The organism is Halovivax ruber XH-70 (assembly GCF_000328525.1).
In the GTDB taxonomy this organism is placed as follows: Archaea; Halobacteriota; Halobacteria; order Halobacteriales; family Natrialbaceae; genus Halovivax; species Halovivax ruber.
Map to the genome: position 1 here is coordinate 3,049,182 of NC_019964.1, position 112,335 is coordinate 3,161,516.

At 64.4% G+C, this 112,335-nt stretch carries 107 protein-coding genes and 1 pseudogene (1 of these 108 cut by a window edge); 62 read left to right on the plus strand and 46 right to left on the minus strand.

What is annotated here, in order from left to right; genetic code table 11:
* From HALRU_RS14665 to HALRU_RS14680, 4 genes are all read right to left on the minus strand, one after another.
* A protein-coding gene (locus HALRU_RS14665) for a hypothetical protein (RefSeq protein ID WP_148680560.1) crosses the window boundary here: on the minus strand, positions 1–1,308 show its 5' portion. The gene continues 591 nt to the left of window position 1, outside the view; only the first 1,308 of its 1,899 coding nucleotides appear in the window; its start codon is at positions 1,306–1,308; its stop codon lies off the left edge, out of view.
* A 190-nt stretch (positions 1,309–1,498) separates the two neighbouring features.
* The gene (locus HALRU_RS14670; protein WP_015302170.1) at positions 1,499–2,275 is read right to left on the minus strand and encodes a hypothetical protein; all 777 of its coding nucleotides are present in this window, start codon (positions 2,273–2,275) and stop codon (positions 1,499–1,501) included.
* A gap of 204 nt (positions 2,276–2,479) precedes the next feature.
* Positions 2,480–3,109, minus strand: coding sequence for an A/G-specific adenine glycosylase (locus tag HALRU_RS14675; protein ID WP_015302171.1), 630 nt, complete (start codon positions 3,107–3,109; stop codon positions 2,480–2,482).
* Between the two features lie 7 nt (positions 3,110–3,116).
* Positions 3,117–4,232 (minus strand): DNA cytosine methyltransferase, encoded by a 1,116-nt coding sequence (locus tag HALRU_RS14680; RefSeq protein WP_015302172.1) that lies wholly within the window; start codon positions 4,230–4,232, stop codon positions 3,117–3,119.
* 184 nt (positions 4,233–4,416) lie between these two features.
* Here HALRU_RS14680 and HALRU_RS14685 point away from each other — a divergent pair, with 184 nt between their 5' ends.
* The 3 genes from HALRU_RS14685 to HALRU_RS14695 all read left to right on the plus strand — a co-directional run bounded on the left by HALRU_RS14685 (position 4,417) and on the right by HALRU_RS14695 (position 8,049).
* Positions 4,417–6,324, plus strand: coding sequence for a hypothetical protein (locus HALRU_RS14685; protein ID WP_015302173.1), 1,908 nt, complete (start codon positions 4,417–4,419; stop codon positions 6,322–6,324).
* Positions 6,325–6,395: 71 nt separating this feature from the next.
* A complete protein-coding gene (locus tag HALRU_RS14690; RefSeq protein ID WP_216086542.1) occupies positions 6,396–7,358 on the plus strand; it encodes a hypothetical protein in 963 nt (320 codons plus the stop codon).
* A gap of 1 nt (position 7,359) precedes the next feature.
* Positions 7,360–8,049, plus strand: a complete 690-nt coding sequence (locus tag HALRU_RS14695; RefSeq protein ID WP_015302175.1) for a DUF6339 family protein — start codon at positions 7,360–7,362, stop codon at positions 8,047–8,049.
* A 32-nt stretch (positions 8,050–8,081) separates the two neighbouring features.
* Here the strand turns inward: HALRU_RS14695 and HALRU_RS14700 are convergent, their stop codons facing one another.
* The 5 genes from HALRU_RS14700 to HALRU_RS14720 all read right to left on the minus strand — a co-directional run bounded on the left by HALRU_RS14700 (position 8,082) and on the right by HALRU_RS14720 (position 10,611).
* On the minus strand, positions 8,082–8,921 hold the full coding sequence (locus tag HALRU_RS14700; RefSeq protein ID WP_015302176.1) for a DUF6997 domain-containing protein: 840 nt from the start codon (positions 8,919–8,921) through the stop codon (positions 8,082–8,084).
* 93 nt (positions 8,922–9,014) lie between these two features.
* Positions 9,015–9,464, minus strand: a complete 450-nt coding sequence (locus tag HALRU_RS14705) for a type II toxin-antitoxin system VapC family toxin (protein WP_015302177.1) — start codon at positions 9,462–9,464, stop codon at positions 9,015–9,017.
* Positions 9,461–9,739, minus strand: a complete 279-nt coding sequence (locus tag HALRU_RS14710; RefSeq protein WP_015302178.1) for a type II toxin-antitoxin system HicB family antitoxin — start codon at positions 9,737–9,739, stop codon at positions 9,461–9,463. The genes HALRU_RS14705 and HALRU_RS14710 overlap by 4 nt, the downstream gene beginning before the upstream one ends.
* A gap of 153 nt (positions 9,740–9,892) precedes the next feature.
* On the minus strand, positions 9,893–10,090 hold the full coding sequence (locus HALRU_RS14715; RefSeq protein ID WP_015302179.1) for a hypothetical protein: 198 nt from the start codon (positions 10,088–10,090) through the stop codon (positions 9,893–9,895).
* A gap of 248 nt (positions 10,091–10,338) precedes the next feature.
* Positions 10,339–10,611: a DUF433 domain-containing protein gene (locus HALRU_RS14720; protein ID WP_015302180.1), complete on the minus strand. Its 273-nt coding sequence runs from the start codon at positions 10,609–10,611 to the stop codon at positions 10,339–10,341.
* 215 nt (positions 10,612–10,826) lie between these two features.
* Between HALRU_RS14720 and HALRU_RS14725 the strand changes: the two genes are divergently transcribed.
* From HALRU_RS14725 to HALRU_RS14735, 3 genes are all read left to right on the plus strand, one after another.
* Complete coding sequence (locus HALRU_RS14725) at positions 10,827–11,717, plus strand: hypothetical protein (protein ID WP_015302181.1); 891 nt, start codon at positions 10,827–10,829, stop codon at positions 11,715–11,717.
* A gap of 110 nt (positions 11,718–11,827) precedes the next feature.
* Positions 11,828–12,694, plus strand: a complete 867-nt coding sequence (locus tag HALRU_RS14730; protein ID WP_015302182.1) for a DMT family transporter — start codon at positions 11,828–11,830, stop codon at positions 12,692–12,694.
* A gap of 116 nt (positions 12,695–12,810) precedes the next feature.
* A complete protein-coding gene (locus tag HALRU_RS14735) occupies positions 12,811–14,106 on the plus strand; it encodes an MFS transporter (protein WP_015302183.1) in 1,296 nt (431 codons plus the stop codon).
* Between the two features lie 6 nt (positions 14,107–14,112).
* Here the strand turns inward: HALRU_RS14735 and HALRU_RS14740 are convergent, their stop codons facing one another.
* Both HALRU_RS14740 and HALRU_RS16150 read right to left on the minus strand, forming a co-directional pair.
* Positions 14,113–15,462: a DUF418 domain-containing protein gene (locus HALRU_RS14740; protein WP_015302184.1), complete on the minus strand. Its 1,350-nt coding sequence runs from the start codon at positions 15,460–15,462 to the stop codon at positions 14,113–14,115.
* Between the two features lie 121 nt (positions 15,463–15,583).
* Positions 15,584–18,340, minus strand: a complete 2,757-nt coding sequence (locus HALRU_RS16150; RefSeq protein WP_015302185.1) for a S8 family serine peptidase — start codon at positions 18,338–18,340, stop codon at positions 15,584–15,586.
* 264 nt (positions 18,341–18,604) lie between these two features.
* On the opposite strand from HALRU_RS16150, the gene HALRU_RS14750 reads away from it, so the two are divergent.
* From HALRU_RS14750 to HALRU_RS14765, 4 genes are all read left to right on the plus strand, one after another.
* Positions 18,605–18,892, plus strand: coding sequence for an amphi-Trp domain-containing protein (locus HALRU_RS14750; protein ID WP_015302186.1), 288 nt, complete (start codon positions 18,605–18,607; stop codon positions 18,890–18,892).
* A gap of 113 nt (positions 18,893–19,005) precedes the next feature.
* Positions 19,006–19,530: a hypothetical protein gene (locus HALRU_RS14755; RefSeq protein ID WP_015302187.1), complete on the plus strand. Its 525-nt coding sequence runs from the start codon at positions 19,006–19,008 to the stop codon at positions 19,528–19,530.
* 178 nt (positions 19,531–19,708) lie between these two features.
* Positions 19,709–19,972, plus strand: coding sequence for an AbrB/MazE/SpoVT family DNA-binding domain-containing protein (locus tag HALRU_RS14760; protein ID WP_015302188.1), 264 nt, complete (start codon positions 19,709–19,711; stop codon positions 19,970–19,972).
* A gap of 1 nt (position 19,973) precedes the next feature.
* On the plus strand, positions 19,974–20,393 hold the full coding sequence (locus HALRU_RS14765; protein WP_015302189.1) for a type II toxin-antitoxin system VapC family toxin: 420 nt from the start codon (positions 19,974–19,976) through the stop codon (positions 20,391–20,393).
* Positions 20,394–20,414: 21 nt separating this feature from the next.
* Here HALRU_RS14765 and HALRU_RS14770 read toward each other — a convergent pair whose 3' ends face one another.
* Positions 20,415–21,083 (minus strand): O-methyltransferase, encoded by a 669-nt coding sequence (locus HALRU_RS14770; protein ID WP_015302190.1) that lies wholly within the window; start codon positions 21,081–21,083, stop codon positions 20,415–20,417.
* Between the two features lie 173 nt (positions 21,084–21,256).
* Between HALRU_RS14770 and HALRU_RS14775 the strand changes: the two genes are divergently transcribed.
* Together HALRU_RS14775 and HALRU_RS14780 are read left to right on the plus strand one after the other, a co-directional pair.
* Positions 21,257–22,606: an MmgE/PrpD family protein gene (locus HALRU_RS14775; RefSeq protein ID WP_015302191.1), complete on the plus strand. Its 1,350-nt coding sequence runs from the start codon at positions 21,257–21,259 to the stop codon at positions 22,604–22,606.
* Between the two features lie 276 nt (positions 22,607–22,882).
* Entirely contained in the window at positions 22,883–23,746 is an 864-nt protein-coding gene (locus HALRU_RS14780) for a phosphosulfolactate synthase (RefSeq protein WP_015302192.1), read from the plus strand.
* 51 nt (positions 23,747–23,797) lie between these two features.
* Here HALRU_RS14780 and HALRU_RS14785 read toward each other — a convergent pair whose 3' ends face one another.
* Entirely contained in the window at positions 23,798–25,399 is a 1,602-nt protein-coding gene (locus HALRU_RS14785; protein ID WP_015302193.1) for an acetolactate synthase large subunit, read from the minus strand.
* Positions 25,400–26,135: 736 nt separating this feature from the next.
* Here HALRU_RS14785 and HALRU_RS14790 point away from each other — a divergent pair.
* Together HALRU_RS14790 and HALRU_RS14795 are read left to right on the plus strand one after the other, a co-directional pair.
* Positions 26,136–27,185, plus strand: coding sequence for an ABC transporter ATP-binding protein (locus HALRU_RS14790; protein ID WP_015302194.1), 1,050 nt, complete (start codon positions 26,136–26,138; stop codon positions 27,183–27,185).
* Positions 27,182–27,961: a hypothetical protein gene (locus tag HALRU_RS14795; RefSeq protein ID WP_015302195.1), complete on the plus strand. Its 780-nt coding sequence runs from the start codon at positions 27,182–27,184 to the stop codon at positions 27,959–27,961. Before HALRU_RS14790 ends, HALRU_RS14795 begins: the two co-directional genes overlap by 4 nt.
* A 59-nt stretch (positions 27,962–28,020) precedes the next feature.
* Here the strand turns inward: HALRU_RS14795 and HALRU_RS14800 are convergent, their stop codons facing one another.
* Positions 28,021–28,218: a hypothetical protein gene (locus HALRU_RS14800; protein WP_148680562.1), complete on the minus strand. Its 198-nt coding sequence runs from the start codon at positions 28,216–28,218 to the stop codon at positions 28,021–28,023.
* A gap of 221 nt (positions 28,219–28,439) precedes the next feature.
* Between HALRU_RS14800 and HALRU_RS14805 the strand changes: the two genes are divergently transcribed.
* The 5 genes from HALRU_RS14805 (at position 28,440) to HALRU_RS14825 (ending at position 33,993) form a co-directional block, all read left to right on the plus strand.
* Entirely contained in the window at positions 28,440–29,312 is an 873-nt protein-coding gene (locus HALRU_RS14805; RefSeq protein WP_015302197.1) for an ABC transporter permease, read from the plus strand.
* Positions 29,309–30,202 carry an ABC transporter ATP-binding protein gene (locus HALRU_RS14810; protein WP_015302198.1) on the plus strand — a complete coding sequence of 298 codons (894 nt, stop codon included), beginning with the start codon at positions 29,309–29,311 and terminating at the stop codon, positions 30,200–30,202. Before HALRU_RS14805 ends, HALRU_RS14810 begins: the two co-directional genes overlap by 4 nt.
* 545 nt (positions 30,203–30,747) lie before the next feature.
* Positions 30,748–31,596 carry a SagB/ThcOx family dehydrogenase gene (locus tag HALRU_RS14815; protein WP_148680563.1) on the plus strand — a complete coding sequence of 283 codons (849 nt, stop codon included), beginning with the start codon at positions 30,748–30,750 and terminating at the stop codon, positions 31,594–31,596.
* On the plus strand, positions 31,593–32,678 hold the full coding sequence (locus tag HALRU_RS14820) for a TOMM precursor leader peptide-binding protein (RefSeq protein WP_015302200.1): 1,086 nt from the start codon (positions 31,593–31,595) through the stop codon (positions 32,676–32,678). The genes HALRU_RS14815 and HALRU_RS14820 overlap by 4 nt, the downstream gene beginning before the upstream one ends.
* Positions 32,679–32,712: 34 nt before the next feature.
* Positions 32,713–33,993 (plus strand): YcaO-like family protein, encoded by a 1,281-nt coding sequence (locus HALRU_RS14825; RefSeq protein ID WP_015302201.1) that lies wholly within the window; start codon positions 32,713–32,715, stop codon positions 33,991–33,993.
* 37 nt (positions 33,994–34,030) lie between these two features.
* On the opposite strand, the gene HALRU_RS14830 is transcribed toward HALRU_RS14825, so the two are convergent.
* The 3 genes from HALRU_RS14830 to pdhA form a co-directional block, all read right to left on the minus strand.
* Complete coding sequence (locus HALRU_RS14830; protein ID WP_245547750.1) at positions 34,031–34,627, minus strand: CPBP family intramembrane glutamic endopeptidase; 597 nt, start codon at positions 34,625–34,627, stop codon at positions 34,031–34,033.
* A gap of 814 nt (positions 34,628–35,441) precedes the next feature.
* Positions 35,442–36,548, minus strand: a complete 1,107-nt coding sequence (locus tag HALRU_RS14835) for an alpha-ketoacid dehydrogenase subunit beta (RefSeq protein ID WP_015302203.1) — start codon at positions 36,546–36,548, stop codon at positions 35,442–35,444.
* Positions 36,545–37,693: a pyruvate dehydrogenase (acetyl-transferring) E1 component subunit alpha gene (gene pdhA, locus HALRU_RS14840; RefSeq protein WP_015302204.1), complete on the minus strand. Its 1,149-nt coding sequence runs from the start codon at positions 37,691–37,693 to the stop codon at positions 36,545–36,547. Before pdhA ends, HALRU_RS14835 begins: the two co-directional genes overlap by 4 nt.
* 576 nt (positions 37,694–38,269) lie before the next feature.
* Here pdhA and HALRU_RS14845 point away from each other — a divergent pair.
* The 5 genes from HALRU_RS14845 to HALRU_RS14865 all read left to right on the plus strand — a co-directional run bounded on the left by HALRU_RS14845 (position 38,270) and on the right by HALRU_RS14865 (position 42,010).
* Positions 38,270–38,893, plus strand: a complete 624-nt coding sequence (locus HALRU_RS14845; protein WP_015302205.1) for a hypothetical protein — start codon at positions 38,270–38,272, stop codon at positions 38,891–38,893.
* A 433-nt stretch (positions 38,894–39,326) separates the two neighbouring features.
* Positions 39,327–39,581: a hypothetical protein gene (locus HALRU_RS14850; RefSeq protein ID WP_015302206.1), complete on the plus strand. Its 255-nt coding sequence runs from the start codon at positions 39,327–39,329 to the stop codon at positions 39,579–39,581.
* A 278-nt stretch (positions 39,582–39,859) separates the two neighbouring features.
* On the plus strand, positions 39,860–40,582 hold the full coding sequence (locus tag HALRU_RS14855; protein ID WP_015302207.1) for a queuosine precursor transporter: 723 nt from the start codon (positions 39,860–39,862) through the stop codon (positions 40,580–40,582).
* A gap of 100 nt (positions 40,583–40,682) precedes the next feature.
* Entirely contained in the window at positions 40,683–41,777 is a 1,095-nt protein-coding gene (locus HALRU_RS14860; protein ID WP_015302208.1) for an aminopeptidase, read from the plus strand.
* Between the two features lie 83 nt (positions 41,778–41,860).
* On the plus strand, positions 41,861–42,010 hold the full coding sequence (locus HALRU_RS14865; RefSeq protein WP_007700833.1) for a 50S ribosomal protein L40e: 150 nt from the start codon (positions 41,861–41,863) through the stop codon (positions 42,008–42,010).
* A gap of 139 nt (positions 42,011–42,149) precedes the next feature.
* On the opposite strand, the gene HALRU_RS14870 is transcribed toward HALRU_RS14865, so the two are convergent.
* The 3 genes from HALRU_RS14870 to HALRU_RS14880 all read right to left on the minus strand — a co-directional run bounded on the left by HALRU_RS14870 (position 42,150) and on the right by HALRU_RS14880 (position 44,368).
* The gene (locus HALRU_RS14870; protein ID WP_015302209.1) at positions 42,150–42,620 is read right to left on the minus strand and encodes a hypothetical protein; all 471 of its coding nucleotides are present in this window, start codon (positions 42,618–42,620) and stop codon (positions 42,150–42,152) included.
* 222 nt (positions 42,621–42,842) lie between these two features.
* Positions 42,843–43,589: an imidazole glycerol phosphate synthase subunit HisH gene (gene hisH / locus HALRU_RS14875; RefSeq protein ID WP_015302210.1), complete on the minus strand. Its 747-nt coding sequence runs from the start codon at positions 43,587–43,589 to the stop codon at positions 42,843–42,845.
* Positions 43,590–43,747: 158 nt separating this feature from the next.
* Positions 43,748–44,368, minus strand: coding sequence for a uracil-DNA glycosylase (locus tag HALRU_RS14880; protein ID WP_015302211.1), 621 nt, complete (start codon positions 44,366–44,368; stop codon positions 43,748–43,750).
* A gap of 138 nt (positions 44,369–44,506) precedes the next feature.
* Between HALRU_RS14880 and HALRU_RS14885 the strand changes: the two genes are divergently transcribed.
* On the plus strand, positions 44,507–44,848 hold the full coding sequence (locus HALRU_RS14885; RefSeq protein ID WP_015302212.1) for a winged helix-turn-helix transcriptional regulator: 342 nt from the start codon (positions 44,507–44,509) through the stop codon (positions 44,846–44,848).
* Positions 44,849–44,923: 75 nt separating this feature from the next.
* On the opposite strand, the gene HALRU_RS14890 is transcribed toward HALRU_RS14885, so the two are convergent.
* Positions 44,924–45,499 (minus strand): endonuclease dU, encoded by a 576-nt coding sequence (locus HALRU_RS14890; protein WP_015302213.1) that lies wholly within the window; start codon positions 45,497–45,499, stop codon positions 44,924–44,926.
* A 7-nt stretch (positions 45,500–45,506) separates the two neighbouring features.
* Positions 45,507–45,680 (minus strand): DUF5786 family protein, encoded by a 174-nt coding sequence (locus HALRU_RS14895; RefSeq protein WP_007700848.1) that lies wholly within the window; start codon positions 45,678–45,680, stop codon positions 45,507–45,509.
* A gap of 247 nt (positions 45,681–45,927) precedes the next feature.
* On the opposite strand from HALRU_RS14895, the gene HALRU_RS14900 reads away from it, so the two are divergent.
* Positions 45,928–46,539: an MBL fold metallo-hydrolase gene (locus HALRU_RS14900; RefSeq protein ID WP_015302214.1), complete on the plus strand. Its 612-nt coding sequence runs from the start codon at positions 45,928–45,930 to the stop codon at positions 46,537–46,539.
* A gap of 346 nt (positions 46,540–46,885) precedes the next feature.
* Here HALRU_RS14900 and HALRU_RS14905 read toward each other — a convergent pair.
* From HALRU_RS14905 to HALRU_RS14915, 3 genes and pseudogenes are all read right to left on the minus strand, one after another.
* A pseudogene (locus HALRU_RS14905) lies at positions 46,886–47,578 on the minus strand (DUF5806 family protein); the annotation flags it as partial.
* A 498-nt stretch (positions 47,579–48,076) separates the two neighbouring features.
* Positions 48,077–50,044, minus strand: a complete 1,968-nt coding sequence (locus HALRU_RS14910; RefSeq protein WP_015302216.1) for a beta-propeller domain-containing protein — start codon at positions 50,042–50,044, stop codon at positions 48,077–48,079.
* Between the two features lie 160 nt (positions 50,045–50,204).
* Positions 50,205–50,672 (minus strand): hypothetical protein, encoded by a 468-nt coding sequence (locus HALRU_RS14915; RefSeq protein ID WP_015302217.1) that lies wholly within the window; start codon positions 50,670–50,672, stop codon positions 50,205–50,207.
* Positions 50,673–50,832: 160 nt separating this feature from the next.
* On the opposite strand from HALRU_RS14915, the gene HALRU_RS14920 reads away from it, so the two are divergent.
* The 5 genes from HALRU_RS14920 (at position 50,833) to HALRU_RS14940 (ending at position 54,741) form a co-directional block, all read left to right on the plus strand.
* Positions 50,833–51,969: a thiolase family protein gene (locus tag HALRU_RS14920; RefSeq protein WP_015302218.1), complete on the plus strand. Its 1,137-nt coding sequence runs from the start codon at positions 50,833–50,835 to the stop codon at positions 51,967–51,969.
* Positions 51,970–52,040: 71 nt separating this feature from the next.
* Entirely contained in the window at positions 52,041–52,412 is a 372-nt protein-coding gene (locus tag HALRU_RS14925; RefSeq protein WP_015302219.1) for a hypothetical protein, read from the plus strand.
* A 56-nt stretch (positions 52,413–52,468) separates the two neighbouring features.
* Positions 52,469–53,449 (plus strand): hypothetical protein, encoded by a 981-nt coding sequence (locus HALRU_RS14930; protein ID WP_015302220.1) that lies wholly within the window; start codon positions 52,469–52,471, stop codon positions 53,447–53,449.
* Between the two features lie 134 nt (positions 53,450–53,583).
* Positions 53,584–53,901 carry a nucleoside triphosphate pyrophosphohydrolase gene (locus HALRU_RS14935; RefSeq protein WP_015302221.1) on the plus strand — a complete coding sequence of 106 codons (318 nt, stop codon included), beginning with the start codon at positions 53,584–53,586 and terminating at the stop codon, positions 53,899–53,901.
* 240 nt (positions 53,902–54,141) lie between these two features.
* On the plus strand, positions 54,142–54,741 hold the full coding sequence (locus HALRU_RS14940) for a metal-dependent hydrolase (protein ID WP_015302222.1): 600 nt from the start codon (positions 54,142–54,144) through the stop codon (positions 54,739–54,741).
* 239 nt (positions 54,742–54,980) lie between these two features.
* On the opposite strand, the gene HALRU_RS14945 is transcribed toward HALRU_RS14940, so the two are convergent.
* Both HALRU_RS14945 and HALRU_RS14950 read right to left on the minus strand, forming a co-directional pair.
* The gene (locus tag HALRU_RS14945) at positions 54,981–56,975 is read right to left on the minus strand and encodes an AMP-dependent synthetase/ligase (protein WP_015302223.1); all 1,995 of its coding nucleotides are present in this window, start codon (positions 56,973–56,975) and stop codon (positions 54,981–54,983) included.
* 178 nt (positions 56,976–57,153) lie between these two features.
* Positions 57,154–58,056, minus strand: a complete 903-nt coding sequence (locus HALRU_RS14950; RefSeq protein ID WP_015302224.1) for an MBL fold metallo-hydrolase — start codon at positions 58,054–58,056, stop codon at positions 57,154–57,156.
* A gap of 115 nt (positions 58,057–58,171) precedes the next feature.
* Here HALRU_RS14950 and HALRU_RS14955 point away from each other — a divergent pair, with 115 nt between their 5' ends.
* The 6 genes from HALRU_RS14955 (at position 58,172) to hemL (ending at position 62,791) form a co-directional block, all read left to right on the plus strand.
* Positions 58,172–58,405: a hypothetical protein gene (locus tag HALRU_RS14955; RefSeq protein ID WP_245547751.1), complete on the plus strand. Its 234-nt coding sequence runs from the start codon at positions 58,172–58,174 to the stop codon at positions 58,403–58,405.
* A 177-nt stretch (positions 58,406–58,582) separates the two neighbouring features.
* Positions 58,583–59,029, plus strand: coding sequence for a fluoride efflux transporter FluC (locus HALRU_RS14960; RefSeq protein ID WP_015302226.1), 447 nt, complete (start codon positions 58,583–58,585; stop codon positions 59,027–59,029).
* 22 nt (positions 59,030–59,051) lie between these two features.
* Complete coding sequence (locus tag HALRU_RS14965; protein ID WP_015302227.1) at positions 59,052–59,423, plus strand: fluoride efflux transporter FluC; 372 nt, start codon at positions 59,052–59,054, stop codon at positions 59,421–59,423.
* Positions 59,424–59,524: 101 nt separating this feature from the next.
* A complete protein-coding gene (gene hemB, locus HALRU_RS14970) occupies positions 59,525–60,613 on the plus strand; it encodes a porphobilinogen synthase (protein WP_015302228.1) in 1,089 nt (362 codons plus the stop codon).
* Between the two features lie 95 nt (positions 60,614–60,708).
* A complete protein-coding gene (locus tag HALRU_RS14975) occupies positions 60,709–61,218 on the plus strand; it encodes a hypothetical protein (RefSeq protein WP_015302229.1) in 510 nt (169 codons plus the stop codon).
* 298 nt (positions 61,219–61,516) lie between these two features.
* A complete protein-coding gene (hemL, locus tag HALRU_RS14980; RefSeq protein ID WP_015302230.1) occupies positions 61,517–62,791 on the plus strand; it encodes a glutamate-1-semialdehyde 2,1-aminomutase in 1,275 nt (424 codons plus the stop codon).
* Between the two features lie 44 nt (positions 62,792–62,835).
* Here the strand turns inward: hemL and HALRU_RS14985 are convergent, their stop codons facing one another.
* The gene (locus tag HALRU_RS14985) at positions 62,836–63,507 is read right to left on the minus strand and encodes a hypothetical protein (RefSeq protein WP_015302231.1); all 672 of its coding nucleotides are present in this window, start codon (positions 63,505–63,507) and stop codon (positions 62,836–62,838) included.
* A 359-nt stretch (positions 63,508–63,866) separates the two neighbouring features.
* On the opposite strand from HALRU_RS14985, the gene HALRU_RS14990 reads away from it, so the two are divergent.
* The 4 genes from HALRU_RS14990 to HALRU_RS15005 all read left to right on the plus strand — a co-directional run bounded on the left by HALRU_RS14990 (position 63,867) and on the right by HALRU_RS15005 (position 67,964).
* Positions 63,867–65,453, plus strand: coding sequence for a uracil-xanthine permease family protein (locus HALRU_RS14990; protein ID WP_015302232.1), 1,587 nt, complete (start codon positions 63,867–63,869; stop codon positions 65,451–65,453).
* Positions 65,454–65,533: 80 nt separating this feature from the next.
* On the plus strand, positions 65,534–65,968 hold the full coding sequence (locus HALRU_RS14995; protein WP_015302233.1) for a hypothetical protein: 435 nt from the start codon (positions 65,534–65,536) through the stop codon (positions 65,966–65,968).
* A 74-nt stretch (positions 65,969–66,042) separates the two neighbouring features.
* The gene (gene hemC, locus HALRU_RS15000; protein ID WP_015302234.1) at positions 66,043–67,179 is read left to right on the plus strand and encodes a hydroxymethylbilane synthase; all 1,137 of its coding nucleotides are present in this window, start codon (positions 66,043–66,045) and stop codon (positions 67,177–67,179) included.
* Complete coding sequence (locus HALRU_RS15005) at positions 67,179–67,964, plus strand: uroporphyrinogen-III synthase (RefSeq protein WP_015302235.1); 786 nt, start codon at positions 67,179–67,181, stop codon at positions 67,962–67,964. The genes hemC and HALRU_RS15005 overlap by 1 nt, the downstream gene beginning before the upstream one ends.
* A gap of 142 nt (positions 67,965–68,106) precedes the next feature.
* Here HALRU_RS15005 and HALRU_RS15010 read toward each other — a convergent pair whose 3' ends face one another.
* Complete coding sequence (locus HALRU_RS15010) at positions 68,107–68,727, minus strand: hypothetical protein (protein WP_015302236.1); 621 nt, start codon at positions 68,725–68,727, stop codon at positions 68,107–68,109.
* Positions 68,728–68,924: 197 nt separating this feature from the next.
* Here HALRU_RS15010 and HALRU_RS15015 point away from each other — a divergent pair, with 197 nt between their 5' ends.
* Positions 68,925–70,448 (plus strand): DHHA1 domain-containing protein, encoded by a 1,524-nt coding sequence (locus tag HALRU_RS15015; protein ID WP_015302237.1) that lies wholly within the window; start codon positions 68,925–68,927, stop codon positions 70,446–70,448.
* 1,222 nt (positions 70,449–71,670) lie between these two features.
* Here HALRU_RS15015 and HALRU_RS15020 read toward each other — a convergent pair.
* Positions 71,671–72,033, minus strand: a complete 363-nt coding sequence (locus HALRU_RS15020) for a hypothetical protein (RefSeq protein WP_015302238.1) — start codon at positions 72,031–72,033, stop codon at positions 71,671–71,673.
* Positions 72,034–72,188: 155 nt separating this feature from the next.
* On the opposite strand from HALRU_RS15020, the gene HALRU_RS15025 reads away from it, so the two are divergent.
* Together HALRU_RS15025 and HALRU_RS15030 are read left to right on the plus strand one after the other, a co-directional pair.
* Complete coding sequence (locus HALRU_RS15025) at positions 72,189–72,506, plus strand: DUF5783 family protein (protein ID WP_015302239.1); 318 nt, start codon at positions 72,189–72,191, stop codon at positions 72,504–72,506.
* A gap of 104 nt (positions 72,507–72,610) precedes the next feature.
* Positions 72,611–72,973, plus strand: coding sequence for a NifU family protein (locus HALRU_RS15030; protein WP_015302240.1), 363 nt, complete (start codon positions 72,611–72,613; stop codon positions 72,971–72,973).
* Positions 72,974–74,139: 1,166 nt separating this feature from the next.
* Here the strand turns inward: HALRU_RS15030 and HALRU_RS15035 are convergent.
* From HALRU_RS15035 to HALRU_RS15050, 4 genes are all read right to left on the minus strand, one after another.
* The gene (locus HALRU_RS15035) at positions 74,140–75,039 is read right to left on the minus strand and encodes a ketopantoate reductase family protein (RefSeq protein ID WP_015302241.1); all 900 of its coding nucleotides are present in this window, start codon (positions 75,037–75,039) and stop codon (positions 74,140–74,142) included.
* An 88-nt stretch (positions 75,040–75,127) separates the two neighbouring features.
* Entirely contained in the window at positions 75,128–75,460 is a 333-nt protein-coding gene (locus HALRU_RS15040) for a DUF7130 family rubredoxin-like protein (RefSeq protein WP_015302242.1), read from the minus strand.
* Positions 75,461–75,825: 365 nt separating this feature from the next.
* Positions 75,826–79,452 (minus strand): DNA polymerase II large subunit, encoded by a 3,627-nt coding sequence (locus tag HALRU_RS15045; RefSeq protein WP_015302243.1) that lies wholly within the window; start codon positions 79,450–79,452, stop codon positions 75,826–75,828.
* Between the two features lies 1 nt (position 79,453).
* Complete coding sequence (locus HALRU_RS15050; protein ID WP_015302244.1) at positions 79,454–79,876, minus strand: PPC domain-containing DNA-binding protein; 423 nt, start codon at positions 79,874–79,876, stop codon at positions 79,454–79,456.
* 465 nt (positions 79,877–80,341) lie between these two features.
* Between HALRU_RS15050 and HALRU_RS15055 the strand changes: the two genes are divergently transcribed.
* The 5 genes from HALRU_RS15055 (at position 80,342) to HALRU_RS15075 (ending at position 86,696) form a co-directional block, all read left to right on the plus strand.
* Positions 80,342–82,087 carry an ABC transporter substrate-binding protein gene (locus HALRU_RS15055; protein WP_015302245.1) on the plus strand — a complete coding sequence of 582 codons (1,746 nt, stop codon included), beginning with the start codon at positions 80,342–80,344 and terminating at the stop codon, positions 82,085–82,087.
* Positions 82,088–82,193: 106 nt separating this feature from the next.
* Positions 82,194–83,192, plus strand: coding sequence for an ABC transporter permease (locus tag HALRU_RS15060; protein WP_015302246.1), 999 nt, complete (start codon positions 82,194–82,196; stop codon positions 83,190–83,192).
* A gap of 2 nt (positions 83,193–83,194) precedes the next feature.
* Positions 83,195–84,193, plus strand: coding sequence for an ABC transporter permease (locus HALRU_RS15065; RefSeq protein WP_015302247.1), 999 nt, complete (start codon positions 83,195–83,197; stop codon positions 84,191–84,193).
* Positions 84,194–84,202: 9 nt separating this feature from the next.
* A complete protein-coding gene (locus tag HALRU_RS15070) occupies positions 84,203–85,336 on the plus strand; it encodes an ABC transporter ATP-binding protein (protein ID WP_015302248.1) in 1,134 nt (377 codons plus the stop codon).
* Entirely contained in the window at positions 85,329–86,696 is a 1,368-nt protein-coding gene (locus HALRU_RS15075) for an ABC transporter ATP-binding protein (RefSeq protein WP_015302249.1), read from the plus strand. Before HALRU_RS15070 ends, HALRU_RS15075 begins: the two co-directional genes overlap by 8 nt.
* 36 nt (positions 86,697–86,732) lie before the next feature.
* Here the strand turns inward: HALRU_RS15075 and HALRU_RS15810 are convergent, their stop codons facing one another.
* Entirely contained in the window at positions 86,733–86,900 is a 168-nt protein-coding gene (locus HALRU_RS15810; RefSeq protein WP_015302250.1) for a DUF7556 family protein, read from the minus strand.
* A gap of 117 nt (positions 86,901–87,017) precedes the next feature.
* On the opposite strand from HALRU_RS15810, the gene HALRU_RS15080 reads away from it, so the two are divergent.
* The 5 genes from HALRU_RS15080 (at position 87,018) to HALRU_RS15100 (ending at position 91,532) form a co-directional block, all read left to right on the plus strand.
* The gene (locus HALRU_RS15080) at positions 87,018–87,869 is read left to right on the plus strand and encodes a CBS domain-containing protein (protein ID WP_015302251.1); all 852 of its coding nucleotides are present in this window, start codon (positions 87,018–87,020) and stop codon (positions 87,867–87,869) included.
* Positions 87,862–89,745 carry a glycine--tRNA ligase gene (glyS, locus tag HALRU_RS15085; RefSeq protein ID WP_015302252.1) on the plus strand — a complete coding sequence of 628 codons (1,884 nt, stop codon included), beginning with the start codon at positions 87,862–87,864 and terminating at the stop codon, positions 89,743–89,745. The genes HALRU_RS15080 and glyS overlap by 8 nt, the downstream gene beginning before the upstream one ends.
* Before the next feature lie 106 nt (positions 89,746–89,851).
* Positions 89,852–90,442 carry a dolichol kinase gene (locus HALRU_RS15090; RefSeq protein ID WP_015302253.1) on the plus strand — a complete coding sequence of 197 codons (591 nt, stop codon included), beginning with the start codon at positions 89,852–89,854 and terminating at the stop codon, positions 90,440–90,442.
* Between the two features lie 86 nt (positions 90,443–90,528).
* Positions 90,529–91,173 (plus strand): helix-turn-helix domain-containing protein, encoded by a 645-nt coding sequence (locus tag HALRU_RS15095; RefSeq protein ID WP_015302254.1) that lies wholly within the window; start codon positions 90,529–90,531, stop codon positions 91,171–91,173.
* A gap of 104 nt (positions 91,174–91,277) precedes the next feature.
* Positions 91,278–91,532: a HalOD1 output domain-containing protein gene (locus HALRU_RS15100; RefSeq protein WP_015302255.1), complete on the plus strand. Its 255-nt coding sequence runs from the start codon at positions 91,278–91,280 to the stop codon at positions 91,530–91,532.
* 40 nt (positions 91,533–91,572) lie between these two features.
* Here the strand turns inward: HALRU_RS15100 and HALRU_RS15105 are convergent, their stop codons facing one another.
* Positions 91,573–92,166, minus strand: coding sequence for a flavin reductase family protein (locus HALRU_RS15105; RefSeq protein WP_015302256.1), 594 nt, complete (start codon positions 92,164–92,166; stop codon positions 91,573–91,575).
* A 517-nt stretch (positions 92,167–92,683) separates the two neighbouring features.
* On the opposite strand from HALRU_RS15105, the gene HALRU_RS15110 reads away from it, so the two are divergent.
* On the plus strand, positions 92,684–92,938 hold the full coding sequence (locus HALRU_RS15110) for a hypothetical protein (RefSeq protein ID WP_015302258.1): 255 nt from the start codon (positions 92,684–92,686) through the stop codon (positions 92,936–92,938).
* Between the two features lie 88 nt (positions 92,939–93,026).
* On the opposite strand, the gene HALRU_RS15115 is transcribed toward HALRU_RS15110, so the two are convergent.
* Positions 93,027–94,283, minus strand: a complete 1,257-nt coding sequence (locus tag HALRU_RS15115; protein ID WP_015302259.1) for a PH domain-containing protein — start codon at positions 94,281–94,283, stop codon at positions 93,027–93,029.
* A gap of 446 nt (positions 94,284–94,729) precedes the next feature.
* Between HALRU_RS15115 and HALRU_RS15125 the strand changes: the two genes are divergently transcribed.
* From HALRU_RS15125 to HALRU_RS15135, 3 genes are all read left to right on the plus strand, one after another.
* The gene (locus tag HALRU_RS15125; RefSeq protein WP_015302261.1) at positions 94,730–97,189 is read left to right on the plus strand and encodes a DEAD/DEAH box helicase; all 2,460 of its coding nucleotides are present in this window, start codon (positions 94,730–94,732) and stop codon (positions 97,187–97,189) included.
* 308 nt (positions 97,190–97,497) lie between these two features.
* On the plus strand, positions 97,498–98,367 hold the full coding sequence (locus HALRU_RS15130) for a transcription initiation factor IIB (protein ID WP_015302262.1): 870 nt from the start codon (positions 97,498–97,500) through the stop codon (positions 98,365–98,367).
* A 65-nt stretch (positions 98,368–98,432) separates the two neighbouring features.
* Positions 98,433–98,822: an SHOCT domain-containing protein gene (locus tag HALRU_RS15135; protein ID WP_015302263.1), complete on the plus strand. Its 390-nt coding sequence runs from the start codon at positions 98,433–98,435 to the stop codon at positions 98,820–98,822.
* 40 nt (positions 98,823–98,862) lie between these two features.
* On the opposite strand, the gene HALRU_RS15140 is transcribed toward HALRU_RS15135, so the two are convergent.
* Positions 98,863–100,965 carry a minichromosome maintenance protein MCM gene (locus HALRU_RS15140; protein WP_015302264.1) on the minus strand — a complete coding sequence of 701 codons (2,103 nt, stop codon included), beginning with the start codon at positions 100,963–100,965 and terminating at the stop codon, positions 98,863–98,865.
* Positions 100,966–101,162: 197 nt separating this feature from the next.
* Here HALRU_RS15140 and HALRU_RS15145 point away from each other — a divergent pair, with 197 nt between their 5' ends.
* Both HALRU_RS15145 and HALRU_RS15150 read left to right on the plus strand, forming a co-directional pair.
* Positions 101,163–101,750, plus strand: coding sequence for a hypothetical protein (locus HALRU_RS15145; protein WP_015302265.1), 588 nt, complete (start codon positions 101,163–101,165; stop codon positions 101,748–101,750).
* A 102-nt stretch (positions 101,751–101,852) separates the two neighbouring features.
* The gene (locus HALRU_RS15150) at positions 101,853–102,518 is read left to right on the plus strand and encodes a CRISPR-associated protein Cas4 (protein WP_015302266.1); all 666 of its coding nucleotides are present in this window, start codon (positions 101,853–101,855) and stop codon (positions 102,516–102,518) included.
* Between the two features lie 68 nt (positions 102,519–102,586).
* Here HALRU_RS15150 and HALRU_RS15155 read toward each other — a convergent pair whose 3' ends face one another.
* The 3 genes from HALRU_RS15155 to HALRU_RS15165 form a co-directional block, all read right to left on the minus strand.
* Complete coding sequence (locus tag HALRU_RS15155; protein ID WP_015302267.1) at positions 102,587–103,171, minus strand: L-threonylcarbamoyladenylate synthase; 585 nt, start codon at positions 103,169–103,171, stop codon at positions 102,587–102,589.
* Between the two features lie 85 nt (positions 103,172–103,256).
* Positions 103,257–103,877, minus strand: coding sequence for a redoxin domain-containing protein (locus HALRU_RS15160; protein ID WP_015302268.1), 621 nt, complete (start codon positions 103,875–103,877; stop codon positions 103,257–103,259).
* On the minus strand, positions 103,877–104,146 hold the full coding sequence (locus tag HALRU_RS15165) for a glutaredoxin family protein (RefSeq protein ID WP_007700986.1): 270 nt from the start codon (positions 104,144–104,146) through the stop codon (positions 103,877–103,879). Before HALRU_RS15165 ends, HALRU_RS15160 begins: the two co-directional genes overlap by 1 nt.
* Before the next feature lie 276 nt (positions 104,147–104,422).
* Between HALRU_RS15165 and HALRU_RS15170 the strand changes: the two genes are divergently transcribed.
* Positions 104,423–105,826 (plus strand): hemolysin family protein, encoded by a 1,404-nt coding sequence (locus HALRU_RS15170; RefSeq protein WP_015302269.1) that lies wholly within the window; start codon positions 104,423–104,425, stop codon positions 105,824–105,826.
* A 45-nt stretch (positions 105,827–105,871) separates the two neighbouring features.
* On the opposite strand, the gene HALRU_RS15175 is transcribed toward HALRU_RS15170, so the two are convergent.
* From HALRU_RS15175 to HALRU_RS15185, 3 genes are all read right to left on the minus strand, one after another.
* Complete coding sequence (locus HALRU_RS15175; protein ID WP_015302270.1) at positions 105,872–106,549, minus strand: hypothetical protein; 678 nt, start codon at positions 106,547–106,549, stop codon at positions 105,872–105,874.
* Positions 106,550–106,599: 50 nt separating this feature from the next.
* Positions 106,600–107,787 (minus strand): inorganic phosphate transporter, encoded by a 1,188-nt coding sequence (locus tag HALRU_RS15180; protein WP_015302271.1) that lies wholly within the window; start codon positions 107,785–107,787, stop codon positions 106,600–106,602.
* A gap of 143 nt (positions 107,788–107,930) precedes the next feature.
* Positions 107,931–108,650, minus strand: a complete 720-nt coding sequence (locus HALRU_RS15185; RefSeq protein WP_015302272.1) for a DUF5828 family protein — start codon at positions 108,648–108,650, stop codon at positions 107,931–107,933.
* A gap of 228 nt (positions 108,651–108,878) precedes the next feature.
* Between HALRU_RS15185 and upp the strand changes: the two genes are divergently transcribed.
* Positions 108,879–109,556: a uracil phosphoribosyltransferase gene (upp, locus tag HALRU_RS15190; RefSeq protein WP_015302273.1), complete on the plus strand. Its 678-nt coding sequence runs from the start codon at positions 108,879–108,881 to the stop codon at positions 109,554–109,556.
* A gap of 125 nt (positions 109,557–109,681) precedes the next feature.
* Here the strand turns inward: upp and HALRU_RS15195 are convergent, their stop codons facing one another.
* Both HALRU_RS15195 and HALRU_RS15200 read right to left on the minus strand, forming a co-directional pair.
* Positions 109,682–109,879, minus strand: coding sequence for a YgaP family membrane protein (locus HALRU_RS15195; RefSeq protein ID WP_015302274.1), 198 nt, complete (start codon positions 109,877–109,879; stop codon positions 109,682–109,684).
* Between the two features lie 130 nt (positions 109,880–110,009).
* Positions 110,010–112,199, minus strand: a complete 2,190-nt coding sequence (locus HALRU_RS15200) for a S9 family peptidase (protein WP_015302275.1) — start codon at positions 112,197–112,199, stop codon at positions 110,010–110,012.
* Between the last annotated feature and the right edge of the window lie 136 nt (positions 112,200–112,335).

Below are 112,335 nucleotides of genomic sequence, written 5' to 3' on the forward strand. Positions count from 1 at the left end.
TTTCGCCTTGAGTTCGTCATTCTTCTTTCCGTACCAACGATCGTGCATCGGTGGTTCGGCCATCGCAAGGAAGTCGTCGATAGCCTCGTCGGACGGTGAATGGGACTCTTCTGAAGGTGTGCGTGCTTTCCCTGCGGCCAACAAGGCGTGATACTTCCCAGAGTGACCAAGATAGTGGCCTGATTTGTACTTCACGACCATTCCCGGGCCGCGGAACATAGCAACCTCCCCAAGACGTTCTGAAGGAGAACCCTCTGTATCACTCGGGTTGGCTTTTCGCGCCGCTACCGTGACGTGCCCCTCAGTTGGAGTGGGGTACTCCTCGTTGTCGTCGCACTCACCCTCTTTCTTACTCACGATTCCGTACTCTTGGTCGGTTTTTGCGACCGTCCCCGGCCCGTTGAAAGAGTCCGATGCATTACGCATGCGGTCGAAGCACTCAACGAACGGGGAAACGAGGTCGTTGTCCTGAATCGTCTCTTGGGTCAGTCTCGTATCTTCACCGCACACGTCAATCTCCACCTGAAGATTGCCCCCACGAATTGCCGGCCAAAAGTACTCTGCCGTGGCCCGTATGAATTCGTTATACAATTCGTCCGGTGACGGTTGATCGTCCATCGCTGGATCGGACGGGTCACGGAAGCCTGGGATCATAATCGTCGTTCCGTTCGCGTCGGGACGGGCCATCCCCAGATCTTCCGCGAGCACTTCAGCCTGATCGTTCCAAATCGACTCCGGCCGCTTCAGTTCGTCACGTTGGAATCCAGATTCAGAACCGAACCAGCCGTCGTTCGAATAGCACTCTCCCTCAGACAGATCGTGAGTCGGGATGAAACAACGACCGACGAGTCGAGGCGATGTCTGACCTGGCCGTTCTTCCGCCAACGTCGAGTTGAACAGCACCGTCTGGAATCCAGACGTAACCCAGAGCAACGTACTCCCGAGACCGTGCCGTCCACCGGTACTTCCGCCCTTATTACTCGCACCTGGGTCACGGATGAGTGCCGCATAATCTGAGTCCTGATCCTCTTCGTTCCCTTGAATCCCCTTAGCGTTCTTCTCCTCAATCGTGAGTAGCCGAAATGCTCCGCCGTTTTCCAAATATTTCACGTAGTCGGCGAGGCCGTGGCCATCCTGGTCTTTTCCACCTGCTTTGACATGAGCGTATAGATCGTCCCACTGTATGGCCTCCTCAAAGGCAGTGCGATCGTCTAACTCACGGAGACGAAACGTCACCTGAACCGGTTCACTCGGGTCGTACCGTGCGTCCACTGAGTTTTGGAGGATTTCACGGACGAACGTCTCCAAATCCCGACTGAACGTTTTCTTTTGAATCAGGCCTTGCTTCCGTGTACGCCCACATGGAACGTCTTCGAACCACCACACGGAGCTAGAATCCGTAGCGCTTCCTGTAGTCACTATAAGAACTCAACATTGACACAATATAGAATTTTGGGTTGTTGGGTTGAAGCCCGACTTGATTAAGTAAAGTCTCTCCTTAATGGAAGTCATCTAACTGACGGTTGTCCTCACTTTTCCGCTTAGTATCCATTCGCTTGTCGTAATCGGAGTAGTCGACCCGTCCCTCCGAAATTCCGTGTTCATCCTCGTACACCATCAACCACAGCCGGACCAAGTAATAGATGAACGGCGCGGGGATCGCGTTCTTTGCGACGTGACCCTTCGGGTACGGCATCGGCGAGTAGTTTTTGACCGCCGCCCACCACTCTTTGGACCGTTCGGAGAAGAAAAACGACGAGGTCTCAGCTTTATCAGACGGTCCATCTGTGGTCAAGAGTCGCTTCTCACGGGGAGGTTGTGGAACACTGAACGAAGTTTCGAACGCGCGTTCGTACTTGATCGGCATACCGAACATTCGACCGTTCAGAACGATTGGATCGTCGAGCGGCGCGCGTGGAACGTTCTCGATGATGTGATGATCACAGTATTTCTCTGCGAGCATCCGTGCACTCGGGATCATGTTCTCGTGCTCGTCCGGATTCCCCGAAATGCTCGTCGTCGCGGCCCACCGTGAGCAAACCGGGTGAAACAGTCCGAGATCGAAGGAGACATCGTCGTCGATTGGGAGATCCCACCCCTTGTCCTCGATGTGAGCGTCTGCTTTGATCGGTGTACTCTCGTTCGTGTCCTTAGGATCGATTCCGACACGAATTACGTTCCCGAAGTCGCTGAGTACCTCTGATTCTGTCCCATAGTCCGCAAAGCAATGGAGGATGAGCGGCTCTTCGCGTGTCGACATCTGTTCCGAGGTCATACGAGATCACCTGATACTCGCCCGGGGTTCTGAGAGTACCAAAGAGAACTCGGCGTAGAAAACATCCGTTTAGAGTCCGCTTGGATTGTCACTGTTGTGCGCTTAGACAGCGACCCAATTTAAAACCTATATCTGTAAATAGCGTTTGAGTGTCGACTAATCTACAGTGTCGCATCAATACTACATACTCATTAAGTAGTGTGCCTACTCCTCCAGTTCCCGAAAGTAGATACAATACTCATTGGCGAAACACTGCTCACACAGTGGTTCAGTCTGACAGATCAACGCACCGAAATCGAGCAGAGCCAGGTTGTACGCACGGGCCTCGTCGGGTACCAATCGCTCCGTGAAAGCGAACTGCTCCGCTTCTGATTCAGGCCATGTGTCTCGAAATACCCGGCTGTACACCCGCTCGACGTTCCTGTCGAGTACAGGCAATCGGTCACCACGAGCAAAACACAACGTGGCGTTCGCCACGTATCGGCCCACCCGCGGAAGTTCCATCAGCAGCTCTGGCTCGGTAGGGAGGTGGTCGTGTGACGAGGCGATCTGCTTCAGCGCACTCGCACGCATGTTTTGGAACCCGAGCGGTTCGATCGCTTCGGCGAGTTCGTCTTCGCTTGCCTCCACGATCTCGTCGAGCGAGGGGAACTGCCCTAGAAACTCCGAATAGACCGTCTCGACGTTGTCAGCCGGCGTCTGGGTCAAGAAAAACTCCGCGACGAATACCTCGTACAAGGTTCGATCCGGTTCTCGCCACGAGTACTCGCGGCGGTTCTTCCTCCCCCATTCGAGCAGATCGTTTCGAAATCGTCGCTCTGTCTCGGACGTCATGGCGCGTTCAGTCGTCGGCGACGGTAGGTTCTACAGACGGAACAGCTTCTCCAACGTGAGAGAGAATCGCCTTCCCCATGTACTCACCGAGCTTCGGAGGGACTGCGTTACCGATCATCCGGCCTAGATTCGACACACCGACGTCCTCCCACTCCTCGTAAAATTCGTAGTCTTCGGGGAAGGTCTGGAGCAGAGCTCCCTCTAGTAGCGAGAGTGCGCGGTTCTGGTCTGTATCGTAGTGTCCGAATCGACCACTGCCGTAATTGTAGAACTGCGTCGTGATCGTCGGTGATGGATCGTCTGGGCGCATTCTACTGTAGGGTGCTTTGTACGTCCGCCCGCTCGCCTTCCGGTGGCAGTCCGCGAGGAGATGGTTTAGCCCCTCCTCTTCCCAAAGAGTCCAATCTCCACCGGGTTCCATGTTATCGATACGCTCTAAGTTCTTTTCAGAGAGGGAACGGGCCCTATGTACGTCGTTCTCGTCACTGACCTCACCAGCCTGTACCGGTGGGAGGTGATCGATCGTATCTCGGACCGTGGGGTAGTTATCTTCGTCGTGAATTGGGGGCTCTGGTAACGAGAGAGGACCGCGCTTTGACGCCATGACAACCCACCGCTTCCGATTCTGGGGAATCCCGTATTCAGGGCAGTAGACGTTCTTGTTCTCGTCACTGTTGATGTGGTAGTCTTGGGATTCGAGGCTCTCTATGAACGCATCGTAGACGCCGTCTTCTTGCTTGACCTGAAGTACGTTCTCGGTAACTACCACGTCCGGGTCTACGTACTCTGCGATCCGCGAGACCTCGTTCAGAAGCCCCCACTTTTGATGATCCTCGTGACCTGACTCCTTCGAGTGTCCCATCGTAGAGTACGGTTGGCAAGGGGCACACGCCGCGAGAACCTTTAGATCGGTATCCCACGGGTACATCTGTGCGATTGGTTCTGGATCCTGCGCTAACGCCTGGATATCTGCTCGTACGAAATCACCATCTATGTTCTGTTCGTACGGGTACTTGCAGTCCGGATCGTGGTCTATCCCTGCGACGACAGAAATGCCAGCTTTCTGAAGGCCGTAACTGAGTCCACCGGCCCCACAGAACAGATCCACTGCGGCCACTTTCATAATCCCTATTCTCGCGTTTCCCGAGATAAGTGTTGGGCCACAACGGCGTTTCGAGTCCCGTCGGTAACGTGAGATCCGTGATACCGGCCAAAAAAAGCCGCCAGTCCGCCCGAGAGACCATCGAATCGTAACAGAAATACTAATTGGGTAGTCTTAGTCCAGTACAGATATACTAGTTTCTCACATGGATCAGGAGCAAATACAGATCACCGACGCGGCCGAGTGGTTCTTCTTCAGCGGCGGCCCAGGAGCGCCACGCTACGGCGACGATCCGACCAAACACGCGGTCGACCACGACACCGAGGCGTTCGTCCGTGAAGTACTCCAAAATGCGAACGATCAGGGGCTCCCAAACGACAACCCAGTCGAAGTGACGTTTCGTTTCGTCACGCTCACTGGGGCCGAGAAGGAGGAGTTCCTCGATGGACTCGGGTGGGACAATGGACTCGGTAAACGGATACGAGCGGTCGGTGATACACACAACGGTCATCGTTACGAACGGGTCGTCGAACGAGTCGACGATCCCGATGCCGAACTCCGCCTCCTCGTCGTCGAGGACAGAAACACGACTGGCTTGACTGGAAGTTGGGACGAAGACTCGAACTACGCCGCACTAGTCCGCGACGAGCTCTACAGCAGCAAGCAAGACGATACCGCTGGTGGTTCGTACGGACTTGGGAAGTCCGTGCTCTGGACGTTCTCGAGCGCTTCGACGGTCGTTTTCAACTCTCACCTCGCACACGGAGAAAACGAGGGCGATTCACCGCGGCTTGTCGCCCGGTCTAAGTTCCCCACACACCAACTCCCAGAGGACGAGACGACCTACCAAGGTGCGGGGTGGCTCTGCGAGCCAATCGAGACAGAAGATGGACCCCGACCAGAGTCCTTCTGGGGGGAGCAGGCCTCCCGACTCGCAGAACAACTGCACGTCGACCGGCCAGCCGTCAGCGGAACGAGCGCTATGGTCGTCGAGTTCCAGGACCCGACCCGGGACGAACGACCGGATCTCGAAGATCTCGCACAGGAGTTCGTAGACGCCTCTGTCAAGTACTTCTGGCCAGCGATCTACCGAGGTGACCTCGATATTACGGTCGAAACGCCAGACGATACTCTGACGGCCGACGTGGAAAACGTTCCGGCGATCCGACCGTTCGTCGAGGCGTACGATCAGAGAACCACGGACACGCAGACCTTAGTAGACCCAGGAGACGTTGCTGGACTCGATATCCCGTTCAAACTCCCACCTCGTGCCGATGGAGCCGAGACTCCCGACGGTTCGGTACGGTTGTCGACTCGCCTCTCGTCTCCCGCAGACGACGATACGTACCTGAACAACGTCGCGCTGTTCCGTGGAGCGGGGATGGTCGTCAAGTACTACGATCAGAGCCGTGTCGCCTACGGCGACCGCAACTTCTTCGGCGTGTTGGCCGCAGGCGAAGCACGGCCAGAAGGGAAACCATCAGAGAGTGACCGAGAAATCGATCGGTTCCTCCGATTCGCCGAACCACCCGAACACGACGAGTGGGAGTCTACCGAGAACCTTCGTGAGCAGTATCAGCGTGGCTTCAGGATGGCACTCGACGACGTGTTCGGTACGCTTCGTGACGGGTTACGACACCTGATTTCGAAGGGCAACAACGATGATTCCCTCTCCGACAACGTTCTTAATCGGTTCCCGATCCACGGGAGCGGGAGTCCCAGATCCACGGCGTCACCCGCCGAGCCCGTCTTCGAAATCGACAGTTCGTCGCACTTCGACGGTGACGCATGGGCGATCTCTGGTCGGATCGAAGTACTCTCAGAGGAGTTCGGTGTTTGGAGTTCAGATATATCACTCACCGGTGTTGGTGAGGACGGATCTCGTTACGAAGAGATTCCCCTTGACCACGTCGAGGTAGAACAGTCCGGCGTATCTGTTTCGTTCGAGGAGGGGCGTGCCCATCTCGTCGCCAACGGAGACGTCGACGAAGTCTCGTTCTCTGGGCGCACTCATCCCGACGAAGCCGCTGACTTAGTACACGGAGATGTCGGGGAGACGCAACTAGAGATACTCGCAGAATTGCGGACACCAGAAGAGGGAGATCAAGAGTGACCAAACGTTCACAGCGACACCGTACTACGTCACTTCCCTTCAGCTATCGAGAGAAGGGAGTCGACTTCGAATTGGACTCGTTCACCGTCGACGATGGAGAGCAAAAGACGCTGGAACTGAACCCAGCACAGACAGAGATAGATCTCGCATCGGCGGTATCGGATTCCGACAGTAGTGACGAGCCAGATTGGAGTACGATCACTATCCACGGGAAACTTCGTCTGCCCGAGGAGACGGTCCAAGCAGTCTTTCCACAGGACGAGCGGAAGCAACCTCCGGCCAAACTTTACGTCACCATTCGCTGTCACGAGACGATCTACCGAGACCGAGCCGTTATCTCAGAGGCGCCTACGACACCTGATGAATACGATGTCGCACTAAAGGTTCCCAAGAACGACGTTCGAGGAACTGTCGAACTACGTCCGTATCTAGTTCGTACAGAACCCCATCCAGGAGAAGAATCGGGCAGCTACGCCGATCAAAAGAACTTCCGTGTCGCCAGTGGGACACTGTACTACCTAGTCATCGATGGGCCTGACGACGAAGGCCGAGCTGCAATCGATGGTGAGCGGGTACGTTTCTCGCAAAACGCTCACCTCCCAGACGGGAACAAACTCTACTATCTGGACTTCCGAAACGAGAGCCATCCTAAACTGTGGATAAACTCCGACCATCCCCGTATCGCCGAAGTGCTCCAGAGTAGAGGATCTGTCGGGGCCGAGGCCCGAATGCGTGACGTGATACTCGACCAGGTGAGCTACGGTGTGTGGGTCCAACTACTCGTTCGAGCAGGGAGTGCCGTAGACGAAGAGGGAGAAGTCGAGCACGAGTGGCAAGAGATGGTGCTCGAAACGTTCGCCCGCAATCTATACGACGTTAGCGACGTGTCAGAAGCGACACACCGACTCAGAGACGACCTCTCCGATCCACAGACCATCCCACACGTGATGCAGCGAATCGATAGTGAGCTTCAGGAGTACATCAACCCGAGAGAGCAACTGATCCATCTCATGGAGGAAGGACTCCAGATCTGACGTGACCGAAACAGAACTACACCGACTGACCGAAGACGGACGTCGCCTGGTGGGCGAGTCCTTCATGCGAGGCGAGGCGACGCTCACTGAAGAACAGTTGGCCGAGTACGTAGAGACCATGCCTGGTAATCCGACGGCCGATCTCGACAAGATCGATTCGGCGGTAACCCAAGTGCTAGAGGAGTACCCAGAACACGAGACAGAAATAGATGGTGCACTCGCCGAAGATATTCACCGTGGTCTCGACATCACCAGACGGACTGCCGGCGATCCGGGCCTCTGGCACTGGTTAGCAGTCGTCCGGTATCCCGATCTCGTCCGTCATCGCTGGGAGTATCGATCCGAAGAGGCAATGAGGGAGAAATTCCTCGGCGCTGGATCAGACTTGTACTCGAACGCCATCCATCGTCTTTGGTGGATTGCAGAGCTCACGGCTCGCGATGACGATTATTCGACGACTGACGCGGTCTTTGACAACCAGACGATGGTCAACAAAGTGTTCGACCGCTGGTTCGCACGCTATCAGCCTGCAGTTCGAGCCATGTGTGAGGAACTCGAAGATGAAAAGTCGAGCGTCATAGACGAGACGACACGGCGGTTCAATCACGCATTGACGAACGTACAACTCGAAGGGTTATCGGAGTCTGACGCACGGGAGATGGTTCGAAAGATCATCACTGAGTCCCGGTAGTTCAAACCAAACATCCCACAGGAGGAGGCATATCAGTCCCCCAATTCCAACTCGATCACCCGCTCGCGACAACTCGACAATTCCTCCACCCCGCCGAGTCGCGCTCTGGGATCCGGAAACGTACATTCGGCGACCTCGAACCGAACCCGTCCCTCGGCCCGTCGACATCGCAGGTACACTGGCACCAGTTCGATCTCCGCAGGGACCGAGTCGGCGATGGCCAGCAGCGGGTACACCAGTTTGTGTTTCGCGAGCGACGCCCGCGGACCGGTCTTGGCCTCGATGACGAACAGCGCCAGCTCGCCGTCCCGGCGTTCGGCGAACAGCGTGTCGATCTCGACCTGGCCAGATCGATGCCGAACCGACTCCGACAGGTCACTCCGCGGACACACGTCGAACGAGAACGTCGACTGGCCAGTCGCCGGCGGTGCCAGTGCCCCCGTCCGATCGAGATCAAGAGCCTCCGAAAGTACGCCGGACGCCAGTCCGAGGTTCACGAGTGAAGATTCCGACAGCGAAGGGAGCAACTCGAAGCTCAACAGCCGCTCCCGATCCACCGGCCCGTCCATCGACGTCGCCTCGACCCCGCAGAAGAGCGCCTCGTCCTCCAGAAAGTACTCCCCAATCCCGTCAGAGGCCTCGACCAGCACGAAGCCCGTCCCGCGGCCGTCGGGCGCCGATCCCATCCGGAGGACCATCACGTCCTCGTCTCGTAGCCCCGGATCCAGATCCGCGAGCGAATCCACCGAGATGTGTCGCGGCGTCCGCCCCGCCTCGATCCCGTGGCGGTCGACGTACCCGCGAAAGGACGTCGGACCGAAGACACCCTGCGCCGACTCGCGTAACTCCCTAAGCGCCGACTCGAAGACCATGCCGTAATCCGGTTTTCGAGAGTATACATGAAGACACTGGCCGAACGGGCATCACGTCGGTACACCGTGGCACTCGTTCCCTGCGATGGGAGATCAGGAGTGGGCGTCCGGTACGCGGACGTATCCGAGCGTATCGAAGTCACAGTCGAACGAGAACACGTGGTCGATATCGTGCGTCTCTGCCAGTGCAGCCGAAAGGTGATCGACGAGCGAGATGGCTTGATCGTCGTATCGAGCGAACGTTTCGCACGCCGCCTGAAAGGAGCGCTGTTCGTCGGACAGCACGACGAACAGGTCGCTGTTTCGGATCGTCGAAAGCGCCGTCGACGCGGCAGTGTGGCCGATATTGTACAACAACAGCCGTGTCAATTCGCCGAGGACGTACCGACTGGTGTACAGTGGTCGATACCGAAGTGAGCCCTCGCGAATGCGCGAGAGAACGGAGACCGTTCGGTCGTGGTGTCTGTCTGCTGAATCGAATCTGGCGTAAAGCGGGCCGGTATCCACGAACAGTGGGTGAAAATCGACGGTGGAGTCGGTCATCGGTCCACGTCGGCCGTTCGGTCGAGCGCGGCATCGACGTCGACGGAGGTGTCGTCAAGTCCGCTCGAAAACGAGGGTGCGGTAAACAACGGATCTTCGGTTGGGACGGTGTTGGAGTCCCCCGCCAGTTTCGCGTCGAGAGCAGCGAGTGCCTCCGTTCTGGTCTTCCCGCGAGCACTGACGTTGGTCCCTTCGTCGGTCGCCACCCACCGCTCGTCCTCGTAGGTGAGGTGGATGGCCGTCGAGTCGGGCGTGTCACCTGTGTCGGTACTCATTGGACTGGGTTGGAGTGGAGTCGAGTGCGACGTGGTCGAAGGGGCGTTTCTGATCGATTGTTGGGCACGATCACATATAAACCTCCGCCGGTCGCCCCCGACGGAATCGAGTACGCGAGACGCGTTCAGAAGAAGCGACGCCAGTGAATACGCCTAGACCCGTTCCGATCGGCCGTCGTCGACGATCGACTGAAGGGAGTCACCGCCGCTCGTTTCCTGCCTGACGGCCTTCATGTCGACCGTTCGGTCGTGGTCGTCGATCACCGCTCGCATCCGCTCTCGAAGAGCCTCCGTTCGCGAGGTCCGGATCGCTCGCCGACCCAGGTCTGCAACATCGTCTGCATCGCTCATACACCAGTGTTAGTCGCCATCACGTAAGAACCAGTGGTTAACTGGTTGACACCAGGGCTTGCTCTCGTCGGGTATCGGGCAATGCAGGAGTTTGGCGAGCGCCTGCCTACCAAGCCCCAGAAGGAAGCGAACACCGTTCTCGAGGGAAGGGCGATCGAGACGCCAATGGAACGACGCTGTAGCCGCGCTCTCGAAGGACCCGCTCGAAGACGCGGCTACAGCGTCGAGCAGAATTCGGACGTCGGTCGTCACTGGAGTTCTTTGGGTTTGAGTGAGGCCTCACGCAGGTCCTCGAAGGCCGTCGCGTTTGCGCGTTCCACGCGTCGCATCTTGTCGGGATTTGCATACCAGTACGAGAGTGCCTCGTAGACCGCTGCGAGCGACAGGTCGAGCTGATCGGCGACGTACGCCGGTGTGTATCCGCCTTCGATCACGCGCCCGGCGACGTGGCGGACACCAACACGAGTCCCGTCGATTCGAGGTTCACCGCCAAGAACCTCGTCATCTCTCGTGATCGTCATGCGAAAGGATTGGACCTCCTCTCGTATACACGGGCGGTCGTGGTCGACTCGTCTTCTAGTATACGGTCACCCGTTCGAACGCTTCGCTCGAGCCCGACCCTGCACAGACTGCCAATGGCAACGAAGCAACTCCGTCCCGTTTCCCGGACGCTTCGGCATTCGTGTCAGACCAGACATGTTTATCTCGTCCCGAGGCGTAGCAACGTGTGATAGGTATGGTAGCACATAGCAAAGACACCACCGCTCCCGGAGTTGAAGCATCGATCGACGGGGGAACGGCAACCGAAACCGGGAGACGGCGCAGACCGACGTTCGGAGACGAATCCACCATCGCCACGGCCCGCCGGGTCGTGTTCTCTCTCTCGCTCGCCGCTGCAGCCGTGTTGACGATCCTGTTCCTGCCGGAACTGCTCGCGCAGCTCGCGACGGGTTGGACCGCGGACGTCGGCGCGGAACTCGGCATCCACCGATTGCACGTGATGGGGATCGCTGCAGTCGTCGCGACGTTCCTGCTCGGCCTGTTCGCCCAGGCCGTCCGACCGCAATCGCGCGTCGCGTCGATGTGGGGCGCGTTCTCGCTCATCCTGGTCGTCAGCGCCGGCACCGTCGCGTACGGCGTCGGCCGACCCGAGGAGGTCCTGCCCTTCCTGGCACTGACGACGATCGCACTCGTCACGCACCCGGCTGGTCGGGGATTGTTCCGCCGTGGACGCGCCACCAGCCTGGCGCTCCTCGCGCTGCTCGGCGTGGCCGCGGTACCGCTCCTCGCGTTCGCCGCGACGCAGTTGCCCCTCTCGACGAACCCAGCGGATTCACACGCCGTGGAGGGCCACTACGTGATGCTCGCAGGCCTCGCGCTCGCACCCCTCGCCTACGGTATCCCCGCCGCGCTCGGAATGAGAGGCGCGCGACTCGCAGCGTGGCTCGCCGCGCTGCCGATCGCCTACTACGGACTGCTCTCGCTCTCGTTCCCCGCGCAGGTTGGTTCCACCGGCGTGCTGTGGGGTGTCGCGGCCGTCGGCTGGGCAGTCGCGTTCGTCGCCGTTGCCGAGTACTCGACGGGCGAACGGACTGGCCGCTCTCGGTTGAGCGCTGCGCGTTCCTGACCGAGTACTGGACGCGCCCGGCTGGCCCTTCGCAGCGCTGACCGACCGGCGCGGGCCGCCCGAGACGGCCGAACCGTCGAAATTTTGGTGCCCCGACACAGCCAGCGTGCATGGACGAGGAGACGGTCGGGATCGGGCTGGTCCTCACGGCCGCCATCGGTTTCGGGACGCTCGGCGTGCTGGGTATCCTCGCCGCCGACGCCGGCCTCTCGATCCCGTCGGTGCTCGCGCTGCGCTTCGCCATCGCCTCGATCCTCCTCTGGACGATCCTGTGGTACCGCGGCCGACTCCGACTGCTCCGCGGGCGCACGCTCGCCGTCGCGCTCGGACTGGGTGCGGTCGGCTACGCGGCCCAGAGCGGCCTCTACTTCCTCGGGCTGGAGTTCATGACGGCCGGGCTGGTCGGGATCGTCCTCTTCACCTACCCGGCGTTCGTCGTCGGGTTCGTCCTCCTCACGCACCCCGGCCGGGTGACGGCGACGCTCCTTGCCGCGCTCGGGTGCTCGCTCGGCGGCGTCGCACTCATCACCGGCGCCGACCCCGCAGGGGCCGATCCGCGGGGCGTTCTCGTGGTACTCGGCGCGGCGATCGTCTACTCGGGATACATTCTGGTGAGTCAGCGGGCGCTCGCATCCGTCGACGCCGAGACGCTGACGGCGTTCGTCCTCCCCGCGGCGGCTGCGAGCTTCGTCGCCTTCGGCCTCGCGACCGACACCCTCGCGGCCCCGGCGAACGCGACCGCGTGGGGCGTTTCCATCGCGATCGCCGTCGTCGCGACCGCGATCCCGGTCCTCGCCTTTTTCGCCGGCTTAGAGCGGATCGGCGCGAGTCGAGCGAGTATCGTCAGTGCCGCAGAGCCCGCCGTCACCGTCGCCCTCGGCGCGGCCGTCCTCGGCGAGCCGATCACGGTCGTGACACTCCTCGGCGGCGCGCTCGTCGTCGTGGGGGTCGTCTTCGTTCAGCGCGAACGGGCGTGACGAGCAGCCGAGTAGATCCAGAAAGCCATCCTGCCGAGACCGGAAAAGCGGAAAGCCGGACCGAAGAAGTGTCACTTACAAACGAGCACGGCGGAGAGGCGACAACGGCTTCTCGTATGGACGTCAGAGAAACGCTGACGACGGAGGCGCGCGCCCTGTGGGCGGACGGACGCGGGCCGTCGCTGGCCGTGGTCGCGAGCACGTGGGGACTGTTCGTCGGTGCCCGGATGATCCTCCCGGTGCTCCTGCCCGACCTCCAGGACGCCTACGGACTCAGCCTCTCGGTCGCCAGCCTCCTCGTGAGCGTCCTCTGGCTGTTCGCCGCGGTCGGCCAGCTACCCGGCGGACTGCTCGCCGATCGGTACAGCGAACGGGCGGTGATGGCCACCGGCGCAACCATCGTCGCCGTCGCGCTCGGTCTCGTCGTCACGGCGCCGACACCGATCGTCCTCTTCGCCGCGGTCGCGGTCTGGGGCCTCGGTCACTCGATGTACCCCATCGCGCGGATCACCGTCCTCTCGAAGCTCTACCCCGACCGGCTGGGGAGCGCCCTCGGCGTGACGATGGCGACTGGCGACGTCGGCCAGACGATTCTGCCACCGATCGCGGTCGCCGTCGCCGCCGCGGTCGCCTGGCAGGCGGGCCTCGGCTTCGTCGCGCCGCTGTTGCTCGTGGGCGCCCTCGCACTCTTCGTCGCCGTTCCCGCGACTGGGCCAGAAGCGATGGACGGCCAGAGTACCGCGACCGACGATGACGGCCCCCACAGTACCGACGCTCCAGCGGCGACTGACGGCACAGGGGCCGACTCAGACGAGGGCGTCCTCCGAGAGACGCTGGCGGTCTTCGGTGAGTTACGCGACCCCTCGCTCGGGTTCATGACGGTCATCCTCTTTCTGTACATCTTCATCTGGCAGTCGGTGACGGCGCTGTATCCCACCTACCTGGAGACGGTGAAGGGACTCTCACCCGCCACCACGAGTTTGCTCTTCGGCTTCTTCTTCGCGGTCGGCGTCGTCGTCAAACCCGTCGCGGGCGCCGCCTACGACCGAATCGGGATGCGAGGGGCGCTGGTGGCCGTCCTCGCCCCGCCGGCGGTCGGCCTCGCGATCTTACCGTTCGTCTCCGGGCTCTGGTTGCTCGTCCCGACGACGGCCCTGATCAGTACGATGCTCGGTTCCGGCGCGGTCACGCAGTCGTTCATCGCCGACGCGTTCACCGAGGAGCGCAAGGGGACCGGGCTCGGCGTCGTCCGGACGACGACGGCGACCCTCGGTGCCGCCGGGCCGGTCGTCTTCGGCGTCCTCGGCGACAACGGCTACTTCGACGAGGGCTACCTCCTCCTGGCCGCGATCATGGCCGCCGTCGTCGGCCTCACGCTGGTGATGCCGGAGACGGACACCGATGCGAACTGAGCTGCCTCACTCGCTCGTCGCCCGCATCGGCTGCACCTCGCGATAGGTCAGCGTTCGCCAGAGCCACTCCAGCGGACCGAAGCGGAAGTATCGGAGCCAGAGCACCGACACCGGGACCTGAATCGCCCAGATGAGGAGAACGACCCCCAGCAGTTCGACCCGCGACAGGCTGGCGAACAGCCCCAATCCGTGGCCGTAGAAGATCGACGTGGCGAGCACCGTCTGGAAGATGTAGTTGCTGAAGGCCGTCCGCCCGACCGCGGCGAGTGACTGGGTCACGACACCGTCCGGCCGAAAGCGGCTCCACAGCATCACGAGGCCGATGTACGCCCCCGCGAGGCCGAAGCTGCCCCAGTAGTTGAACTGCCGCCAGAAGATGCCGGCGCGGTAGGACCAGTCGGCCGATTCGATGAACACGATCCCGGTGAGAACGACGGTGAGGCCGGCGACGCCACCGCCGACGATCAGCCGGCGATACTCCCGAATCGAGCGGTCGTTCGTCAGGAAGCCCCACTTGAACAGCGCCATCCCGAGCAGCATCGAACCGCTCACGCGGTAGGCGGAGTAGCCGAGAAAGCCGGTCGTCTGGCGCCGGATCGCCGTCGGGAGCCGATGGTCGAACTGTTCGAACCAGCCGCCCCGATAGGCGTCGATCTCGGCCTCCAGGACCGACTTGGCCGGTTGCCACGCCGTCGACGTCGCACCGGGGTCGATCGACAGGCCGGCAAGCACCTCCGTGGCCGACGGGATCGCGAGAATGAGAACGCCGGTGATCGCCAGCGTCTTCGCCGGCAGATCCCGCAGGAGCACGACGAAGAAGCCACAGACGGCGTAGGCGACGAGGATGTCGCCGTACCACAGCAGGTAGGCGTGAGCCAGCCCGAAGACGAGAAGCCAGCCCGTCCGCCAGTAGTGCAGTTCGAGTGTCGGCCGCCCACCTCGCTCGTCCGGCCGGGTGAACAGCACGACGCTCGCGCCGAAGAGGAAGGTAAAGAGCGCGAGGAACTTCTGGCGGAAGAAGACGTCGGAGACGAACCAGGCCCACCAGTTCGCCCCCGAGAAGTCGCCGTAGGCGGTCGGATTCCCCAGCACCGCCTCCGGCATCGCGAACACCCAGATGTTGACCATCAGAATGCCCAGCAGCGCGAATCCGCGCAACGCGTCGAGGCCGACGATCCGCTCCGAAGGCGGCGTCGGCCCGCGGTCGGCCGTGGGGGCGGACGCGGCGTCGTCGGCCGACGCGGGGTCCGCAGCCGAGCCGGAATCGGCGGCCGGACCGGGATCAGCGGCCGTCGTGGGGTCGGCGGCGTCGGCCCCGGACCCCGTGTCGGACGAGGTGGGTCGCTCACCACTCATCGGCCACCCCGCGATGCTGGGCCCGAATCGGGAAACGCACGCTCGCATCACGCCAGGAACGGGACATCGTCTATGCGCCATCTGGCACGGTCGGTACAAAAAGGAGGGAGGTTCGTCCGCGCTACTCGTCCGCTGGCAGCCCAGAAGTGGCCTCACCCGTCGCAGGCGCGCGCTTGCCGGGTGGCGAGACGCGGAACGTCGGGGACTCCCACGTGTCCCAGTGCTCGGGGTTCTCGGGGTCGCCGAGCGCGCGGAGCGCCTCGACGGTCAGCGTGTACGTCCCCGGCGGGACCGGCCGTCGGCTGTCGCTCTCCCCGGCCCGTGTCCGACCGTCCCAGACGTACTCGTAGTAGGTCTCGGGATCGGGACTCCGCGGTGCATACTCCTGTTCGAGAACGGTGAACGACTGGCCGGTCCGTTCGTTGACGGCCGTGAGTCGCAGTTCCTGCGGGTAGTGGCCGAAGAAGGCCTCGACGGCGGCGACGGCGTCCGGGTCGTCGGGCGACTCCTGGAGGAGTGGCTCCTGCGCGACGAAGTCATCGGCCGCGGCGTAGTAGCCGAAGAGTGGGAGGTCCTGGTAGTCCCCCTCGTAGCCGCTGTAGGGCACACGGAGCGAGTCGTGGGCCTCGTCGGTCGGCGTGAACGTGACGTAGCCGCCGTACTGGTGGTTCGGCAGCCCGTACGCCGGTGCCGTAATCGTCAGTTCCACTGCCGCCGACTCGCCGGCGGGCACCGTCACGGTCTCCGGTCCCGACACGCTGCTGCCGGACAGATAGAACCCGGGCGAGAAGGTGTTGACGGCAGTGCCGACGGTCCCCGCGTGCCCGAGTTCGTAGGTGACGTCGGTCTCACCGTCGTTGGTGAGCGTCACCGTCACTTCGGCTGCCGCCCCATCGCCCAGCGAGAGCTGGCCCGGTGCGGCGCGCTGGTCCGCAGTGATCGCGGCGTCGACCTGGATCATGCCCGCGCCCTGGCGGAACGAGTGATCGAGGGCGCCGATACCGGGCGCGAGCGACCACGGCTGGGGCTCGGCCACGTTCTGCAGGCGATCGCGGACGTCGATGGGATCGAGGTCGGGCTCGGCCTCTAGCAGTAACGCGACGCTTCCCGCCACGTGCGGCGCGGCCATCGACGTCCCCGAGAGCATGCCGTAGCCACCGAACTCGAGCGGATAGGTCGACGTGATCAGCCCGCCGGGCGCGGTGACGCTCGGGCCGAAGGCGAGTTCGACGTCCTGGCCGTACGAGGAGAACGACGAGAGCAGCCCGCCGTTGGGGTTCGGGACGGTGACCGTCTCGTCGGTGAAGTCGAGGGTGACCGTCTCGCCCGATTCCAGCAGGTCGACCAGCGCCGCCCCGCCGGTGTCGCTGATCCCGGCGCCCCAGACGCCCTCGGCGCCGGCGTTCTGGATCGTCCCGCTGAACAGCCCGGAGACGTTGTTGAAGATGACGACGCCAGTCGCGCCCGCAGCGACGGCGTTCTCGTACTTCTGGGCGAACGCGCAGTGGCCGCGCTGGATCAGGGCGACGTGGCCCTCGGGAAAGTCGGCGAAGTCGGCCGCATCACAGCCGAAGTAGCCCGTCTCACCGCCGATCTCGCTCTGGGCCGGCAACGCCAGCGGGGCCGACTCGCCCTCGGTCGGCGGTAGCTCGGCTCCGGCGAGTTCGAGGTACGGGACCGGGTCGTCGAGCCCGTCGACCGCGAAGCCGTTGGCCGTCAGGTGCGTGTTCTCGGCGCTCGCGACGCTGATCACGTCGTGGGCGTTCGCCGGCGCACTCATGCTCCAGGCGCCGAGGTCGCCGTCGTTCCCGGCGGAGTTGACGACCACGACGCCCTGCGCGACGAGTTCGTTGCTCGCCGCCGTCGTCGGGTACGCCTGGCCCCACTGCAGGCTCGCGCCGAGGGACATGTTGATGACGTCCATCCCGTCCGCATAGGCGTCCTCCATCGCGGCGACGATGATCTCGGCCGTGCTGGAGCCGGTGTCGAAGATCTTGTACGCGCCGAGGGTCGCGTCCGGTGCGACGCCCGTCACACCGTCCTCGTCGGCCGCGTCGGCCGCGTCGGCGCCCACGATGCCGCTCACGTGCGTGCCGTGGCCCTGCGGATCCATCGGATCGGGGTCCGGATTCGGCTCGTCCGCCTCCGGATCGCCCGCGTCGTAGCCCGCGCCGACGTAGTCCCAGCCGTGACTGATCCGCGGGTGGACGTCGCCTGCGGGACCGGTGAGCGTCCGATCACCCTCGCTCTCGGCGGTGTAGACGACCGACCCGTCGCCGCTGCCGCCGAGGTCCGGGTGATTGTAGTCGATGCCGGTGTCGATCACCGCGACCGAGCGCCCGTCGCCCGTGAACCCGAGTTCGGACTGGGCGGCGTCGGCGCCGGTCATCGACAGGGCCGTCTCCAGCATGGGCGAGGCGTCTGCTGGGTCCGGACGGTCGACGATCGCAACCGGGTACACCGCGGCGACACTGTCGAGCGCGGTCATCGCGACCGCGTCGCCGAACGCGGCGGTCACCGAGAGGCCGTTCCACAGGCGCGTGAAGTCCCGGCGCTCGGTGACGCCGAGGCCCTCGGCTCGCACGTCGGCGCGGAACCGGGCCCGTTCGTCCGCCTGGGTGCTCGCCGTTCCGCCGCGGACCCGCGGGTCGGCGTCGAACGCGACGAACCAGCGGTCGCGTACCCACCGACCGGACGCTCCCGCGCGGTCGTCCCACGGCGGTTCACGATCCGGGTCGATCGGGGCGGGGCCCGACGCGTCGGCCGTTCCGGAGACGGTCCCGAACACCGCTCCGAGGCCCGCGACGCTCGCGAGCTGCATGACGGTTCGGCGGTCGAGGCGATACGTACTGTCGTCGGCGTCTGTGTTCCGTGTCATGGCTCTCAGCCAGGGGGTCACGGCCGGCGACACCGTCGAGTCGATCGATCAGAAGTCCGGACTGGCCGGCTAGCGTGACTGTCATTCGTGCCCATACACGGTCACATGAATCCACAGCTCTCTTCTCACGAACTGATACCGATCGGCCGCAAAGTGAAAAACTGGAACGCGCCGAGCGATCACTGACGCGTCGCGGTTCGACCGTCCCCGCGTACTCTCGACACCACCCAACAGTTCATACGTCGAGGGCGCCTAGTACGTGGTATGCCCGAAGAAGTGCTCTTCAAATCCGAGGCCAGTCGTTCCCGGGAAGATATCGCGGCGACACTCCGATCCGTCGCCGACAAACTGGACGCCGGCGAGGCGATCACGCTGAAAGCGGGAAGCGAGTCGGTCACCATGGACCCGCCCGCACAGCCGACGTTCGAGGTGAAAGCCGAGCGCGAGGGCCCGACGGACGGCTCCGGCGAGTTGAGCGTCGAGTTCGAACTCGAGTGGCCGGAAGACGGGGCCACCGACGGCGACGGGAACGGTGACCTGCAGATCGAGTGAGGCGATTCACCGCCGGCCCCAGCCGGCCCTACATCGATGTAGCCGAACAGTTACGGCCGTCGCTCCCGAACGGCGCCCGTGAGCAGCCACGTGTTCGATCGACCGGAGGCACGATGACGAGCGACGACGAACCGCTCCCGACCGAGGTGCAGATCGCCGCCCTCGAAGCGCTCCGCGACGAACTCCAGGAGAAGCCACTCAAGGAGACGCGGCTCGCGGATCTCTTCGTCGAAGTCTCGACGAGCCCGCCGCAACTGTGGAATCGGGCGACGGCGTTTATCACCGTCGAGCCTGTCGAAGATGTCGAAGGCACGAGTGGGCACGGTGACGACGCGACCAACGGGGAGTTGGGCGACGAGGAAGCAGGCGGCGATGAGGCAGGCAACGGAGAACAGGGCGACGGGGAGGCAGGCGACGGGGATTCCGATCAGGCGACGGCAGTCGTCACGGACGTCTCGAAACTGGCCCGGGGCTGGTGGGCGCCGGAGATCGTCGAGGACTGTGACGCCATGATCACGATCGACGTCCACGCCGGACTCCCGACGGAGAACTTCGTGAAACTCGCGACGGCGGAGATCGACGAACAGATCGAGGCGATTCGGTCCGGCGAGGACATCGATCAGGGCCCGCCACTTTGAGGCCGGTGCCAAGCGGGTAGAAGTCGGGTGGAACCAGCCTCGACGAATCCGATATCGACAGCGGTGCGTACGCGCTCGGAGTGGCCTAAACGGCCGGTTCGGAGTAAACGACGATCGGGACGATCGAAGTAAGGAAAACACTCAATTGTAAGGAAGCCATTGTTACGTAAGAGAAGAGATGATCGCAAAGGAGGCGCGCGTCACGAGCAAAGGGCAGGTGACGATTCCGAAGGAGATACGGGAGCGACTCGAACTCGACGCGGGAACGGAAGTCGAGTTCGTCCTCGACGACGAGGGGCAGATTACCGTCCACCGAAAGCGATCGACGATGGCAGAGCTGCAAGCACTTCGCGACCGACTCGCGGATCACGACGTCGATCTGGACGAGATGAGAGCGGCATCGAAACGAGCCTGGGCCGACCAGGCCGGATTCGAGTCGTGAGATGTACTTCGTAGACTCCTGGGTGTGGCTCGAGTACCTGCTCGACGGGGAGGCAGCCGATGCCGCCGAAGCGGTGATACGAGACGCGACGACCGAGGCGGGAGGGCTGATCGCGCCGACCGTCGTCGCGGAGGTCCGATATCGAATCCGGTGTGTCGAAGGCAGTGATGCCGCGGACGAAGCAGTCCGAATTCTCACGAGTGCAGACGAGATCCAGAGTATGCCGCTCATCGACGAGGTCGCGTCCGAAGCCGCCGATATCAGGTTCCGGTACTACGATGGAGGCACGTGCGAGCTCTCGTACGCGGACGCGATACACGTCGCGACGGCCAGCCTCCACGACGACTGTGAGCGCCTCTACAGTGGCGATCCGGACTTCGCCGAGATCGACGAGATCGAGACGATCATCCTCGAACGATAGATCGGGTCGTCGGCACCGCCATCAGGCCGCGTCTCTAACTGTCACCGCGAGACCGCTTCCGACCGGGAGGATGGAGGTGGAAAAGCCCTCGGCTTCGCGAACCGCTTCCAGGTACGCGACGATCCCGCGGGCGTTCTCGTCGTCGGGGAGGTCGCCGTCGTCCAGCACGTAGTCCAGACTGTCGTGGTAGTCGTGGCCGCCGTAGAGCATATTGTCGGCGATGACGACGCCGCCCGGCGCGATCTCGTCGCGGATCAGGTCGAACGCGTCGGCGTAGCGTGATTTCTGGTGGTCGATGAGGGCAACGTCGAACGGCCCCGCGTAATCGTGGGCGATCTCCATCGCGTCACCGCGTTCGAACGTGGCGCGATCGGCCAGGCCGGCGCTGGCGAGGAACTCCTCGCCCTTCGCGAGTTCGTCCTCGTCGATCTCCGTGAGGACGATCCGACCGTCGTCGGCCATCCCCTTCAAAAACCAGTACGCCGAGTAGCCGAAGCCGGATCCGAACTCGAAGATACGCTCGGCCTGCGTGGCAGCGGCGTAGGACCGAAGGACGCCGCCCGCATCCGGGCCGATGATCGGAAAGTCGTGCTCGTCGGCGAACGCCGCCATCTCCGCGTGCAGGTCGTCGTGTTCGGGCCCGAGCGCCCGAACGTATCGCTCGGCTTCCTCGTCGATGTAGCTGGGCATGGGCGAAGGGACGGCGGACCGGGGTATAAGCGGTGGGGCCTCGAGGCCGTAGTGAGACCGTCGACGCGCCATCGACGGCAGGTTCTGGCGGGCACGACGAGGATCCCGCCGGCGCGGTGACCGCCTTTCCGTTCACGCAAAGGCGTTTCACGCCGGTCGTGGGAGTCTCTGCCATGACGACGACGCTCGAATTCGCCCGGTTCGTCCGGGAGACCGACTACGAGGACCTCTCGGCGGACGTCCGCGACGCGTTGAAGCGCCGCGTGCTCGACTCGGTCGGGATCGCGATCGCCGCCGAGACCGACGCATCGACCCGCATTGTCGACCGGACCGTGGCCGAGCTGGAAGCCGACGGGCCGTGTACCCTCTGGGGGCGCGGCCGCAGGGCCTCGCCGGTCCAGGCGGCGATGCACAACACCGCACTCACCCGGTATCTCGATTACATGGACTCGTTCCTCGCGCCCGGCGAGACGCCACACCCGAGCGATACGATCGGGGCGGTGATCGCCGCCGCGGAGTACGCGGAGTCCACGGGCGAAGACCTACTCGCCGGTCTCGCGATCGCCTACGAGATCCAGGGGGAACTCGCCTGGAACGCACCCGTCCGCGACGAAGGGTTCGACCACGTCACGCACACGGTGATCGCGGCCGCCGCGGGCGTCGCGAAGGTCCTCGGCCTCGACGAACTGGAGACGCAGAACGCCATCGCCATCGCCGGGACGGCCCACAACGCACTCCGGGTGACTCGCACCGGCGGCATCAACGAGTGGAAGGGGATCGCCTCGGCGAACGCGGCTCGCAACGCGACGTACGCCGCGATGCTCGCCCGCAACGGGATGGACGGACCGCGCGACCTCTTCGAGGGCCAGAAGGGCTGGCAGGACGTCATCTCGGGCCCCTTCGAGGTCGAGCTGACGCCCGGCGAGCGCGTCCACGACGTGATGACCAAGCGCTACGTCGCGGAGACCTACGCCCAGTCTGCAGTCGAGGGCGTCGTCGAACTCGCCGAGCGAGAGGACGTCGATCCAGACGACGTCACCGGGATCAAACTCGAGACGTTCGCCGGCGCGAAGCTCATCATCGGCGGCGGCGAGGGCAACCGGTACGAGGTCGAGAACCGAGCCCAGGCGGACCACTCTCTGCCGTACATGCTGGCGGTGGCGCTGATCGATCGAGACCTTTCGCTCACCCAGTACGAGCGCGAACGCATCCTCGCGGCCGACGTCCAGGACCTCCTCCGGGTCGTAGACGTGACGGCGAACCCCGATCTCACCGAGCGCTTCGAGGCGGGCGAGATGCCCGCGATCGTCGACGTCACGATGGACGACGGCACCACCTACCGCGTCGAGAAGGACGCATTTCGGGGCCACCCGACCGACCCGATCGGCTGGAACGGCCTGGAAGAGAAGTTCGACGCCGTGGCGGGCGAGTACCTGGCGAGCGGGGAACGCGACGAGCTCGTCGAGAGGATCAGAGGTCTGGACGAGCGGAACGTCTCGGAGCTGACGGCGCTGCTCGCCTGAACGGCGACGTCGATCACGTCAAACGGTGCCTGGCGATAGCTGTCGCTCGGAAGTAGTAGAGAGACGGGGTAGGTCCGTCAACCGTAACCGCACGTGGAAACCACGCGGGTCGAAAGGAGTCGCCAGACCGTGCCGCCTATTGGGGACTTGCGTCCGTCGCTACAAAACCCCTCCGGTACGCAGGGCGGGGTGGCGACCAAGCGAGTCGCGATCGCCGCCCGCGAGATTGTAAGCGCGTGACAGTTTCATGGCCCTGCTCGTGGTGCGACCGAGCGTATGTCAGACTCGACTGCGAACACAGACGAGATCGACGACCGCGCGTTCGACTTCCTGCACGTCAACGAGCGCGAGGACAAGCCAAGAGAGAAAGGTATCACGGAGATTCGCGGCCCGTACTACGACCCGATGGGCCCACGGGAGTTGCGCGACATCTTAGAGACGATGGGGCGGTGGGTGGACATATACAAGTTCTCCGGCGGTTCGTTCGCGCTCATGCCCGAGGACGCCGTCCGCGAGCTGATCGACATCTGTCACGAGTACGACGTGAAGGTCTCGACGGGCGGCTTCGTCGAGAACGTCCTCGTCCGTGACAACGACGAGGTCGAGCGGTACTTCGAGGAGGCCGAGCGACTCGGGTTCGACATCGTCGAGCTGTCGAGCGGCTTCCTCGCCATCGGCACCAACGACATGGTGCGGATGACGGAACTCGTCGCCGAGGAGTACGAGATCGAGCCGAAGCCGGAGATCAACGTCCAGTTCGGCGCCGGCGGCGCGACCGATCCCGAGATCTTAGCGGAGCAGGGCCAGCAGGATCCCGAGCAGGCCATCGAGGAGGGCCGTCGCCACCTGGAGGCGGGTGCGAACCTCCTGATGGTCGAAGCCGAGGGGATCACCGAGGAGGTCGTCGAGTGGCGAACCGACGTCGCCTACCGGATCGCGAACGAACTCGGGATCGAGAACCTCGTCTTCGAGGCGCCCGGTCCGGAGATGTTCGAGTGGTACATCAAGAACTTCGGGCCCGAGATCAACCTGTTCGTCGACAACTCCCAGATCGTCGAACTGGAGTGCATGCGCTCGGGTCTCTGGGGGAAGGCGACCACCTGGGGCCGGACCGTCACCTGGAAGGGCGATCGCGAATGAGACGCGTCTCGGCAGAAGTTTGGTCACTCAAATCTACTGAACCCCGTTCGGTCACGTACTGGCCAGCCGTATCTCGATCAGCGAGAGGGCGTCCGAAGGCACCGCCGCCGCGAACGCCGATTCGACATCGTCCCACGTCCCGGGCCGGTGCGCCTCGATACCGAAGCTCTCCGCGAAGGTGACGAAGTCGGGGTTCCCCAGGCCCGTTCCGGTGGACTCACCGCGGTGTTCGACCTGCTTTTCGGAGATCAGGCCGTAATCGTCGTCGGTGAAGACGACGACCGTGAAGCCGCAGTCGAGTCGCGTCGCCGTCTCGAGTTCCGCGGCGTTCATCAGGAAGCCGCCGTCGCCGGTCACGGCGACGACGTTCGAATCGAGGGCCTGATCGGCGGCGAGCGCGCCGGGAACGGCGATGCCCATGCTCGCCAGGCCGTTCGAAACGATGCAGGTGTTCGGCTCGTAGGTGGGGAACGCCTGCGCGATCGCCATCTTGTGACTGCCCACGTCCGAGACGAGCACGTCGTCGTCGGCCATCGCCTCGCGCAGGAGCGGGAGGGCGTTCCGGACGGAGATCGGATCGTCTGCGGTGGGCGGCGACGTGGCCTGGGCGAGGATGCGATCGTGACGGTCCGCACACCACAGCGAGTGCGCCTCTGCCGGAATCCGCTCGCCGACGGCCTCGAGGGCGGCGCCGACGTCCGCGACGAGTTCGACGTCGGGCGTGTAGTGGCGATACACCTCCGCCGGTTCGTGGTCGACGTGGACGATCGCGGTGTCGAGGTCCGGATTCCACGCCTGCGGGTCGTGCTCGGCGATGTCGTAGCCCACCGCGATCACGCAATCGGCGCGTTCGATCGCCCGCTCGGCCTCTCCCTCCGGCCCGGAATCGAGCGTCATCAGCGAAGCCGGGTCGTGATCGGAGATCGCACCCTTTCCCATGTACGTCGCGACGACGGGGATCTCGAGGCGGTCGACGAAGTCGCGGAGGTGGTCCGCCGCCCGGGTCCTGACGGCACCGTTGCCCGCGAGGACGATCGGCCGATCGGCGGCGTCGATCACCGACGCGGCCCGCTCGACGGACGCGTCGTCGGGATCCGGCCGGCGAACCTGTTCCGATTCGAAGATCGGTGTCGCGTCGACCGACGCCGTCTCGACGGGTGCAGCGGCGACGTCCTCCGGCAGTTCGAGGTGCGTCGCACCCGGCTTCTCGTACTCGGCGAGTTTGAACGCCTTGCGGACGGACTCGGGGACGGTTTCCGGCGCCGCGATCTGGGCGTTCCAGGTGACGACGGGTTCGAAGACGTCGACCACGTCCAGCGCTTGGTGGCTCTCCTTGTGCAGGCGTTCGCGCCCGCCCTGGCCGGTGATCGCCACGAGCGGGCTCTTGTCGAGTTCCGCGTCGGCGACGCCCGTGATGAGGTTGGTCGCACCGGGACCGAGCGTCGCGAGACAGACGCCGGCCTCGCCGGTCACCCGGCCGTGGACGTCGGCCATGAACGCGGCCCCCTGCTCGTGTCTGGTGGGGACGAACTCGATCGACGACGCCCGGAGGGAAAACAGCAGGTCCTCCACCTCCTCGCCGGGGACGCCGTAGACCGTCTCGACACCTTCGGCTTCGAGACAAGCAACGAGGAGATCCGACGCGGCGGTCACACTCGCCACCCCCGATTTCGGCCCGGTTCGGCGCGTCTCCCCTGCCGGTCAGGACACGTTCGGAAGCCCCTCACTCGCGATGGCACAGAGCCGTCGATCGCCGATTTGCTGAGCGCCATGGTTGGGTGTCGACGAGCGCACGCAGAGCGGGACGTCGACGGCCCCACGTACGGCCGGTGAGGCCAAAAGTGTCGGGCAGCATTCGTTGGGTAGCGAGAGAATTGTCGACGACGAAAACGGCGCCGGTCCGCGAGAACTACCTCAACAGATTCAGTCCTCGATGGCTTCCAGCCCGCCCACAGAATCCACAGTACCCGTAGGAGAGGCGCTTCCGGGCGACAAAACCCGACGCGTTTTTCGAAGCCCATCACGCGGGAAGCCGGTTCTCTCGGTGCGGACAGCGGCCCCTCGTTGATCGTGGAACGACCCCAGCCGAACCCGGGCAATGGCTACGGCTGACACCCCCAACGGACCCTTAGACAGTTCCGGTCCGACCAAAATTACGAACGGCGTTCCAACGGCTGAATCGAGTGAAGTTCACAAGGAGCTGGGGGCGCAATACGAGACTCGCTGTAGAATGTCATAGATCAAGAGCGGATGGTCGATGTCTTACTGCAAAGACACCAAAAAAATTATAGCAACAGAACGCCCGAATTCGGACGTAATCGAAGCGGGCCAGCAAACCATCCCACGTCATCGATCAGACGTGATAGATGACGTTCGGTCGCAATATCCAATGAACGAAATCGAATCAGCCACGGACGACGAACACGAATCGGCTCCGTCCGTAGCGGCCGACGTGGCGACGAACCCCCCGATTTCCGACGATCCTGCGCTCACCGTTCGCAACCTCGAGAAATCGTACGGTTCGGGTGAGAACGCCGTCCACGCGGTCGACGACGTTTCCTTCTCGGTCGAACACGGGTCGGTCGTCGGGTTGCTCGGGCCGAACGGTGCGGGCAAAACGACGATCATCAAGTCCGTTCTCGGCCTCGTGACCCCGGACACTGGTGACATCCTCGTCGATGGAATCGGTATCGACGAACGGCGGAGCGCACGGTACGATCGCGTCGGCGCGACGCTCGAAGGCGCCCGGAACATCTACTGGAAACTCTCGGTGCGCGAGAACATGGAGTTTTTCGCGAGCCTTCAGGGAATTCATCCGAAAACGGCCCGTGACCGACACGACGCGTACCTGGACCTGCTCGATCTTGCGGATCGAGCTGGGACGCCCGTCAACGAACTTTCGCGTGGCATGAAACAGAAGGCGTCTATCGCGTGCGTACTAGCGCGCGAGCCGTCGATCCTGTTTCTCGACGAGCCGACGCTCGGACTCGACGTGCGTGCATCCGAAATCCTCAGCGCCGAACTCCTGCGACTCTCGGGCGACGAAGGGAAGACCGTCGTTATCAGCAGCCACGATATGGACGTCATCCAGGAGGTCTGCGATCGCGTCATCATCCTCCACGACGGACGCGTCATCTCCGACAGCGCCGTCGATGAGTTGATCGACCTGTTCCAGACGAAGGCCTACCAGGTGGCGGTGACGATCGACGACCCCGACGAGCTCCACGAGCATCTCGCACCGAGATACGACGTTAGCGACTGGACGGTCACCGATCGAACGGTTTCGTTCGAAGTCACCGTCCCGGACGGAGAACGCCTCTACGATCTGATTGGAGACCTGCAAACGACCGGGGCCGTTCCGGTCTCGATCGAGGACGTTGAACCGGACATGAAAGACGCGTATCTCCACCTCACCGAAACGACGGAGGAACGACCGTGAATCCGAACGCCAGCTACGTCCTCTTGCGCGCCCAGATACGGAAACGGATCGCACTGTTGAAGAGATATCCGTTCAACACCGTCTCTCAGATCGCGACTATCTACGTGTTCTTTCTCATCATCTTCTTTGCCGGGAACGCGTTCAGCCAGTTTGCCATCACCGACCATCTCGAGGGGATCATCGTGGGCTACTTTTACTGGACGATGGCAGTCGGAGCCTATCAGTCCTACACCGGGAGCCTCATCGACGAGGCCCAGTGGGGAACGCTCGAGCAGTTGTTCATGTCCCGCTACAGTTTCGGGGCGATCAACGCCACCATTATCGTCGTGTTCATCCTGGAGACGTTCGTCTGGGGCGGGATAATACTGGTACTGATGGTCCTGACCACGGGTGTAACCCTTCACATCGATCTGCTGACAATCGTGCCGATTCTGGTGCTTTCGCTGTCCGGTCCGATCGCCATCAGCCTGATACTCGGCGGGCTCGCGTTACTGTTCAAACGCGTCGAGAACATCTTCACGATCGTTCAGTTCCTCTTCGTCGGTCTCGTCGCGGCACCCGTCGACTCGTTCCCGTGGCTCAAGTGGCTCCCGATCTCCCTCGGGAGCGCGCTCCTCCAACGATCGATGGAGGGCGGCTATCGACTCTACGAGCTTCCCGCCGCCGACCTCGCACTGCTGGTCGGCCAGTCCATCGCGTTTCTCGCCATCGGGTACGCGATCTTCATCGCACTCCTCAACCGTGCCCGCAAGAAAGGCGTCATGGGCCACTACTGAGACTGTCGTCCTGCAATCGTTCCTGTGAGGTGGACAGAGTTGCGAACGCTGCGCGGGCCTCACACCGAGATGTGTCGTTGCAGACGGAGGTAGCCCACGCCGAGAACCGAGAGACAGAGAATAACGACGCCTGCGTCGAACGCGTACTCGACGACCCGGGACTGGCCGACGAATCGCGTCCAGAGACGGAGTCCCAATAGCCCGATGGCTGCGTAGACGATGATGGCGAACAGCCGGTCGTCGGTGATGGGTGGCATACTGGTAATCTTATCCCCGAACACCATTATTTTTGGGTTCTTTCCGAGAAGGTGTATCCGGCCGTGTCCGCGGCCGATAGCTCGCATACAGCACTATCCGGCCAGATTCGGGGCCACAGCGTCTGACCTGGACCAGGTGGTTGTGGCCCAGTTTCCGTGTCGCCCCCAGATGGATAAATATATATCCGATGGGAAGTACTGATAACATTACACAGGAGATAATGTCGGTAAACACAGACACAACCGGCGACCGACGGCGGATTCGACAGGTCCACTCGTTCTTTGCCCGACACCTTCTGGAGATAACGCGCAACCGCACCGCGCTGTTCTGGTCGTTCGGGTTCCCCACACTCTTCTACCTGATGACGATCACCGTTTTCATCGATCTGGACCAGGTTCCATCGGCAGTGGAACCCGCGGTGATGGGGATCGTTGCCATCGGGTACGGGGTTTTCGGCGCCGTCATCGTCTGTCTGAACGCGTTTGGCCAGCAACTCGCCGACGACATCGAGCAGCGACGGTATTCGGCGTTTCGAGCGTTGCCACTCAGTCCCTCCGCGGATTTCATCGGTCGATCGTGTGCGAGTATCCTGATGGCTGCGATCGCATTTTGTTTCGTGTTGGTCGTGAGCGTCCTGACGGGCGCATCCTACAGTCTTTCTTCGCTCTCGGCGCTTCCCATCGTCGTCGGAGCCTTTCTGCTGAGTAGTCTGATCTGGATCGTCCTCGCGCTGTTTATCGCCGTCATCGCAACGAACGGGCAATACGTCAACATCATCTCGCTGAGTATCGCGCTCATCTCGTACTTCGGGACGGGATTCAACGGCACGGCGCCGTCGTCGTTCGCCGGCGATCTCTCGCTCCTGAACTACCTGCCGAATTCGCTGGCCACGCGCTTGCTGTCCTATCACATGGTCGAAATCGATCCCGAGCCTGCCGACGGGACGCCCTGGGAAGCGGCCGGAATGGTGCCACCGGAGATGCCCGTCGGTCCCGATTACCTCGGCCTCCTGGTCCTCTACGCGGCTGTCTTCCTGGCGGCGGGGTTGCTCGCGATGCGGTACTCGATGTACAAGCGAGGTGCGTGGGAATGACGGCGTTGCTCGATGCGACCGGGATCACGAAACGGTTCGACGGTACGGGCGTCGTTCTCGACGACGTCGCTGTCGCCGTCGATGAGGGCGAGATACTGGCGGTTCTCGGCCCGAACGGCGCAGGAAAGACCATCATGATGTCGATCCTCGCCGGAAGCGAACCGCCCAGCGATGGCGCGGTTTCCCTCGACGGCAGACCGATCCAGTCCAGTTCGATCGACGTAAGTTTCCTGCTTCAGAACACGATGGCTATCGACACGCTCACGGGCCGAGAGAACATCACGTTCTACTCGAGGCTGCATCCGCGATTCACGGCTCGGTGGGAGGAGTACGCCGAGGCGTTCGAGATCGTCGACGATCTCGACACACCCGTCGGCGAATATTCGGGCGGAATGCGTCGAAAACTCGAACTCGTGATAGCGCTCAGCATCGACGCCACCATCTACTTCCTCGACGAACCGACCGCCGCACTCGACATGGGCATGGTGCAGAAGTTGCACAGTATTATTCGTTCGCTTCGGTCGGATGGAGCCACGTTCGTCGTTTCGAGCCACCTGCCGTCCGACATCGAAGTCGCGGACCGACTACTGTTCCTGCGCGATGGGCAAGTTACCTCGACCGGCGACGCCGAGACGCTGCTCGCGGAGCTGCCATCGGTGGTCCGAATTCCCGAGGTCGCACTCTCGGAAACGCTTCGATCGAACCTCGTCGATGGACGAACGTTCGATGATGGGGAAGAGGTTCGAGGGTTCGTGTCTCCCGATTCGACCGTCGAAGCGATCACCGAGACCAGTTGCGACGGTGGCTCTGCCGCCGTGAGTTCGATCGAAACCGTCGAGCCGACGTTCACCGATCTCTTTAACTATTACTCGCGGAGCCGCCGCCCGTAACCACCGTGCGGCGGATCCTTCGATCGCCGACTGCGCCGTCTTTCGGCGGGCCGGTCTTGGAGTGCAATCGACGGGTGAGACACCCACACGGTAACCGCCCTCAGCGGTTCCGAGAGGGAGCCGGCGTCTCGACCTGATCAGGAAGGGTGGAGAAAGTGCGTACGGAATTCGAACGGTACGTGGTCAGATCGGTTGTTGGGTGCAGCGAGCCATCGTCCCATCAGTTCTACCACAGTATTGTGTTCATCCCAAGCCGCCGCGTTGGCTCGTGTCTCGTCTCATCCGTCAGGCTGTACGGTTCCAGCAGTCACGTTGTGGATCCCGGTCAGACTGAACCGAGCAGTTTCTTCGGATAATATTTACTGAAAGCCACCACAAATTACTTATATCTGAATTTATACTGTTACGACGATGATTGGAAGACAAGTAGTATCAATTCCCAGTGGAAGAAGGGGGATCCTTTCTAGGAGTTGGGAGTGATGGAAATTGACGTAAATTCCCTACGGAAACTCCGTAGCCAGGGATACGAACCGTCGCAACTCCGGATGGACGAATCGTATCTCGACGAGTTCGTCGCGAAGGAGTTCCGGGGTGAGCACCTCGCCGAACTGTTTCACGAGAACACGAAGTACAGCGACAAAACGAACCTCAAACTGGGCCCGTCCGCCGCAGCATTCACGAAGAATCCGAGCTATGCGTACATGCAAGCACAGCTGTCGCCGGACTACGACGGGTACGAAACGATCGACCTGCCGGAGCCCGACTCGCTCGGGGAGTCGTTCACCGACGCCATCGAACGACGTCGAAGCGTCCGAGAACAGGCGGGCGAATCGCTCTCACTGTCGCAACTCTCGACGCTGCTCAAGCATAGCTGCGGCGTCAGTGCCGAGCGACCCATCGGCGAGGAGGGAACGGTACTGCAGGAGTTCCGGTCGTACGCCTCGGGCGGAGCACTCTACCCGGTCGAGATCTACCTCGCCGTCGTACACGGTGACGACGACCTCGATCGCGGCCTCTACTATTACGTCCCGGACGACCACGAGCTGCGCGTGCTCCGTCGTGACGACGAGCTACCGGACCGAATGGACGACCTGTTCGCGCTGTCCGAGGACGTCTTCGATCCCGCCACGTCGTCCGTTGTCTTCATGCTCACCGGGGCGTTCTGGCGGTCGATGGCGAAGTACGGCCCGCGCGGCTATCGATACATTCTCCAGGAGTCCGGACATCTCGGACAGAACATCCTGCTTTCCGCTGCAGCGATGGAGCTGGTTTCCCTTCCGGTGGCCGCATTCAAGGACGACTCGGTAAACGAGTATCTCGACGTAGACGGCGTCAACGAAGCGGTCGTTTACACGCTCTGTGTCGGTCACAGGGCCGACAGTGAGAACCAATGACAGACGATAGCAACGACACCGAGACGATCGAACAGGTGCGCGAGGAACTCGAACGGCCAGTCTTCAACCCGCAACTCGTCCCGATCCTGCTGGACGACAACACCATTCACGTTCGAGCGGGACCGTGGTCCGGGCCGATCTACACGATCTCGGACATCGACGAGGACGACGACATCGGCGCCCTCTTCGACCTCATTGACGGGGAGACGCACGTCGACGAGATATTTGCGGCGTTCGAAGCCGATCAACGACCGGAGGTCGCCGACGTACTCTACGCGCTGGCGGATAGCAACGCTATCTACGACGCCGACGCGGTGGACGGACCGATGTACTCACATCTGGTACTGAAATCTCGGTTCAGAGAGCGAGAGCGACGACGACTCGAGGAACAGTCCGTCCTCGTCGTCGACGATAGTCGAATGGGCGAACACGTCGCAGAAGACGTGCTCGCGATGGGAGTGGCGGCGGTCGGGTACGTGGGGCTCGATAGCCAGCGGCTCCCGGCAGCGGGTAGTGACGACGATCGCCTCACCGCCGTCACCGAAGACGAACTGCCCGGCGCGGTCGACGACGCGGATTTCGTCGCGTACCTGGCCGACGGGCCGTCGAAGACGATCCGGGACGTCAACGAGTACGCGATCGAGACGGGAACGCCGTGGATTGTCGGGCAGATTCGTGGGTTCGACGGAATCGTCGGACCGGCGATGTTCCCGGGTGAAACAGCCTGTTACGAGTGTTTTCATCGACGGATGCTCTCGAACGTTTCGAACATCGGCGGCTACGAAACCTTCGAGACGGAACGGGAGGATTCGAGCGTGGCAACGGCCAGTCTGCCGATGTTTTCTCGCACGGTAGCCGGGCACCTGTCGCTCGACCTGTTGCATCTGCTGGCGTTCGGCGTCGGATACACGGCCGGGCGGGTCCTCACGATCAATTCCCTCAACCTGGCGATGGAGGTCAACGAGGTGCTGAAACTCCCGCGATGTGGGGCCTGCGGTCGCGATCCATCACCCGACGTCTCCCGGTTCATTACGCTCGACGACATGGTACTCGGGAGTCGACAGTCGGCGGAGGACGATTGACGATGCTGGTCGCACCAGGGGAGGTGAGCGATCGATGAGCGGAGACGGGCGAGCGGTCGTCGATCCCCAGTACCAGCGACTGATCGGCAAGAAAACCGGACTCGTCAATTCCCTCTACGGCTTACAGCAGAGCCGGGGACAGCCCGAGGCGTCGCTGAGCCAACCGATCACGGCGAGCGTGGGGTGGCTCGCTGAGGCCGATGGCGAACTCGAGCTGGCACTCGGGGGCAAAGGCCAGACCCTCGAGAGTTCGTACCTGAGCGCCATCGGGGAGACCGTCGAACGGTATTCGCTCTGTTTCCCCGAACCGGACGACTTCGTCACTGCGAGCTACGACGAACTCGCTGCACGCGAGGCAGTGATCGACTTCGAGTATCTCGACATCTACAGCGAGGCTATCAGAGACGAGCGGCTCGCGCCGCTCACGCGCGAAACCGAGATCAGCTGGACCGCGGGAACGCACCTCATCACTGGCGAAGACATCTACGTTCCGGTCCAGCTGGTGTGGATGCAGTTCGGACCGGACTATCACGAACACCCGCGGTTCCTCGGAACCTCGAACGGGGCCGCGGCGGGATCGTCGTTGACGAACGCGTTGCTCGGCTCGCTCTACGAACTCATCGAGCGGGACGCGTTCATGAAGATGTGGTGCAGACAAGAGACGCCGGATCGTGTCGACCTCTCGTCGATGCCGGACGTCCGGGCGTTCGTCGACGAACGCATCCCGCAGGAACACATCTCGGTCCAGCCGGTCGTCTACGACTCGCCGCTCGCGGTGACGTCGGTCGGGGGTGCGCTGATCAACGAGCGGGACGAGCGGCCGAAGTTCATCCTCGGCGGAAATACGTCGGTCTCTCCCGCGGAGGCGGTTCGTGGTGCGATCGTCGAGAGCATCCAGGGGCTGCCGTTCATCGCAGAGATCGCGATGAACCACGATCCATCGGAGCTCGATCCCGGGCACGCCGAGGACAATTTCGAGGAGAACGTCCTCTACTACGCCCTACCGGAGAACTTCGACGAGGTCGCGTTCATCGTCGACGGCGATCACGAAACCTGCCCGACCGATCGAGAGACGAGCGGCTGGGACAAGCGAGACGAACTCGACTACTGTCTCGAAGAACTCGACCGGGTCGGATACACGCCGATCGGATTCGATGTAACGACGCCCGACGTCGCTCGCGCCGGACCGCGGGTAACGAAGGTGATCGTGCCGGAACTCGTCCCGATTACGCCGCCGGGAACGCTCCCGGTGAATCATCCGGCCTTCGACGGCGAACGAGACGAGCTGACCGCCAAGCCGCATCCCTACGCCTGACGGCGATCCGGTCGCTTCTCGGTGTTCCCGTGGAACCCTATCCGTGGACGGTCGGAAAACGGACGCCGCCGCCGACGAACGAGACGTACGCGACGTTGTAGCCAACGTGTGCGAGGATCGGTGCGAGGAGCGAACCGGTCGCCAGAAAACAGAGGGCGTAGACGATGCCGTTGACGGATTTGAAGACGATCTCGCTCCGCCCCTTGGAAAAGTGGTTGATCCCGAAGAGCACACCGGAGAGCACCACGTACCAGATCGTTCCGAGGCTGGCTATCAGGACCGCGAGCACACCACGGTAGAGATACTCCTCGCCGATCGCTCCGAATACGATCGGGAGCTTCCATACCGTCTCATCGGTCCCTCGCTCGATCGGCACACCGACCCACCACGACCAGACGAAGATGTCGAGTGCGTACATCGCCACGCCCAGCGGGAGAAAGACGACGAACCAGCCGTCGACGGCGATGGGAACGGACGTCACGTCGCTGATGTAAAACGCGGCCGACGCAATCACGATGAACGGGAGATACAATACGTCGTCGTGTTTCGGCCGGTACTCGTATCCGGCGGCGGTTGCACTGCCGACAACCACCGAGAAGTACCCGACGAGCAACAGCGGGAACCCGAGGAACACGTGTACCCACGTCGGCGCGGGAGAGGGGTCTAACGCCATGTGTGGCAGGTCGTACTCCGTTCGCCCCTCGGAGGGTCCGAGACACCCGACCCGGACGCATCGATGCTGCACGGTCCCCCCGTTGTTCCCGACTCGCTTTCAGTGCCAGCACTCCCCGACGTGGTGAAGCGGTTCGTGGTCGCCTGTCTCCGTTTGGTGCCTGTCATCCGATCAAAAATGGGTGCAGTTCGCTGGGCGTCCGTCGAGCCCGCGTGCGACCAGTCCGTGGCAACCGAATAGCCAACTACCCCGTCCACGTACACGTACACGTCGTCGTGTAGCTACTGCACGTACACCAGCCGCCGCTGGAGACGGCGGCCGCGCTGTCATCACTGGATTCGTCCGTTAGTTCTACGTCCATGGTGTATTACACCAAACGCTCTTTTTTCTACCCAGTTATATTAATGTTTCGACGGTTCTTCCTGGTGTCACCCTCGGCGGGGAACCGCGACGACGCCCGATTCACCACGATCGGTTGGATGGCGATTCGAATCGCTGACCCTAGTCCATGACGGCCCGTGTATTCGCCCTCGGTTTCGAAACAACGACGAGAGACCGAATGGAGACGGTACGCTCGAACGACCCTCACTCCCGAGTTACGGGTCCGCCGACCGCCGGCTTGCCGTGCGTACCGGAGGGGCGTCGACGAGGTCGCACAAAGCAGAATCGACAGTTCCGCGTAAAGCGGGTGAGGGCAACGGTACGGACGGAATTCATTCGGTTGCGCGACCGGCGGCGATGGGAGAGGGTCGCCGGAACGGACCGGAGATACGCGTCAGGCCTCGACGGCTTTCAGCACGCCCTCGCGGATCCGCAGCGCCTGTGGGAGGTAGAAGTCCTCGAGCGTCGAGAGCGGGACCGGCGTGTCGAAGCCCGTCACGCGAGTGACCGGCGCCTCCAGGTAGTACAGCGCCTCTTCGTTGATCGTGGCGACGACCTCGGCCCCCACGCCGGCGGTCTTCGGGGCCTCGTGGACGACGGCGGCGCGACCCGTCTTCTTCACCGATTCGGCGATCGTGTCCACGTCGAGCGGCGAGAGGCTGCGGAGGTCGACGACCTCGACGTCGATCCCGTTCTCTTCGGCGAGATCCTCGGCGACGGCGAGGGCAGGCTGGGTGCTCGCGCCCCAGGTGAACAGCGAGACGTCTTCGCCCTCGCGGCGAACCGACGCCTCGCCGATCGGAACGGTGTAGGGTTTCTCCGGGACGTCCTCGCGGAACGCACGATAGAGGCGCTTCGGTTCGAGGACGATCACGGGGTCCGGGTCGCGGACCGCGGCGGCGATGAGCCCCTTCGCGTCGGTCGGCGTACTCGGCGTGACGACCTTGAGGCCGGGTTCGTGGACGAAGGCGGCCTCTCTGGACTCGGAGTGGTGCTCCGGCGCCGCGATACCGCCGCCGTAGGGCATGCGGACGACCATCGGGAGCGTGTACTGGCCGTGGCTCCGGCTGCGCATCGCGGCGGCGTGACTCACCAGCTGGTCGTACGCCGGCGAGGCGAAGCCCATGAACTGCATCTCCGCGACCGGGCGCATCCCCGAGAGGGCCAGGCCGATCGAGGAACCGACGATCGCCGACTCGGCCAGCGGCGTGTCGATCACGCGATTCGGACCGAACTCGTCTTGCAGGTGCTCCGTCGCGCGGAAGACACCGCCGTTGGTGCCGACGTCCTCGCCGAGGACGACCACGCTGTCGTCGCGGGCCAGTTCCAGTTCGAGGCCGTCGCGAACCCCCTCGACGAGCGAGAGCGACTCGGTCGGGCCGTCGTAGGCGTCGAGATCGATCGTATCGGTCGCCACGTCGGGTTCCTCGTCGACCGCGTCGTCGCCGGTCGATTCGGCGTCCTCACTGGCCGGTCCGGCGCCGTCGGCCGTGGTGCTCATTCGCCCACCTCCTCGAACGCCTCGTCGCCGTGGCGCTCACGCAGGCCGTCGAGGTCGGCCAGTTGTTCGCGCAGCCGATCGGTCGGCTCCTCGTAGACGTGCTCGAACATCCGTTCCGGATCGGTCTCGGTGGCTTCGGCGCGTTCGATCGCCGTCGCGAGGCAGTCCTCGACGCGGTCGGCGATCTCGTCTGCGAGGTCGTCGTCAAGGATCTCCTCGTGATAGAGGTAGCGCTCCAGGCGTTCGACGGGGTCGCGGTCCTCCCAGTCCTCGCCGTCGTCCTCGTCGCGGTAGGCCGAGGGATCGTCGGCGGTCGAGTGTGCGCCGAGGCGGTACTGACAGGACTCGATGAGCGTGGGCCGGAGTTCGCCCTCCGCGGGGTGTTTGGCCTTCTGCACGGCCGCCCGGGTCACGGCGTAGACCGCGAGCGGGTCGGTGCCGTCGACGCGGACGCCCTCGACGCCGTAGGCGTCGGCCTTCTCGACGATCGTCTCCGTCGCCGTCTGCGACTCGAAGGGCATCGAGATCGCCCACTGGTTGTTGTTACAGACGAAGATCGACGGGACGTCGTAGACGGCGGCGAAGTTGAGTCCCTCGTGGAAGTCGCCCGTGGAGGTGGCGCCGTCGCCGAAGTGACACAGGACGGCGCGGTCGTGCTGGTCCTGCATGGTGAAGCCCCACGCGAGCCCCATCGCCTGGGGAACCTGCGTACCGATCGGGATGTACTCCGGGAGCGCGTTGACGTCGTCCGGAACGGCGTACCCCTCGCGATAGCCGGCGAGGTGCTGGAGTAACGACTCGTACGATCGGCCGTGGGCGTGTTTGGCGGCGTGGTCGCGGTAGGTCGGAACGAGCCAGTCTTCGGCGTCGAGGGCGAAACTGGTCGCGACCTGCGAGCCCTCCTGGCCGCGCATGGGCGCGTACGTCGAGATACGCCCCTGGCGTTGGAGTCCCGTCGCTCGCTCGTCGAATCGACGGGCGAGGACGAGTTCCTCGTACATCTCGAGGAGCTCCTCGTCCGTGAGGTCGGGTCGCTTCGCGCCGGGGAGCAGACTGCCGTCGGTGTCCAGGACCTGGACGGCGTCTTCCGGCGGACTGGTCGGTTCGGGCGATTGCGTCGATTCGATTTCGTCGTATGTGCTCATCGTTTCGGTGGTTCGGTGTGGTGGGTTCGTGTTTGACGGTTGATATCTCGTCGTCCACCCGCCAGGCTGACGGGTGGACGAACCGGCTCGACCCCGCTGGTTACGGGAACCGAGAAACGGACGACAGCGCCTCGGACCCGGTGTCAACGAGCCGAGACGGGTGTCCGCCGATCAAAATGTTACTCGAATAAGCCAGTTTGGTGTCAATCGACGCCGTAGAGACTGCTTGGCGGACGAGCGCGACTCGGACTGGCTGGCGGACGCCATGGTATCACCATTGCGGGGGTTCTACATAATTCTTCGTGAGTTACGTTGTCACACGCCATTCCTGCCAGACCCACCGGGCGGACGGTAAGTTACTGGACAAACATCCAGATTTATCGGAAAGTGCTGACGGTGTTTGAATACACGGGTGCGCTATCACGACCGCAGTTGGGCGTCTGTAAACCAGCAGGTGTCAGACGCACGAGATGGTCGGTGACAGACGATCGGTGACGCGATCGTCAGTGCGTTCGAACGGCCGAGAACCCGTCACGCTGTACGGACGCCGTACCGACCTGATCGGGCCAAGTAACGATGGGCGAGGAGCGAGACACCCAGACTGTGGACCGACATCGGCGGACGCGCGGTGAGAGTGCGTCGACCGCGTACGTCCTCGTCCTCACGGTACTCGTCGCCGGGACGATCGCCGCGACCGCCTGGACCGTCGTCGGCGACGGTTCGATGTCGATCGAGCCAGCGGGAGATGCGGACGGATCCGACACTGCAGCTCAGCTCGGAGACGCGACGGAATCGGGGCCAGACGACGACCGAAGCGAGTCGCGACCCGCCGGTGACAGTGGAGATGGCGAGGGAGACGGCGACCGGGGCGAGGATGTCGACCGTGACGACGGCGTGAGGGAGCGAGCGGACGACGAAGGCGAACGGGAGGACGCCGAACGCGAGGAAGACGACGATCGCGACGACGATGACGACCGAGAGGCTGGACGCGATCGTGGCGAAGATCGGGACCGCGACGACGAGGCCGATCGGGATTCCGAGCGCGAGGACACCGACCGAGACCCCGAGGACGACAGCGACGAGCGCGACGATGATCGAAGCGACGACCGATCGGACGACTTGCTGAGCGCGCTCTGGGAGGCGGTGACCGGCGACGACACTGACGACGAAGACGAACCGGACGAAAGCGATGACGAGTGAGCGAAATGGGGCGTCGGATCGACGACGATCGGCGTCGACTCGACGGCGAAGAGCGCCCGGTCGAATCCCCCGACAGGGAAGTACTCGACCGGGCGAACCGCCCCCGAACCGTACCCGAAAGAGGCGGACGGGCCCACCAGCCCGCGCTCCGGTCGCTCAGCGGTCTCGGTCCGGCCGTCGCCGGACCGTGCTACCCTAGGGCCTCCAGCGGCAAGGGCGACCGCCCTGACTGACGCAAGCTAGTGCGCCCGTCCGGCCCCATCCGAGCGCGAGACAACCACTACGGTTATGACGGTACCCCCCACATACCTCACTCGAACGTCACCGAGACGACAGACACCCGAGCGGGCGTCACCGGTCGTTTAGCCGGGACGTTGCCCGGTTCGGCTGGCCGACGATCGTTCGGACTGACGAACAGAACCGCCTCACCACGATGAACGGACTCTCGATTCCACCACGACCGTGGGTGACCAGAACCCGCCTCTACCACGTGGTGGGCTGGGGGCTGCGCATCTACGTCGCCTGCCTCCTCGTCGTCGGGTTCTACAGCATCCTCTGGCTCGCGGAGGTGGCGGGCTATCTGGACCAGCGGACGCTCGCCGTCATCTGGCTGGCCGTCGCCGGAATGGGGAGCGCGTTCCTCGTCCTGCTGGTCCCCCTGTATTACTCGAGTCGGCTTCGAAGCTGATCGGAAATTGACTCTCCGCGTGCTTGACGGCCCGAGTCCGGATCGTAGGGCCGAGAGCGGCCCGTGGCTGTCTCACGAGCGTGAAGCCCCGTCGATAGTTGGCATCCACACCCCTTCAGCAGCGGCCATCCATCCCCGTTCGACAGCCCCACCGACAGATAGACGGGTCGCCCGTAACTGAAGAAATCGCACCCGATAACCTCGTGTTGTGATTCAACGAGTGGTGGAATAGCACCGCAATAGCATCATTTAGGTACGTCCGATCAGTACGCCCGGTAATGACAGAGTCGACCGGCACACCGACGCTCCCGCAGGTGGCCCTCATCGCCGTCTTCGTCACGGCGCTGGTAACCGCCCAGTTGACCGCCGCGAAGATTCTCGCGTTCTCGATTCCGATCTCGTTGCCGGTGACGGGCAGCGAGCTCGTGATGCCGGGCGCGGCACTCGCCTACGCGATCACCTACTTCGCGAGTGACTGCTATACCGAGCTGTACGGCAAGCGCGCCGGGCAGATCGTGGTCAACGTGGCGTTCGCGATGAGCTTCCTCGCGCTGGCGCTGGTCTTCTCGACCGCCGCCGCACCAATCGCGGGGAACTCTGCTGTCGGCGCCGCCGAGTTCGAGTCGGTCCTTCTGCCAGCGGGCTACATCGTCGCCGGCAGTTCGCTCGCCTACCTCGTCAGCCAGAACTGGGACGTCTGGTTCTTCCACCGAATCCGCGAGGAGACCGGTCGAGGGAAACTCTGGCTGCGCAACATCGCATCGACGGGAACGAGCCAGGCCATCGACACGGTCATCTTCGTCTCCGTCGCCTTCTTCATCGCCCCTACCATCTTCGGCGGATTCGTCATGGATCCCGGGCCGCTCGCCGCACTCATGATCGGCCAGTACGTCCTCAAACTCACCATCGCGCTCGTCGACACGCCCGCAGTGTACGCGGTCGTCCGGCTGGCCCGCGGCGAGCCGTCGTCACCCTCCGGAACCACCGTCGCTGGCGAGTAAGCGACGGGCGATCGTTTCTCGAGGGCTGACCGACGCCCAACAGCCGGCGACTGCAACCGGAAGCGACGCGGGTTTGTGTTCTCACGTCAGACCCTGCGGTATGGATCCACGTGTCCGCGAGCACGCCGAGGTGCTCGTCGACTGGAGCGCCCGCATCGAGGCCGGTGACGACGTCGTCCTGTCGGTCGGCCCCGACGCCCACGAACTGGCCGTCGCCGTCGCCGAGAAACTCGGCGAACGCGGCGCAACCCTCCTCGCGACGTACGGGTCGGGCGAACTCACCCGCGCCTACCAGCGCGCCAGCGGCGAGGACTTCGACGAACCGGACCACGAACTCGCACTGTACGAAGCCGCGGACGTCTACCTGCGCATCGGCGGCGGCCGTAACACGAGCGCGACGGCCGACGTCCCCGGCGAGACGCGCCAGGCCTACCGCAGCGCCCACCAGGCCGTCCGCGAGGCACGCTTCGACACGCGCTGGGTGTCGACCGTCCACCCGACGCGCTCGCTCGCCCAGCAGGCGAACATGGCCTACGAGGAGTACCGCGACTTCGCCTACGACGCCATCCTCCGCGACTGGGAGGCGCTCGCCGACGAGATGGCCAAGCTGAAAGAGCGCCTCGACGCGGGCAGCGAGGTCCGCCTCGTCGGCCCGGGCACCGACCTCACGATGTCGATCGAGGAGCGAAGCGCGGTCAACAGCGCCGCCTCCGTCGCCTACGACTCGCACAACCTGCCCAGCGGCGAGGTCTTCACCGCCCCGTACGCGACCGACGGCGAGGTGACCTTCGACGTCCCGATGACGATTCAGGACCAGCCCGTCCGCAACGTCACCCTCCGCTTCGAGGACGGCGAAGTGGTCGACTCCGACGCCGAGCAGGGCGCAGCCGTGATCGCCGACGTGCTCGACACCGACGAGGGCGCACGCCGCCTCGGCGAGCTCGGCATCGGGATGAATCGCGGCATCGATCGCTTCACCGACAGCATCCTCTTCGACGAGAAGATGGGCGACACCGTCCACCTGGCCCTCGGACGTGCGTACGACTCCTGTCTCCCCGACGGCGAGACGGGCAACGAGTCGGCCGTTCACGTCGACATGATCACCGACGTCAGCGAGGACTCCCGCCTGGAGATTGACGGCGACGTGGTACAGCGAAACGGCACCTTCCAGTGGGAGGACGGCTTCGACGGGTAGCCGACGCGACCCACTGTCCCCGGGGATGGGGCAGGAACGGACGGATCACCAGATTCAAATGCGAGAGGGGCTACAGACCGAGTATGGCCAGTTTCGACGCCGCGGAAGCGCGAACGCTCGAGAAGATGATCTGCATGAAATGTAACGCCCGGAACGCGAAGGGTGCGGATCGCTGTCGCAAGTGCGGCTACGGCAACCTCCGCCCGAAAGCGACCGAATCGCGCTCCGCCTGAGCGACCGAACCGCAATTCCGACACGATCGGCCGTTTTGTGTCCGAACAGCCGCGTTCGGACGGCGCTCTATCTCGCGGAGTGAAACCCGAATTCGATGGTCCCTGACAGCCTGTCGTCCGATGTGTCCTGTGACCGATGTTACCCGAGCACACTCAGCCCGAGCGGCAGCGCGACCACGAAACCGAGCGTGAGGGCGACGATGAGGCCGACCTGCCGCATCGACGGGCCGGAAACCGCCCGTGGGACACTGGCCTCCCAGGTGGCGAGGCCAACGAGAAGCGCGATCCAGCTCAGTGGAACGAGGACGCCAGGCCCGACGCTCGCACGCGGGACGTACACCAGGCCGACGGCGACCGCGAGGAGGGCGTATCCGAGCGACGCACGCTGGAACGGATCGAGCGGGTAGCCAGCCACGCTGATATCGACCGAGAGGAGCACACTGAACAGCGCGCCACCGGCCACGAGGACGAGCGCCGACGCCAACACCAGCGGCAGTGAGCCGCCCTCGAGAACGAGTGCGGAGAATGTGAGGCCGAGAAACACGACCCAGAGGAGCGTCCCGCCGATGATCGTTCGGCGTCGAAGGGCAATTACCGAATGGTCCTCCATAGACTGCAGAATTATGCGGCATAATATAAATCCACGGATGTGTTCGATGGGCTGACTGTGTCGGGAAGTGAGAGATTGTGTCGGGAAGTGAGAGTCGAGCGGGCAGTGAGAGAATGTACCTGCAGCGACCGACGCCTGTCAGCGCACGTCGACTGAGATCAGTCGATTGATTCAGTTCGAACCGAAGTCCGACACCGGCCCGTGACGTGGGCGGCCCACTCCTCACGCCGTACAGAGCGAGACGAAGTTCCGCAGAATCTGCAGTCCCGTCTCACCGCTCTTCTCCGGGTGGAACTGCGTCCCGAACACCGTTCCTGACTCGTCGGCGATCACGGCAGGGAAGCGGGTGCCGTAGCCGGTCGTCGCCACGACGGCCGACTCGTCGTCCGGGACGGCGTAGTACGAGTGGACGAAGTAGGCGTACTCGCCGTCGACGGAACAGTCGTCCGCTTCCGTATCGTGGGCACTCGTGTCCTGTTCGTTGCTGGACCCGTTCCCGTCGGCCCCGGACGGCGCGACGCCGGAGACGAGTGGGTGGTCGCGCTCGACGGAGAGGTCGTTCCAGCCCATGTGGGGCACCTTCTGGCCCTCGTCGAAACGGACGTTCGTGCCGGGAATCAGATCGAGTCCACTGACGGCCGACTCGCCGGCAGACCCCTCTTCGCTGTCGGTGAGGAGCATCTGCATCCCGAGACAGATCCCGAACAGCGGCGTGTCGGAGTCGGCGACGGCCAGGAGGTCCTCCCGGAGCGGATCGGCGTTCTCGACGCCTTCGCGGAAGGCGCCGACACCGGGGAGGACGACGCCGTCGGCGGCGTGGAACCGCTCGGGATCGGCGGTGATCTCGACGCTCGCGCCGGCGCGTTCGAGGCCGCGTGTGACGCTGTGGAGGTTACCGAGCCCGTAGTCGACCACGGCGACGGTCGCGTCGACCGTCTCGGGCGACGACCGGCCTGCCTGCTCGCTCATGAAAGAATATCGGGGCAGGAACGGCATGGCCCTTTCGTTCGCTGGAGCAGGGCGACAGCCCGACCGCTCCGAGTGGACAGACAGCTCCCAGCGGCGAGGACCGACCGCAGACCCGACTGAGTCACCCAGAGACCGAGTTTCGCAGAAAACCGCCGAAATCAGTACTCACCGAGGCGAGACTGGCCACCCTCGTCCGTCGGCGACACGCCGGCGATGGCCGCTGCCTCCTGGATCGTCTCGGCGAACGCCGACTCCTGGCTGCGATCGTACAGCGTCGCGGCCGGGTGCAAACAGATCAGCACGGGTCGTGGCGTGGTCGTGTCGCCGAGGCGGACCTCCTCGACGGAGCCGGTCTCCGACGTGACGGCGACGGAACGCTCGAGGAGGTGCTCGCTCGGTACCTTTCCGAGCGTGACGACGACGTCGGGGTCGACGCGATCGATCTCGGCTTCGAGGTACCCGCGGCAGTTCTCGAGTTCGTCCGTCGTCGGATCACGATTGTCGGGTGGGCGACAGCGAACGCAGTTCGTGATGCGAACCGACTCGCGTTCGAGGCCGACCGTCCGAAGCTGGTCGTCCAGGACGGTCCCGCTCCGGCCGACGAACGGTTCGCCCTCGGCGTCTTCCTGCGCACCCGGTGCCTCGCCGACGAAGAGCACGTCGGCGTCGGCCGGGCCGGTGCCGTCGACGATTCGGCTTCGCGAGTCGACGAGGGCGGGGCAGCGCGTACAGTCGGTAACACAGAGGCCCTCCATGTGCTCGGCCTGTTCGGCGTCCATGGCGAGCGCTTCGCCCGGCACCTACCTACGACTTTCGCACAGGAAGTGGAACGTGCGGCCACGGACCGGCGAGACGACCCTGAGCGGCCGGAAGTATTACCTGTAATTGCACCCTCTCGCCAGCACGAGCGTGATTTCGTGAAACTGAGACAGCCCACCGACTTCCTGATCCTCGAAGCCCTCAAGGAGACAGGTCGGAACGTCGCACCGAATCTCGCCTCCCACACGGGGAAGAGTCGCAAGAACATCAACACGAGACTGCCCGTCCTCGAAGACTACAGCCTGGTCCGAAAAGTCGGCCCGGCCGAGCGCTCCGGACTCTACGAAGTGACCCCGCTCGGGAAGACGGCACTCATGCACCAGGACGAGTACGACGACGTCGACGACTTCGAGGCCCTCATTCAGGGGTCCTCACCGGCGACGGACGGCGGCGAAGCGGCCCAGGCGGTGGCACGCAGTTCGAACCAGGCTGAGGAGTAGGTTCGAATCAGGCTGAAGCGTAGTCACCACTCGCGGGTGCGACTCGGCCAAACCGCGACACGTCCGCTGGGAACGTTACACGTCCTCGAGCGCCTGCTCTCGATACGCGGCGCCGGCCCGCGCCAGTTGCCGGGCGACCCTGATCGGTTCCGGACGGCCACCGACCGGCGTGAACGAGGTGACGAGGGTCTCGACGTCTGACGGCGCGCAGCCGACGGCCCTGACGTACACCGTCTCCGTTCCGACCGCGACGGCGTGGCGGGGCGGGAGCGACCGATACCGGTCCAATCGCCGTGCCAGCGCCTCGCCGGAGAACGCCTCCCGGAGCGGCTGTTCGAGTCCGTCGCTCTCCTCGAACGTCACGGCGACGGTCGGGAGCCGCGTCTCCTCGTGGAGCCGGTCGAGGTCGAGAACGTTGTACCACGCAGGGGCGATCGTCCCGAGCAACAGCGCAGCGATATCCTCTCGGTCCAGTTCGGCGACGATGCGCAACACGGCGTCGGTGGCGTCGAGGCCGCCGACGGTCGCCGTGGCGAACGACGCCCCATCGACGACGCGATCGCCGCGGACGACGGCCCCCGCGAGCGTACACCACGCCGAGCGCGACGAGTCGGCGATGCCGAGTGCCCGACGCCCGTGTGGGTCGGGCATCGGTCGCCTACTCCTCGTCTTTGATCTCGGCCAGACGATCGATCAGTTCGTCACTCGATGCCCCGTTGTCGAACTCGACCGTCCCCTTGTGGGCGTTTTCCTCCGACTGGACGGCGTCGTCTTCGTCGAAGTCTGCGTCGATGTCCTGTTGTTCGGACTCGTCGTAACTACCAAAACCCATACGTGTAATACAACACGACCGACGCTCAAAAAGCCACTGCTGGATAGTGACAGGACGTTCTCGTTGTCGAACATATTCGTTCGGACATCGGTGATCGGGCCGTGGAGCAACTGAGACACCAGCCGCAGAAACAGAGAGAGTCGGCACCCCCGGACTATCGAGCCCCCATTCACGACGACGGTACCCATCGGCGAGGACGAACCGGACGACGGGTTTAGGACAGTCCGTCGCGTCAGCTATCGTCGAGATGGAGGTCCACACCGTCACGACGGGCGCCGAGTCGTTCACCTGTAATGTCTTCCTCGTCCCCGGCGAGCGAACGACGCTGGTCGATACCGGGACGTACGACGGCGTCATCGACGAGATTCGGGACCGCGTCGACGCACTCGACGCCGTCGTGCTCACTCACCAGCACGGCGACCACGTCGATCGGCTCTCGGCTGTCTCCGGGAGGTTCGGGCCGGAGATATACGCGTTCGCGGACCACCCGCTCCGGACGCGAGCGATCGCCGACGGCGACGAGATTCAGATCGGCGACGAGTCGTTCGAGGTCGTCCACACGCCCGGCCACGCCGACGACCACGTCTCGTTCGTCTCGGAGACGACGCTCTTTGCCGGCGACGTGGTCGTCCACGACGATGGGGCGTTCGACGACGGGAGTTTCGGCCGCACCGATATGGCCGGTCAGTCACGCGAAACGCTCATCGAGAGCATCGAGCGGCTCCTCGATCGGCTGCCCGAGACAGTCGAGCACATGTATTCGGGACACGGCGGCGAGTTCCACGGCGACGTCCGGACCGTCGTCGAACGGGCGCTCGATCGAGCCGAGCGGCGCGAACCGAAGTATCCCGACAAATAGCGGACATCATTCGAGAAGACGGACTGGACACTGACAGCGATGCCGAACACTGAAAACCGAACGCAGAACCGCCTCACTCGGCAGTGTGGTCGGCGTCGGTCGACGAGTCGGGGTCGTCAGTTGCGGTCGCAACATCATCGGCCGCTGCGGGGACAGCATCGTCCGCTGACGAGTTCTCGACGGTCGCTTCAGCCCGATCGTCCGGATCGGCTTCGCCAGCTGATGCATCGTCGTCCGAAGCGTCGCTGGGATCCGGATCGGTGTCCGCATCCGAATTGCTGTCATCATCCGACTTGCCGTCACCGTTCGACTCGCCGTCATCGTCCGAATCCTCGTCGACACCCAGCGTCTCGTCCTCGCGAAGCTGCTTGCTCGCCTCGCGGACCTCCCGCATCACGCTCGAGATGCGCTCTTCGGCCTCGAGTTCGTCCTCGATGGAGAGGTCGACCCCTTCGACCTCCAGGAGAAACTTCGAGACCTCGGTGACCTCGTACATCACGTCGTCCAGTTCCTCGGCCGTGTAAAAGTCACACATCGCCCCGTAGAGGAAGGTTGCACCGGCTTTCCGGACCTTGTCGTCGAACGACGAGCGCGCCTGGTTGACCGCCTGTGGCGTGTACGTGTCGGTCATGAACGGCACCAGCTCGGGCAGGTTCTCGCCGATCTTGGTCATCTCTACACCCGTCTCGGTCCGGAAGTCGGCACAGAGGCGGGCGATCGCCCACTCGCGGGCCGTGACGTACGTCCGGTCGCGCAGGAACTCGTTGACCCGGTCGTACTGCGCGCCGTCCATCTTCGTGAAGCGGGCGTACTTGCGGACGTCTTCCGGGACGGACCGCTCGTCGTCGGGTTCCGGGTCCGGGACGCCGGGTGTCGGATCGGCCGCCGTCTCGTCGGCGGTTTCGTCGGCAATCGTTCCGTCGTCAGATTCGTCGGTGGCTCGTCTATCGCCGTGTTCGTCGCTAGTCGTTTCGTCGTCGGCTTCGTCGATGGTCACTCCGTCGTCGGCTTCGTCGGGGTTTTCTTCGCCGGATGACACCCCATCGTCGGCGGTCTCGCCGTCGGCTGTTTCGTCGGATGGAACCCCATCGCCGCTGGTTTCGCCAGTAGTGGCCGAATCGGAGCCCACGCCGTCCGTTCCGGCCACCTCACCGGGCGGAGTCGTGTCGCCGTCGGTGGGAGTGTCGACCGGTTCGGGTTCGTCGGCCGGTTCGGGTTCGTCGGCCGCTGCATCGTCACTATCGGTTTCCTCGGTCGATGAATCGGCACCAGTAGAGGGGCTCGATGCGGAGTCGTCTGTCCCAGCGTCCGTTGTCGCCTGCTCGTCAGCCGCCCCGTCGGCGGCCGTCTCGGTCGACTCGGTTTCCGGCGTCGAGCCGGGCGACTCCGACGCCTCCCGGGTGGATCGGTCCGGGTCGTCGTCGCCCGCCTCGGCTCGGTCGTTCATGGCGAGTCATTGCCAAACCGCCGAGATAAGGCTGTCCCTCCTGCATCCGAGCGGGACGGGTTGCCCGGTCGGGCAGAAAAGTGAGCCGACCTACAGTTCGTGTCGATCCACTTCCTCCCACGTCCCACGTTCGAGGACGATCAGTTCGGATTCGCCGAAGACGTAGAGGGCGTTCTCGACGTACATCGCCCTGACACCGGGCCCACCGATGTCGATCTGTTTTTCCTGCGTCAATGTCCCGTCGTCGTAGCTGTAGAGGTAACTCGCCTCGCCGGCCGGCACGAAGAACGCGCCGTGTTCCGCGTCGTGGAGGAACGCCCGGTGGTTCTGGACCGCTTCGGAGTAGCGTTCGTCCGAGAGGATTGCCGCGTCGAGCTCGACGGGATCCGTCCGATCACTGACGTCGAACGTCGAGAGTTTCACCTTGCCGTCCTGCTCGCCGACGCCGAGCATGAGGTCGCCCGCGTCGTCGAGTGGGTGCAGATACGTCGAGAAGCCGGGAATCTTGAGTTCACCCTCCAGTTGCGGATCGTGCGGGTCGGCGAGGTCGAGCGTGTAGAACGGATCGGTCTCGCGGAACGTGACGACGTGGCCCTCGTCACCCTCGAATCGGACGGCGTAGATCCGTTCGGTCTCGCCAAGGCCCTCGACGGAGCCCGTGATCTCGAGTGCGTCGTCGAGGACGTAGACGTCGTTCTCGGAGTCGGCACCGTGGGTGCGGGGAATCGTGGTGGCGATCCGGAGGTGGCCGTCGTGTTCGTCCATCGACCATTGGTTCAGCGGCGTCCCCGGTACCTCGCCGCTCGCGGTCACGTCGAGGTCGCCGTCGATCGAGACGCGTGCGATGCCGGTCTTCGTCAGGTCGCGCTGCCTGTCGTCCGCGTAGGCCGCGATTCCCTCGTCGAACGCCTCCCGTGCGTCGTCGTGCGCTTCCTCGTCGAGGCTCGCGAACCACCGCTCGACGATCGTCCGGAGTTCGACGGTTTTGGCGCGTTCTGTGATGTTCAGGCCGTCGAGCGTCTCGATGCGGTCGACCGTCTCGGCGTCGAGACCGAGGTCGGCCACGCCGGGCCCAGTGAGATAGCCCGAGAGAACCTGATACTCGGAGACCGATCGCGTGTACGTGAGGTAGATCGCGTTCTCCGAGACGTACGTCGCAGAAGAGTGAGTCGAGCCGACGACGCTGGTTTCGTCGACCAGTTCGCCGGACGCAGGGTCGACGCGTGCGGCCGTGTAGACGGCATCCGCGTCGGTCTGGACGCCCGGTCGGTAGACGTCCGTACACGCGACGTCGTCGCCGTAGCCGGCGACCGGACACGGGGCACCGGAGTCGGGCCGATCGACGAGAACGAGGTAGAGATCGCCGTCGACGAGCCGCGCGGTTTCGAGATCGGCCTCGAGAGACTGGTCCCAGACCTGCTCGGGGGCTGCGGGATCGCTCACGTCGTAGCCCCAGAGTCGATCGCCGTCGAAGACGACGAGCGTGTCCGTCTCGGGAACGAGCAGCAGTTCACCCGAGGCAGGGATGGTCGCGACGGGTTCGGGATCGGCCGCGTCGGTCGTATCGACGATGGTCGTCTCACCCGACTGTGATCTGAACCGGTGGCCGGCGTAGTACGCGGCCTCCCCTTCGGCCTTCAGGACGTCCGGTTCGTCGATCCCGGCTTCCTGGACGTTCGTCCCGGAGACGTCGCGGCCGTCGCCGCCACTGGCGCCGCTGGCGTCACCAGCCGAATCCGCCTGCCCTCCCGCGTCACCGCCGCCGTCGCTCTCCTCCATCGCTTCGTCGTCGCTGGCCATCTCCACGTCGAGGCCGGCGCCGAGGGACAGTCCGAACCGGTGCCGGTCGGCCGCCGCGAAGTACGACTCGAACGCCGCCGCGGAGTCGAACTGTGCGAGCGAGGACGTCCCATCGCCGTGCCAGTCAGTCTGGTCACCGCGAACCGGCGTCGGTTCCGGCGAGTCGGTGAATGTCGTCCCGAACGCACCACCGAGCGCGCCGCCGACGAGCAAGGCGACCAGCGCGACGGCGAGAACCGTCGTTCGTGTCTCGTCCATGCGCGGACCCACGACACCAACCTACATGATAACGGCGTAAGGTGAAACGGCATTTTTACCAAGACCCTCGGCGGTCGTCAGACCGAGCAGCGACCACACGTTTCCATCACGGGACACGCAGCGGCCCCGAGAGCGGCAATCTGGGAAACGAGGGTGGCGCCTACCACGCCCAGCCTTCGTCGGGATCGGGGTGATCGGTATCAGCCGTGTCCCACGCCCACCCTTCGTCTGGGTCGGGGTGATCGGTATCAGCTGTGTCCCACGCCCACCCTTCGTCTGGGTTGGGGTGATCGGTATCAGCTGTGTTCCACGCCCAGCCTTCGTCGGGGTCGGGGTGCTCAGTATCCGTCGACTCCCACGCCCAGCCCTCGTCTGGGTCGGGGTGATCGGTGTCAGCCGTGTTCCACGCCCATCCTTCATCAGGGTCGGGGCGATCGGTGTCAGCTGTATCCCACGCCCAGCCTTCGTCCGGCCGGGCATCCTCGTCGTCCGAAGGAGCGTCTTCGGACTCGGTTGTGCTAGTCGTCGCGGCTGCCGACGTTGTACCGGCGAGCAAGAGCGCCCCGCTCGCTGCGATCGTTCGAAGGACCCCACGTCGACTCGATTCGCTCGTGTCGTCGAGAACCATACGAAATTTCCAGTGGCTGTCGGGAAAGCTATTACGATCTCGACCGTGTGTCGACGGATCGCGCCGTCTGAACCACCGTCGACGAGCTGGCGAGGTAAACTTCGCTCGCGTCTCTGCCCGTTCTCCGGCATTTATATGGCTCACGCCCGTTCGTCCGGGCATGACACAGACGCCAGTCATCGCGAAGGCGATCAGAACGCCACAGGGCAAAGAAGACGGCGTCTTCGCCGACGTTCGGAGCGAAGACCTCTCGATCCCGCTGATCAACCACATCCTCGAGGACACAGGGCTCACCGGCGAGGAGGTCGACGACCTGATGTGGGGCGTCGCCGGCCAGCGCGGCGAACAGGACAACAACGTCGCCCGAGTCATCTCGCTGCTGTCCGATCTCGGCGAGGGCGTTCCGGCGACGACGATCAACCGCTGGTGTGCCTCGTCGATGCAGGCGCTGATCTCCGCCTCCGACGCGATCCGCGCGGGACAGCGTGACTGTATCATCGCCGGCGGCGTCGAGAACATGTCCCGCGTGCCGATGCAAGGTGGCGAGCGGGCGCTCCATCCGCAACTCGCCGAAGAGTACGTCGTCACCGACCTCATGATGGGCATGACCGCCGAAGAGGTCGCCGAGCGCTACGAGGTCTCCCGGGAGGCACAGGACGAGTACGCCGCGAAGAGCCAGCAGCGCGCCGTCGCGGCCACGGAGGAAGGGCGCTTCGACGACCAGATCCTCCCGATCGAGACCGAGGAGGGGACGATCAGCGAGGACGAAGGCCTGCGTCCGGGAACGACGGCCGAGAAGTTGGCCGGACTCTCACCGGTCTTCACCGGCGACGGCTCCGTCACGGCCGGCAACTCCTCGCAGATCTCCGACGGGGCCGCCGCGCTTCTGGTGACGAGTGAGGAGTTCGCCGACGAACACGACCTGGAGATTTTGGCCGAGGTCGGCGACAACAACGTCGCCGGCGTCGACCCCACCGTGATGGGCATCGGTCCGGTCCCCGCCACCCGTGGCCTCCTCGAACGTACCGGCCGCGAGATCGACGATTACGACCTCGTCGAACTCAACGAGGCCTTCGCCAGCCAGACCGTCTACGCCCGCGACGAACTCGGCATCGACCCCGAGATCTTCAACGTCAACGGCGGCGCCATCGCCATCGGCCACCCGCTCGGCGCCTCCGGCGCCCGCCTGCCGGTCACGCTCATCCACGAGCTCTCCCAACGCGGCGGCGGACGCGGTCTCGCGACGCTCTGTGTCGGCTTTGGCCAGGGAGCGGCGATCGACTTCGAAGTTCGATAAGCGGCGGACGGTGGCAGTACTCGACCGCGGGTGAGGCACACGATTTTGCCCCTCCGTCTCCTACCGGGGGTATGGTCACTCCGTTGCTCGTCTTCCTGATCGCCGTTCCGGTCGGGATCCAGCTCCTGTTGGCCGCGTTCGTCCACTACGACGCCGGTGACATCGGGATGAACGCCCGGAAGTGGGCGGCGATCGTCGGGGGAATTCCGATCGCCGGCCTGGCGATCTACCTGCTGGCCCGCAGCGAACACTTCTACGATCCTGCCGACGATCCCTTTCGCGAACATACCCACGAGATTCATCCCTCCAGACGGGACGAACCGGTCGATCCGGCCGCGACACAGTCCGGGACTGATCGAGGATCCGACGGTGACGCGACGTCGTCTGCGGCGCGACAGGCCGACAGCGGTGATGCAGCCGACGACCATCGAGACAATTCCTGATTACAGCGCGCCACCCGGCCGGGAGAGTAATCCCACGTCGGAACGAGACAGCCCGTATGGACGCGCCCGTTTCCTGGTCGTTCGATCCAGCCACCAATCCGACGCTCCGGTGGCTCGGATGGGGTCAGCTGGTGCTGGTCGACGGCTGGGCGGTCCTCGGGTCGATACTGCTGCTCGCGTCCCCCATCGTTCCGACTGGAATCGGCCCCATCGCCGGTTTCGTCACGGTGATACTCACCATCGGACGCGCGCAAGCGTGGGTCGAAACCGACGGTACCTGGCTGGACGGCGTCGAAGCCGATCTCGATGCGGTCGCGAACCAACCCGTCCCACGACAGTTCTGGGGACGCTTCGAATCGACAGCCACGGCCGACAGTTTCGTCCCCGACGCGCCGGGGCAGACGCTATACGACCATCGCAGAATCGTCGCACCGGCAGCCGCCGCCCTTCTGGGCGGGCTCGGCTACGCCATCGGCTGGGTGCTGATCGGACCAATTGTGGTCAGCGTCGCTGTGGTCGCCGGACTCGCGGGCGGACTCCTTTCGGGACTGCTTGACCGAGGCCGCGCGAGTGGGGAGATCGATCCCGCCGACGACCGGGTGACCTACCGCGGTCGAACCCGGCCCCGGTCCTCGATCACGGACTGGTGGACGGTCCGCCTGGGCACGATCACTCTGCTTCGGTGTCGCGGCCCGCGCGGACTGGACGAACCGACGTGGCTCGCGGTCCCGACCGATCGAGCACCAGCCGTCGCGGCGGCGCTCGCGACCGAGTCAGCGACGAGTACTGCAACCGATCGTGACGCCAGCGGGCCGACAGGAGGTGGCCACCGACTGAGACTGAAAGCCGCCATCGTCGGAGCCGAGGTCGCACTCATCGGCGTCGGTGCCGGGTTCGCTGGACAGTACGTCCACCCGGGGACGACGTCCGGCTTCGTTCTCGTCGCGGTTTCCGGGGCCGCAGTCACCGCACTCCTCTCGATCGCGCTCCTCGTCGGCGTCGTCCGTGGCCGTGCTCGCCGGCGGACGACCCGCTAGTCGACCGATCGATCCTGACAGGCCCGAGTGTCGGTCCAACACGGATCCGCCCACACGACGGCCGGGACGACCGAATCTTGTCGACCCACGCCACGTCGCACAGCACCTATACCGTGCCAGCGGAATGGCGGTCCATGGCCGACGTCTACGACAAACTGGTTCGTGACGAGATTCCAGCCATCATCGAAGCCGACGGCGACGAACCGACGATCCACCGCGCCGACGACGCGGCGTACCGCGAGCGGCTGGCCGACAAGCTAGACGAGGAGGTCACCGAGTTCCTCGAGAGCCGCGACGTCGAAGAGCTGGTGGACATCGTGGAAGTCGTCCACGCGATCCGGCGTGCGCGCGGTGTGAGCCTCGAGGAATTTCAGGAGAAACGTACCCGGAAAGCCGATCGGCGGGGCCGCTTTGAAGAACGAATCGTCCTCGAACGAGTCGAACGCTCGTAGCGACAGCCTGGCGGATATCGATGCCGGCGGGTCACTCGGTGGGCGAAGTGACCGGACGTGACTCGGACGGACCACGGGACTGCCGCCACAACTAATTACGATCCCCGGGTCGAAGTAAACGCTTGATCTTCGGAAGCGTCCGACTTCGGGCAGTCGTCGAGCACGGCGAGGTCGACACCGTCCGCGTCGGGCGATGTATCGCCTCCATAACAACGCGGTCACGACCCACCTGAACGGACGATGTGGCCCTGGGAACACGTCCTCGTCGGCTACCTGGCGTACTCGCTGCTCGCGCACCTGTGGTGGCGCGACGGGCCGAGCGGGCTGGAAGCGATCGCCGTCGCCGTCGGCGCGCTCCTTCCCGATCTCGTCGACAAGCCGCTGGCCTGGGAGTTCGGCGTCTTCCAGTCGGGCTACGCCATCGGCCACTCGATCTTCTTCGCACTCCCAATTTCGCTCGCCGCCGGCGTGCTCGCCAGCCGGCTCGGCAAGCTCCGAGTCGGCGTCGCCCTCGCCGTCGGCTACCTGCTCCACCTGCCGGGTGACCTCCTCTACGGCTTCGTCCAGGACCGCGTCCTCTATCTACAGACTATCAGCTGGCCGTTCGGCACGGCTCCACCGGCCGGCGACCCACCGGGCTTTCAGGAACGGCTCACCTACTTTCTGAGTGGCTATCGCGAGGAACTCGCGAGCGGCGACCTCTCGACGTACGTCCTGATACAACTCGGACTGGCAGGACTCGTCGTGGCCCTCTGGCTCTACGACGGCGCACCGGTCCTCCGCGAGTGCCTCCGGGCTCTGAAGCGCCTTGGCCACCGGTTTCTGGCGGTTATAGGGTGACGCGGAACGGGATGGGCGCGGTGTCGCTGTCGGTGGGCCTTGCCGGGTCAGATCCGATGCGAGCGAAGAAGCGAGAGTATAGTGAAGCGCCTCGAAAAACGCGAACGCCGAAGCGGTGAGCGATAGCATCTCAATCGACCGCCAGTGCAGGTGGTGCCTGCGGAGGCGGCCTTTTTCATCGAAGTTTTTCGCGACGGGTCGCGCGAAGCGCGATCCCGATCGCGCAAAAAGTTCGTTGTTCAGTCCTCCGGATACATCGACTCGATACGATCCTCGAAGCGATCCGTGATCGTGCGGCGCTTCTTCTTCATCGTCGGCGTCATGAGGTCGTTTTCCTCGGTGAATTCGGTGCCGACGAGGCGGAACTTCTTGATGGTCTCGTAGTCCTCGAAGTGTTCGTTGACGCGATCGACTTCGTCGCGAACGTACTCGCGAACGCGGTCGTGGGTACAGGCGGCCTCCGGGTCGTCGGGCAGGTCGATGCCCTCCTCGGCGGCCCACTCGCGGACGTGTTCCATGTTGGGGACGACCAGCGCGGAGACGAACTTGCGGCCGTCGCCGACGACCATGCACTGTTCGACGACGGAACTCGCGGCGAAGCGGTCCTCGATGGGGCCGGGGGCGACGTTCTTGCCGGTCGAGAGGACGAGGATCTGTTTGGCGCGCTCGCGGAATTCGATGTAGCCGTCGGGGCGTCGGTGGACGATGTCACCGGTGCGGAACCACTGCCCCGCGCGTTCGGGGGTCTCGAGTTCGCCGTGGACCTCGCCCGGCGCCTCGTCGATGTACGATCGCTCGGTGGCGCCCGGTTTGTTCCAGTAGCCCTCGCTCACGTTGGGACCGCGGACGACGAGTTCGCCCACCTCACCGGGGTCGCTGGCGAACGCATCGTCGTCGACGATGCTCTCGTCGACGGTCGTCTGGATGTCGACGACCGGTGGGCCGATCGTTCCGACCTTCGGGAAGCCTGGCGGGTTGACCGAGACGACGGGTGCGGTCTCCGTGAGGCCGTAGCCTTCGTAGATCGGCAGGCCCATCGCGTGGTAGAGCGAGCAGAGTTCGGCCGAGAGGCTGCCGCCGCCGCTGATGAGCATCTCGATGTTGCCACCCAGGGCGTCGCGAACGGTCGAGAAGACGAGTTTGTCCGCGAGTTTGCGTTTGACGTCGAGGATCGGACCCGGGGAGTCGGTCTCCTGGTACTCGACGCCGACGTCGACCGCCCACTCGAAGATTTTCTCCTTGATCGCGGACTCGCTGGCCTGTTCGCGGATCGCATCGTAGATCTTCTCGTAGACCCGGGGGACGCTCGTCGCGCTCGTCGGTTCGACGGCGGCGAAGTCGTCCTGAAGGGTGTCCGGACTCTCCGCGTAGGCGACGCTGGCGCCACTGCCGAACATGAGGAAGTGACCCGAGGTTCGTTCGAAGACGTGTGCGAGCGGGAGGTACGAGACGACGCGCGTGTGTTCGTCGATCGACGGGACGTCGTCCGGCGTCTCCGGCTTGCGAGCGACGCGTTTGCGCACCTGCGTGACGTTCGCCCGGAAGTTTCGGTGGGTGAGCTGGACGCCCTTCGGCTTGCCGGTCGTCCCGCTGGTGTAGATCAGGCTCGCCAGATCGTCCATGTCGGGTTCGTCGAGCCACTCGCGGTAGGCCTCCGGATCGAAGACGTCGCTGCCGATGTCGTAGACCTCCGCCAGCGTATAGACGTCGTCACGAGCAGTCGCTTCGTCGACGGTGTCCATCGTGACGATGAACGAGAGGTCGAGTTCGTCCTCCACTTCGAGGACGCGATCGAGCATCTCCCCGTTCTCGACGACGACGGCGTCAGCACCGGCGTCGCCGAGGAGATACGAGACCTTCGAGGTGGACGAGCCGGCGTAGACGGTCGAGACGACCGCACCGATCGAGAGGAGCGAAAAGTCGGTCTGGGCCCACTCCATGCGCGTGTTGGCGAAGATGCCGACGCGGTCGCCACCATCGATGCCCAGCTCGCGAAAGCCGGCCGCGAGTTTGCGAACGACGTCGCGCATTTCGCCGTACGTGATCGTCTCCCACTCGCCCGGTGGCGCCTGCGGGAGGATCGATCCAGTAATGGTCCGGTCGTAGATCCCGCCCTTGTAGAGCTGGGCGGGTCGATCCGGGTAGCGTTCCGCGGCGTCCTCGAACAGCCGGCCGAGGGTCGTCTCTCCAGTCACCTCGTCCTCGTAGTCGCGTTCCGTCGCCAGCAGGTCCATACTCGCGTGAGAGTCCCTCACGCATGATAAAGCCTGAGGATCCGGTTACCTATTTATCGGCGTTTATTCGCCGCCTGCTGGCGATCGACCCGGTGCAAGATCTGCAGCGATCCGAAGGGATAGTGTGGCGGCGGGCGGACACCCGCCGCAACCGTCGTGGACGCCTTACACAGGCATTTTACCCGTCAAGAGACGTCAGCACGCCGCGGACGTTCATCGAGACCTCACCACGGGCTTTCGTCTCGCCCCAGACGCGATCGAGGTCGGTCGCGTCCGCGAAGTGGTCGATCACGGCTTCGTCGGCACCAAGTTCCGCGCGCTTCTCCCTGACCGACTCGACCCAGGCGGAGAGCGTCTCCGCGTACGCATCGAGGACGTCACCGGTCTCGCGAGGGCCGAAGTGCGCGAAACAGAGCGTCGAGCGATCGAGGTCACGAATCGTCTCCACGTCGGCCAGACACTGCGCCAGGTCGAACTGCGGCGGCGGCGAGGTGGGCCGGATCTCGTCGATGGCGGGCACCCAGATGCCGGCCCCATCGGCGGTGAAGACGGCGTCGTTCGCGGGATCCTCGAAGACGAAGTGGTGCGGGGCGTGGCCAGGTGCGGCGTGGGCGCGCAACTCGTGGGTCCCGAGGTCGATGACATCGCCATCCTCGTACGGTTCCATCCGATCCTCGGGCACCGGCTTCGGTTCGACGTAGTAGCGCCACTGGTCGCCGACCGCGGCCTTCGTCCCCTCGACGAGTCGCGACGGGTCAGTCACGTGGCGCGCGCCGTTGTGCGGGGCGTACACCGTCGCGTTCGGACACGCCTCGGCGAGGAAACCCGCCCCGCCGGCGTGGTCGAGATGGACGTGCGTCAGCACGATCGCCGCGAGGTCGTCGTGATCGATCCCCACCTCCTCGAGCGCGGCGAGGATGCGCTCGTAGTTCGTCCCGATCCCCGAGTCGACGATCGCCGGCCGCTCGTCGTCGATAAGGTAGACCGACCCGTACTCGGCCGTGTCGTACATCCCCGTATCGACGTAGTGGAGGTCCGTGCAGTCGCCGACCGTCACCCGGGTAACGTCGCCGATTCCCATACCACGATAGGGGACGGGCGGGGGCAAAAAGACTAGTTTCTCGGTCGGCCAGCAAGCGATCGGGGTCGTTTCGGGGAAAGACTGATGTGTGGTACCGACGAACACAGTGGTACTCGTGTACACGACCGACATCCGTGAAGACCCCGATCGCGGCCGCGCAGCGACGGGGCCACTCGATGGGTCGGGATGCGATCACGAGCGAACGGTGTACGTCGAAAGCCGCGCTGGCGGGTCGCTCACCTGCCAGGAGTGCGGGACCGTGATCCCGGACGACGACCGGGGCGACAGTAGCCCCGAGATCTCGGCTACCTGTCGCTGGGTACTCACCCGCGACGGTGGCCGGTACTGACGGGTTCCAGTTCCCTCGACCCACCGACTCGCTCACCCGCAGACCACTCGCATTCTCGGTCGGCTACCGCCGGTTTCGTCGCTCCACGGGCTCGGCCACTCGGATGGACGTTCGCTGAATCAGTCGTTCACTGGACCAGTAGCCTGATGTAGCCTATCTTCGAACGAACAGGCGACCGTGTCGCCATCGACCGTCCTCGCCAGACTTGAGACGGCCGCGATCGTCGCAATCGGCGCGTTCGCGGGGGCAAACCTCCGTTTCGCCGTCGGCGACGTCGCCGGTTCGCTCGGCGGGACGCTCGCGGTGAACGTCCTGGCCAGCCTTCTGCTCGGGTTTCTCGTCTACGAGACGTATTATACGCCGGCGATCAGCCGGAAAGCGAAACTGCTCGTGACGACCGGGTTCCTCTCGTCGCTGTCGACCTACAGCGCGTTCGTCCTGGAGACGACGACGGGGGGCGGATCGGCAGACAACGGATTGGCGTTCGCGGATCCGATGCTCGCAATCGGCTACGTCGGAGCAACCTACGCGCTCGGTTTTGCAGCGGTGCTCGTCGGGCGATGGTTCGCGAGTCTCGTGGGGAACGGCCGCGACGAAGCGCCCACGGGAGGTGCGTCGGCATGAACGGATCTCGGGGTGTCGGCGCGTGATCGAGGCCCTCCTCGCGCCCGATCTCTCGCCCGCCCACCTCGTGGGGATCGGCGCGGCGGTCGGCGCCCTCCTCCGCCACTGGATCTATACCGAGATCGCCGGGGACGAGTTCCCCTGGCCGACGCTGATCGTCAACGCCCTCGGGAGCTTCGCGCTCGGCCTCCTGGCGTTTGGCGGGGTGGGACCCGCGACGATGCAGCTCCTCGGCGTCGGACTTTGCGGGGCGTTCACCACCTTCTCGACGTTCTCTGTCGAAACGGTGGGGCTGTGGGAGCGCGGCGAGCGGCGGGCGGCGACGACGAACGCCGTCGGCACCCTCGTCTGCTCGCTGGCCGGGCTGGGCGTGGCCGGTTGGCTCGTCGGATGAAGGAAGCATCGGCAACCACCCGAAGTGTTCCAGAACCGGGTTCGCGAGGGGACTCCCCGGAGAGCGAGGGATATTTGGGCCGTCTGACCCTCGTTCCGACTATGGACCTCACGCAGCGCCCCCGCCGGCTCCGGAGCGATCCCGTCCGGGATCTCGTCGGCGAGACGAGCCTCTCGCCGTCGGACCTGATCGCCCCGATCTTCGTCGACGCGACGACGGACGAGCGCGTCCCCATCGAGTCGATGCCGGGTCACGAACGCGTCCCCGTCGACGAGAGTGTCGCCCGCGTCGAGGAGGTGCTCGCGACCGGCGTCGAGGCCGTCATGGTCTTCGGTATCCCGCGCTCGAAGGACCCAACCGGGACCCGCGCCTGGGCCGAGGACGGCGTGGTTCAGGCGGCGATCCGCCGCATCACCGCCGAAACCGACGCGACCGTCTTCACGGACGTCTGTCTCTGCGAGTACACCGATCACGGCCACTGTGGCCCGCTGGAGGACGGACTGGAGGCGGCACACGCGGCCGAGGGGGAGGGAGACAGCGACGGGGAGGCGGACGCCGACGGTACGTCCGGCCCGGGTATCCCACACGGGCATCGCGAACCCACGCTCACCGTCGACAACGACGCCGCCATCGAGAAACTCGCGCAGGTCGCCGTTTCGCACGCCGAGGCGGGCGCCCACGTCGTCGCTCCCAGCGCGTCGATGGACGGGATGGTCGGTGCGATTCGCGAGGGGCTCGACCGAGAGGGCTTCGAGTCGGTACCGATCATGTCCTACGCGGCGAAGTACCGGAGCGCATTCTACGGCCCGTTCCGCGACGCCGCGGACGGCGCGCCGTCCTTCGGTGATCGGCGTCACTACCAGATGGATCCCGGGAACGCCCGCGAAGCTCGCCGTGAGGTCGCGCTGGACGTCGAAGAAGGTGCGGACGTGCTCATGGTCAAGCCTGCCCTCCCGTACCTCGACGTGATCGCCGACGTTCGCCGCGAGTTCGACCACCCCGTCGCGGCGTACAACGTCTCCGGCGAGTACGCTATGCTCCACGCCGCCGCGGAGAACGGCTGGCTCGATCTCGAAGAAACGGCGTTCGAGTCGCTCCTCTCGATCAAACGCGCCGGCGCGGATCTGATTCTGACCTACTTCGCCGAAGACGTCGCAGACGGACTATCTGAGAAGCGCCCCCAGGCCTAAGATTCTACGATATATTCACAGCCGCAGTGAATATCTGTTCGATATTAGTCGGGTTTGGCCAATGAATTAATAGGTCTTCGTTCAGTACCCGAGATATGAACGGCAGGCAATCACGACGGGCAGTACTGCAGGCAGTGGCGGGTTCGGGCGTCGCTCTCGGCCTCGCAGGATGTACGAGTTCGATTCCGGGGATGGGTGGGGACGAATCGTCGGCCGGCGAGCCGTGCAGCGACGCGGGCGAATACGTCGAAGCGGTTGTGGATGGCGACGCCGAAGCAGCCATCGAGTACGTTCCCTACGAGTACGACACCGAAACGAACAGGGAAGAGGTCCTCGAGCAGTACGAGCCGAGTGATCGACAGCAAGAAAGGTTCGATGCGATCGACGTCGGCTTCGAGTGCGAAGAGAACCGAGAACTCGACGACAGTGAGATCGACGACCTCGACGCGGACCTCGGCGACCACGAGATCACGGCCGCACACGAGCTCTCGTTGACGGTGACGATGTCGGGCGAGTACGACGGCGAGGAGATCGACGAGGAGCAAGAATCGACCGGAATCATCGTCGCAATCGACGGCGATGGCTGGTACATCTGGGAGGAGTGAGACGACGGGCGACAGCACCCGAAACACCGATTCGTTCAGGCTGGGCTGGAGGGAGTTCGTCACACAGCGCCGGTGAGCGATGGATGGCCCCTCGCAACGGAGAAGCGACGAATCGGTCCCGGTGAGCGAATCGGATTACTCCTGTCGAATCGAGTCGACCCATTCCGGTTCGGCGAGCGTGACGTCGTCGACGGCGAGGTGGTGGTTCGTTCCGACTGCGAACCGATCGCTTCCCACAGCCGCGAGCCGTCGACGGAACCTCGGTACATCTTTGCCGCCTGGCCGACAACCGGCGAGTATGAAACACGACCGGTCACGCACGCTGTACGATCGGGCGCTGTCGGTGATGCCGGGCGGTGTCAACTCCGCCGTCCGGGCGGCGATCGAGCCCTACCCGTTCTTCGTCCGCAAGGGCGACGGGGGTCACGTCATCGACGCGGACGACAACCGCTACGTCGACTGGGTGATGGGCCTCGGCCCGTTGCTCCTGGGCCACGACATGCCGGAACAGGTACGCGCAGCGATTCAGCGCAAAGCGAGTGAAGGGCCCATGTACGGCGCGCCGACCGAGGTCGAGGTCGACCTCGCCGAGTTCGTCACGCGCCACGTCCCGAGCGTCGAGAAGATCCGATTCGTCAACTCCGGCACCGAAGCGACGGTCTCGGCAGTCCGCCTGGCCCGCGGCCATACCGGGCGGAACAAAATCGTCGTGATGCAGGGTGGCTACCACGGCGCCCAGGAGTCGACACTCGTCGAGGGCGACGCCGAGAACCCACAGCCTTCCTCCGCCGGCGTCCCGCAGTCGTTCGCCGAACACACCCTGCCGGTCCCCTTCAACGACGGGGAAGCGATGGAGGCGGTCTTCGCCGAACACGGCGACGACATCGCCGCGGTCCTCACCGAACCCATCCTCGGCAACTACGGCATCGTCCACCCGCAAGAGGGGTATCACGAGTTCCTCCGCGAGATCACCCGAGAGCACGGGTCGCTCCTGATCTTCGACGAGGTCATCACCGGCTTCCGCGTCGGCGGCCTCGGCTGCGCGCAAGGGCGGTTCGATATCACGCCCGACCTCACCACCTTCGGCAAGGTCGTCGGCGGCGGGTTCCCCGTCGGCGCCGTCGGCGGGCGCGCCGAGATCATGGAAGACCTCACGCCCGCGGGCGACGTCTTCCAGGCCGGCACCTTCTCCGGCCATCCCGTCACGATGGCCGCCGGACTCGAAACCCTTCGATACGCCGCCGAGCACGACGTCTACGACCACGTCGATCGCCTCGGCGAGCAACTTCGCGGCGGGCTCTCCGATATCGTCGCCGACCAGGCACCCGAGTACACCGTCGCCGGCACCGGGAGTATGTTCAAGGTCATCTTCACGCGCGACGGGGCAGAACCCACCTGCGCCGCGGACGTCAAACGCGCAGAAACCGACCGCTGGCGGCGCATCTTCTGGGAAGCGATGCTCGAAGAGAAGGTATTCCTCTCGCAGAACCAGTTCGAGTGCCAGTTCGTCAGCGCTGCCCACACCGAAGACGACGTCGAACGAACGCTCGAAGCGTACAAGGAAGCGCTCTGATATCGGGACGCGAACGACGCGTGGAGGGCCGGAAGCGGCGTCGATTACGCGTCGTCGGACGACGAGTCGCCCTGCGAGTCGCCGGCAGACGCGCTGTTCGACGCCATGCCGATACCGACCGAGGAGCCGTCGGGAAACGAAACCGAGACGGAGGCCTCGTTGGGCGGCTCTGCCGTCGTCGCCCGGACAACGGCGCCTTCGGCCGTCAGTTGCTGGGTACACATATCGTCGCCGTCGTCCGCCTCTTCCAGGCTGGTGCTAACCGAGATGGCGCCGTCGTCGTCCAACGAGACGTCCGAGACGGTGAGCTGGTGGCAGCCGTCGGGCGCCTGGGCCTCGATCGCGATCGCTCGTGACGACCCGTAATCGGTCTCGCGAAGCGCAGTCGCGGCCGGCCCGTTCGGTTCGATCTGACCGGAGGCACTATCGAGCCAGGATTCGACGTCCTCGACGGACGTGAACAGTTCGGCCCTCGCTTCGGCCGGGGGTTGGGAGTGACTGTATCGGACGAAGCCAGCGGACTCGATCCCGTCGGCCGCCTCGATCGACGAGAGGACCGAGCTGTCGTCCTCGTCGTCGGTCGATCCGTTACTGGCGGGCTCGTCCGACGAGTCAGTATCGCCGCCGATCACGCCGCCATCGGTCAAACAACCGGCGCTGAGCGCGACGAGCGCCGTCGATGCGCCCAGTACCTCGCGTCGTGAGAGTCGTTCCATACATCCGCGTACGCAACCCGATAGTGAAGAAGTATTCCTAGGTGAAAGAGATATTTTACCAGTACATGTCAGACAATTCCACCGTTTCGGTTTGGATATCGAATCGAACGCCGCCGAACACCCCTCGGTGAGACAGCCGTCCCAGTCGTGGCTGCGAGCAATCACCGGACAAACACGGGTCCGTCGGCGCCGCCAACCCGCTGACTCCCGCCTCAGCCCGATATCGAGTCTCGGAAGATTTATCCGCATTCCATCGCAGGTTGAGCGCAGACCTGTACGCACACGGGAGAGATCTTGGACCGGTACCGAGGGCAGGGACGGCTCGAGGGCTCGATGGGGCGTACATGGAGGACACATAAATGACAGAAAACACAGACGAAGTCGCGAAGACGGACGGCGGCGACGTCACACGCGAGGAGGCGTCGTTCGTCGAGTACGGCATCGAGGACAAACCGCCACTCGGCGAGTCGATCTTCCTCGGGATGCAACACTACCTGACGATGGTCGGCGCGTCGGTCGCCGTCCCGCTCATTCTGGCCGCAGAGATGGGAATGGGACCCGGCCCGACGGCTCGACTTGTGGGAACGTTCTTCGTCGTGTCCGGAATCTCGACGCTGGCGCAGACGACCGTCGGCAACCGGTATCCGATCGTCCAGGGTGGGACGTTTGCACTCCTAGCGCCGGCGGTCGCGATAATCGCGGCGCACGGTGGCCCGTGGGAAGTGACGATACTACAGTTACAGGGAGCGGTAATCGCAGCCGCACTCGTGCAGGTGTTCCTCGGTTACTCGGGCCTGCTCGGGCGCCTAACGAAGTACCTCTCGCCGGTCGTCCTCGCGCCGGTGATCGTCCTGATCGGGCTATCGCTGGTGAATGCCCCCGATGTCACGCGGACCGACCAGAACTGGTGGCTGCTCGGACTCACGCTGTTCCTCATCATCCTCTTCTCACAGTATCTGGACAAGTACAGTCGGTACGCGAAGCTGTTCCCCGTCCTTCTCGGTGTCGCCGGCGCCTGGATCTTCGCCGGCGCTCTGACCGTTCTGGGCGTCTTCACCGAGGCGACGCACGTCTCCGGGGCGAACGACAGTAGCCTCGGATACATCGACTTCTCGCAGATCGCCGACGCGACGCTCGTCCAGCCCATCGTCCCGTTCCAGTGGGGCATGCCCGAGTTTACCGCAGCGTTCGCGATCGGGATGCTCGCGGGGATCTTCGCCTCGATACTGGAGAGTATCGGCGACTACTACGCCGTCGCCCGGATTGCCGGTGTCGGCGCACCGAGCCAGAAGCGGATCAACCACGGAATCGGGCTGGAGGGACTCAGCAACATTTTCGCCGGTATCATGGGTACCGGGAACGGTTCGACCTCCTACGGGGAGAATATCGGCGCGATCGGAATCACCGGCGTCGCTTCCCGGTACGTAGTCCAGATCGGTGCCATCGTCATGCTGATCGTCGGGTTCTTCGGGCCGTTCGGCGCGCTGATCACGACGATCCCCAGTCCGATCGTCGGCGCGCTCTACATCGCCATGTTTGGCCAGATCGCTGCGGTCGGGCTATCGAACCTGCGGTTCGTCGACTTAGACGCATCGCGGAACGTGTTCATCGTCGGGATCGCACTATTCGTCGGACTGGCGCTGCCGAACTACTTCGGCGGGTTCGATAGCGCAAGCACCTTCCAGGAGACCGCCGAGACCGCCGCGATCGTCGGACCGATCTTCGCACAACAAGTCGTCTCCAACACGATCTACGTCGTCGGATCGACGACGATGGCCGTCGGCGGCCTGATTGCGTTCATCCTCGACAACACCATCGAGGGAACTCGTGAGGAGCGGGGGCTCACCGAGTGGACACAACTCGCCGAGGACGAGTCCGAGTTCCAGACAGTGTTCGACCGCCTCCGTTCTTCCGACGACTCCACGGTAGCCGACACGGCCGACTGATCCGACACGACGTTCACACCACGTTCTGTCCCGGTTCGGACCGCACACATTCTTACCCGGCCCGTCCCCAGTGAGTGACGATGCCGAACAGGTCGGGGCTAGAACTCGAGGCGGGCGAGCGGTTGCGCTACCGTGGTGACCTCCGATTCGGCGGGGAGGTGGCGGTCACCGACGATCGGCTGCTCGTCGTGCGTCCCGACGAGCGACTCAGCGTCGCCTACGAGCGGATCGACGAGGTTGCCCACGAGGGCTTCGACTGGTTCCTCGGGCTCCTGAGCGTATCGCTGGTCGCCTTCGGCCTGTACGGCCTGACGCGAAACCCGGCCCTGGGCGCGTTCTTCGTCCTGGCCGGCCTCTGGAGCATCCACCGATCGTTCCGACGCCGCGACCTCGTCCGCGTCCACGTGCAGGACGAGGCGAAACCGGTCACCATCCATCCGACCGCGATCGACGACTGTTTTGGGGCGCTCGAGGCCGCGATGGATGCGGCCCGCGACACTGCCGACGCAACGTGACGACCAGTCCCACACCGTGAGTCGGGCAACTCCATAGCGTGCGGTTTTCGTACCCTCGGCCCGGAGAGGGAGACATGAAATCACGGGGGACACTTCGGCTGGCGACGCGCGGGTCGCTGCTCGCCAGACGACAGGCAGGGATGGTCGGCGAGCGACTCGAAGAACGGCGCTACGACGTCGACCTCGTCACGGTCGAGACGACCGGCGATCAGCTCGCCGACGAATTGATCCACCGGCTGGGCAAGACCGGCGCGTTCGTCCGCGAACTCGACGAACGGGTGCTCGACGGCGACTGCGACGCGGCCATCCACTCGCTGAAGGACGTCCCCACGGAGCAGCCCGACGAACTGGTCACCGCAGCGGTCCCCGAACGCGGGCCCGCCGAAGACGTCCTCCTCACCCCCGAGGGGACCACGCTCGACGACCTCCCGCGAGGCGCCACCGTCGGCACCTCCAGTCTGCGCCGGCGCGCGCTCCTGCTCGACCAGCGGCCCGACCTCACCGTCGAACCCCTCCGTGGCAACGTCGACACGCGCATCGAGAAGCTCCTCGCCCCCACGTTGCAGGCCGAACACGAGGCGCGAACAGAGGCCGACAAGGAGCGCAAGGGCCACGCCGGCGACGAGGACTTCGAACCCGAATACGATCGAACCGTCGAAGAGTGGTTCGACGACCGGTCGGAACTCGAGAAGGGCGCGCTCGGCCGCGAGGTCGAAACCGAGTACGACGCTATCGTCCTCGCCAGAGCTGGCCTCGAACGCAGCGGCCTCGCCCACGCGGTCGACTTCGAGCCCCTGTCGCTCACGACGTTCGTGCCCTCGCCCGGCCAGGGCGCCCTCTGTGTGACGGCGACCGACGGCGAGACCGCTCGCGAGATTCAGTCGGCGATCGATCATCCCCGAAGTCGGGTCGAGGTGACCGTCGAACGGACGATCCTCGCAACCCTCGGCGGCGGCTGCATCGCCCCGCTGGGCATCCACGCCGTCGTCCAGGGCGAGTACGTCCACACCGCCGTCGCCGTCTACGATCGCGACGGCGAGACGTCCGTGAAAGCGACGCGTGACCTCCCGATCGAGACGCACGCGACCGCCGCCCGCGAGTTCGCCGACGAACTCGCCGACCGCGGCGCCGCCGAGCTGATCGAGGAGTCCAGAAAGGAACTCGAGGACGACGGCGAGCCGGCGCCCGAAGACCAGCCAGAGGGCAAGTGATGGCACCGGACACGGCATCGGCCCAACGATCGGCGGGCGACCGCCCACGTATCGCCGCCTTCAGACCGGCCGACGAGCGACTCGACCGCGCGGCCGACACGCTCCGCGGCCTCGGCGCCGAACCCGTCACCGACCCGATGCTGGCCGTCGAGCCGACCGGTGAGGCACCCCGGTCGGGCGCCGACTACGTCGTCCTGACGAGCAAGACCGGTGTCGAACTCGCCGCTGACGCCGGCTGGGAGCCCGGCGCCGCTACCGTCTGTGCCATCGGCCCGGCGACCGCCGACGCGCTGGACGAGGCCGGCTATCAGGTCGACGTCGTCCCCGAAGAGTACACCTCGAACGGACTCGTCGAGACACTCACCGCCGAATCCGACATCGACGCGGCATCCGTCGAGATTGCCCGGAGCGATCACGGGAGTCAAGTGCTCATAGACGGCCTGGCGGACGCGGGTGCGACAGTCCACGAAACCGTCCTGTATCGACTCGTCCGACCCGCAGCAAGCGGTGAGTCAGCCGAACTGGCCGCAGCCGGCGAGCTCGACGCCGTCTGCTTCACCTCGTCGCTCACCGTCGAACACTTCCTCGCCGCTGCCGACGAACGCGAGGTCGGCGCGGCCGTGCACGACGCCCTGGACGAGGTCGTCGTCGGCGTCATCGGCGCGCCGACGGCCGAGACCGCTCGTGACCGCGGAATCGACGTCGACGTCGTCGCAAGCGAGGCCACGTTCGAGACGCTCGCACGCGAGACGGTGGCCCGACTCGACGAGCGAACCACGCGATAGCGACGGCCCACGGACGGAGGTAACGATGGCAACGCTCGCTGAGTGAACCAAGCTGTTCTCGAAAAATCGGAGCGAAAACCGCGATTCACCGATCAGATCCGGGTCGGTGAGTAGCGACGGATCGCGCTCGCTCGTCCGCAGACTACTCGTCGGTGAGTCGACCCGTCAGGTACGACGCGGCGGGGTCGACCATCTTCCACAGCGCGCGGGCGATGAACGCGACCGGGACGAGCGCTGCGAGGAGGAAGAGTCCGTCGTAGAGCCACATCGGCCCGTCGACGAGGGTGACGAGCGGGACGAAGCCGCGGTGCAGTGTCAGGACGGCTGCCAGCACGAGTGTCCAGACGGTTGCGGTCACGCCGGGTTCGCGCACCTCGCGCGGGCCGTCGAACGCGCTGCGGACGTACCACGGGATAACCATGGCGACGTACCCCAGCACGGCCGCGATCGAGACGGCGAGGACGCCGTTCGCCAGCGCTGTGAACGCATCACCGGTCGCGTTCAGCCCGGGGAGCAAACTCAGCAGGAACAACACGACGATGATCGCCAGACCACCCAGGACGGCGCTGGTGGCCTTGCGAAGCGCGCGCTCGTCGTGCAGCGGTTTTCGCCACGATTCCGGCGTGAGCGGCCCGTGACCGATCGGATCGTCGGACCCGGTCGGCGGATCGGCGCTCCCGCTCTCGGTCGGAGGACTGTCGGCTGTCTCGCTCGCGTCGTCCGCGTCGGTCGACGCGTCGGCAGTCGATTCTGTACGGGGCATTGCACTCGGGCGGTTCGGCGGAGTCGGTGAAAAGGCCCCGATGGTTCACCACCGTTTTCCCTGCTGAACGGTCCTGAACGGAGGACAGTCCCTGGTTGAAGACCGCCCCGGGGAGATCTGTATCGATCGAAACGATCCCAGCTCGACGCCTCCATCGGTCCACGGGTTTATGACCGAAGCCGCCCGACCCCAACCCAATGGCAGGACCGGTCCCTGAGCTCGAAGATCGCGCGGCCGCGTGCGCGGAGCGACTCCACGAGGCCGACCGCGTCCTGCTCGCATCGCACATCGACGCCGACGGCCTCACCAGCGCCGCGGTCGCTTCGAGTGCGCTCGAACGTGCGAGCGTGCCGTTCGAAGTCGTCTTCGAGAAGCAACTCGACGAGGACGCGATCGCACGCATCGCCCGGACCGACTACGAGACGGTCTGGTTCACCGACTTCGGCAGCGGGCAGTTAGACATCATCACCGACTACGCCGCCGACGGCGGATTCACGCCCGTGATCGCGGACCACCACCAGCCCGCCGACGCCGACACCGAGTTCCACTGTAACCCGCTCCTCGAAGGACTCGACGGCGCGAGCGAGTTGTCGGGAGCCGGCACGGCGTACCTCCTCGCCCGCGAACTGGCCGGCTACGGCCCGACCGAATCGGCTGGGGCGAACGAGCGCAAATCGGGGCCGAACCCACCCACCGACCCCACGATGACGGACGGTGGCACCGTCGCGACCACGACACGGGCGGACAACCGCGACCTGGCCGCCCTCGCCGTCGTCGGTGCCGTCGGCGACATGCAGGCCTCCGGTGGCGAACTCCACGGCGCGAACGCCGAGATCGTGGCCGACGGCGTCGAAGCCGGGGTCCTGGAACCGACGACGGACCTCGCCCTCTACGGCACGCAGACGCGGCCGCTCCCGAAGTTACTCGAGTACGCGACCGACGTGCGCATTCCCGGCATCTCGAACGATCAGCGCGGAGCCATGCGCTTTCTCGACGGACTCGACCTCGAACTGCGAGACGATGCGGGCGAGTGGCGCCGGTGGGGCTATCTCACTGCTGACGAACAGCAGACTGTCGCCAGCGCACTCGTCAAACACGCTATCTCCCGCGGCGTCCCCGCCGGCAAGATCGATGGCCTCGTCGGGACGAGTTACCAGCTCACGGCCGAAACGACGGGAACGGAGCTTCGCGACGCCAGCGAGTTCTCGACGCTCCTCAACGCGACCGCGCGGTACGACCGCGCCGACGTCGGGCTCGCCGTCTGTCTCGGCGACCGCGGCGGTGCGCTCGAACGCGCCCGCGAGTTACTCCGTTCACACCGCCGAAACCTCTCGGAGGGAATCGACCTCGTGACCACGGAGGGCGTCACCAACGAAGGGCACGTCCAGTGGTTCCACGCCGGTGACCGCATCCGGGAGACGATCGTCGGCATCGTCGCCGGCATGGCGCTCGGGAACGAGGGCATCGATCGCGATCGACCGATCTTCGCGTTCGCCGAGAAGAGCGACGAACCCGACGCCGTCAAGGTCTCCGGTCGCGGCACCCACACACTCGTCCGCCAGGGTCTGGATCTCTCCGTCGTCCTCGGCGAGGCCGCCCGCCACGTGGGTGGCGACGGCGGTGGACACGACGTCGCGGCCGGCGCAACCGTCCCAGCGGGACGCGAACCCGACTTTCTCCAGCGAGCCGACGAGCTCGTCGGCGAACAACTCGGCCAGTAACGACGGCCGATTCGACCGCCACGAACACAGTTCGGTTGCGATCCTGCGAACTCGCTGCCCGAGCGGCGCCGATACGTGCAGAGAACGACCGATAGGTGCGGATCGCTGGCGCATTCGTATTCAGCAACCACCAGTACCATCTCAATAAGTCGGGAAGCAGAATTCGATATCGCATTATGCAATATATCGTATAAGGAGATGGGCCATGGAAAAGGCAGGACCCGCCAACCAAGCGGCAAACGGCAGCGCTAACGCACCAGTTCCGACCACGGCCATCCCTGCGCTACCCCATCAGACGAACTGTTCGATGTGCCAGCCAGCGCAGTGAGACATCGAACGAGCGAGGCGGTGAGAGGAAGCCGAATAGCTCGAGCCCGCACTCAGTGAGCTAACCGACTGTAATCAGCAGAGGTGAGAACAGACTGTGCCATGGTATCGGACAGTCCGAATGACCTATTCAGAGACCAGCGGTTCAATCGTCGACGGCGGCGGACATCCTACCGATAGCACACAGCCAGTTCGAAGCTTCTGGCACCCGAGACGTGGCCGAGACCCCATCGATCACCAAACCAGGACCGGGTGCATCGTACATATGTCCCACGCGCAGCGAGAGAGGCCCGAAGCGAGAGGTTCTGAAGAGGGAGACGGGTCGAGCCAGACCGCGCGTAGACCCGGCCGGCCCCACACGGGCAGAAACCGGGTTCTCCAGAGTCCAAAGAGTCGGAGCGTGCGGGCCCTGACCCCACTTTCGGTACGAAGCGACAGCACCGACAGCCACCCAGATCCTCCGTCGATAGGGTAGTTGGTTCGCGCGTGCATGCGACTACGAGTGCTGGCCAGCCCGCAACCAGTTTGTCCGCCCCGAAATCAACAGATATCGTCGTCGACGTGACTGACCGCTCGCACAGCTGCGGCGAAGACCGGCCAAGTGGCGAGCGTTAGAAGCTAGTTCTCCGCAGGCAGCGGAGCGAGCCACCCTAAAATCGAACCAACCCCGTACAGCACCAGCCCCACCTTATATAATGAATCCCATAATGCGATACCGAATTAGACACCGGAGGGCGAGCGCCGTGACGGGGCACCCACCTCATCAGAGCGTGGAGTCGATCAGAATAAAACACCGAATTCGCGACAGAATCGTCTCGTAACACCTTCGAGAGGGGCGGAAAACAGCGAAGAGCAGGGCCGAGACAGACAGGTGTAGCGCACGCCCGACTGGCACCTACGACACCGAGTTGTCGTCCGATCGGAGCAATCGACAGGCGTCTATCGGGTCCGAGATATCGGGAAGTCGGCGGTGAAACGCGTCCAGAATCGACCGAAGTTCCGTTTGCAGGTCAGCCCTCGTCGAGACGCGGGCGAGAACGTCGGTGGCCGTACACTCACCGATTGCATACCGGAGACGCAATTCCCAGCATCGATCGATCCCCAACTTCGCATCCGTCGGCTCGGGATCGACGCAAACCCCTTCCACCGAGAGCCCCAGATCCGTGTGCCGGTAAACGACCTCGTCCGGCGTCATCGAAACGACCGCCCAGCCTGGCGGGAGTAAGTCGTCTTGCAGGGAATCCCATTCGACCGACATCTATGCCGACGGATGCCTGCGGGGAGAAAGTGGGTTCGGCTTGCTCACGCAACACAGCTGGGTCGAACTGGCCTCGAACGGATGCGCGTTCGGAGGTGATGAGCTGTCACCGTCCGATCGTCCGACTTTTAGCCGCCTGGCACGTCGAAACCGGTATGGCCGACTTCGATCCGGAACTGTTCGAGGACAAGTACGCGAACTACTTCCCAGAACTCCAGCAGGCGTACAAGAACGCGTTCACCCGGATGAACGACCGCTACGACTCGCAACTGGTCCACGGGATCGACCAGCAGGTCCTGAACGAGAGCGAACCGTTCTACGAGGGCGACGGCGAATTCCGTATCGAATTACCGGACGATCCGTACGATCGGCTCCAGGGCGTCGTCGTTCCGAAAGAAAAGTTCGAGGACGTACTCGCGGTTCACGTCGAGGAGATCGAAACGGAGCTCCAGCGAGTGTTCGGGTTCGCCTGAGAAAATCGCCGCGTTCGAGAATCGCCAGCCCGCATCGAGCCGGCCGTCGGTGCCCGAACACGGGCGACGGAAGGCCTAAGGAGGTTCGCACCCAATCGAGTGCTATGAGCACGGAGACTCAGGACGGAGACGACCTGGAAGAGCGCGTCGCCAACTTCCTGCGGCGTAACTTCCCGCAGATCCAGATGCACGGGGGAAGTGCGGCAGTGCAGAACATCGACCGCGAGTCCGGAGAGGTCTCGATCGCGCTCGGCGGTGCCTGCAGCGGCTGTGGGATCTCGCCGATGACGATCCAGGCGATCAAGAGCCGGATGGTCAAGGAGATTCCCGAGATCACGCAGGTCAACGCCAGTACCGGCATGGACGGCGGTGGCGGCATGGGTGACGGCGGAATGAGTCCGTCGTTCCCCGGCGAAACCGTCGACGACGAAGAAGGCGACGACGAAGGGCCGCAGGCACCGTTCTAACGCGTTCGACTCGTTTCGCAGGTCGTTTTCACACTCACGGAACCCACCGAGAACCGTGTATAGAGACGAAAGCCCAATTTTCCGCCCAATAGCGTTGCCATAGTCGCCACTCACTCGCCACCGAGTGACGAGTGCCACTGGACCAGGGCTAGCGGCCGAATAGCGTGCACGCCCAGATTCGATATCGTGATATAGAGTGTATTCATGGCAGAGAGTTTCGAAACGTCCCGGACGAGCCCACACAGACCAGGTGTATCGACCGCACTCGTAGAGCAGATCAACAGTCCAAAGACGCCCCTCAATGATCGACTGCCGCGGCCCGTTTGTGACAGCTGTGGCGATCGCCCGATTGCCCGATTACCGAGAACGAACCGATCCGATCGACACCAACCGGTCAAGGACTAGGGCAACAACGAAACGTGAAGGCCACCACCCGAGCCGGAAAGGACGACTTCTCTCTGCAAGACCGCTGCCAACGTGACTCGATGACGAGCGACACACACACACACACACACACACACACACACACACACAATCCTCCGGCGTGTTGCCTGCACCGCAGGAACCACAGCGTGCACAACCCCCTCGACCCAGTCCACCACCATCCGCCAGGACCGAGAGTGGACCACGAATAGCCAGGCAATCCAAACAGTGTCACCGGAACGCCCCAACCCGACCAAGTAGTGTGATCGAACGGGATCAACACTCACAGAAGACGATTCGTCCGATACCTAGATTCAGTGCAACCCCCATAGCCGCCCAGTCGGCCAGGGGCGTAGACGAGACTCGCGTGCGCGAGGAAATGGAGCGGTTCGCTGTCCCCCCTGCCGGTTCGCTTCTCACGAGATCACTAGAGCGACCAGCCAGTAACCAACCCCACAGAGCCCCAGAACAGGCAACAAACATCGGGCAAGACCTCCAACCGCAGCACCCATTTATATATTGAATCTCATTACGCTATACCAAAATTCACGACGGAGCCCGATACCGACCGATCGAAATGATGGCAGTCGCCAACCAATACGGGCCTATTCGTCCAAAACAAGCCAATAAGCATTCCAAAATACCTGATAAAGGACAATATTGAACAGATAGCTCCAAAGAGGAGAGAATTTAGCCGATCGTTTCGGAGGGAGTCCGTCGCGACGTGAATTTGCGGCCGCAGTTTACCGAAGGTCCTGACCGCGCTCCCAGGTTCGAATCGTGGTGGCGAGCGTCCGATTCGTCGGGGTGTCGACTCCCAGTTCCTCGCCTCGATCGACCACGTAGCCGGAGATCGCGTCGACCTCGGTCCGAGCGTCGGACTCGACGTCCTGCAGCATCGACGAGCGGTTGGCCGCAGTCGCCGTCGCGACCGATTCGACGGCACCAGTCGCCTCGGTGTCGGTTAGCTCGACGCCATCAGCGCGGGCTACCTGCGCGGTTTCGCGGGCAGCGGCCGCGGCGAGATCGGCAGTTGGTGGGTCGAGGATCGCGCCGTTCTCGACGCGGGCGAGTGCCGTGACGGGGTTGATCGCGGTATTGACGGCGAGTTTTCGCCACAGTCGCCGCGGCATGTCCATCGCGACGGTCGTCTCGATGGCGGCTGCACCGAACGCCGTCCCGATTCGATCGGCGAGCGGACTGGACCCACCGTCGCGCGGTCCCAGTGCGAGTTCGCCGATACCCGTGCACTCGACGCGGCCAGGCTCGACGAACATGGCCCCGTACGTGATCGTGCCGGCGAAGACGGGGCAGTCCAGGTGAGTTGCGAGCGTCGCCTCGTTTCCCATCCCGTTCTGCAGAGAGAGTGCGGCGTCGAGCGAGCCGGTTGCGAGCGTCCGGGCCGCTGCGTCCGTGTCGAACGCTTTGACCGTCACGACGGCGAGATCGGCGTCGAGGCCGGTCCCATCGGTCGTCGCCGTCGGGAAGACGTGGGCATCGAGTTCGCCATCGATCCTGAGGCCGTTGCGCTCGATTCGATCGACGTGTGGATTTCGGCCGACGAGCGTGACGTCGTGCTCACGCGCGAGCAGTCCCCCGACGAGACTGCCGAGACTGCCTGCGCCGAACACGACGATGTCCATACCGGAGCCTACCGCCCCCGATCAATAGAAGATTCGGTCGCCTCGCCTCGGTCCGGCGGCCGCAGAGCGATTCGATCCGTGAGGCGATTCAGTCCTCGGTCCAGTACATCAGGTCTTCCTTCTCGGTGCCACAGTTGGGACAGGTTCCCGGAAGGCCATCGCTCAACTCACCCATCTCGCCGCAGTTCGTACAGCGCCACATGAGTTCAGCCTCGCCAAACGCTTGCCCGGAGCGGACGTGCTCGACCGACAGCGAGTCGATCCCCTCCCGCGTCGTCACGTAGAACCCGTCGTCGTCGACGCCGCGGACGGTCCCGAGGACGGTCCCCCGCTCGTCGGATATCGTCTGCCCGAGCGCGATCTTTGGCGCGTCTTCGACCGCATCGTTCCCCGCCGTCGTGACGTCACCTGTATCCTCCATGGATGGGGAGACATCGAACCATCGGGTAAACTTCCACCCGGAGTTGGCAAGGGGCTGCTGACGGCAAAGCGTACCACCGAGAGAGTCATACTCCATGCGGTAGCGGTGTGGTCCGAATCACAGTCACCGCGAGCGAAGCGCGGTTCGGAGGATGCGCGGTTCGGAGCGAACGACATGAGCGAGAACCGCGGGAAAGCGAGCGGTAAAACCGCGAGCTTGACGGCCGAGAACCGCGAAATGCGAACGGGCGAAACCCGTGAGCGAAGCGAGCGGGCCGACGAGCGGCCAACGGGAGTGAGGAGTGCTTTTCATCGAAGTTTTCCCGAGGGCGCGGCTCCGCCGCGCCCGCAGCGGAAAAGTTCGTTTCACATGAAATCCGCAATCCCGCTCTGTTTGTTCTTGTCGTTCTCGAAGATGCTCTCCAGGGACGTTTCGAGGACTTCGAGGCGCTGTTTGGTGTAGTCGCGACAGCCGAATTCCTCGGCGACCTGGATGGCGGTGTCCATGTACTTGTTCACCGAGCCCTCGTGGACGGTGAGGTTGACGTTGCCGCCACACTCGCGACAGACTTCGGTCAGCGGCATGCGGCGGAACTTCTCGCCGCAATCGAGACAGCGGGTCTCCTGGCGTGAGAAGGCGCGCAGGTTGCCGATAAGGTCGGGCAGGAAGTGGTACTCGATGACGCGCTCAGCGACGTCGGTCTCGTCGACAGCCCGGAGTTTGCGCGAGATTTCGAGCTGGGCGTCCATCTTGTCCATCATGGAGCCGAGCGTCTTGTACGCCGAGAGGTCGGGCCCCATCGCGATGTCGGTCGTGTCGTGCGTGTGCTGGAAGCCGGTGTACTCGCCGTCGGTGCCGAGGGTGTCCTCGCCGATCTGGATATCGACCTCGCCCGGATCGACCATCTCCAGGCTCGCCTCGTAGAATTCGCGGGGATACTGCGAGACGATGTCCATGTTGTGCGCCTCGTCGTCGATCTCGGAGGGGTCGATCCGCGACGACATAACCAGCGGGGCGTCCATCCGCCCGCCGCGTTTGTCCGGGAGGAAGGATTTGCTAAAATTCAAAAGCCCATCTAAAAGGAGCATTACGCAATCTTCATCACCATCGCAATTTCTTCTTTTTGCTGCATGAAAATAAGGGTGCGCGTACCCGACGGCCGCGCTCGTAAAGCCGATCACGCGGCCAACGGTCGCGGCGCTCGTGTGTGGCGCCATCCCGAAGACGAGTTCGCCGACGAGTTCGTCGCGGCCCTCGAGTTCGTAGTAGGGCTCGAGCCCGTAGTACTGTTCGAGGAGATCGTCGATGAAATCGGCGGTCTGGAGCATGTGCGCTGCGGCGCCGTCGGAGAGGACGATGTCCTGGACCTTGAGTTCGACCAGCTGGTCCTCGTGGGCGAGCGGTTCGCCGTGGATATCCTCCTCGTAGCCGAGCGCCTCGAGTTGGCCAACGGTGACGTCGAGTTCGCTCGCGCGCACGGACGTGACCGGGAGATCGGTCATGTCGTAGCGGACGGTGCCGTCTTTGAACGAGGAGACGTCGTGTTTCGCCCGGAGGATGCCCTTCTCGATGGGTTCGGGGAGTTTGTCCGTCGAGGTGAGTCCCTTGACGCCTTTCAGGATGTCGTAGGCGTTCTCACGCTCGCCGACGGACTCGAGAGCGTCGCGGTAGGCGGCGTTGAGGTCGATCGGCCTGGGTTCGACGCAGGTTGCAGTCTTCTCACAGCGGTCGCACTCGACGCGACCCGCCTCGTCCGGCCGGATGCGTTCGTCGCACGACGGACAGCGGTAGTCGGGTTCGGTGCGGGTATCACACTCCGGGCATCGATGGTCGTAGGACTCCGTGTCACACTCGGGACAGCGGGTGCGCCCGACCTGGATCTCGACGACACCGGGCGTGTCGGCCATGGTGTCGGCGTGCGAGCCAGCTTTCGCCACGTCGCGCTGGGCGCCGCCGGCCTCGCCGATGGGAAAGAGGGTGTGGACGGCGGGGCTCATGTCACGACTCTCCGACTTCTCCGGGCGACCCATCCGGTTGCCGACGCGCGTCGGTGCCCGCTCACGGATCTCGAACGGCGCGACCTCGGTGACCGCTTCGACGGCGTTGTCACCGGGTTCGGCCGTTCCCCACGTGCGAGCGTGTTCCGAAAGGTCCTCGTCGACCCAGTCGCGTTCGATGCGGCCGGTCTTCGTGATCCGGCAGCCGAGCGAACGGACGAACGGGCGTGGGTCGTCGATCTCGATGTGGTCCTCGCGCTGGCGGTGTTCGATCACGACCGTTTCGAGTGCGTCGCGCGTCGCGTCCGTGTGGTCGAGTTCGAGCACGGGACCCGCGTCCGTGTCCTCGATCCGGCCCGCGGCGACGGTGGCCGCCAGGTCGCAGAAGGCCTCGACAGAGAGGTCGTGCCAGAGGAAGGTGTAGGCGGGGTGCAGCGGCGCATCGTAGGTCTCGGCCCACTCCAGCGCACGCTCGATCGTCGGGTGGTCGAGGTCGATCGACGGGTCGTCCTGCAGGGCCTGGACGTCGACACCGGCGGCCGCCAGGTCCTGAACCCACCACTCGGGAACGTAGGAGGCGGGCGCGAGCGGGTGATTGTTCTCGACGAACTCGCCGTAGTTGACGAGATACTCCCCCAGGTCGAGGATCTTCTCGACGCCGTTTCGCAGTTCGAGGGCGACCTCGGGGTCGTCAATCTGCCTGACGTCGCCGTTGGCGAGGCGAACCGTCGGCCCCTCGATCGAGTCGACGGGAACGACACCCGCCGCCTTCCCCGGCCGCTCGGTCTTGATCTGGGTCCCCGTCGCGAGGAAGTCGTCGAGCAGGTGCATCGCCGCCGGGTGGACGCCCGCGGTCGCGAACCCGTGATTGCGCGCCCGGCCGTATCGAAGGCGAAAGCCACCTTCTGCACAGGGGTGCGAGAAGACCGGCCGGCCGGCGATCAGGTCCCGCAAGAACTTCGTCGACTCCTCGACTCGTTCGGGCCCGTCGTAGTCGACGGCTTCGACCGAAGCGTCGTCCTCGGATTCCGTCGCCGCCTCGTCGTCACTCGAGTCGTCCTCGTCGCCGTCGCCTCCCTCATCGCCGTCCCCGTCGTTACCGTTGCTCGCGCCATCCTCACCGTCTGCCTCGTCCGCCTCGCCGTCCGCGTCGTCGTAGTAGGTGCCGTCGATCAGGTCCTGCAGCCAGGGCCAGTCGACCTCGTCGAGCTGGGACGTGTATCGCTGGATCTTCGGGGCCTTGAGCGCGATCCCCTCTGCGAGGACGAGACACATCCCGCCGCGGGCGGAGTTGGTGTCGACGCGTTCTAGGTCCCGAAAGCCCGAGACCTCCTCGTCGCCGGTGGCCTCGCCGTCCAGCATGATCGGGAGGTGCTTGGCGATGAACTTCGTCTCCTTGTCCTTCGGCGTGTACTGGAGACCGGTCTCGGAGTCGTACAGCGAGATCTCCTCGGCGTAGCGCTCGATCTCTTCGTCCCGGGCCTGGTACGTTTCGAGCCCGACGAGTGCGCGCGTGTAGTCGGCGACGAGCACCGAGAGTGCCTGGGCGGTCCCACCCGCAGAGCGGATCGGGCCGGCGTAGTAGACGTTGACGAACTCGGACCCGTCGCTATTTTCGAGGAATTCGACGCGGTCGATGCCCTCGATCGGCGCGGCGACGACGCCCTCGGTCAACAGCGCGACCGCGGTGCGGACGGCGCCTTCGACCTTGCCCGCCTTGGTCTCGTAGTCGCCGACGCGACCCTCCGCGAAGTCGACCGCGAGTTCGAGCGCGGCCTCTTCGCGGCTCATCTCGCCTTCGAGTTCGCGGACGCGTTCGGCGACGCCCTCGATGCCGAGGATGTTCTCGACGCGGTCGGCCATGTCTCTGGCGACGGGGATCTCGACCTCGGGTTCCGGATCGCCGCCGCGCGAGCGAGCGCGCTCGGCGACGTCGAACGCGTCGTCGAGTTCGGCCTCTAACGTCTCGAAGTAGCGTTCGTCTACCTCGCGCATATCAGAGCGGCCAGAGGTCGAGGTCGGTCGTCTCGTCGTGGGCGCGTTCGAGCGGCGTCTCGAACGCCCGCATGTAGACCTCGCCGGCGAAGACGGTCCCCGCGTTCAGGTGGCCGGCGACGGCCTCGCCGTCGGGCCGCGAGAGGACGGCGTGGGTGTGAGCGAATCGCTCGCCATCGAGGAGGGAGACGTTGCCGACGCAGCTCGCGACTTCGAGTTCCTCGTCGAACGTGATCGGATCGTAGGATCCCTCGTCCTGGTAGTAGAACCAGAGTTCGGCGTCCTGGACGGCACCGAGTGCCGTGAACCAGGCCGCGTCCGCGTCGACCGCGGCGGCGAGGGCCTCGATCTCGGTCCGCCAGTCCGCGCCCGTTTCGAGCCGGGCGACGTACTCGCCTGCGGTCTCGACCGATCGAAAGTGCATGGGACAACTCACCCGCGCAGCGTGGAAAAAGTCTCCGCTTGGAGACTGCCAGATCGTCGAACCGTTTCGTCCGAGTCGAGCGATCGTTTCAGCAGAGTCAGCTGACTGTTTCGGTCGCAGCGGCAGACCGTTTCAGCCGAGTCGCTCCAACCGAGAGGCTACTCGTCTCACCTCCGCTGGCCGAGCCGGTCGCAGTGGGAAGGGCAAGGGCCCAGGCGGGGCGCAGGATGGCAGAGCGGTTCGAATCGGTAGTATCACCCAGCTACCGCTGTTTCACGAGGCAAGAACGGCCCACTCACGAGACGGCGACGACGGAGCCTGCGAGGGGTCCGGTTCGTCGCGCTCGCAATACGCAGTCCGTACCGGAGTAAATGCGGGATTAAGCGTTCGTTTCAAAAATTACGCGAGAGATACATCTCGAGTAATAATATCATATATAATACTATCCCCGTGTGGTCCTGTGCCATGGCACGACCCACGACGCTATCGCGGCGGCGGCTGCTGGCCACCGGCGCGGTGGTCTCGGGCGCTGCGATTGCCGGTTGCATCGGTGGAGACGGGAACGGTGATGGTGACGGCGACGGACTCGTCGACCCCGAGGACTTCCAGTACGATCGCGAGGAGCCGGACGACGAGGAGGCCGCTCGCCAGAGCGAGTTACATTACACGCAAGAACAAGAGCGGTCGGAAGACTTCGACCCGGTCGTCTCGAACGACGCGTACAGTTTCCAGGTGTTCAACTGGGTGTTCGACGGGCTGTACGAGTTCGACGACGGACTCGGACTCGAACCGAAACTGGCGACCGGCGACCCGGAAATCGAGAACGACGGGACCCGGTTCATCTACGAGCTCGCCGATGGCGCGGAGTTTAGCAACGGGAATCCCGTCACCGCCGAAGACGTCGAACACTCGTTCATCGCGCCGGTCCTAGAGCAGACCGAGAACGCCCCGGAGTACAGTATGATCGAGGCTACGGAGGTCATCGACGAGCGCTCCTTGCAGGTCGACCTCGTCGAGCCGTACGGTCCGTGGGAAACGCTGACGCAGGCGATTTCTGTCGTCAGTAAGCAGGACCGGCTTGCCGATCCGGAGGCGTACGACGAGGCGACGCCGGACACTGTCGAGGCGAACCCCGATCAGTTGACCGAGTACGTGAACACGTCGTACAACGACGACCCCGTCGGAAACACCGTTGGGAGCGGCCCGTTCGAGTTCGAGGAGTTCTCCCTCAACGGCCCGGCTACGCTGGTTCGCCGGGACGATTACTGGGGCGAACCGCAGCCGTACCTGCAGCGGGTGACGTTCGAAGCCGCCGCCGACCCGTCGAGCCGAGTCAGTCAGATCCAGGCGGACGATACCGACGCAATCTCGGGCATCCCCGACAACAGCTGGCCAGAACTGGACCAGGACGGTGTCCGGCGGCACATGAGCGAGAGTCCCTCGTACATGTACCTCGCGTTCAACTGTACGGACGAAGCCGACACGAGTTCGCCCGAGATTCGGCGGGCCATCTGCCAATCGTTCTCGATGCGCGATTTCGTCGAAACGAACGCCTCGAACACCACCCAGCCCATCACGACGCCGGTCCCGCCGATCACCAACGAAGAGTGGGGCTTCCCGATGGACGAGTGGCGCGACGAGTACTATCCGGAGTACGACCCGGACAACGCCGAGTCGCTGCTCGGCGAGCACGCACCCGACGATTTCAATCCGACGATCATCACACCGTCCGGCATCCGGGCGGATCTCGCTGAGCGAATCGCGACGCGACTCGACGAGATCGGATACAGCGCCCAGGTGCAGGAACTGGACTTCGGGACGCTGACGGACACCTACATCACGGGAAACCCGGACGACTACGAGATGTATCTGCTCGGCTGGACCGGCGGGCCGGACCCGGACACCTACCTCTACAACCTGTTCCACGAGGAAGCGGCTGGGCTGAGTCAGGGGCACTTCTACGAGGGGAGCGACTCGTTCCACGACGACATCCTCGCGGCGCGACAGACGGCCGATCAGGACGAGCGCTACGACCTCTACGAGGGAGTTCTGATCGAGATTCTGGAACAGTTGCCCGCGCTCCCCGCGTTCACCCAGCACAACACGATGGCCGCTGGCACGCACGTGAAAGATCTGCACGCGCACCCGAACGTCGCGACGAACCCACAACTCGCGACTCAGTACGGGAACGTCTGGGTCGAGGAGTCGTAGAGAGAGCGGACGGGCGAACCGAGCGGACGGACACCGCAAGTGCACACGAAATGGCGATCGGGAATCGAACGAAACGGCTGACCAATTCACAGAGACGCCACTAACGATGGGACTCCTTCGCTACACGACGTTCCGGGTTGCCCAGGCGATCCCGGTGTTGATCGGAATCACTGCGATACTCTTCCTGTTCATCAACTTGACCCCGGGCGATCCGATCCGGATCATGACGGCCGGGCAAGAGGTATCGGAAGCACACCTGGCCTATCTGGAACAACGATACGGGCTCGACAGACCGCTCTACGTCCGGTACTGGGACTACCTGACGGGCATCCTGACGGGCGACCTCGGCCGGAGCATCCACTTCGATCGACCGGTGACCGAAGTGATGTGGCCCCGGGTCGGGCCGACGCTGCTGCTCGTGCTCTCGGCGTTTCTCTTCGCCATGGTCACGGCGATCCCGCTCGGGATACTCGCCGCGACGCGGCGGAACGAACCGACCGACCACATCTCGCGCCTCGTCGCCCTCTTCGGTGTCAGCACGCCATCGTTCTGGATCGGGATCATGCTCATCATCATCTTCGCGGTGCAACTCGGCTGGTTCCCGTCTGCAGGGCTCGTCATGCCGTGGCACGTCCCCGACGACGCCGGAGTGGACGGGTACTTCTGGCACATGATCGACGTCATCCACCACCTGTTCCTGCCGATGGTGTCGCTCGGAACGCTCCAGATGGCGACGATCATGCGCGTCGAGCGAACACAGATGATCGACTCGCTGCAGGGCGAGTACGTCAAACTCGCCCGGGCGTACGGCGTCTCGGAGCGAACGATCCTCAGAAAACACGCGTTCCAGGTGGCACAGCTCCCGGTAATCACCCTCGTCGGGCTCGGCCTGTCGACCGCACTCGGCGGGGCCGTTCTGACGGAGACCGTCTTCAACATCAACGGGATGGGACGGTTACTGATCGATTCGATCGGGCGAAAGGACTACCAAGTCGTGATGAGCGTCGCGACCATCCTGGCCGTCATCTTCGTCGTCGGCGTCATCATCACTGATATCGCGTACGCATACGTCGACCCGCGTGTCACGTACGGGGAGGGTGACTGACGATGGCCGTCTCCAGCGAATCACAGGTCGAAGGCGGCGACGGCGCGAGCGGCGAGGTTGCAGCGAAGACGTGGCGGGACACGCTCGGGCGAATCAAGCGCGACACGACGGCCCGGTGGGGACTGTACGTCATCAGCGTCGTCCTTGTCGTCGGCCTCTACGCCTTCGTCGACACCTACCTGTCGACGCTCACCTTCGGCGCCTTCGACAATTACACGATGGCGGAGGCGATTCCGATCTTCGACCACCCCGAACACCTCCCCGCACCTGGTGAGTCCCAGCCGAACCAGCCGCCCGCCTTCCACGTCGACGGCTCACTCGAGTATCCGCTCGGAACGGACCCCGAAGGTCGCGATTACTTCACGAGGCTGGTCTACGGGAGCCAGATCTCGGTCAGCGTCGGCATCGTCGCGACGCTGCTCGGCACCGTGGCGGGGACGATCGTCGGGGCCGTCTCAGGTTACTACGGCGGCCGCGTCGACGACATCCTGATGCGCAGCGTCGAGACGCTCTACGCGATCCCGGGACTGATCCTGATCATCGTCTTCACCGAGTTCGCCAGCGGCGGGGAACGGAACATTCAGTACGCGATCATCGGCGTCTCGCTGACGACGATCCCGATCTTCGCGCGAATCATCCGCTCGCGAGTGCTCTCGGTGCGCGAGATGGACTACATCGAAGCCGCGCGAGCGGCCGGCGTGAAGGACCGATACATCATTGCAAAGCACATCATCCCGAACAGCTTCGCGCCGGTGCTCGTCTACGCGACGCTGGAGATCGGTGTCGTGATCCTCATCGTGGCCGGCCTGTCGTTTCTCGGCTACGGTGCCCAGCCACCGACACCGGACTGGGGGCGAATGCTCGCCCAGTCGTACCGCTACATGCACTCGAACATCTGGCTCTCGATCTGGCCGGGACTCGCGATCATGTTCACCATCATGGGCTTCAACCTCTTCGGCGACGGGCTCCAGGACGCCCTCGACCCGCGAATCGACAACTAACACCAGACAATGAGTACCGAACCACTGCTTCGCGTCGAGAACCTGAAGACACAGTTCGTCACCGAGAACGGAACCGTTCGTGCCGTCGACGGCATCTCCTTCGAGGTCTACGAGGGCGAGATCGTCGGTATCGTGGGCGAGAGCGGCGCGGGAAAGAGCGTCGCCTCGATGAGCCTGCTCAGACTCGTCGACAGCCCCGGCGAGATCGTCGCCGGCGAGATAACCTACAAGGGACGGACGATCTTCGCGGCCGAAGAGACCGAAGACGGCGACAGACGGCCACGCGAGGGGACACTCTCGGCCGAGACAGTCCGCAAGGAGATCCGTGGCAACGAGATCGCCGCCATCTTCCAGGACCCGATGGAGTCGCTCAATCCCGTCTTCACGATCGGCGGCCAGCTCCGGGAGTTCATCGAACTCAACCGGGATCTGACGGGCGACGAGGCCCGCAAGGAGGCGATCGACATGCTCCGTGAGGTCGGCATTCCCGACGCCGAGGGGCGCTACGACGAGTATCCGCACCAGTTCTCCGGCGGCATGCGCCAGCGCGTGCTGATCGCGATGGCACTGGCCTGCCAGCCGAGCCTGATCATCGCCGACGAGCCGACGACCGCGCTTGACGTCACCGTCGAGGGACAGATCCTGGACCTCGTCGACGAGCTCCAGCGCAAGTACGGCACGAGCTTCATCTGGGTCACCCACGACATGGGCGTCGTCGCCGAAATCTGCGACCGCGTCAACGTCATGTATCTTGGAGAGATCGTCGAACAGGCACCCGTCGACGAACTCTTCTACGAGACCGGCCACCCCTACACGAAGGCCCTGCTCGACTCGATGCCGCGACCGGATCGAACGGTCACGGACTTAGATCCCATTCGTGGCGTCATGCCGGAGGCGATCGATCCACCGCCAGGTTGCCGATTCCACCCGCGCTGTCCCGACGCGAGAGAGGTCTGTCGACAGATCCACCCCGAGCCGGCGGAGATCGATCGGGTCGACGGGTTCGCACACCGATCCGCGTGTTTCAAGCGCGACGTCTTCGACGTCGGCTACGACGAGAGTCCACCGCTCGACAACCTCGCACGGAGCGAGCGTGGACAGGAACCCTCGGAGGTCGCCAGCGGGGGTGAGGCGAATGAGTAGCGATTCTGCCCAGAGCGGCGATTCGGCTCGCACGGACACCCACGACCGGTCGGGAGGCGGCTCCGAGGCGGAGACCATGGTTCGCGTCAACGGCCTGAAGAAGTACTTCCGGTCGTCGTCCGGGCTGTTCGACGGGCTCAGCCTCGACACCAGTACGTTCCCGCCGATCCGCGTGGATCGCGAGCCGGTCAAGGCCGTCGACGACGTCTCGTTCGACATCCGTGACGGCGAGACGCTCGGCCTCGTCGGCGAGTCCGGCTGCGGGAAGAGTACACTCGGCCGGACGATCCTCCGACTGCTGACGCCGACGGCGGGGAACATCTACTACAAGGGAAGCGACCTGGCCGAGTTGAGCGGGTCTGACCTGCGCGAGATGCGTTCGGACATCCAGATGATCTTCCAGGACCCGCAGTCGTCGCTGGACCCGCGTATGCGCGTCGGCGACATCATCGAGGAGCCGATGTGGGCCCACGACATGCTCGACGCCGAGGGGCGGGAGGCCCGCGCGAAGATGCTCCTCGAGAAGGTCGGCCTCGATCCGCACCACTACAACCGGTTTCCCCACGCCTTCTCGGGCGGCCAGCGCCAGCGAATCAACCTCGCCCGCGCGCTGTCGGTCGATCCCGACTTCATCGTCTGCGACGAGCCGGTCTCCGCGCTCGACGTCTCGATTCAGGCGCAGGTACTGAACACGATGGAGGAACTCCAGGAGGAGTTCGGCCTCACGTACCTCTTCATCGCCCACGACCTCTCGGTAATCCGGTACATCTCCGACCGCGTCGCCGTGATGTACCTCGGCAACATCGTCGAACTCGCAGCAAAGGAGGAACTCTTCGAGAACCCGTCCCATCCCTACACCCGGGCGCTCCTCGACTCGATTCCGGTCCCCGATCCACGCGACAGCGACGCACGAGGCGTCCTCGAAGGCGAGGTGCCGAGCCCGACCAACCCGCCCTCGGGATGTCGCTTCCGGACTCGCTGTCCGAAACTCATCGCGCCGGAGGCGTACGACCTGACCGACGGGGAGTGGAACGACGTCAGAGCCTTCATGCGGGCGGTCGACCGGCGCACGTTCGACACCGCGCCGGCAGCCGAACTCCGGGCGACGTTCTTCGAACGCGGCGTCCCCGGTGGCGACGCCGGGGCGATCGTCGAGGAAGCCATCGAACTCGTCGCGACCGACGGCTCGGCGGCGTCCCAGCGGAGTACCAGTGCGCGGGCGAACTGGGACGAAGCCGCATCGCTGCTCGTCGGCTCCTTCGCCGACCAGAGTATCTGCGCCCGCGAGCGGCCAGCCTACGAGGTCGAGCCCGAATTCGGCGACGGCAGGCACTTCAGCGCCTGTCACCTTCACCGCTAGGCGTCGAACTGGGCCGGGAAAATTGGCGTCGCCCGCTCACCGCCAGGCGGCAAGCGCCGGTGCGGACTCCACGTTCATCGATACCCACGCCCCGTCTGTCGAGATGTCGGCGATGACGTACTCTTCGCCGCCGACCGCTGGATCGATCGACGCGACGACCGTCTCTGCATCCTGCGTCGCAGTAGGGAGTGGGTTACCCTCCATGAGAAAGAATCTCACCCAGGGGTTGATAAAGCCGTCGAAGGTGTGACGGCGACTAGCACGGGTCGAGTGGACACGGAAACACTGGCTTTATACGGGTTTTGGCCGTATCCGGACGACATGAAGGTAGCCGACGCGATGACGCCTCGCGACGAGGTCGTAACGGCGGTGCTGCCGGGGACGCGCAGCGACGTCCTGGAGTACCTCCAGGAGCGGTCGTTCTCCTCGGTTCCCGTGATCTCGGAGAGCGACGACGGCCCGGAGTACCGGGGGCTCATCTCGCGACAGTCGCTGATCGACCAGCCCGACGAGGACCAGCTCGTGATGCTGATGGAGGACGTCCCGACGACGACGGCCGACACCGACGTCGAGGACATCGCCGAGCTCATGGTCGAGGAGGGGGCGCGTCGCGTCCCGGTCGTCGATGGGGAGTTCGAGGGGATCGTCACCGTGACGGACGTCGTCGCCGCGATCGCCAGAGGGAAGGTCGACGTCGACGCCGAAGTCGGCGACTACGCGGCACGCGACGTGAACACCACCCACCACGAGACGCCGCTGCTCGTCGCGGAGGCACAGCTGTCCTACGCGAACGCTCCGTACGCCGTGGTCCTCGACGACGAAGGATCGATGTGCGGCGTCCTCACCGAGGTCGACATCCTGGACGTCGCTCACATCGTCGAAGGCGAGGAGTCGACGGGCGACAACTTCCCGGATCAGGACGCCGAGTGGTCCTGGGAAGGGATCAAGGCCGTCGGAAGCCGGTCGCTCCCGACCCGTGACATCGAACTGCCGACCGGTCCCGTCCGGGAGTTCATGTCCGACGACGTCGTGACCGTGACCCAGCACCGCGGCGTCGAGGAGGCCGCCCAGGAGATGATCTCGAACGACATCGAACAGATCCCGCTCGTCACGGGCGAGCGCCTCGTCGGCATCGTCCGGGACATCGACCTGCTGAGGGCCCTGTATGAGTGACGACGGCACGACTTCCACGGACGACGCCCGAACCAGCGAGCAACTGGTCGAACTCGCAAAGCGGCGGGGCTACTTCTTCCAGGCCTCCGGCGCGTACGGCGGCGTCGGCGGCTTCTACACGTTCGGTCCGCAGGGTGCGGCACTGAAGGGCAACGTCGAGGACGCCTGGCGCGAGCGATTCGCCGTCGCCGAAGGCAACATGGAGATCGACGCGCCGACGATCATGCCCGAACCGGTCTTCGAGGCCTCGAGCCACCTCGACACCTTCGACGACATGCTCGTCGAGTGTCCAGAGTGCGGCGAGAGCCACCGTGCCGACCACGTCGTCGAGGACAACACGGAGTACGAGGACGCCGAAGGCCTCCCCATCCCCGAGGTCGAGGAGATCATCGCCGAGTACGAACTCGTCTGCCCGGCCTGCGGTGCCGGCCTCGCCGACCAGGCCGTCGAGACGTTCAACCTCATGTTCGCGACGAACATCGGCCCCGGCGACGCCCAGCCCGGCTACCTCCGCCCGGAGACCGCCCAGGGCATCTTCGTCGAGTTCCCCCGCTTGAAGGAGTACGCGCGAAACCAGCTCCCCTTCGGCGTCACCCAGATCGGCCGCGCCTACCGCAACGAGATCAGCCCCCGTCGCTCGATCATCCGCACGCGGGAGTTCACGCAGGCCGAACTGGAACTGTTCGTCGACCCCGAGGACGACGAGCCCGACCTCTCGGCCGTCACAGATGTCGACGTGACGCTCTATCCCGCGAGCGAACAGGAGGAATCTGGCGGTGGCCACGTCGAGACCACCATCGGCGACGCCGTCGAGGCGGGGACGCTCCAGCCCTGGATCGCCTACTACCTCGGCGTCGCCAGGGAGTGGTACGACTCCCTCGGTGTCGACATGGACCGGTTTCGCTACCGCCAGCACCTCGCCGGAGAACGCTCACACTACGCGAGCGACTGCTGGGACGCCGAAGCCGAGATCGACGGCAACTGGATCGAGATCGCCGGCTTCTCCGATCGCGGCGCCTACGACCTCTCGAAGCACGACGAGTACTCGGAGGATCGCTTTACGGTCTTCCAGCAGTACGACGAGCCCAGAACCGTCGAGCGTGCCGTCGTCGACCCCGACATGAGCTACCTGGGTCCGGAGTTCGGCGGCGATGCCCAAGCCGTCGTGGACGCGCTCGAGACCAAAGCGGAGCGGGATCGGGCCGCGTTCGAGAGCGCGGCCGAAACGGCCGCGGGAGAGTCGAGCGGCGACGGATCGGAGCCGCGAGACGCGGAGAGCGTCGAAATCGAGGTCGACGGCGAGCATCACGAGATCCCCGTCGCAAAAACCGGCTTCGCCGTCGAGGAACAGACCGAGGCCGGCGAACACATCGTTCCGCACGTCATCGAACCGTCGTTCGGCGTCGACCGACTCGTCTACACCGTCTGCCACCACGCCTACCGCGAGGACGAGGTCGACGGCGAGGACCGGACGTACCTGGCACTCGAACCGGAGGTCGCCCCTACGTTCGTCGGCGTCTTCCCCCTGCAATCGGACGACGAACTCGAAGCGCGGGCGCGAGACATCGTCGACGAGTTACGCGCAGTGGGCCTGTCGGTCACGTACGACGATTCGGGTAACATCGGTCGCCGCTACCGCAGACAGGACGAGATCGGGACGCCGTACTGTGTGACCGTCGACTACGAGACGGTGGAGGGAAGCGAAGCGAGCGGCGACGGTCGGAGCGGCGCGGACGGAGCCGAAGCGCATTCAGGGACGGTCACCCTTCGCGAACGCGACACGACGGCCCAGAAACGCGTCTCGATCGACGACCTCGCCGCGACCATCGAAGGGCTCCGCACGGGTGACCTGACGTTCGACGAACTCGACGGCTGAGCCCGCTGTGGAATGCCAGCCGACAATCGAGCGATGCGTTGGCACACAGCAAATCCGCCACGGCCAACCGATTGACTGAAGGGAACGCCGACGAAGCGACCAGACGATGGCGGACGAACTGAAGCGACGACTGGTGCACGCGAGTGGCTCCGGCCTCGTCGTTCTCTACCTGCTCGCGCAGTCGCTCGAGCTCGGGCTGACCTGGCAGTGGTTCCGTATCCTGCTCGTCGTGCTCGCGACCGGCGCCGTCGGCCTCGAGATCCTGCGACTCCACTTCGGACTGGAGTGGTGGCTCTTCGACAGGCTGACCCGCGAGTACGAACAGGACCAGTTCGCCGGCTACGGCTGGTACATGGTCAGTATGGCGGTGGTCGTGGTGGTCTTCGGGTCGCACATCGCCCTGCCAGCGATGTTGATGCTGTCGCTCGGCGATCCGATCAGCGGCGCCCTCTCGGCGGACTCGCTCCAGCGGGTCAAAGACGGGCGGACGCTCGCCGGCATGTTCGTCCTCTGTGTCGTGCTCGCGACGCCGTTCCTCCGCGACTATCCGCTCGCCGTCGTCGCGGCTGCCCTCGGGGCGACCGTCGCAGATGGGGTGACGGTCCGACGCGGTGACTTCGTACTCGACGACAACCTGACGATCCCGATCTACGCCGGCGTGGCGGCCTGGATCGCGATCCAGATCGGTCCGTTCTAACCCAGACAGCAACCGACCACCAGTGGGAAACCAAACGAAATAAACTATCGTATTGCTTATTTCCATTGGTTAATTTTTCGTGGACCATGCGGGTCGTCGCCCTCACCTCCCCCAATACTGCGGCAGCGCCCGACTCGGTCCCCCGACGAATCGTCTCCCAATTCGACTCGATCACGGTCGACGTCGTCTACATCGGCCGAGACGGGTCACTCGCGATTCCATACGTCTGGATGAGCGGCACACCGCCTACCGCGGTCGAATCGGCGATTAGCGCGGAGGAGAACTTCGCCATCGTCGATCGAATCGAACGGACGGACGACGGGGCGTTCTACAAGACGGCCTGGAAGGTCGACAGTCCCCTCGTCCGCTGTATCACCGACACGGACGGAATCGTCCTCGAGGCACAGGGGACGCCGGATCGGTGGCAACTGACCGTCTGGTTCGAGGACAGTGCCGCGACGTCGGCGTTTCAGGAGTGCTGTCTGGCACACGACGTCCCACTGACTGTCCAGCGGCTGGAATCGGTCGGCGAGTACTTCGGGTCCGGCGACGACACTCTCTCGAGTCCACAGAACGAGACGCTCACGATGGCGTATCAGCGTGGCTACTTCGAGGATCCGCGGCAGGTGTCCCAGGCCGAACTCGCCGAGGAACTCGGCATATCGTCCTCCGCCGTCGGCCAGCGACTGCGACGCGGGCTCGAGACACTCGCCGGCGAACACGTCGAGTGACGAGCCGGTTCGTTCGCGCGCCTGGCCAGCCATAGTAACCCCGTTATAAAAAGGTGTCTAACGGAACGTCCATCCTATTAGGCCTGGAGAAGGTATCGAAACGTATGACGACGAATGCGCCGACTGGCGGCTGTCGTGACGAGCTCGTGGTCTCGATCGTCGACGCCGTCGCGGCCGCCAGCGGCTGCGAGCCGGCCGAGCTCCAGCCACTCCACGACGTCGTCGACCCCGACGCGTTGCAGGCCCTCTTCGCGGGAGCGGGACGATCCACCGGCCGAATCAGGTTCGCGTACGGCGAGTATACGGTCGTCGTCGACGCCGACGGGAACGTCCTCGTCAGGGACGGCCCCGACGAGTAAGACCAGCCCACTATCACCGGACGCCACCGCCTGTCCGCGCTCAGAACTGTCGTTCGAGGTCGATCGGATCGGAATCCGTGTAGTACGGCCCGCCGAGCCGCGCGACCGTCTCGAGTTTCGTCGCGTCGATCTGGCCGTCGGTCTGGACGCCCTCGTCGACGTGGACGTGGCGGACGTCGCCGAGCGTGAGTAGCCGGTCGTGGACGGTCATAGTGCCGTAGAGCGTACACTCCATCGTGACGGGTGCGTCGGCCACGCGCGAAGCGTCGATCGTCGTACACGGCGCGCGTTCGACCTCGGCGAAGTCGAACTCGCTCTCGTCGGCGTCGAGCGAGGCCGACGTGGCGTCCATCTCCTCGGCGAGCGCCTCGGCGGCGACGTTCACTGCGAACTCGCCCGTCTCCAGGACGTTCCGCGCCGTGTCCTTCAGTTCGTCGCGGTCGCCCGCCGGCACGCTGAAGGAGACGACCGGTTCGGCCGAAGAGACGTAGTTGTACGCCGAAAACGGCGCGAGGTTGTCCACGCCGTCGGGACTCCGCGTCGAAATCCAGGCGATCGGTCGCGGCGAGACGGCCGTCTTCATCAGGCGACCCCGTTCGCGCGCCGAAAGGTCAGAAACGTCGTGTTCTGTCACGGGCGGAAGTAGCGGCCGTGGCTACAAAGCGGTTGTCGAGGCGGTGAGTGACGGTGGTGACCGTGACGTCGAACCAGTCGCCCAGTCAACGCGCTGACGGCCCGCACTCCGTTCGTGGCGTCCCATTCGCACCGCCCTGTTTGCACCCATCTAGCGGTGGGAGTTCCAGTGGAAGCGAAGGGGTTCGCGGCGAGGGATGGCGAAATCAATCGTGATCGCCGACTTGATTCCACCAGCCACCAGTAACTATATTACCCATCACGTCAATTATCCAGACGGAAGCCGCGTCCGCATGGGCAGAAATGCCCCGGGTGTTAGAGGCACCCGAGACGTGGCTTCCAAATCCCCTAGCCGGGATTCTGGTCGCCATGTTCCGAAACACACCTTCGAGACAAAAAGGTCTCGCACGCCCGTTGCCTAGAGAGTCGTATCGCTACCCGTCGCTGAGTTTCGTTTTCCGGGATTGGGGGCCGAGTCGCTTCGATCGGTTCGAGCCGTCGGACTGCGAGGTGCTCGGATGAAATCCGTCGAGCGAACGCGCGACGGGACCGGCGAGACGGTATCTGATCGGGAGTGCTATCGGTGTGATCGGGACGTGGCACCGGCGCGGCTGTTTCGGGTCACCACCGAGCCGCCAGCCGCGTTGTCGCACGACTACCAGACGGCAGAACGCTGGTGCTGTCCGGACTGTGCGGCCGGGATGAACCTCTCTGAATTTTCGGAACGGTTGAAAGCACGCGCCGGACGGGAGGGGTCATCGCCGACGGAGTAAAACCACCGTCAGCGTGGCGAGGATGTGACCGCTGCCATTTGCAACAGCATTTGAGGGCATTCAGTATGCCACCTTGTATGGGAAACCCTCACCCACCAGCCGGGAGCGTCGCGCGGCGCTGGATGGCGTCGGCAACGCCCCGATACTCCCGCAGATACGCCAACTCCGCCAGTCGATCGTCCAACGTCTCGACACGTACCGTGCCGTAGCCCGCGATGCGAGCGGCGAATCCCCGGTCGACAGAGACCGACTCGATCGTGTCGTATGGGAGTTGCCAGACGGGTTCCCCAAGCCAGCGGTCGTAGCACACGAGTTGGTCGTCGTAGCACTCGTATTCGAGACTCCCGTGTCGCGGGAGCGAGACGATCAGGGCGGGGAGTGTCACGAGGAGGAACCCGACGGTCAGCGAACCGGTGGAGGCGATCGGTCGGCCGTCGACGACAAAGAGGAGAGCGAATCCGGTCGAAACGAACACCGAAAGCGACGCATGGATTCCCAGTAATCCACGGAAGGGGCTGGCGGCCACAATACTCGAGATACTGGGACGAACGGTCGTCTGTGGGGTGGCACCGGGGTGAGGAACCGACGGGACCGCACCGATCTCGGTCAACCCACCCTGACGAGAGAGCCCCGCGAAGAACGCTTGCTCGTACTCGATGGGAGTCTCGGTTGTCCGTCTGAACCATCGCCAGCGGCGGGTATGGACGAGCGCGACGAGGGCGAGTTTCCCACCGACGATGGCGTAGAGGACAGCCAGTGGCGCAGGATCCGAAGCACTCCCTGACAGCGAAACGGAGACGACCAAGCCGACGAGAACGAGTATTCCGACTGTGTACGCCGACGATGCGGCAGCGGCCGATTCGGGGGACTCCCGTTCGAATTGGTTCGTCCGGAAGTATGCCCGCGCCAGCAAGCCGTGTCCCAGCGCGAGCAATCCGGCTGTGACTACCACGCCAGCGTGCAGTTCCCACCACGGATGCGACAGTGGCGATGCCGACCAGAGGAGGGCCGCTCCCGTCACGGTCCAGAAAGCAAGAAATCCGAGCAGTTGCGCGACGATCGAGGGCACGTTCCGAGCAAGAACGGATCGACCGGCGATGTCGAGCGTGCCTCGTCTCACCCGGACAGACGGTTCGCGTCGCTGCTCAGGAATCGGGTACGTGACGAGTCTGGCAGGCCATGCTCGGACAGCCCCAACGGCGATCACGACGAACCACTCGATCCAATACAGGACTATAAGTTCGTTCACTCCCCAGCCGAGTGCTCCAGTTCCGAAGAGCGGGAAGAGATTGAGACAGAGGAGACCGACAACACAGAGCCGACAGCCACCGAAACGAGATTCCATATGTGAATACAACGTAGACAGTGTCGTCACTCGGCACTATTTTGCCAACTTCCGGTTACGAGTTCCAGCGTGAACAAGACGATCGCTATCGTGAATGCTCCAGCGTAGGGAAACTCTGCACCCAGCAGGAGACTGACTGCGAGCCAGCCGAGCCCCGCGGAAATCCCAATGAAAACCGCATACGGCCCACGGGGAAGACCCCGCAACCAGGCATCAGTACGAGAATAGAATCGTTTCAGAGACACAATAGGGCTGAATTTGCGGTTAGGAACAAGTATTTTTTGAAGGGCGTCCCCTCGTGAACTGGCCCAGATTCACGGGAGCCAATCGAATCCAAAACACGACCCAGACATCGTGGACGGAGAAGTGGGAAACGCCACACCACCGTCGTTCACTTCCACCACGCTATCTCAACCCTTAACCGATCCAGTGACGAAGCCCGTTCAATGGCAGTGACGGACGAGGAGATCCCCTCCATCGATCATCCCCTCCTGAAGCCCGACTTCCTGGAGCGGCGGCTGTATCAGCTCCAGCTCGCGGGCACCGCGGCCGACGACGACACGCTCGTCTGTCTCCCGACGGGTCTCGGGAAGACGACCGTGAGCCTACTGGTGACCGCCCGACGGCTCGACGAAGTCGGCGGCACGTCGCTCATGCTCGCGCCGACGAAACCGCTCGTCCAGCAACACGCCGAGTTCTATCGCGAGGCGCTGCAGATCCCCGACGACGAGATCGTCGTCTTCACGGGCGAAGTGAGCCCGGACGACCGGCAGGCGCTGTGGGACGAGGCGACGATCGTCCTGGCGACGCCGCAGGTGATCGAGAACGACCTCGTCGGCAGTCGGATCTCGCTTTCAGACGTGACCCATCTCACCTTCGACGAGTGTCACCGCGCGACCGGCGACTACGCGTATAACTACATCGCCGAGCGCTACCACGCCGACGCTCGCGACCCGCTGGTGACCGGGATGTCGGCCTCGCCGGGCGGCGACGAAGAAGCGATCCTGGACGTCTGTGACAACCTCGGGCTGCAGGAGGTCGCGGTGATGACCCGCGAGGACGCCGACGTCGAGGAGTTCACCCACGACACCGACGTCGAGTGGGAGCGGATCGACCTCCCCGACGAGGTGCTCGAGATTCGCGACGCGTTGAACGAGGTGATCACCGACCGACTGGAGAAGCTGAAGGAACTCGGCGTCGCCTCCTCCACCCAGCCCGACCAGTCCCAGAAGGACCTGAACAAGATGCGCGCGGAGTTGCAGAAATTGATCAACAACGACCAGTCGGAGGGCTACAAGGGCATGTCCGCCCACGCGGAGGTGATGAAGCTCCGCCAGGCCGTGACGCTGGTGGAGACCCAGAGCGTCGAGGCCCTGCGACGGTACTTCGAACGCCAGCGCAACCAGGCTCGCTCCTCCGGTGCGTCGAAGGCGAGCCAGCGGCTGGTGTCCGACCCACGCGTGCGCGAGGCGATGCGCAAGGCCGAGAAGTTCGACGATCTGCACCCCAAGTACGCCAAAACGCGCATGCTGCTGGCCGAAACCCTCGGCCTGGAAGGTGGCGAACGAGTCATCGTCTTCACCGAATCGCGGGACACGGCGGAGGCGCTCACCGAGTTCCTCTCGGAGAGCTTCGACGCCCGGCGCTTCGTCGGCCAGGGCGACCGCGAGGGTTCCGACGGCATGACCCAGACCGAACAGCAGGACGCCCTGGAGGCCTTCCGCGCCGGCGAGTTCGAGGTGCTCGTCTCGACCTCCGTCGCGGAGGAGGGACTCGACGTGCCCGAGGTCGACCTCGTCCTGTTCTACGAACCCGTCCCGACGGCCATCCGCTCGATCCAGCGCAAGGGCCGGACCGGTCGGCAGTCGGAGGGACGCGTCGCCGTCCTGATGGCCGAGGACACCCGCGACGAGGCGTACTTCTGGATCTCACGCCGGCGCGAGAAGGAGATGGAATCCGAACTGCGCCAGTTGAAGAGCATGGCCGACGACCTCGCCGACGAACTCGACGACGCCCAGCACTCGCTCGCTGACTTCGATGGGGACGAATCACCGTCTGCCGGTGCTTCAGGCGAAGGCGAAGCCGGCGACAGCACTGGCACTCGGAATGACGGCAGTTCCAGTCGAAACGGAGGGGTCGACGAGCAGCCGGGCCTCCAGGATTTCGCGGCAGAAACTGACGAAGATTCGACCGACAACCCCCCTGTTTCAGGTGGAGAATCCGAATCGACCCCGGTGCCGTCGGGCGATTCTGACACAGTCGAAATCGTCGCCGACCAGCGTGAGATGGACGCGAACATCGCACGCGACCTCTCGAAACGCGACGACGCCGAGGTTCGACTGGAGACGCTATCGGTCGGCGACTACGTCTGTTCGGATCGCGTCGTGGTCGAGCGCAAGTCGACGGCGGACTTCGTCGACTCGCTGGTCGGCGGCGACCGGTCGGTCTTCGAGCAGGTCGGGGCGATGGCGCGCCACTACAGCCGGCCGGTCGTCGTGGTCGAGGGCGAGGGACTCTACGAACAGCGAGATATCCACCCGAACGCGATTCGGGGCGCACTCTCGAGTCTGGCCGTCGACTTCGGGGCGAGCGTCCTGCGAACTGAGAGCGAAGCCGACACGACCGAACTCCTGGCCGTCATCGCCGGGCGAGAGCAGGAGACCGCCGACCGCGAGGTCTCCGTCCACGGCGAGAAGCAGGACAAGACCCTCGGCGAACAACAGGAGTACGTCGTCTCCGCCATCGCCGAAATCGGCCCCGTGACGGCCCGAGCGCTGCTGGCCGAGTTCGGCACCGTCGAGGCCGTCATGACGGCCCGCGAGGACGACCTCCTGGAGGTCGAGGGCGTCGGTCCGGTGACGGCAGAACGCATCCGCGAGGTCGTCGGCAGCGAGTACACCGAGTAAACCGCCGCTGACGGCGTGGCTGGGGTGGTGGATTGTGGGGTGGCAGACCGAGCAAGCACACCCGCGGCAGGACGTGGTCGAGCGAATGGGCGTGTGGAAGCGAAAGCAAACGAGTGTGAGCACTGCCTGTGACGCTTCGACTCCCAGAGAAACATTCTGCGTACGAACCGGGAGGAACGCTTTTTCGAGCGAATTGTCATCGGGCTGGCGACACGGATTACCAGAATGAATGTCACTATGGCCTAAATTTATTCAACGGTATATGTTCAGTAGATTTATTGTATAGGAGTTTCTACATTCAGTTATGCATGGGCGTAACTGATAGCGATAACTGTCCCGAATGTGCCGGGCGACTTCGGATGGACGGCACTGAACTGTGCTGTGAGGAGTGTGGCCTCGTCGTCGCAGAGGACGCCATCGACCACGGCCCGGAGTGGCGCTCGTTCGAGGACGGACCGGATCGACGACGGACCGGCGCACCACTCACTCGATCGCGTCACGACCGCGGCCTCTCGACCGAAATCGGCTACGAGGCGCGTGGCCGCATCACCGGTCGAAAGCGCCGACAACTCGCCCGCCTTCGACGCGAACACGATCGGGCGCGGATCGCCACGAAGGCCGACAGCAACCGAGTCTGTGGATTCTCACAGATCAAGGGACTCGTCGATCGGCTCTCACTCCCGCTCGATGCACGAGAGCAGGCCTGCCGCCTCTTCGAATCGGCCCAGAACGACGGCCTCCTCCCGGGCCGATCGATCGAAGGCTTCGCCGCCGCCTGCGTCTACACCGTCGCCCGGACGCTCGAGGTTCCGCGAACGATCGACGAGGTCGTCGCCAACGCAAGCGCGACCGACGCCGAGCTCAAAGCGGCCTACGACGCGATGAACCGCGAGCTCGGACTCCCGACTGGACCCATCGAACCTACGACGTACGTCCCTCGATTCGCCTCCGAACTCGACCTCTCGACCGACGTCGAACGACTCGCCCGTTCGTTTATCGAGCGATTGGTGACCAACAACGCCATCGGCGGCCGCAACCCCTGCGGCGTCGCCGCCGCCTGCCTGTACGTGGCGGCGAAACGCCAGGGCTGCCCCGTCACACAGGCCGAAGCCGGCTCCGTCGCCGACGTCGCCCCGGTCACGATTCGCAAGACCGTCCAGACACTCTCAGAGCTATAGACCGAGCACACCAGATCGCCCAGCCAACCACAACGGCTTTTTCAGTGATATGCCAATCTAGTGTCATGCGCCGGTCCGTCTCTCCCCTGATCGAAGCCCTCATCCCGGTGATCGCCGTCGCGACGCTGCCGATCGGCACCCTCGCGCTCATCTTTCTGGATTCGTCGATCGGGCTCGCCATCTTCATCGTCGGCTGGTTCCTGCTCGTGCCGCTCCTCAGCGTGCTCTCCGGACTCAGCGACGAGGAGTGTGATGTCGAGACAGAAGCGCGAACGGACGACGTCGCCAGCGAGCGTCAAGACCCGCTCGAGACGCTTCGCGAGCGCTACGCCCGCGGCGAGATCGACGAAGCGGCGTTCGAACGCCGCGTCGACGACCTGCTTGACACGGACCCGAGGGAGACGGACAGTCGGGTGAGCGACCGATCGCGAGATCGGAACGTGGAATACGAGTAAAAACAGCCAGACGAAAGATCAGTCCGCGTTCGGGGAGCGACTACGTCGTCCGCAGGTGATCCGTTTTGGGCTCGTAAACCTCACCCTTCTGTTTGAGTTTCTCGATCTCGTGTTCGGCCTGGGACTCGTCCATGCCGATGTCTTCGGCGCGTTCTAGGACGACGTCGATCGGCGCGCCGTCGTCGTACTCCTCCTCGACGTCGCCGATGAGGGCCTTGATGTTCTTGATCCGGTCGCGCTGGGATTTCGAGCGACCGGCCTCGACGATGTCCGCGTCGAACTCGCCCGTCTCCGGGTCGACCCCGATGTCCTGAAGACTGTCTCGCGTGATCTTGATGATACGCTCTGCGTCCTCGCGACTGACAGTATCGGAGAGACGGATCCGCGCACTCGCTTCCGCGAGGCGGACGAGTGCCTCTAGCTGTCGGGCGGTGACCGGAACCGGCGCGTCTTCGTCGACGCCCTTCGAGCGGAGGTCGACGTAGAAGTCCTGGATCGCCTCGCGTGCCGCCTCAGTCATCCGTGGATGGCAGTTCTGTTTCGCGTAAGCGATGTACTTCCGGAGGAGATCGGCGTCGATCGCCGGGTCGACAGACTCGGTCATCTCCTCGATTTCGGCGGCGCTGACGTCGGTCGAGTTCATCTCCGCGCGCTGGGTCGTCAGCTCCCCCGCGTAGTTCGTCGTCAGGATGTGCTCGGCCAGGTTCGCGTCCTTCTCCTCGTCGGGCTGGTCCGTGACGGTGAAGATGAGGTCGAATCGCGAGATGAGCGCGGGTTCGAGATCGATCTGCTCGCCGATCGGTTCGTACTGGTCGAACCGGCCGTACTTCGGGTTCGCCGCGCCAAGCAGCGAACAGCGCGACTTGAGCGTCGCGTTGATCCCGGCCTTCGAGACGGAGATTTTCTGCTGCTCTAAGGCCTCGTGCATCGCCGATCGGTCGTCGGGAGCCATCTTGTCGAGCTCGTCGACCGCCGCGATCCCCTGATCGGCGAGGACCAGCGCACCGGCTTCGAGCGACCACTGATCGCCGTCGCCGAAGTCGTCGCGAACCGCGGCTGCCGTCAACCCGGCCGACGACGAACCCTTGCCGGAGGTGTAGACGGAACGGGGCGCGATATTTTGGATATACGACAGCATCTGCGATTTGCCAGTACCAGGGTCACCGATCAGCAGCATGTGGAGGTCGCCGCGGATGCGCGAGCCGTCGGGGAGGTGCTTGGTGACGCCGGAGAAGAGCTGGAGCATCATCGAGAGCTTCTCCTGGTCGTAGCCGAAGATCGAGGGGGCGATGGAGTCGACCATCGTGTCGTAGATATCATCGCGCTGTGAGAGACGGACGATCTCGGCTTTGTCTTCCTCGGTGATGTCCATGTCCTCGAACTGCTCTTCGTCGATCTCGACGGACATGCCATCCATGTAGAAGTCGAAGACGGGCGACTTGTCCTGGTCCGAGCCCTGCTGTTCGAGCCGGAGGACGCCGACGGCGGAGACGTGGTCGCCGGGGGTGACCTCGCCGGTGATGTCGTCCTCGATGTGGATGTCGATCGCCTGGGGCGTCTCACCACCGCGCAGTCCCTCGGGGCTCTCCTGGATGCGCAACTTCTGAGAGTCGATAAACTCTGACTGGTCGAAGTTCACCCGGAAGGGGCCCTGTCGCTCACAGCCCTGACACTCGTGGGGTTCCTGAAAGTCGCCGGTCGATTGGGGGACCCGCGTGAGAGTACCACAGAGTTGGCACTCGAACGCGGCCTCCTCCACTTTCGGGCGAACGTCCGTGGCCTTCCGGACGATGCCGCGGACCGCCACGAGCCGGTTCATGTGCTGTGACCTGATCTCGCGGATCTCGGGCGTCTCCGTCTCCGGAAGGTTCCTGATGCGGACGTGTGCGCGCCCGAGGCTCACGTCGATCGGCAGGTCGTACAGCCGCAGCGCCTCCTCTGCGTACTGGCGAAGCTGCTCGGGCTGGGCCAGGTAGTCGTCCGCCAGATCCGGGTTGTACCGGTGGACGTCGTCGAAATCGACGAAGAGCGAGCGCTGCTCGCCCGGGTAGCGCTGTGCGAGTTCCTTGATCTCCGCGTCGTAGTAGTTGCGGAAGAACTGCTCGAAGTCGTCGATGAGTTCCGCGTTCCCCGCTTGCGCCATTGCACTGGCCTAGGTCCCCCATCCGGTATAAACCCGCGTGAATCGAGGCGGTACTAGAGCGCGTGACAGTCACCGAGAGCACAAGCAGCACTCCCCGGCAGACGGACGGTCGGATCGGCGATGCACGGCCGGGACGACTCCGACGTGACGGGATCTGGCAACAGGCTTATATACGCGCCCGTCGGGAGTTCCCACCCATGAACGAGAAAACCGAGGAACTCCGGGACATCTTCACCGAGGTGACCGACGAGGAGGCGGTCACCGAATCGCAAGAGGCAGACCGGGGCTCGCTCGAACAGGACGAGCGAAGCGTCGACGAGCGCCTCAACGGTGTCATCGAACAGCTTCGCAACCGGTACACGTTCGACACCGCGCTCTCGACGGCGGAGCTCCGAACGGTCGCACGCGAGTTCTACGACGGGGCGAGTGACGACGCCATCGCCGGCGAGATCGGTGTCGATACCGACGAAGTCTTCGAAGCGAGGCTGGCGATGCACCTGACGCGAGACGACGCCGTCGAGGACGTCGATCTCGTGGCCCTGCGCGAACACGACGGGTCTGTCGAGACCATCGCCGACGAGTTCGACTGCGCCGTCGAGGACGTCGCCCGGTACCGGGCCATCGCAGAGGCCAACGCCGAGTCGCGGGCGGCCAACGACCGCTACCGTGACGAGTTCGACAGTATCCTCGCGGATACGGGAATTTCGACGCGCATGGCGAGCGACGTCCGGGAGGACGGCCTCGAAGACGCGACGGAAGGCATGGAAACCGACGTCTCCTTCTAGCCGGTTCACGACACCGACGCAACGCCGGGCCACGGGTGTCAAGCGTTGACGACGACAGTTGCGGCCGACGGTTTATATCGGAAGCCGCGGCCAGGACGGTCCATGGTGAGCGTGACGTTCAGCGATCTCAGGTCGGCGGCGTTCTGTCCGCGCCAGTGTTACTACGAGTGGGTCGACGACGACCGAGATCCGCCACCACACGTCGAGCGAGTCAGATCGCTCGCCTTCCGGTACGACGAGCTTCTCCGTGCGGATCGACTGTCACTCGCCGCCGAACCGATCGAAATCGATCCTGCAGTGTACCAGCGACAGCTGGCCGACGCGAAGACGCGCCACGATCGCTGGCGCGAGTGCTGTACCCCGGCGAGTCGGGAAGTCCTGGTCGACGGTCGTGACTGTCGCGGCATCGTTCACAAGGTGTTCGAGGCGCCGCTCGAACCGGTTATCGTCTCGACGGGCACGCCGCCCGATCGCGGTGTCTGGGAGAGTCACTCGATCGTCGCCGTCGCGGCGGCGAAGGCCCTCGCCTGGGAGCGCGAACAATCCGTCGAGTCGGCCTACGTCGAGTATCCAGCCGCCGCCGTGATCCGACGCATCGACCTCACGACCCGTCGGAAAGCCGCCTACCGGCGGACACTCCGGACCGTCCGCGAAATCGACGGCCCGCCGCCGCGGACGAACGACCGGTCGAAGTGTGACCACTGTGACTACGCCCACAAGTGCGGCGTCCGCACCCGAACACTGCGATCGCTGCTCGAACGACGATAGGGGCGACACGACGGTCGCTACTCGCATGACGGTGCGGCCAGAGAGAAGTACGAGATCGGCGACCGTCGTCAGTTCGCGGTGAGCCAGTGTTCGATGTCGTCGGCGCGTGCGCCACGACGGTGGATGGTGTCGGTGGCGACGTCGACCACCGTACTCTCGGTTCCGTCGGTCTCGCCGCCGTCCAAGACGACCGCCGCCTGCTCGCGGATCGAATCGTCGAGTTCGTCCGGACGACGGACGCTCGGTCGGCCACTCACGTTCGCACTCGTGGCCGTGATCGGCGTGCCGGCGCGTTCACAGAGGCGCAACGCGAGCGGGTGGTCGGGCACGCGGATTCCGACTCGGTCCCGACCGGCCGTGAGCACGTCCGGGACCGACGAGCGACGCGTACAGAGGACTGTGACCGGGCCGGGGAGGAACGTCGCCATGAATCGGCGTTCTCGGTCGGTCGCCCTGACGTGCTCGAGCGCCGAGGGGACGGAGGGGACGGCCATCGAGAGCGGCTTGTCTCGGTCCCTGCCTTTCGCCTCGAAGACGCGCTCGATCGCACTCGGATCGAGGGCGTCGGCGCCGAGACCGTACACCGTCTCGGTCGGGTAGACGACCAGCTCGCCGGCATCGATCGCGTCGGCGGCCGCACGAATCGGGGGCATGCCCGCTACTCCGGGGATTCGGGGCAAAAAAGTAGCGCTCGGACGGTTGGAAGTCCCGCATCGACGCGGCGAGACAGCGCCTCGGCTACCAGTCGGCGAGCACGGCCTCGAGTTCGTCGTAGTCGGGGAAGTCCGGCCACTCGGTGGCGACCCAGGCGTACTCGACGGTACGGTCCGCGTCGAGGACGAAGATCGCCGGACGCGGTTCGGTGATGCCGGTCATGCCGTCGAGGTCGTGGACCACGCCGTAGGTCTCGGCGACCGCGTTCGTCGGATCGCTGAAGACGCCGTACGGGAGGTCGTGGTCGCGCAGGAACGGAGCGAGTTCGTACGGACTCGAGATGGAGACGGCCAGGACGCTCGCCGAGGAGGCTACAGCCGTCGGTCGGTCGGCGTCGAGTGGCGTCGCTTCCTCGTCGGTTGTGGCCCTGTCGTCGGCTTCGTCTCCGTCCTCAGTCCGAGCTGGATCCGCGTCCGTCGCACTCACACCGATTCCCCGGTCACGAAGTTCGGTGAGCGTGTACTCGGCGGGAAATGCCCCGGCCATCGTCGTGAAGACGAGGACGGTCGGCGAGCCGGCAGTGTCGGCGAACGAGGCGTCGTGCCAACCGTCGTCGGCAACCAGCGGGCGCGTGAAGTCCGGGGCCGTCTCGCCAAGTGCGACGTGGTCGGTCGGACCGAGGTCGACGACGTCGAAGTCGACCATCAGGCACCACCCTCGCCGTACGTGCGTTCGAGGTAGGCGACGATGTTCTCACTCTCGGCCATCGTGACGCCGGTCGACTCGTCGACGATGACGGGGACCGTTCGCACGCCCGCGGCACGTTTGACCGCATTTCGCCGGGAGTGCAGCGGTTCGACGAAGTGAGAGTGGTAGTCGACGCCGAGGTCGTCGAGGACGCGAACGACTCGTTCACAGAACGGACAGCCCTGCAGGCGATAGAGCGTGATCGAGTCGGAAGCGGTGCTCGTCATATCACGACGTACGGAATCGCGTCCGAAAACGGTTGGCTTCCGGCACGGCTCGCCGGGACCGGCGACACCTCGTCGCTGGCAGGGTCACTGGTTCCGGAACGACATACGGGCGATGGCGCTCATTGGGACTCACTGGTGACGAGACGGCGTACGAGCAGGGAGTGGGTTTCCTCCCATAGCCCAGAATCGCCCGTATATCTGGAGGGTGAACGGCGAGCAGGTTGATTTCCCACATGACAAACGTTAATCGGGGGGAGTGCAAACTGCAGACAGCCAATGGTGCTTCGATCGCTGACAGGGGCAGTCCTCGCGGCGTACGAGATCCCGTTCGTCGGAGTCAGTCTGACCGAGTCGACGGTGACGATCCTCGGGAGCGTCGCGATCGTCGCCCTCTTGCTCGGTTCGGCGTTCTTCTCGTCGTCGGAGCTCGCGATGTTCTCGCTCCCGAAACACCGCATCGACGGCCTCGTCGAGGACGGCGTACCGGGCGCTGAACGAGTGAAAGCGTTGAAAGAGGACCCACACCGCTTGCTCGTGACGATTCTCGTCGGGAACAACATCGTCAACATCGCGATGTCCTCGATCGCGACGGCGGTGCTGTCGATCCACTTCGGTGGCCTCGTCGGCGTGTTGCTCGCGACGTTTGGGATCACCGCCATCGTCCTCCTCTTCGGCGAGAGTGCACCGAAATCCTACGCCGTCGAGCACCCCGAGTCCTGGTCGATCCGCGTCGCTGCTCCACTGAAAGCCACGGAGTACCTCTTGCTCCCGCTGGTCGTTCTCTTCGATTACCTCACTCGCTGGATCAACCAGCTGACCGGATCGAGCGGCGAGATCGAGTCGCCGTACGTCACGCGCGACGAGATCCAGGAGATGATCGAGTCGGGCGAGCGCGAGGGCGTCTTAGAAGAGGACGAACACGAGATGCTTCAGCGCATCTTCCGCTTCAACAACACCATCGTCAAGGAGGTAATGACGCCGCGACTCGACGTGACCGCCGTCACCGTCGACGACAGTATCGACGAGGCCATCGAGACCTGCATCCAGAGCGGACACGCTCGCATTCCCGTCTACGAGAACAGCCTGGACAACATCCTCGGCGTCGTCAACATCCGCGATCTGGTCCGCGATCGTAACTATGGAGAGACCGACGACGGCGACCTGACGATCAACGACGTCATCCAGCCGACGCTGCACGTCCCCGAGTCGAAGAACGTCGACGAGTTGTTGACCGAGATGCGCGAGAACCGCATGCACATGGCCATCGTCATCGACGAGTTCGGGACGACCGAGGGGCTAGTGACGATGGAGGACATGATCGAAGAGATCGTCGGCGAGATCTTAGAAGGCGGCGAAGACGAGCCGATCGAGACGGTCGACGACCGGACGATGATCGTCCGCGGCGAGGTCAACATCGAGGACGTCAACGAGGCCCTCGGCGTCGACCTCCCCGAGGGCGAGGAGTTCGAGACCATCGCCGGCTTCATCTTCAACCGCGCCGGTCGCCTCGTCGAAGAGGGCGAGTCGATCTGCTACGACGGGATCGATATCCGCGTCGAGCAGGTCGAGAACACGCGGATCATGAAAGCCAGGCTCAGAAAACCGGATCAGAACGAATCCGCGGACGGATCGGAATCGGAAGCAGATCCAGCCGTCGCAGAGAACGGCGACAGCGCCTGATCGCCGTCGAATCCGACGAGCGACTCGTTTCTGACGAACGGCTCGTTATCCGACGAGTGACTCGAGTTCGGTCGCGACTCGCTGTGGCAAGAGGAGGCGTCGCGGCCCGGGAATATACTCGTTATCCGGAGTTCGATAGCGGAGCCTGACGATCGCCGACCCCCCGATCGACCGCGTCGAGACGGCCGACAGCTGCTCCAGATCGATCGCGTCTTCGGGCTCGTAGAGGAAGAGGACGCCTTCGTCGGGGTCGAGGACGCCGGTCGAGCGCATGAAGACGGCAGCGAGGAGAAAGACGACCGAGAGCGGGATCGTCGCCGCGGCGAGCATCTCGCCGACGTTACCCACGATGAGCGTGTCGAAACCGGCGATGAGCGCGCCCACGAACACGGCACCGACGGCCGCGTCGATCCCGCGTTTGAGACGGGTGTCTGCCGCCTCGTCCGGCGTGTACTCGACGACGGGCAGGTAGCCGACGATGGTTGCGAGGCGCTGTGCCGAATTCCCCGCGATCGCGAGCGCCAGTACCGCCACGCCCGTCGCGACGAGTGCGCCGAGCAAGAGTACCTGCCCACCGACCTGGGCCGCGAGTCCGAGCAGGCGGCCGAAGACGATGAGGGCGAGTGCTCCGAACAGCGTTCCGACGCCGAGACTCCAGCAGACCCTGATCAGGGGAGAGGTGTCGGCATCACGATGCCACTGAATGCGAGCCGCCTCTGTCATACACTCACTCGCCGGCCGACGACAGTAGACCCTTCGGTCTCGCCGCGATCCTAGCCGACGACGAACTGGAACGCGCTGAAGCCGCCGAAGCCGACGGCGAGCGCCCCGAGAAAGGAGAGGATCCACGCGAGGATCGTAAAGCCGATCTTCCGGACGCTGACGCCCCCAGAGCCGGCTGCGGCGAACCCGCTGCCGATGATGGAGCTGACCACGATTTCGTTGAAGGAGACGGGGATACCGAACAGGACGGCGGCCTGAGCGAGAGCGAACGACGGGATGAGCGCCGCGATCGAACGGCGCGGACCGAGCGAGGAGTAGTCCTGCGAGATCGCCTTGATCATCCGAGGGGCGCCGGTCCACGAGCCGATCAACAGCCCCACGCCGCCGCCGGCGAGCAGGGCGACGAGCGGGAGGCCGACGTCCTCGCTCAAGGGGACGAGCGGACCGACCGCCAGCCCGACCTGACTGCCGCCGGCGGAGAAGGCGACGAGGCCGCCCATGACGAGGAGGAACCGACGTTCGGTTCTGAGGGGGTCTGCGCGCATGCCGATCGTGATCGGGACGGCCCAGAGCACTGCGACGGCGACCGTTACCAGTATCGGGCCGACTGCGGCGGGACCGGGGATCGGCTCCCCGGCCGCCGCGGCGATCGAGGCCGCGGCGGTCCCCTCACCGAGAACCGCGAACTCGATGTTGGCGACGATGACACCGACCAGCACCCCGAGCAGGGCGACGAGCGTCCGCTCGGAGATCGGCTCGTCACGCAACGACCGGGCGATGAGGTACGCGGCGAAGCCGCCGACGAACGGAGTGAGTATCCACATCGCCCCGATCTCGGTGTACTTCGCCCAGGCGGGATCGCCGCCCAGCGCCAGACCGACGCCGATCACCGAGCCGGTGGCCGTGAAGGCAGTCGCGATCGGGTAGCCGGTGAAGACCCCGGCTGCGACGAGAGCGGCAGCGATCGAGAGCGCGAGCGTCGCCGCCGCCGGCGAGAGTGAGACGCCGGCGATGAGATCCCGACCCATCGCCTCGGAGACGTTCTGTCCCTGGAGAATCGCCCCGGAGATGCCGAGCAACCCGACGAGAAAACCAGCTCGCATCACCGAAATCGCGTTCGCGCCGACCGCCGGTGCGAACGGTGTCGACCCGCTGGAGCCAGCACCGATCGACCAGGCCATGAAGAGGCTGGCGCCAGCGGCGACGAGGAACGTCCCCAGCGTGACGATGTCGACCATCTACTCGCCCGTACCGGCGGGGGGTACAAGTGTGTGCCGACCGACGCAACGTGTTCGGGGGTCGCCACGGCAGGACCGACGCGCGATGAGAACGTGTGCCGAGAGTGAGAGTGAATGAGTGAGAGAGACGCGCGAACGCAGCCTCAGGTCGTCGTGGAGCGCGAACTGTCTTCGGGCTCCGGCGGGGGTTCGGCCCCTTCGATCGCTTCGGCGGCCTCGGTGTCCTTCTCGGTCTCGACGTGCCAGCGGTCGATCTCGTCGTCGAGGTCGGCGAGCGTCGCCGAGACGCGCTCTTTGAGTTCGTCGTCGTTGACGTTGACCTCGAAGACGAACTCCTCGGTGCCGTTGCCCCGTCCCGACTGCTGGACGTTGGCGCTGATCAGTTCGTTGTCGAAGTAGTAGGGCGCCAGCTGGGTCATCACTCGCTGGTAAACGGTGTCCTCGACGCGGCGGATCGCCTTGCGGCTGGCGGAGTCGGCGGCGCGCGCGACGTAGTCGATCGACTCGCGCCAGTTGTTGACGGCTTCGTCGGCGTCGTCGTCCTCGAGTGCCCGGTAGGACTCCGAGAGTTTTTCGCCGGCGGTTTTGATGTCCTCGTCCGGGTCCTTCCCGGCTTTTTCGCCCTTTCCTTCCTCGACACGAGCCTGTTCGGCGGTCTTCTCGCTGACGTGGCTGTCCAGCCGTTCGTGACTCTTTGGACGCCACTCCTCCCACTCGACGAAGGCGTCAGCGTACTGGCTTCCGACGTCGGTCTCGGCGTCGTGGGCGTCCGCTTCCCGAAGGGCAGCGGTGATCCGTTCGCCATGCTCGACGACGTCGCCCCAGTCGCCGCGGATCTTGAACCCGGAGATGCTCTCTTCCATCCGACTGGCGCGGGTCTATGACTCGCGTCGTTATAAACTTCGTCGCCGAAAGGGCCGGGCGTGCCACGAGTCACCACGGCCCGGGACCGACCCTGTCGGATCGATGGGCGGCCCGACCGAGCGTTCCGGGCGATGCTGGGATCACCCGACAGGTCGCCGCCGCGACACGGACGGTGGCGGCGACGCGAGACCGCAAGGTTCAGGCAGGCACTGGTCCGAATACCTTGCATGCCAATCGAAGACCGTGACGACGCCTACCTCGTCACGCACGGGCTCGCCAGCGATACACTCTCTCGGCTCCGATCGGTCGAGACCGAACAGGTCGCGTTCCGGAAGGGACTGGTGAAACTGGGCCGACTCTGTGGCTACGAGATCATCGACGGCCGGATGGAGACGGAGTACGTCGAGATCGAGACGCCGCTCGAACCGACGATGGGCGAGCGCGTCAAAGGGCTCGACGACGTCGTCATCATCAACGTCCTCCGGGCCGCGACGCCGTTCGTCGAGGGACTGCTGAAGGCGTTCCCGCGCGCCCGCCAGGGCGTCATCAGCGCCAGCCGGGACGAGTCCGGCGGCCGCGCCGAGGACGGGTCGTTCCCGATCACCATCGACTACGTCAAGCTCCCCGAGATCACCGAAGACGACACCGTCATCGTCGCCGATCCGATGCTCGCGACCGGGTCGACGATGAACGCCGTTCTCGACCACGTCGTCGAGAACGCGCCCGAACCGGAGCACCTAATCGTCCTCTCGGCCGTCTCGGCCCCCGAAGGACTGCTCCGCGTCGGCGATGCGTTCCCGCAGGCCGACCTTCTCACCGTCTCGATCGACGACTATCTCGACGACGACGGCTACATCGTCCCCGGACTCGGCGATGCCGGGGATCGGGCGTTCCGGACGACGTGAGCGCGGTTCGGAGCGAACGCAGTGAGCGAGAAACGCGGAAAACCGAGCGGCGAAGCCGCGAGGAGCAAGGCGTTCACTTCATTCACGTCTCGGTAATCGAGCAGTGAGGGTAGCGAACCGCGAGGTCACGACGAGCAGGTATCGATACCGAGTAGCGCGTTCACCGGACAGCGGCCGATCACGACGGTCGCCAGCAGGTCGCTCCCGGCGAGGAAGGCGAGTGTCCCGGCCGTCGAATCGCGCCGCCGATAGCCGACGACGAGCAGGACGAGGGCGACCAAAACGCGAAGCGCACGATCGAATCCACCGACGTTTCGGTCCATACCCGGGCGTTCGTGGAGAAGCGAGTTAGTAGTCAGGGACGATTCACGGACGGAGGAGTCACGGATCTCGGCTGCCGACCACGTGCCGTCGAAACCAAGACGAACCGGCTAGGCCGGACTGCGAACGCCGTTACGCGTCGTCGGCTGACTCGTCGTCGGTTTCGTCTTCATCCTTCTCGTCCTCGCCCGTGTCGCCAGCGGCGGACAGGCCAGCGTTCGGTTCGCGTTCGAGCGCCGGTGGGACGTCTTTCCGGTCGGAGTAGCCGTCGAACCAGCGGACGATCCGCTCGATTCGGTCCACGACGTGGCCCGGTTCGCCCGACCGCGAGAGTTCGTGCCCTTCGCGAGGGTACCGGACTAGACGGGTGTCGACGCGGTGTTTCTTCAGGCCGGTGTAGTAGAGTTCGGCGCCGTTGGCGGGCGTCCGGTAGTCGCGATCCGAGTGGACGAGGAGCGTCGGCGTGTCGACCTCGGGGGCGAGCGAGACCGGCGAATGCTCCCAGAGGAACTGTGGCTCCTCCCACGGGGTGGTGCCGAAGTCGTATTCGACGAGTTTGTACGCGCCGTCGGTCGAGCCATAGAAGCCGGTGAGGTCGTAGACGCCGCGCTGGGCGACCGCAGCGGTGAAGCGGTCGGTGCGCCCGACCGCCCAGGCGGCCATGTAGCCGCCGAAACTGCCGCCGGTGACGTACTGCTCGTCGGCGTCGATCTCGGGGCGCTCGCTCACCACGTCGGCGCCTGCCAGAACGTCCTCGAGGGTTTTGTCGCCCCAGTCGCGGTAGGTGGCCATCGCATAGTCCTCGCCGTAGCCCGTCGAGCCGCGCGGGTTCGACCAGAAGACGGCGTAGCCGTTGGCCGCGAGCGTCTGGAACTCGTGCCACATCGTGCCCGACGTCGTCCACTGGACGTGCGGCCCGCCGTGGATCTCGACGACGAGTGGGTACGGTTCCTCGCCGATCGCGTCGGCGCCACCACCGTCGCCGTTTGTATCGTCGCGGTCAGCGTCGTCGGCCGATTCAACGCCAGACGGCGGGGTCAGCAGCCAGCCCTGACACTCGGCGCCGTCACTCTCGAACCACAGTTCCTCGGGTTCGGCGACCGCGTGCGCCGCGAAGTAGTCGGCGTTGACGTCGGTGAGGCGAGTCGGATCGCCGCCCGAGCGGTCGGCGAGGAAGACGTCGCCGGGGTGGTCCCACTCGCTCTGCGTGACGGCCAGGTGGTCGTCACCGACGGAGAACCCATCGACGTGACTCCCGTCGTCGTAGACACGGTCCGGATCGGCGCTCGCGTCGCCGGGCGCGGACCACAGGCAGACCGCCCCTTCATCGGGCGTCGCGAAGAAGAGCGACTCCTCGTCCGGCCCCCACTGGAAGCCGCCGCCGTGGGCGAGCGTCCGGTCGAGTGGATCCGTCGGAACCACTTCCTCGCCGGTCTCGGTGTCGTAGACGACGATGTCGACCTGTCGCATCGTCATCCGCTCTTCGGGCGTGCGCGGGAACGCGACCAATCCATCGGTCGTCGCCTCGATCATCCCACCCCAGCCGATCGTCTGCGTGAGAACCTCGGGGTCGGCGTCCGCGCCGAGCGGATGCGCGTAGATGTCGAGGACGACCGAATCGTCCGGGACATCCTCGTCCGCGGGCTTGCTCGCGTAGTAGATCGTCTCGTCGTCGCCCCACGCGGCACCGATGTAGTCCGTGTCGCCGTCGGTGAGGCGCGTGAGCGCATCCTCGCGCGACGGGTCGTCGCCCGCCGCCTCGGCGGCCGCGATCGCCCGTTCGACGTCCAGCACGTAGACGTGGTTTCGCTTCCCGTCGGCGTACTGTTGCATCGAGCGGAAGTTGAGCCGGTCGATGACCCGCGGATCCGGCGTCTCGGGTTCGAAGTCCGGCTCGACGGACAGGTCACGGCCTTCCTCGCGATCCTCGGGAGTCGACGCCTGCGTGAAGACGATGCGCGAGCCGTCGGGACTCCACTCGATGCCGGCGACGCCGCCAGCGACCTCGGTCACCTGACGCGCCTCGCCGCCCGCAGTCGGAAGGACCCACAGCTGCGGGCGGTCGTCGTCGGCCCCGCGCGTGCTCACGAACGCCAGGTACTCGCCGTCCGGGCTCCATCGGGGCTGGCTGTCGACGCCCTCGGAGACGGTGAACTGTCGGGGCTCACCGCCGTCGGTCGGGACGACGTGAATCGTCGCGACGGAGGACTGGTCGTCGTCGGCCGCCTGCCGGACGAACGCGACCCGCTCACCGTCGGGAGACAGTCGCGGATCGCCTACCTGCACGAGGGTGTGCAAATCTGACGCGTCAATCGGATGCATACCCCGTGGCAACAGGCGACATCGATTATACGTTTCGCTTCGAAGGTGGATGGCGTCGCGATGGACCGATTCGTGGGGCCGATGGAGACGGTCGCTCACCAGTCCGGATCGAACGCGGACGCAGAGTGAGACGGCG

What these genes read in the sequence shown, in the direction of transcription:
- HALRU_RS14730 (WP_015302182.1), top strand. Translation starts at nt 11,828, where the DNA reads ATGGACGAGGAGACGGTCGGGATCGGGCTGGTCCTCACGGCCGCCATC.
- HALRU_RS14740 (WP_015302184.1), bottom strand. Translation starts at nt 15,462, where the DNA reads ATGAGTGGTGAGCGACCCACCTCGTCCGACACGGGGTCCGGGGCCGAC.
- HALRU_RS15070 (WP_015302248.1), top strand. Translation starts at nt 84,203, where the DNA reads ATGAGTACCGAACCACTGCTTCGCGTCGAGAACCTGAAGACACAGTTC.
- HALRU_RS14985 (WP_015302231.1), bottom strand. Translation starts at nt 63,507, where the DNA reads ATGGAACGACTCTCACGACGCGAGGTACTGGGCGCATCGACGGCGCTC.
- HALRU_RS14820 (WP_015302200.1), top strand. Translation starts at nt 31,593, where the DNA reads ATGACAGACGATAGCAACGACACCGAGACGATCGAACAGGTGCGCGAG.
- HALRU_RS15810 (WP_015302250.1), bottom strand. Translation starts at nt 86,900, where the DNA reads ATGGAGGGTAACCCACTCCCTACTGCGACGCAGGATGCAGAGACGGTC.
- HALRU_RS15140 (WP_015302264.1), bottom strand. Translation starts at nt 100,965, where the DNA reads ATGGCGCAAGCGGGGAACGCGGAACTCATCGACGACTTCGAGCAGTTC.
- HALRU_RS14825 (WP_015302201.1), top strand. Translation starts at nt 32,713, where the DNA reads ATGAGCGGAGACGGGCGAGCGGTCGTCGATCCCCAGTACCAGCGACTG.
- HALRU_RS14675 (WP_015302171.1), bottom strand. Translation starts at nt 3,109, where the DNA reads ATGACGTCCGAGACAGAGCGACGATTTCGAAACGATCTGCTCGAATGG.
- hemC (WP_015302234.1), top strand. Translation starts at nt 66,043, where the DNA reads ATGAAATCACGGGGGACACTTCGGCTGGCGACGCGCGGGTCGCTGCTC.
- HALRU_RS14895 (WP_007700848.1), bottom strand. Translation starts at nt 45,680, where the DNA reads ATGGGTTTTGGTAGTTACGACGAGTCCGAACAACAGGACATCGACGCA.
- HALRU_RS14725 (WP_015302181.1), top strand. Translation starts at nt 10,827, where the DNA reads ATGGTAGCACATAGCAAAGACACCACCGCTCCCGGAGTTGAAGCATCG.
- HALRU_RS14780 (WP_015302192.1), top strand. Translation starts at nt 22,883, where the DNA reads ATGTCAGACTCGACTGCGAACACAGACGAGATCGACGACCGCGCGTTC.
- HALRU_RS14930 (WP_015302220.1), top strand. Translation starts at nt 52,469, where the DNA reads ATGGACGCGCCCGTTTCCTGGTCGTTCGATCCAGCCACCAATCCGACG.
- glyS (WP_015302252.1), top strand. Translation starts at nt 87,862, where the DNA reads ATGAGTGACGACGGCACGACTTCCACGGACGACGCCCGAACCAGCGAG.
- HALRU_RS14720 (WP_015302180.1), bottom strand. Translation starts at nt 10,611, where the DNA reads ATGACGATCACGAGAGATGACGAGGTTCTTGGCGGTGAACCTCGAATC.
- hemL (WP_015302230.1), top strand. Translation starts at nt 61,517, where the DNA reads ATGAAACACGACCGGTCACGCACGCTGTACGATCGGGCGCTGTCGGTG.
- HALRU_RS15010 (WP_015302236.1), bottom strand. Translation starts at nt 68,727, where the DNA reads ATGCCCCGTACAGAATCGACTGCCGACGCGTCGACCGACGCGGACGAC.
- HALRU_RS14715 (WP_015302179.1), bottom strand. Translation starts at nt 10,090, where the DNA reads ATGAGCGATGCAGACGATGTTGCAGACCTGGGTCGGCGAGCGATCCGG.
- HALRU_RS15050 (WP_015302244.1), bottom strand. Translation starts at nt 79,876, where the DNA reads ATGCACTTTCGATCGGTCGAGACCGCAGGCGAGTACGTCGCCCGGCTC.
- HALRU_RS15130 (WP_015302262.1), top strand. Translation starts at nt 97,498, where the DNA reads ATGGGCGTAACTGATAGCGATAACTGTCCCGAATGTGCCGGGCGACTT.
- HALRU_RS15055 (WP_015302245.1), top strand. Translation starts at nt 80,342, where the DNA reads ATGGCACGACCCACGACGCTATCGCGGCGGCGGCTGCTGGCCACCGGC.
- HALRU_RS14935 (WP_015302221.1), top strand. Translation starts at nt 53,584, where the DNA reads ATGGCCGACGTCTACGACAAACTGGTTCGTGACGAGATTCCAGCCATC.
- HALRU_RS14860 (WP_015302208.1), top strand. Translation starts at nt 40,683, where the DNA reads ATGGATCCACGTGTCCGCGAGCACGCCGAGGTGCTCGTCGACTGGAGC.
- HALRU_RS14975 (WP_015302229.1), top strand. Translation starts at nt 60,709, where the DNA reads ATGAACGGCAGGCAATCACGACGGGCAGTACTGCAGGCAGTGGCGGGT.
- HALRU_RS15180 (WP_015302271.1), bottom strand. Translation starts at nt 107,787, where the DNA reads ATGGTCGACATCGTCACGCTGGGGACGTTCCTCGTCGCCGCTGGCGCC.
- HALRU_RS15095 (WP_015302254.1), top strand. Translation starts at nt 90,529, where the DNA reads ATGCGGGTCGTCGCCCTCACCTCCCCCAATACTGCGGCAGCGCCCGAC.
- HALRU_RS14710 (WP_015302178.1), bottom strand. Translation starts at nt 9,739, where the DNA reads ATGAGTACCGACACAGGTGACACGCCCGACTCGACGGCCATCCACCTC.
- HALRU_RS15150 (WP_015302266.1), top strand. Translation starts at nt 101,853, where the DNA reads ATGGTGAGCGTGACGTTCAGCGATCTCAGGTCGGCGGCGTTCTGTCCG.
- HALRU_RS15035 (WP_015302241.1), bottom strand. Translation starts at nt 75,039, where the DNA reads ATGGACATCGTCGTGTTCGGCGCAGGCAGTCTCGGCAGTCTCGTCGGG.
- HALRU_RS15075 (WP_015302249.1), top strand. Translation starts at nt 85,329, where the DNA reads ATGAGTAGCGATTCTGCCCAGAGCGGCGATTCGGCTCGCACGGACACC.
- HALRU_RS15045 (WP_015302243.1), bottom strand. Translation starts at nt 79,452, where the DNA reads ATGCGCGAGGTAGACGAACGCTACTTCGAGACGTTAGAGGCCGAACTC.
- HALRU_RS14940 (WP_015302222.1), top strand. Translation starts at nt 54,142, where the DNA reads ATGTGGCCCTGGGAACACGTCCTCGTCGGCTACCTGGCGTACTCGCTG.
- HALRU_RS14800 (WP_148680562.1), bottom strand. Translation starts at nt 28,218, where the DNA reads ATGCCACCCATCACCGACGACCGGCTGTTCGCCATCATCGTCTACGCA.
- HALRU_RS15060 (WP_015302246.1), top strand. Translation starts at nt 82,194, where the DNA reads ATGGGACTCCTTCGCTACACGACGTTCCGGGTTGCCCAGGCGATCCCG.
- HALRU_RS14760 (WP_015302188.1), top strand. Translation starts at nt 19,709, where the DNA reads ATGATCGCAAAGGAGGCGCGCGTCACGAGCAAAGGGCAGGTGACGATT.
- HALRU_RS14700 (WP_015302176.1), bottom strand. Translation starts at nt 8,921, where the DNA reads ATGGTCTTCGAGTCGGCGCTTAGGGAGTTACGCGAGTCGGCGCAGGGT.
- HALRU_RS14910 (WP_015302216.1), bottom strand. Translation starts at nt 50,044, where the DNA reads ATGGACGAGACACGAACGACGGTTCTCGCCGTCGCGCTGGTCGCCTTG.
- HALRU_RS15040 (WP_015302242.1), bottom strand. Translation starts at nt 75,460, where the DNA reads ATGGAGGATACAGGTGACGTCACGACGGCGGGGAACGATGCGGTCGAA.
- HALRU_RS15135 (WP_015302263.1), top strand. Translation starts at nt 98,433, where the DNA reads ATGCGCCGGTCCGTCTCTCCCCTGATCGAAGCCCTCATCCCGGTGATC.
- HALRU_RS15020 (WP_015302238.1), bottom strand. Translation starts at nt 72,033, where the DNA reads ATGTCGGTCGAATGGGATTCCCTGCAAGACGACTTACTCCCGCCAGGC.
- HALRU_RS14870 (WP_015302209.1), bottom strand. Translation starts at nt 42,620, where the DNA reads ATGGAGGACCATTCGGTAATTGCCCTTCGACGCCGAACGATCATCGGC.
- HALRU_RS15115 (WP_015302259.1), bottom strand. Translation starts at nt 94,283, where the DNA reads ATGGAATCTCGTTTCGGTGGCTGTCGGCTCTGTGTTGTCGGTCTCCTC.
- HALRU_RS14990 (WP_015302232.1), top strand. Translation starts at nt 63,867, where the DNA reads ATGACAGAAAACACAGACGAAGTCGCGAAGACGGACGGCGGCGACGTC.
- HALRU_RS14925 (WP_015302219.1), top strand. Translation starts at nt 52,041, where the DNA reads ATGGTCACTCCGTTGCTCGTCTTCCTGATCGCCGTTCCGGTCGGGATC.
- HALRU_RS14770 (WP_015302190.1), bottom strand. Translation starts at nt 21,083, where the DNA reads ATGCCCAGCTACATCGACGAGGAAGCCGAGCGATACGTTCGGGCGCTC.
- HALRU_RS14880 (WP_015302211.1), bottom strand. Translation starts at nt 44,368, where the DNA reads ATGGACGCCGAACAGGCCGAGCACATGGAGGGCCTCTGTGTTACCGAC.
- HALRU_RS14775 (WP_015302191.1), top strand. Translation starts at nt 21,257, where the DNA reads ATGACGACGACGCTCGAATTCGCCCGGTTCGTCCGGGAGACCGACTAC.
- HALRU_RS15160 (WP_015302268.1), bottom strand. Translation starts at nt 103,877, where the DNA reads ATGGTCGACTTCGACGTCGTCGACCTCGGTCCGACCGACCACGTCGCA.
- upp (WP_015302273.1), top strand. Translation starts at nt 108,879, where the DNA reads ATGCCAATCGAAGACCGTGACGACGCCTACCTCGTCACGCACGGGCTC.
- HALRU_RS14805 (WP_015302197.1), top strand. Translation starts at nt 28,440, where the DNA reads ATGTCGGTAAACACAGACACAACCGGCGACCGACGGCGGATTCGACAG.
- HALRU_RS14755 (WP_015302187.1), top strand. Translation starts at nt 19,006, where the DNA reads ATGACGAGCGACGACGAACCGCTCCCGACCGAGGTGCAGATCGCCGCC.
- HALRU_RS14750 (WP_015302186.1), top strand. Translation starts at nt 18,605, where the DNA reads ATGCCCGAAGAAGTGCTCTTCAAATCCGAGGCCAGTCGTTCCCGGGAA.
- HALRU_RS15125 (WP_015302261.1), top strand. Translation starts at nt 94,730, where the DNA reads ATGGCAGTGACGGACGAGGAGATCCCCTCCATCGATCATCCCCTCCTG.
- HALRU_RS15185 (WP_015302272.1), bottom strand. Translation starts at nt 108,650, where the DNA reads ATGGAAGAGAGCATCTCCGGGTTCAAGATCCGCGGCGACTGGGGCGAC.
- HALRU_RS14680 (WP_015302172.1), bottom strand. Translation starts at nt 4,232, where the DNA reads ATGAAAGTGGCCGCAGTGGATCTGTTCTGTGGGGCCGGTGGACTCAGT.
- HALRU_RS14790 (WP_015302194.1), top strand. Translation starts at nt 26,136, where the DNA reads ATGAACGAAATCGAATCAGCCACGGACGACGAACACGAATCGGCTCCG.
- HALRU_RS14900 (WP_015302214.1), top strand. Translation starts at nt 45,928, where the DNA reads ATGGAGGTCCACACCGTCACGACGGGCGCCGAGTCGTTCACCTGTAAT.
- HALRU_RS15100 (WP_015302255.1), top strand. Translation starts at nt 91,278, where the DNA reads ATGACGACGAATGCGCCGACTGGCGGCTGTCGTGACGAGCTCGTGGTC.
- HALRU_RS15080 (WP_015302251.1), top strand. Translation starts at nt 87,018, where the DNA reads ATGAAGGTAGCCGACGCGATGACGCCTCGCGACGAGGTCGTAACGGCG.
- HALRU_RS14705 (WP_015302177.1), bottom strand. Translation starts at nt 9,464, where the DNA reads ATGACCGACTCCACCGTCGATTTTCACCCACTGTTCGTGGATACCGGC.
- HALRU_RS16150 (WP_015302185.1), bottom strand. Translation starts at nt 18,340, where the DNA reads ATGACACGGAACACAGACGCCGACGACAGTACGTATCGCCTCGACCGC.
- HALRU_RS14765 (WP_015302189.1), top strand. Translation starts at nt 19,974, where the DNA reads ATGTACTTCGTAGACTCCTGGGTGTGGCTCGAGTACCTGCTCGACGGG.
- pdhA (WP_015302204.1), bottom strand. Translation starts at nt 37,693, where the DNA reads ATGAGCACATACGACGAAATCGAATCGACGCAATCGCCCGAACCGACC.
- HALRU_RS14855 (WP_015302207.1), top strand. Translation starts at nt 39,860, where the DNA reads ATGACAGAGTCGACCGGCACACCGACGCTCCCGCAGGTGGCCCTCATC.
- HALRU_RS14865 (WP_007700833.1), top strand. Translation starts at nt 41,861, where the DNA reads ATGGCCAGTTTCGACGCCGCGGAAGCGCGAACGCTCGAGAAGATGATC.
- HALRU_RS15155 (WP_015302267.1), bottom strand. Translation starts at nt 103,171, where the DNA reads ATGCCCCCGATTCGTGCGGCCGCCGACGCGATCGATGCCGGCGAGCTG.
- HALRU_RS14815 (WP_148680563.1), top strand. Translation starts at nt 30,748, where the DNA reads ATGGACGAATCGTATCTCGACGAGTTCGTCGCGAAGGAGTTCCGGGGT.
- HALRU_RS15030 (WP_015302240.1), top strand. Translation starts at nt 72,611, where the DNA reads ATGAGCACGGAGACTCAGGACGGAGACGACCTGGAAGAGCGCGTCGCC.
- HALRU_RS15165 (WP_007700986.1), bottom strand. Translation starts at nt 104,146, where the DNA reads ATGACGAGCACCGCTTCCGACTCGATCACGCTCTATCGCCTGCAGGGC.
- HALRU_RS15015 (WP_015302237.1), top strand. Translation starts at nt 68,925, where the DNA reads ATGGCAGGACCGGTCCCTGAGCTCGAAGATCGCGCGGCCGCGTGCGCG.
- HALRU_RS15145 (WP_015302265.1), top strand. Translation starts at nt 101,163, where the DNA reads ATGAACGAGAAAACCGAGGAACTCCGGGACATCTTCACCGAGGTGACC.
- HALRU_RS14685 (WP_015302173.1), top strand. Translation starts at nt 4,417, where the DNA reads ATGGATCAGGAGCAAATACAGATCACCGACGCGGCCGAGTGGTTCTTC.
- HALRU_RS15005 (WP_015302235.1), top strand. Translation starts at nt 67,179, where the DNA reads ATGGCACCGGACACGGCATCGGCCCAACGATCGGCGGGCGACCGCCCA.
- HALRU_RS14850 (WP_015302206.1), top strand. Translation starts at nt 39,327, where the DNA reads ATGAACGGACTCTCGATTCCACCACGACCGTGGGTGACCAGAACCCGC.
- HALRU_RS15175 (WP_015302270.1), bottom strand. Translation starts at nt 106,549, where the DNA reads ATGACAGAGGCGGCTCGCATTCAGTGGCATCGTGATGCCGACACCTCT.
- HALRU_RS15200 (WP_015302275.1), bottom strand. Translation starts at nt 112,199, where the DNA reads ATGCATCCGATTGACGCGTCAGATTTGCACACCCTCGTGCAGGTAGGC.
- HALRU_RS15065 (WP_015302247.1), top strand. Translation starts at nt 83,195, where the DNA reads ATGGCCGTCTCCAGCGAATCACAGGTCGAAGGCGGCGACGGCGCGAGC.
- HALRU_RS15110 (WP_015302258.1), top strand. Translation starts at nt 92,684, where the DNA reads ATGAAATCCGTCGAGCGAACGCGCGACGGGACCGGCGAGACGGTATCT.
- HALRU_RS14920 (WP_015302218.1), top strand. Translation starts at nt 50,833, where the DNA reads ATGACACAGACGCCAGTCATCGCGAAGGCGATCAGAACGCCACAGGGC.
- HALRU_RS15170 (WP_015302269.1), top strand. Translation starts at nt 104,423, where the DNA reads ATGGTGCTTCGATCGCTGACAGGGGCAGTCCTCGCGGCGTACGAGATC.
- HALRU_RS14950 (WP_015302224.1), bottom strand. Translation starts at nt 58,056, where the DNA reads ATGGGAATCGGCGACGTTACCCGGGTGACGGTCGGCGACTGCACGGAC.
- HALRU_RS14735 (WP_015302183.1), top strand. Translation starts at nt 12,811, where the DNA reads ATGGACGTCAGAGAAACGCTGACGACGGAGGCGCGCGCCCTGTGGGCG.
- HALRU_RS15025 (WP_015302239.1), top strand. Translation starts at nt 72,189, where the DNA reads ATGGCCGACTTCGATCCGGAACTGTTCGAGGACAAGTACGCGAACTAC.
- HALRU_RS14845 (WP_015302205.1), top strand. Translation starts at nt 38,270, where the DNA reads ATGGGCGAGGAGCGAGACACCCAGACTGTGGACCGACATCGGCGGACG.
- HALRU_RS14915 (WP_015302217.1), bottom strand. Translation starts at nt 50,672, where the DNA reads ATGGTTCTCGACGACACGAGCGAATCGAGTCGACGTGGGGTCCTTCGA.
- HALRU_RS14810 (WP_015302198.1), top strand. Translation starts at nt 29,309, where the DNA reads ATGACGGCGTTGCTCGATGCGACCGGGATCACGAAACGGTTCGACGGT.
- HALRU_RS14945 (WP_015302223.1), bottom strand. Translation starts at nt 56,975, where the DNA reads ATGGACCTGCTGGCGACGGAACGCGACTACGAGGACGAGGTGACTGGA.
- HALRU_RS15195 (WP_015302274.1), bottom strand. Translation starts at nt 109,879, where the DNA reads ATGGACCGAAACGTCGGTGGATTCGATCGTGCGCTTCGCGTTTTGGTC.
- HALRU_RS14890 (WP_015302213.1), bottom strand. Translation starts at nt 45,499, where the DNA reads ATGCCCGACCCACACGGGCGTCGGGCACTCGGCATCGCCGACTCGTCG.
- HALRU_RS14995 (WP_015302233.1), top strand. Translation starts at nt 65,534, where the DNA reads ATGCCGAACAGGTCGGGGCTAGAACTCGAGGCGGGCGAGCGGTTGCGC.
- HALRU_RS14670 (WP_015302170.1), bottom strand. Translation starts at nt 2,275, where the DNA reads ATGACCTCGGAACAGATGTCGACACGCGAAGAGCCGCTCATCCTCCAT.
- hisH (WP_015302210.1), bottom strand. Translation starts at nt 43,589, where the DNA reads ATGAGCGAGCAGGCAGGCCGGTCGTCGCCCGAGACGGTCGACGCGACC.
- HALRU_RS15090 (WP_015302253.1), top strand. Translation starts at nt 89,852, where the DNA reads ATGGCGGACGAACTGAAGCGACGACTGGTGCACGCGAGTGGCTCCGGC.
- HALRU_RS14835 (WP_015302203.1), bottom strand. Translation starts at nt 36,548, where the DNA reads ATGAGCACCACGGCCGACGGCGCCGGACCGGCCAGTGAGGACGCCGAA.
- hemB (WP_015302228.1), top strand. Translation starts at nt 59,525, where the DNA reads ATGGACCTCACGCAGCGCCCCCGCCGGCTCCGGAGCGATCCCGTCCGG.